Source organism: Cognatiluteimonas lumbrici (genome assembly GCF_006476065.1).
Lineage (GTDB): Bacteria > Pseudomonadota > Gammaproteobacteria > Xanthomonadales > Xanthomonadaceae > Cognatiluteimonas > Cognatiluteimonas lumbrici.
The window spans coordinates 220197-330721 of sequence record NZ_ML636798.1 but is presented as its reverse complement, the minus strand read 5'-3'; the positions used below and the strand labels follow the sequence as shown (position 1 = coordinate 330721).

Below are 110525 nucleotides of genomic sequence, written 5' to 3'. Positions count from 1 at the left end.
TCTCCGCCTCGTCGATGGCGATGCAGCGCGGCGAGTCCATCACCGCGTCGGTGGCCTTGACGTTGCGGCGCAGCGGCAGGCAGTGCGAGAACACGGCGTCGTTGGTCAGCGCCATCTTGGCCTCGTCCACGATGAAGTGGCGGTAACGGTCGCGGATCGCCTTCTCCGCGGCCCAGCTGCCGAAGAACGGCAGCGCGCCCCAGCTCTTGGCGTAGACCACGTCGGCGCCCGCGTAGGCGGCTTCGATGTCGTGGCTGACGTGCAGCGAGCCGCCGGCCTCGGCCACGTTGTCGCGCGCCCAGCCCATGTAGCGCTCGTCGAGCACGTAGTCGGGCGTGGGGCACAGCAGGGTCACGTCCATGCCCAGGCGGGTGGCGATGGTGAGCGCGGAGTTGGCGACCGCGGTGTTGAGCGGCTTGGGGTGGTAGGTCCAGGTCAGCACGTACTTCTTCCCGCGCAGGTCGTTGGTACCGAAGTGCTCGCGCAGGGCCATCGCGTGCGCCAGTTCCTGGCAGGGATGGGTGATGGTCTCCATGTTCACGACCGGCACGGTGGCGTGCCGGGCGAAGGCCTGCAGTACCCGGTCCTGGCGGTCCAGCGACCAGTCCGTGAACTTCGGGAATGCGCGCACGCCGATCAGGTCGCAGTAGCGGCCGAGCACCTTCGCCACCTCGGCGATGTGCTCCTCGGCGTCGCCGTCCATCACCGTGCCGAGGTCGAACTCGATCGGCCAGGCGTCCTTGCCCGGCTGCAGCACGATGGCGTGCCCGCCGAGCTGGAACGCACCGAGCTCGAAGCTGGCGCGGGTGCGCAGCGAGGCGTTGAAGAACACCAGCGCGATGGACTTTCCCTTCAACGCTTCGCCGACCGGCGCGCGCTTGAAGCGGGCGGCGGCGGCCAGCAGCGCGTCCAGCTCGGCGCGGGAGAGGTCCTGGGTATTGAGGAAATGCTTCATTGGCGGGACTCGGGACTCGGGACTCGGAAAAGCAAAAAGCCCGGCGCTGGGCCGGGCTTTTATCGGAGGTGCAGTTGCGCGTCCGGGTTACCCAGCGGGAATGTGGGCTTCCAGGCGGCGCGCGCGCGAGGTCATGCCAGCGGCCATGCGGGCGCTGGTCAGGACGGAGGCGTTGGCGCTGGGGTGGTTCATCGGCGCGCATCCTCGCACGCGCGGGGGCCGCGGGCAAGCACCGGTCATTCCCCGTCGGGCGGGGCCACGTAGGGCTCGAGGGTCACCTGGACCTTGAGCCGGTGGCCGGGGTCGTAGGGCAGCCGCGAGCGGTACTTCATGCCGCGGTAGATGTAGTCCACGTCGTAGGCGATCGGACGCCGGAACTCGCGCTCCACCCGGACCATGCGGCAGTCCTCCGCGGACGGCGCGGGGGCAGGCGCTTCCTCCTCCCCGCCCAGCGCGTCCTTCACCTTGTCCACCAGGCGCGCGATCCCGCGGCGCGGCGGCTCCTCCGCCTCCGCGCCTTCGCACTGCTGCTCCATGCGGCTGGCGGTGAGGGTCTGGTACACCGGGGTCACGCTCAGCACCTTGGCGTAGCCGGTGCGGACGTTGCGCTTGGGCACCACCGTTTCCTGCGCGGCGGCCGGCAGCGCCAGCGCGGCCAGCAGCACGCACGCCAGTAGCAGGCACGCGAAGGCCAGGCGGCCTTGCGGGCGCGCCTGCGCTGGGCAGGAGGCGGGACGGGACGGTTCCACGGGGCAACAGTGTATGCGCTGCGGCTCCGGAAACGGCTGAATCATCGCTGTCGGCGGCCGGGCCGTTTAGAATCGCGGGCCCATGAGCCTGCACCTCCACAACAGCCTGACGCGACGGCTGGAGCCGTTCGCGCCCCTGGACCCGGGCTGCCCGACGATGTACCTGTGCGGGCCCACGGTCTACAACTACGTGCACATCGGCAACGCGCGTGGGCCGGTGGTGTTCGACGTGCTGGCGCGCCTGCTGCGCCGGCGCCACGGCGACCTGCGCTTCGCCCGCAACATCACCGACGTGGACGACAAGATCAACGCCGCGGCCCGCGAGGCCGGGGTCCCGATCGCCAGGATCACCGACCGCTACGCGGCGGCCTACCGCGAGGAGATGGCTGCGCTGGGGGTCTCGGCCTACGACGTCGAGCCGGAGGCCACCGCGCACATCCCCGAGATCATCGCGATGATCGAGCGGCTGGTCGCGTCCGGCCACGCCTACGCCGCCGAGGGCCACGTGCTGTTCTCGGTGGCCAGCTTCGGCGACTACGGCAAGCTGTCGCGCCGCGACCCGGAGGAGATGCTGGCCGGCGCGCGGGTCGAGGTAGCTCCGTACAAGCGCGACCCCGGCGACTTCGTGCTGTGGAAGCCCTCGACCCCGGACCTGCCCGGCTGGGATTCGCCCTGGGGTCGCGGCCGCCCGGGCTGGCACATCGAGTGCTCGGCGATGGCCGCGGCGCACCTGGGCGAGACCATCGACATCCACGCCGGCGGCGTGGACCTGCAGTTCCCGCACCACGAGAACGAGATCGCGCAGAGCGAGTCGGCGCACGGCAAGCCGTTCGCGCGCTTCTGGCTGCACAACGGGATGCTCGAGTTCGGCGGGGCGAAGATGTCGAAGTCGGTCGGCAACATCGAGAAGGTGCACGACCTGCTGCAACGGCATCCGGCCGAGGCCCTGCGCCTGGCGCTGCTGTCGGCCCACTACCGGCAGCCGCTGGACTGGACCCCGCGCCTGATCGAGCAGTCGGTGAGCACGCTGGACCGGCTGTACGGCACCCTGCGCGACCTGGCGGACGTGGAAGCGACCCCGGTGATCCCCGCGGCGGTCGAGGCCGCGCTCGACGACGACCTCAACACGCCGGCGGCGCTGGCCGCGATCGCGCGCATCGCCGGCGAGGCGCGCAAGGCGACCGAACCCGCGGAGCGTGCGCGCCTGAAGGGCGAGCTGCTCGGTGCCGGCGCGGCGCTCGGCCTGCTGCAGCAGGATCCGGCGCAGTGGTTCGCGCGCGGCGCCTCCGGCGACGACGACGCCCGCATCCAGGCGCTGGTGGACGAACGCACCGCGGCCAAGCAGGCGCGCGACTTCGCGCGCGCCGACGCGATCCGCGCGCAGCTCGCAGGCGACGGCATCGTGCTCGAGGACACGCCGCAGGGCGTGCGCTGGACCCGCAAGGCACCGGCATGAACGACGCGCCCTTCCCGCTCGAAGCCACCGCCGCCGAGGCGCAGGCCGCGATCGCCGACGAGTTCGCGTTCTTCGGCGACTGGTCCGAGCGCTACCAGTACCTGATCGACCTCGGCCGCAAGCTGCCGCCGTTCCCCGAGGAGTGGAAGACAGAGGAACACCGGCTGCACGGCTGCCAGTCCAAGGTCTGGATCGTGCCGTCCGGCGACGCCGCGCGGCTCGACTTCGCCGCGGTCAGTGATTCCGCGATCGTGTCCGGCCTGGTGTACCTGGCGCTGCGCGTGTATTCCGGGCGCCCGGCCGCCGAGATCCTGGCCACCGAACCGGACTACATCGCCGCGATCGGGCTGTCGAAGCACCTCTCGCCGACCCGCAGCAACGGCCTCGCGGCGTTGCTCGGCTTCATCCGCGCGCGCGCCGAGGCGGCGCTCGCGGCCCCGTGAGATCGCTGCTCCCGGCGCCTGGTTCGCCGTTGCGGAACGGCCCGTTCCTGCAGTTGCTGGTCTACCGCCTGAGTTCGATCCTGTCCTACCAGGTGGTGGCGGTGACGGTCGGCTGGCACGTCTACGAGATCACCCGCAACCCGTTCTCGCTCGGCCTGATCGGCCTGGCCGAGGTCATCCCCTACTTCTGCACCGCGCCCTTCGCCGGCTACCTGGTGGACAACGTGCACCGGCGCAAGCTCGGGGCGCTGGCGTGCGCGCTGCTGGCGGTCACGCCGCTGCTGCTGGTCGCGATCACCCTCGGCTGGCTGCCGACGTCCGGGGTCGGCGCGATCTACGCCGCGATCCTGCTGACCGGCTCGGTGCGCTCGTTCCTGGGCCCGGTGTACAACGCGCTGTTCGCGCGGGTGCTGCCGCGGCAACAGTACGCGCACGGCGCCGGCTTCGGCAGCGTGGTGTTCCAGGCCGGCCTGGTGGTCGGGCCGGCACTGGGCGGCGCCCTCACCGGTTTCGCCGGCAAGCACGTCGCCTACGCCACCGCGGTCGGCTTCGCGCTGGTGGCGATGGTCGCGGTGCGCCTGCTGCGCGTCACCGAACCGCCGCCACCGCCGAAGCAGCCGGTGCTGCGCAGCATCGCCGAGGGCGCGCGCTTCGTCTGGGGACACCAGATCCTGCTCGCGGCGCTGGCGCTGGACATGTTCGCGGTGCTGCTCGGCGGCGCGGTGGCGCTGCTGCCGGCCTTCATCAAGGACATCCTGCACGCCGGGCCGGAGGCGCTCGGCATCCTGCGCGCGGCGCCGGCGCTGGGTTCGATCTGCGTGGCCACCTGGCTCGCGCGCAAGCCGCTGGAACGCAACGCCGGCCGTATCCTGTTGTACGCGGTGGCCGGCTTCGGGCTGTGCAACATCGGCTTCGGGCTGTCCACCAGCCTGTGGCTGTCGGCCGCGTTCCTGCTGTTCTCCGGCGCCTGCGACGGGGTCTCGGTGGTGGTGCGCTCGACCATCCTGCAACTGGCCACGCCGGACGCGATGCGCGGCCGTGTGTCGTCGATCAACGGCATTTTCATCGGCTCGTCCAACGAGCTCGGCGCGTTCTACGCCGGCTCGATGGCGCGGCTGCTCGGGCTGGTGCCGGCGGTGGTGCTCGGCGGCTGCGTGACCATGGGCGTGGCCGCGGTCACCGCCCTGCGCGCGCCGCGCCTGCGCCGGCTGGACCTGCGCGAGCTGCAGTAGCAGGCACATGACCTGGATCAGGCGCATCGGGCCGTGCAAGGGGTAAGCTCAGGTCATGACCCGCCGTCGCCGTCGCAACTGGTTCCAGCGTACCGCCCTGCTGGCGATGACGGCGCTGCTGTGGTCTCAGGTCGCGCTGGCCGGTCATGCTGGTTGCCTGGATGCCGCTGGCAACCCGACGATTCCGGGCGCCATGGGTGCCCATCACGACCACGACCACGGCCACGACTGCGATCCCGCCCCGGCGGGCGATGCGCTGTGTACCGCGCATTGCACCGAGGGGGACATTTCGGCGGACAGTGCGCGGATCCCGCCGGTTCCCCCCCTGTTGATCGGAACTTGGCTCCCCTGGTTCGCCGTAGCCGAGGTCGTTCATGGCGTGCCGGCGGTCACGTCCCTCTGGGTGGACTCGCCACCCAGGTCCGCTTGGCACCGCCCGACCGCGCATCCGGCTGCGCTCCTGCTGATTTGATGCCCGAACGCTGACTGAGCCGCACGCCTGTGCGGCGCAGTCATGTTGCGTTCGCGCCGTGCTTCGCCACGGCCCTGCTCTCGTTCGGCCTCCGGACAATGCCATGGCATCCTCGTTCAAGCTGCTTCCCTGCGTGCTGGCCGGCGCCCTGTTGACGCTGGCGCTACCCTCTGTCGCAACCGAACCCGTCCCGGGACACAGTCTCGAGTCGGTCCACGCCTGGGTTCTCGAACACAACCCCGAGTTGCGGGCACTGGACTTCGAGACCCAGGCCGCCGAAGCGCGGATCCTGCCTGCAGGCGCCCTGCCCGACCCGACGGCCTCCGTTGGATTCCGCGGCCTCGACCCCGAAACGCCCTGGCGCGCCGCCGGCGCCCATCGCGAGGTGGAATACGCGCTGCGCCAGCACGTCCCGCTGTGGGGCAAGCGCGACCTGGCACGGACCGTCGCGCGCCAGGGCGCGGCTGCGATCGGACTCGACCGCATCACCACGGCTCGCGACCTGCTGGCAGAGGCTGAAACGGCCTACGTGCGCTACTGGCATGCCGACCAGGCCGTGGCCGTGCTCGACCGCCGCATTGCCCTGCTCCGCCAGGTCGAAGAAATGGCCGGTGTGCGCTACGCCCTGGGGCGCGCGGCGCAGCAGGATGCCATCCGCGCCCAAGTCGAGCAGACCAGCCTCCGGCGCGAGCGGATCGAACGCCTCGCGGCCAAGCAGGAGGCGGCTGCCACGCTGAACGCCGTGCTCGGGCGCCGTTCCGATGCACCGCTGGCGACGCCCGACGAGGCACCGCCCCTCGTCGTTCACAGTGCCTCGCTCGCCGAGGCACTGGATGGCGCCGATGCGCACCCGGCGGTCCGCGCACAGCAGGCCCGCGCCGAAGCGGCGCGCACCAACGTGGTACTGGAGCGTCGCAACCGCTTTCCCGACATCACCGTCGGCGTGGGTGCGATGCAGCTCGGCAACGGTATCGAAAGTACCGAGCTGATGCTGGAGGTCGAGATCCCGTTCCAGCAGCGCGCCCGCCGCGAGCGCGAGCGCGAATCGCGCCTGCTCGAAGCCGCGGCGCTGGCGCGGATGGACGCCACGCTGCGGGCCGTGGAGGAACGCGGCGCCTCCGCCTGGTCCCAGTGGACCAGCGCACGCGAACGCCGGGGGCTGATCGAGAACACGCTGCTGCCGCAGGCCGACGCCACCTGGCAGTCCGCGCTTGCCAGCTACCAAGTCGGCGAAGTCGACTTCGGGACATTGCTGGAAGCACTCAACGAATGGCAGGGCGCCGACCTCGCACGGGTCGATGCACTGCGTGACGAACTGTTGGGCGCCGCCGCCGTGCGCGCCATCGAAGGAGAGATCCGATGACCCGTGCCCAGACCCTGTCGCTCGCCATCGGCACCGTCCTCGCCGCCCTCGCCGTCGGCTGGATGGCCGGCCGGGCGACGAACGACTCCACGAGCGCAAACAGGTCCGCCGAGGCGCCGGCCGCGGAACGCAAGGTGCTCTATTACCGCAATCCCATGGGCCTTCCGGACACCTCGCCAGTGCCCAAGAAGGATCCGATGGGCATGGACTATGTTCCGGTCTATGCCGACGACGCCCCGCCGGCGGCGCCTGGAACGGTGGTGCTGCCACCTGACAAGGTGCAAGCGCTGGGCGTGCGCACCGAAGCGGTAAAGCGCGAGGACCTGGCCACCACGGTGCGCACTAGCGGCACCGTCGAGGTCGACGAGACCCGTCAATACGCGATCGCGCCGCGCTTCGAAGGCTGGGTGGAGCGGCTGTACGCGAACCAGACCGGCATGCGGGTCCGCGCCGGGCAGCCGCTGCTGTCTGTCTACAGTCCACAGCTGGCCGCGGCGCAGCAGGAGTACCGGCTGGCCGACGAGACTGCCCGCAGGCTGGCCGAGTCCGACCCCGCGAGCGCGGCGTCGATGGTCCGCCTGCGCGATGCCGCCCGGACCCGTCTGCGCAACTGGGAGATCAGCGGTTCGCAATTGGGCAAGACGGCCCTGGTCCTCACCGCACCCGCGAACGCGGTCGTGATCGAAAAACCGGTCGTCCAGGGCGCGCGCTTCGAAGCCGGCGAAACCATCCTGCGACTGGCGGACCTGTCGACGGTGTGGGTGATCGCCAAGGTGCCGGCGGCGCAGGCCGCGGGCATCAAGCCCGGCCAGCCGGCCCGGTTTGAAACCGTGGCCCTGCCGGGCCAGGTAGCCGAGGGCGAAGTCACCTTCGTGCAGCCGGTCATCGATGCGGCAACGCGCACCGTGGACGTGCGTATCGCCTTGCCCAACCTCGATGGCGACCTGCGGCCGGGGCTTTACGGGACGGTGCTGCTCGAGGAGCCCGGAGCCGGACCGGTCCTGACCATTCCGCGCTCGGCCGTGCTCGACAGCGGCACGCGCCAGGTGGTGCTGGTCGAGACCGGCCCCGGCCGCTTCGCACCGCGCGACGTCACTCTGGGTCGGCGCGGCGGCGATCGCGTCGAAGTGCTTGAGGGCATCGCCGAAGGCGAACAGGTCGTGGTCTCGGCCAACTTCCTGATCGACGCGGAAAGCAACCTGCAGTCGGCGCTGGAAGGTCTTGGCGGTGGTGCCACCGGCCACGAGGGCCACTGACATGCTGGCACGCCTCATCGAATGGTCGGTCCGCAACGTCTTCCTGGTGCTGGTGATGACGCTGGCGATCGTAGCCGGCGGCATCTACGCGCTGATGAACACGCCGCTGGACGCACAGCCTGACCTGTCGGATGTGCAAGTGATCGTGTTCACCGAGTACCCGGGGCAGGCGCCCCAGGTGGTCGAGGACCAGGTGACGTATCCGCTGACCAGCGCCCTGCTCGCGGTACCGAAGTCGAAAGACGTCCGCGGGTTCTCGTTCTTCGGCGCCTCCTTCATCTACGTCATCTTCGAGGAAGGCACGGACCTGTACTGGGCGCGCTCGCGCGTGCTCGAAAACCTCAACGTCGCGTCGAAGAACCTGCCTCCTGGCGTGGCACCCGCACTGGGCCCCGACGCCACAGGCGTGGGCTGGGTCTACCAGTACGTGCTGAAAAGCGACCGCCACTCGCTGGACGAGCTGCGCGCCATGCAGGACTGGTACCTGCGCTACCAGCTCACTACCGCGCCCGGCGTGGCAGAGGTCGCCAGCGTCGGCGGCTTCGTGCGCCAGTACTCGATTACCGTCGATCCGGTCCGGCTGCGCGAGTTCGACATCCCGATTTCGCGGGTGTCGGAAGTGATTGCCACGAGCAACCGCGACGTCGGCGGCCGCGTGATCGAGATGGCCGAGACCGAGTATATGGTCCGGGGCCGCGGCTACCTGCGCGGCATCGAGGACATCGAGAGTCTTGTGCTGCGCGCCGAAGGGGGCGCACCGGTGTTGATCAGAGACGTCGCCCGGGTCGAACTGGTACCCGACGAGCGCCGTGGTATCGCCGACCTGGACGGCCAAGGCGATGTCGTGGCCGGGATCGTCATTGCGCGATTCGGCGAGAACGCCTTGGCCGTGATCGGCGGGGTGAAGGACAAGATCGCGGAACTTGCACGCGGTCTGCCCGAAGGCGTCAGCGTCCAGGCGGTCTACGATCGGTCCGATCTCATCGTGCGTGCGATCAAGACGCTGCGCACGACACTGCTTGAGGAGAGCCTGATCGTCGCGCTGGTGTGCCTGCTGTTCCTGTTCCATGCGCGCAGCGCACTGGTCGCGATCGTCATGTTGCCGGTCGGCGTGCTGATCGCGGTGATCGCGATGCGTGCGCTGGGCATGAACTCCAACATCATGAGCCTGGGCGGCATCGCGATCTCGATCGGCGTGATGGTCGACGCGGCGATCGTGATGATCGAGAACGCGCACAAGCACATCGAGCGCTCCGACGGCTCCCGCAGCCGAGCCCAGCTGATCATCGACGCCTGCCGGGAGGTCGGGCCGGCGCTGTTCTTCAGCCTGATGATCATCACTGTCTCGTTCCTTCCGGTATTCGCGCTGGAAGCGCAGGAAGGCCGCCTGTTCAAGCCACTGGCGTTCACCAAGACGTTCGCGATGGCGGGGGGCGCGCTGCTTTCGGTCACGCTGGTGCCGGTGCTCATGCTGCTGTTCGTGCGCGGCAAGATCGTGCCTGAGCACAAGAACCCGGTGAACCGGTCCCTGATCGCGGCCTATCGGCCCGTGATCGACGTCGTGCTGCGGTACCGGATGGCGACCATCGCGATCGCGCTGGTCGCCCTGTTCGCCAGCCTGTGGCCGGCGTCGCGGCTGGGCAGCGAGTTCATGCCCACGCTCAACGAGGGCACGCTGCTGTACATGCCCACGTCGCTCCCGGGTATGTCAGTGACCAAGGCGTCGGAGCTGCTGCAGCAGCAGGACCGGATCATCAAGGGCTTTCCGGAAGTGGAGTCGGTGTTCGGCAAGGCGGGCCGCGCCCTGACCGCCACTGATTCGGCGCCGCTGGAGATGTTCGAAACCGTCATCAACCTCAAACCCGAGGACCAATGGCGCGACGGCATGACCATCGACAAGCTCATCGCCGAGATGGACGAGGCGTTGAAGTTCCCGGGCGTCGCCAACTCCTGGACGATGCCGATCAAGGCGCGCACCGACATGCTGGCCACCGGCATCCGCACGCCCGTGGGCATCAAGCTCTTCGGCAACGACCTGGAACAGCTGGACGCCCTCGCCACCGAGATCGAAGCCGTGGTGCGCGAAGTGCCAGGGACGACCAGCGCATTCGCCGAACGCCTGACCGGCGCTTACTACCTGGACATCACCCCCGACCTGGCCCGCCTGGCCCAGTACGGCGTCACTCTGGGCGAGGTGCAGGACGTGGTGGCGGCCGCGCTGGGCGGCGAGATCGTCACCACCATCCTCCAGGGCCGAGAGCGCTTCAGCGCGATCGTGCGCTATCCACGCGAGCTGCGCGACGACCCGCACAGGATCGGAACCCAGGTCCTGGTGCCGGTGCCCGGCGGCGCCCAGGTGCCCCTCGGCGAGTTGGCGCGGATCGAGGTCAAGAAAGGGGCGCCGAGCATCCGCACCGAGAACGCGATGCTGGCGGCCTACATCTACGTCGATACGCGTCAGAGCGATCTGGGCCGCTACGTGAAGTCAGCGCAGGAAGCGGTCGCCGAACAGGTGCAGTTTCCACCGGGCTACTACGTGACCTGGAGCGGTCAATACGAGTACATGCAGCGTGCCGCCGAAAAGATGCGCGTTGTCGTTCCGGTGACGCTGGCGCTGATCTTCCTGCTGCTGTACCTCAACTTCCGCCGCGTCACCGAGTCGTTGATCGTGATGCTGTCGGTGCCGTTCGCGCTGGTCGGCGGTGTGTGGCTGATGTGGCTGCTCAACTACAACGTCAGCGTCGCCGTGATCGTCGGCTTCATCGCGCTGGCCGGCGTCGCCGCGGAAACCGGCGTGGTGATGCTGATCTATCTCGACCACGCGCTGGAGGCTCGCGCCGCGCAGCGCCGCGCCGAAGGCCGCTCGCTGGATGCCGGCGACCTGCGCGAGGCGATCATCGAAGGCGCGGTCGACCGCGTGCGCCCGAAGATGATGACCGTGGTCGCGATCATGGCCGGCCTGCTGCCGATCATGTGGAGCACAGGCACCGGTTCGGAGGTCATGCGCCGCATCGCCGCGCCGATGGTGGGTGGCATGGTTTCGTCGACGGTGCTGACGCTGATGGTGATTCCGGCACTGTACTCGCTGATCAAGCAGCGGCAGCTGGCCGTGCGTTCAGCCATTCCCGCAGAGAGCGAAGCGTCATAGCCGCCCACCCACAGGAGCACCCATGAACAACAAAACCAGTCCCACCCTCCAGTTCCTCGGTGCCGCGGGCACCGTCACCGGCTCGCGCTACCTGGTCGAGGCCAACGGCCATCGCTTGCTCGTCGACTGCGGCCTGTTCCAGGGCTACAAGCAGTTGCGCGACCGTAACTGGGCTCCGTTTCCGGTCGAACCGTCATCGATCGACGCGGTGGTCTTGACCCACGCCCACTTGGACCATTCGGGCTACCTGCCCGCCCTGGTCAAGCAGGGATTCAGCGGACGCATCCATTGCACTCGCGGCAGCGTCGCCCTGTGCGGCCTGCTGCTGCCTGACAGCGGACACCTGCTCGAGGAGCAGGCGGAATACGCCGCGCGCAAGGGCTACTCGAAGCACGCGGAGCCGCGGCCGCTCTATACGGAGGATGACGCCCGCCGCAGCCTGAAGCAGCTCAAGGGGCATGACTACGGTCTCGACATCGAGGTCGCGCCCGGCTTTACGGTCCGCTTCCATCCGGCAGGCCACATCCTGGGCGCCGCCCACGTCAGCATGGACGTCCAGAACCAGCGCCTGCACTTCAGCGGTGACCTGGGGCGGCAGCACGAGTCGCTGATGAATCCGCCGACGCCGCTTCCTGCCTGTGACGTGCTGGTCTGTGAATCGACCTACGGCAACCGGGCCCATGTCGCGATCGATCAGGAGGTCGAGCTCGCGCCGATCATTCGCCGGGTGGCCGCCCGTGGTGGCGTGATCGTCATCCCGGCGTTCGCCGTCGGTCGCGCCCAGGCACTCATGCTTCATATCGCCCGGCTGCGTGAGCGCAATGAGATCCCACGTGTACCGGTCTTTCTCAACAGTCCGATGGCGGTCAACGCCACCGGGCACTACCACGCCCATCACGACGAGCACCATGTCTCGGACGAAGACTGCCAACGGATGTTCGATGTGGCCACTTTCGTCAACACCGTGGAGGAGTCAAAGGCGCTCAACCGCCAGCGCGGGCCGATGATCATCATCTCGGCCAGCGGCATGATCACCGGCGGGCGCGTGTTGCACCACATCGAGGCGTTCGGCCCCGATGACCGCAACGCGATCCTGCTCGCGGGCTACCAGGCCGGAGGAACACGCGGTGCCGCGCTGGCGGCAGGCAAGCGCACGTTGCGCATGTTCGGCCGCGAGGTCCCCATCCGCGCTGAAGTGGTGCAGCTGGAAGGCTTCTCCGGCCACGCCGACGCCGGGGAGTTGCTGGACTGGATGCGCACCGCGCCGTCCGCGCCGCGCGTGGTGTACCTCACCCATGGCGAGCCCGATGCAGCCGACACACTGCGCGCGCGCGTGCAGCGTGAACTGGGCTGGCGTGCGCGCGTGCCGGAGCACCTGGAGCAAGTCGGATTGGAGGATGCGAGATGACCACGCAGGCCCCGGGCCACACCCGCCTGCGCGTCACCCGTGCCGGCATCGACACCTACCAGCAGCCGGTGGTCTATATGCACCGTGACTGCGAAGTCTGCCGCTCGGAAGGCTTTGCCGCGATGACGCGCGTGAGGCTGGACGTCGGCGCGCGCACGCTGGTGGCGACGCTGAACGTGGTCGTCGACGATCGGCTCGGCCTCGACGAGGTGGCGCTGTCGGAGGCCGCGTGGACGCTCCTCGATCCCATGCCCGATGCCCTCGCCCGGGTGCGGCATGCGGAACCCGCGTCGTCGGCAGGCGCGCTCCGCGCCAAGGTGTTCGGGGCACGGCTGGACGACGCGCAGTACCTCGCCCTGGTGCAGGACGTGATGGAAAGCAGGCTGTCGGACCTGGAGCTTGCGGCTTTCGTCACGGCCAGCGCGGGCGACCGCCTCGACAACGCCGAGACGACCTCGCTGACACGGGCCATGATCGCCGTTGGCCAGCGCCTGGATTGGGGCGATGGGCCGGTGCTGGACAAGCATTGCGTCGGCGGCCTGCCCGGCAATCGCACCACGCCGATCGTGGTGGCCATCGTGGCTGCGCTGGGCTACCGCATCCCGAAGACGTCCTCGCGCGCGATCACGTCGCCCGCGGGCACCGCCGACACCATGGAGGTCATGGCGCCCGTGGCGCTCGATCTGGCGGCGATGCGCCGGGTGGTGGAGCGCGAGGGCGGCTGCATCGTCTGGGGTGGCAACGTGCGCCTGAGTCCGGCCGACGACATCCTGATCCGGGTGCAGCGCCCGCTGGATTTCGACAGCGACGGTCAACTGGTGGCCAGCGTGCTGTCGAAGAAGATAGCCGCGGGCTCCACCCACGTCCTGATCGACATGCCGGTGGGTCCGACCGCCAAGGTGCGTGGTGAGGCCGCGGCCCACAGCCTCGGCACGCGGCTTGCCCACACCGCGGGCGCGCTTGGATTGCAGTTGGGCATCCATCGCTCCGACGGCAGCCAGCCGGTGGGGCGGGGAATCGGTCCGGCGCTCGAGGCGCACGATGTGCTCAAGGTGCTGCGCAACGCAGCCGATGCACCCGCCGACCTTCGCGAACGTGCACTTGCGCTGTCCGCGGCGCTGCTGGACATGGCACCGGGCAGCAACGCCGGCACCGGACTGGAGCGCGCGCGCGGCGTGCTGGATTCCGGGGCGGCGCTGGCCAAGTTCCTGGCGATCTGCGAGGCCCAGGGAGGCTTCCGCGAACCGCCACGGGCGGCGTTCACCGCCGACGTCCCGGCGCCTGCATCGGGCCGCATCGCGGCGATCGACAACCGCAGGCTGGCCAAACTGGCCAAGCTGGCCGGCGCCCCGACATCCCCCACCGCCGGCCTCGAGACCGGTCTGCGGATCGGCGATACGGTCGAGCGGGGACAGCCCATGATGACCCTGCATGCGGAGTCGCCGGGAGAACTGGCCTACGCCCTGGAGCACGCCGCGACGCTGCAACCCTTTGTGCTTGGAGAGGTTCCATGACCCGTGTGCTGATGCCCTTCCCGGCCGATGCAGTGTTGGCCGGCAACATCAACCAGCCCCTGCAGGCGCGCATTGCACCCGTGGCTTGGCGGCACTTCCCAGATGGCGAGTCGCTGGTCACCCTGGACGACGCACTGGCCGGAGCCGATGTGGCGCTCCTGGCCAGCCTGCGCAACGCCGATGCCACGGCCCTCCCGTTGCGCTTCGCCGCCCGGACCGCGCGCGAGTTCGGGGCTAGTTCGGTCGGCCTCATCGCACCCTACCTGGGGTATATGCGCCAGGACACCCGCTTCCATCGCGGCGAGGCGGTCAGTGCACCGCTGTTTGCGCAATTCCTCGAAGAGGCTTTCGACTGGCTGGTGACCGTGGACCCGCACCTGCACCGCGTCGAGCGCCTGCAGTCGCTCTACCGCATTCCGACGGTCCACGTATCGGCGACGCCGGCCGTGGCCCGCTGGATCGCTGAGACCGTCCCCGACGCTGTGCTGATCGGCCCTGACAGCGAGAGCGAGCAGTGGGTAGCGGACATCGCCGCCCTGTCCGGCATGCCCTACCAGGTGCTGGCCAAGGAGCGGCACGGCGACTACGACGTGCGCGTCAGCCTGCCCGACCCGGCAGCCGTGGCTGGTCGGACTCCGGTGCTGATCGACGACATCGTGTCGTCCGGCCACACGATCCTGGAGACCCTCGCACACCTGCGCCGGTTGTCGTTGCCGTCGCCGTTGCTGGTCGCCATCCATCCGGTGTTCGCAGGCGACGCCTATGCCCGCCTGCAGGAGGCGGGCCTGGCCCGCATCGTCAGCACTGACACCATTTCCCACCCCTCCAACGCCATCGCGCTGGGTGCGGACCTCGCCGCCGCGGCATCGACCCTGATGACCGCTTCGACCGATTCCCCGGAGGACCCATGAACCTGCATCTCAACTGCTGCACCGCCGACCAGCTGTCGGCCGCCGAGCGCCAGCGGATCCTTGAACTCGCCGACGCCCACCGGCAGGCCGATCCCGCGTTCGCCCACTGGGCGGCCGGCTACGGGGTGATCCGACATGACCCGCTTACCCAGCTCCGGGTCCGCCAGATGGTGCACGAGCTGGTCGCCCTGGGCCGCACGCCGGATGCCGGCACCGCATGGCAGCGGCTCGCCGCGGCCGACCGCGTCACCAGCGCCGGCATGTGGCTGGTGGCGCACATGACCTACAGCCAGCGCGTTCGTACCGACGGCGCGGCCCTGGAGGTCGATGATTTCAAGACCACGCCTGAAGGCCACACCGGCGGGTCCCTCAACATGGTGCCCGCCTACGCCGGCTACCTGCTGATGGATTCCCTGGATGGCGTCACCCGCGCGTGGATGATGGGCCAGGGGCACTGCGTGGCCGCCATCGACGCGCTGAACGTGCTGGTTGGCAACATGACCGACCGGCACGCCGAACGTTACGACCGCACCGGCGAAGGGCTGAGCCGGTTCGTAAGCGACTTCTATGCCTACACCCTCAATCCGGACGGAACGCCGGCGTCGCCCCTCGGCTCCCACGTCAATGCGCACACCGCCGGGGGCGTGATGGAAGGCGGCTATCTCGGCTTTGCCGAGCTGCAGTACGTGCATGCGCCGCTCAAGGATGAACGCCTGGTCGCCTTCCTCAGCGACGGTGCGTTCGAGGAACAGCGTGGCAGCGACTGGGCGCCACGCTGGTGGCGCGCCGAGGACAGCGGACTGGTCAGCCCGATCATCATCCTCAACGGGCGCCGCATCGAACAGCGCAGCCAGATCACCCAGCAGGGCGGCGAGCGGTGGCTGGACCGGCACCTGCGATTGAACGGCTTTGATCCGATCGCGCTGGACGGGCGCGATCCGGCCAGCATCGCGTGGGGCATCCACGTGATGGAGTCGCGCCTGCAAGCGGGCGCCGCTGTTCCCGCCGACGTGCGGCTGCCCTATGGCATCGCCGAAACCGTCAAGGGCTTCGGCTTCCCCGGCGCCGGGACCAACGCCTCGCACAACTTGCCGCTGCCGGGGAATCCGGCGAAGGATGCCGCGGCGCGCACGCTCTTCAATGAAGGCGCAGCGGCGCTGTTCGTGGCCGCGTCGGAGCTCGAGCAGGCCGTTGCCGCACTCAACAGCCACGATCTCCAGCAGCGGGTGCGCGAGCGCGACCATGCGCTGGCCGATCGCCAGGTGGAACCGCCCCGCGTCCCGGCGATCGCCGACCGCGGCGCCGGCGGTGAGAGCTCGCCAATGACCGCACTCGACGAGCAGTTCGTCGCCATCGCCGAGGCGAATCCGGGACTGCGGGTGCGCGTGGGCAATCCCGATGAGCTGCGCAGCAACAAGCTCGACCGGACCCTGGACGCGATGAAGCACCGGGTGCACGAGCCCGAGCCCGGCGTCGCCGAATCGCCAACCGGCGCGGTCATCACTGCGCTCAACGAAGAAGCCGTGGTCTGCGCGGCGCTCGGCAACAAGGGCGGGCTAAACCTGGTGGTCACCTACGAGGCGTTTGCACCGAAGATGCTCGGCGCCGTACGTCAGGAACTGATCTTCGCCCGCCACCAGGCCCAGGCCGGGCGCCCACCCGGCTGGCTGGGCGTGCCCCTGGTGCTGACCTCGCACACGTGGGAGAACGCGAAGAACGAACAGTCCCACCAGGATCCGACCATGGCCGAGGCACTCATGGGCGAAATGGCCGACATTTCGCGCGTGGTGTTCCCGCCGGACGCCAATGGCGCTGCCGCCGCCCTCGCCCGCGCCTACGCGCAACGGGGCACGGTCACCACACTGGTCGTTCCCAAGCGTCCGGTGCCTCATGAGCTGACCCCGCAGCAGGCCCAGGCACTGGCCGAGACCGGCGCAACATGCCTCGCCGGCGATCCGGAGACGGCGGCGATCCTGCTGGTGGCCACCGGCGCGTACCAGCTGCAGGAAGTGCGCCGCGCACAGGCGCGTCTGGCCGCACGCGGAATGTCGGCCGCGATCGTCTATCTCGCCGAACCCGGCCGATTTCGCGCCCCGCGCGATCCGGAGGAGGCAAGGTACGTGCACTCCGACAGTGCGGTCCAAGCGCTGTTTCCGGTGGGCCGGCCGCGCGTATTCGTTACCCACACCCGTCCGGAGCCCTTCCTCGGTGCGCTGCGCCGACTCGACACCGGCCCCACCACCACCGCGGCGCTGGGCTTCGTCAACCGGGGCGGCACACTGGACGTGCCGGGCCTGCTGTTCGCCAACCGCAGCACCTGGGCGCACGTGGTTGACGCGGCTGCGGGCGTCCTCGGCGAGTCCCGCGACAACCTGCTGTCCGAAGCGGAGCTGGCGGCCGTGGATGGTCGCGGCGATCCGACCGCCATCCTGCGCGCGGAAGCGGGGCCGGCATCGTGAGCAGGCCGGCCAGGACCTCGCGCTGATGGCGGGCACGGTGCGCCGCGGAGGCCAGATCGCCTGGGCCGGACTGACTCTCGGGGTCGCGGTGTTGCGCCTGCGCCGACGCAGACCCGAACGGCTTCCCGCGTACGTCAGCGCCACCCTGGTGGGGCTGGGTACCACCTTCGTCAAGCTGGGCCAGGGTTTGAGCCTGCGCTGGGACCTGCTGCCGGCGCCCTATCGCGAGGCATTGTCGCGGTTGCACAGCGACGTGCCGGCATTTCCTGCTGACCAGGCCAGACACATGGTCGAGCAGGCGTTCGGCGCCTCCGTCGAAGAGCTTTTCGCCAGCTTCGATGACCATCCGCTGGCCGCCGCGTCGGTGGCTCAGATCCATCCGGCACGCATGCATGACGGTCGCAACGTGGTCGTCAAGGTCACCCGGCCCGGCATCCACGCTCAAGTGCAGGCTGACCTGCGGCTGCTTCGACGCACGCTGCGCGTAGCCCAGTGGATCTGGCCGCCTCTGAAGCGACACCGCCCCCTCGAACTGGTGGACGAGCTGGGCGCATTCCTGCGCGATGAAATCGACATGCGTCACGAGGCGCAGAACATGCGCCGCATGGCGAAGGTGCTCGATGCCCTGCCCGGCATCACACAGCCACATGTCGTTGAGCCCTACGCCACCCGCGACGTGCTGGTCCAGGATCGTAGCCACGGCACCCGCCTGGAAGCCGCTTATGGAACGGCGGCGGCTCCCGCACTGGCAAGGGCGCTGCTCGGTGCCTACGTGCATCAGCTCTTCGGCGCCGGCGTCTTCCATGCCGACCCGCACCCGGGGAATCTGTTCTTCTTTGACGACGGTCGCCTGTGCCTGCATGACTTTGGCTCGATCGGCGTGCTCGACCCTGCATCCCGGCTCGCGCTCGGCGGCATGGTCGAGGCCATTGCGGCCGACGACGCCGAGGGCGTGCTGGATGCAGCGATCGCCATGGGCTTCTTCCCGCCGCAGGTCGACCGCCGCTCGCATGTGCGCGAGATCCACCTGATCCTGGCCGAGATGGCCAGCCGTCCGCTGGCGCAGTGGTCCATTGCCGAGGCAATCTGGCGCGTGGCACGCATTGGGCAGGGCGCTGGCTTCCGGCTTCCGGCCCACCTGCTGTCCCTGATCCGGACGCTGTTCCTGGTCGAGAACACGCTGCGGGCACTGGATCCGGATCTGGACCTGCTGGGGACGCTGTCGGCACAGGCGGCCGAGATCGCCGACATCGCCGACGCCAGCCGCCCCAGCGGCAACAGGCCGCTTGCCATGCGGCTGGCCCGCACTGCGCGCCAATTGCCACAGATCGCCACCGACCTGTTGCGGCAGGCGCAACTGAGCGACGGACGACCCGCCTTCTCCGTACACCACCATGGCCTGAGTTCCACGCAGGAGGCAATCGCGCGCACGGGCAACCGGCTGGCGTTGGCCCTGGTCACCTTGGGCCTGTACGTAAGCGGTGCGCTGTTGAGCCTGCATTCCGACGGCCCGCAAGTGTTCGGTCACATGCCTTTCCTGGCTATGGTGGCTTTCGCTGCTGCGGGATTGCTCTCACTGCGGCTGGTGATGGCCATCGCCAGATCGGGACACTTGTAACAGAACACTGATCTATCTCCCCGCTGGTGCCCGGCGCATCAGTGCATCCAGGAAGGCAGACCCATGACGCAACACAATCATCATCATCAAGATCATCAGGCGCACGGCGAGCAACCGCCGCATCCCCGCACGGGTGCTGAAGGTGACGTCCATGCCGGGCACGACAAGCACGCCGGCCACAGCGTGGCGAGCTTCCGCGACAAGTTCTGGCTCACGCTGCTGCTGACCATCCCCACTCTGATCTGGAGCGGGATGATCCAGCATTGGTTCGACTACACCGCACCACAGTTCCCGGGGTCGGCGTACATCCCGGCGGTGTTCGGCACGATCGTGTACTTCTACGGCGGCTCGCCGTTCGTCCGCGGCGGATACCACGAGCTGAGAAATCGCCTGCCGGGCATGATGACGCTGATCTCGCTTGCGATCACCGTCGCCTTCCTTTACAGCGCGTTGGTCACGCTCGGCGTTGTCGAGGGCTTGGACCTGTGGTGGGAGCTGGCGACGCTGGTGGCGATCATGTTGCTCGGCCACTGGATCGAGATGCGTTCGATCAACCAGGCACAGGGCGCTCTCAAGGAACTCGCGAAGCTGCTGCCTGATATGGCGGTGCGGTTGGATGAGGCCGGTACCGCGAAGGAAGTCCCTGTCGCGGAACTGAAGCGCGGCGACCTGCTGCTCATCAGGCCCGGCGCGAGCATTCCCGCCGACGGCGTCGTGAAGGAAGGGACCAGCGCCGTCAACGAAGCGATGATCACCGGCGAGTCCAAGCCGATGGACAAGTCGACGGGCGACCGGGTGATCGCCGGCACCGTCAACGGACAGGGCTCGTTGCGTGTCGAGGTGACGGGAACCGGCGACGAGACCGCGCTCGCGGGTATCATGCGGCTCGTCGAGCAGGCCCAGACGTCGCGCTCGCGCGCCCAGGCCCTGGCGGACCGGGCGGCGTTCTACCTCACGATCATCGCCATCGTCTCCGCCGCGGTTACCGCCATTGTCTGGCCACTCCTCGGTCGACCGTGGAGCTTCACGATCGAGCGCGTAGTGACCGTGCTCGTGATCGCCTGTCCCCATGCGCTAGGTTTGGCCATCCCGCTGGTGACCGCCATCTCGACCACGATTGGCGCACGGAACGGCCTGCTCGTGCGCGATCGACGCGGCCTGGAAGAGGCCCGTTTGCTGAACACGGTCGTGTTCGACAAGACAGGCACGCTCACGCTCGGTTCGCACCGCGTCGTGAAGACCACTGCCGCCGATGGACTCACCGACGACGAGGTGCTTCGCGTGGCCGCGTCGGTCCAGCGCGACGCTGAACATCCGATCGCGCAGGCGCTGATGACCAGCGCCAAGGAACATGGCATCGACGTTCCGATGTCGCAGGACTTCGAGTCCATGCCGGGACGCGGCGTGCGCGCAGTCGTCGAGGAGCGCTCGCTTCACGTTGGCGGGCCGGGTCTGTTGAGAATGCTCGCGGTCGAACCGCCGGAGACGCTTCGGCGGGCTGCCGAATCAGCGGCAGCCGATGGTCAATCTGCAACCTACCTGGTGGAAGGCGACCGGGTGCTCGCCGTATTTGCGATCGCGGATGCCATCCGTCCCGAATCGTTCGACGCGGTCAAGCGGCTGCACGACGAAGGACTGGAGGTTGTCCTGCTGACGGGTGATTCCACGGCGGTCGCAAACGCGGTCGCGAAGGAACTCAACATCGACACCGTCTTCGCCGAGGTATTGCCCGAGGACAAGGTGGCAAAGATCGAGGAGCTGCAGGCCCAGGGCAAGCGCGTCGCGATGGTGGGTGACGGTGTCAATGACGCTCCGGCGCTGCTCACGTCCGACGTCGGCATCGCCATCGGCACAGGGACGGACGTCGCGGTCGAGGCCGGCGACGTCGTACTCGTGCGCAGCGACCCGCGCGACGTGCCAGCGATCATCGAATTGAGCAAGGCCACCTATCGCAAGATGATCCAGAACCTGTGGTGGGCCGCCGGCTACAACATCGTCGCCATCCCTCTCGCCGCTGGCGTTCTCGCCGCATGGGGGATCCTGCTGCAACCTGCGCTTGGGGCAGTGCTCATGTCGCTGAGCACCGTCGTTGTGGCAATCAATGCGCAGTTGTTGCGCCGGGCGGTGCGGTCCCCATGAACATGATTCGGGGACACCTGTGACCACGCGCCGGCTTCTTGCACTCAACGTTGGCTCGTCCACCCTCAAGGGCGCGTCCTATCTGTTCAACACTGAGGGACACGGCGCGCAGTCTCGTCTGCTCGAGCGCTCCCGGGCCGAAATTCCAGTCGGCGTGGATGCGCAGGAGCGCCTTGCCACCCTGCTCGAAACCTTGTCGGAACCGGCGACCGGCCCCGAAGTGGTGGTGCATCGGATCGTCCATGGCGGTGACCTGCGCGGCGCCCGTGAACTCGACGAAAACGTGCTCGCAAAACTGGATGCATTGGTGCCGTTCGCACCCTTGCACCAACCTGTAGCCCTCGCCTTCGCGCGTGCTGCACGCCTGCGGTGGCCGCAAGCCCGCCAGGGCGTGGCCTTCGACACCGACTTCCATGCGTCACTCGCGCCCTGGAGCCGGCGCCTGCCTGTCCCTGAAGCATGGGATGCCCTCGGCATCCGCCGTTACGGCTTCCACGGGCTCGCATTCGCCTCCGCGCTGCGAATCGTGGCCAGCCACGATGCGGGAATCCAGAAGGACCGCGCCGTCTTCGCGCATCTGGGGGGCGGCTGCAGCGTCTGTGCCGTCGAGGACGGCCGCAGCCGCGACACCACCATGGCGCTCACTCCGCTGGGTGGAATCCCGAGCCCTACCCGCTCCGGAGATCTCGATCCCGGCGCGTTGCTGTATCTGCTCCGGCACGAGCGTCTGGATGCGCAGGCGCTTGAAGATGGCCTGTACCGCAGTGCAGGCCTTGCCGGAATCGCCGGGCATGGCGACATGCGCGTGTTGCTCGCCGATCCCAGCCCGCAGGCCAAGCTTGTCGTGGAACTGTTTACAGTCCGGATCGCGCAGTCCATCGCGGCCATGGCCACGGGAATCGGCGGTCTCGACCATGTCGTCTTTTCCGGCGGCATCGGCCATCGCGCACCCGGTCTGCGGGCGCGGATCATTGCGCGCCTGGGCTGGCTTGGCTTGGCGCTCGCCCCTGCCGACAACGATGCGGGAGCCACGCGGATAGACGGCGGGGGCGGGCCGGTCATCTGGAACGTCGCGATCGACGAGGAACTCGAGCTGGCCGAGTCAGCGCTGGCCTGGCTCTAGCACCCGGCAGCACCGCTACATCTTGTGCAGAACCTCGAACTCCTGGCGGTCCAGATCGCCGCTCTTGTCCGCATCCACCATCGAGGCATGGGCGGCCATGGGATGCCTGGCAAGTTCTGCAGTGGACAGCTGGCCATTACCGTCAGCATCCAGTTCGTCGAAAGCCTTGGTCAGTTCGTCTGACGTGTCTTGCGCCATCGTTCCGGGCCCGTGGCCCGCATGTGCGGAACCGGAACTCCCGTGCGATTGCCCGGCTGCGACTGCGCTGCCGCTGACCAGTGCAGCAGCGAATATCAGGACGGAAAGTTGCTTCATGTATGGGCTCCGGTTGAAATGATTTCAGCACCTGGGCGGCAGGATGCACCCTTGACCATGGTCCGGAGTCAAGGGTGCACTGTTCACTATTGTGCCGCCATGGCCGCGCAGCTCTCGGCGCACCGGCGGCAGATGTCCGCGCAGCGCTTCATCTCGGCAATGCCGATGGGGTGACCAGGGCGATCGATGGGAACAACAGCGCCAGCCACAGGCAACGGGCGCCGACGCCGGCGCGGCGCGACTGGACACGGGAGACGGAATGCATGGGACCTCCGAACACGACGAAGGAACACGGGCGCGAATGCGCCGGCGTCGAAAGAACGTCGGTTCGGTGTCTAGATCAGAAGGCTGCAATAACGCAGCCGAGGAGGTGGGTCCGATCGCGCGATCGAAACCTCGACGGGCGCAGCGGCCTTGTCGGCAGGCAACTCAAGAACAGGTTCGAAGGCGAGAGCGGCCAGCGCCATGGGCGGCACCGACAGTTGCGCTGTGTCCGTTGCCAGCTGGTGGTCCGGATTGCAGTGCTTGTCGCACAGCGCCGGGTTCGTCTTCGCCTGCTCCATGCCCATCCCGGCGCAGTGCTCGGCCATCGCTTCCATCTGCACGGGCATTTGCTGGACCGGACATAGGTAGGCAGCCAACGCCACCTGCTGGAACAACAGGCAGAGGATGGCAAACAGGCTCGTTCGCAGACGGTGGCGGGCACGCCGGGTCATGGGGCAACGTTACTCGACATGGTTTGCCGATGAAAGGACCCGCGGCGGGTCGGAATGGTTCCCGCCGCCAGTCTCGAGAAAGTCCAAGGCCCGGCAGGGACGCTATTATGCGCCCATGCACTCCATGCCAGTCAGATCCACTGTCCCAGCCATCCTGGCTGCCTTGCTGGCTGCCATCGCCGCGTCTCTATGTTGCCTGGTGCCGTTGATCCTGGTGTTGCTGGGTGCTGGCGGCGCATGGCTTTCCACCTTGACGGCACTGGATCCATGGCGCCCCGTGTTCAGCGTTGTCGCATTGGGCGCCTTGGCGGCCGCTGCCTGGACTCTGTACGGTCCCACGGCGCGGTGTCGCGGCGATCGCCTGTGCCTTGCTCCCGCCGTGCTGGCTCGACGACGCAGGCTGTTCTGGTTGACCACAACCATCATCATCCTGCTGCTGCTATCCCCCTACCTGCTCGACTGGCTTCTATAGGAGGTCTCCATGCGCGCCGCTTCGCTGCTCCTTCCTCTACTGCTCGCTTTCGGAGCGGCCAATGCCGCTGAGCCAGAAACAGCCATACTCGACGTCGGCAACATGACTTGTCCGGCCTGTCGCATCACTATCGAGGCGGCCCTCCACAGGGATGAAGGCGTGCTGGCCACCACGATCGATACCGAGGGCGGAACCGTCAGCATCCGCTTCGATCCCGAAAAAACAAGCAAGACCCGCCTGGCCGAGACAGTTACCAACGCAGGGTTTCCTGCAAAGCCCCATGACAGTGGCAACTGATCTGCAACTGATCAGCACATTGACTTGTCCGCACTGCGGTCGTCGCATGACGGAGTCCATGCCCACCACGGCATGCCTTTTTTTCCATGAATGCACTGGTTGCAGGCAGCTACTGACGCCGAAGCCAGGCGACTGTTGCGTTTTCTGCTCCTACGGCGATTTCCCCTGCCCGCCAGTGCAACAGCAGAAGTCCTGTTGCGCCTAGGCTCTCCGCGCCAGCCCAAGCCGTCAGGCATCGAACGAAAAACCTGCACCGACAATGGTCGCCACGCCCAGCACGGCGAACAGGATGGCAGCGACCCGTTGGACGACTTTCATGGGGACTCGCTTGAGCAGACGATCACCGATCAACACGGCGGGGACATTGGCGATCATCATGCCCAGCGTCGTTCCAGCGACCACTGCTACTGGCAGCGTGTATTTGGCGGCCAACGCGACCGTCGCCAGCTGGGTCTTGTCACCCATCTCCGCCAGGAAAAAGGCAATCAGCGTGGTCATGAAGACGCCGTAGCGCCCGAGGGACGAGGTCTTCTCGGCATCGAGTGTGTCCGGCACGAGCGTCCAGGCAGCCATGGCAAGGAAGGACAAACCAAGGCCCCACCGCAAGGCTGCTGGATCGATCAGCGACATGAGCCATGCGCCGAGCGCGCCGGCCAAGGCGTGATTGATCAGCGTCGCTGCGAGAATGCCGGCGATGATGGGCAGTGGACGTTTGAATCGCGTCGCGAGGACGAACGCGAGCAGCTGGGTCTTGTCGCCGATTTCAGCGAGGGCAACTACACCAGTCGAGACGAGGAAGGCTTCCATGAGATCCATCCGGCCGGAACGACGCATGACCACGGCGCGTCCCCGGCCTTTCGGAAGCGCTGTGGTCAATGGTCTTGCCAGATGCGGGATCGTCGGCGCCATGGCCTTCGGGCCAAGTGTGTTGACGCGGACCTCTTCGGGGCGAAGAGCGGCTACTCCCCAGTGACGCGGCCATTATAGCTCGCATCACGGGTGCAGGTGCGGGCGCTCGCAGGCGGTGCGTTCCACCTGGAGCGTCGCATGCTCGATGCCGAACCGCTGTTCCAGCACGTCGGCCAGGACCGCGCGCACCTTGTCCGGATTCTTGGCGCCCTCGCGCAGGACTACATGCGCGGTGAGTACCACCTGGCGCGAGCCCATGGCCCAGGCGTGCAGGTCGTGGACCGCCGTGACGTCGGCATTGCCGAGTAATGCGGCACGAACCTGATCGAAATCCAGGCCTGCCGGCACCCCCTGCATCAGCACCTGGCCCGCTTCGCGCAGGAGCATCCAGGTCCGCGGCAGGACCCAGAGCCCGATCAGTACGGCGATCACGGGGTCCACCACCGCCCAGCCCGTGGCCATGATGAGCGCGGCGCCGGCGATGACACCCACGGAGCCCAGCATGTCGCTCCACACTTCCAGATATGCGCCCTTGATATTGAGGCTGGTACCGCTACCCGCCTTCAGCAGTCGCATGGAAACCAGGTTGATCGCCAGGCCTATTCCGGCAATGACCAGCATGCCGGTGGAAGCGACCGCCGGCGGATCTCGAAATCGTGCTGCCGCTTCCCAGAGGATGTATCCGGCCACCAGGAACAACAGCCCGCCGTTGATCGCAGCGCCGATCGCTTCCATACGGGCATAGCCGTAAGAGCGCTTGGCGTCGGCTGGCTTGCGACTCAAGCGAACGGCGACCAGCGAGATCGCCAGGGCCAGCACATCGGTGCCCATGTGCGCCGCGTCGGAGAGCAATGCCAGGCTGTTGGTCATCAGGCCGCCGACCACTTCGGCGACAAGGAAAACGCCGGTCAGCCCGAATGCCCACCACAGTGGGCGCTCGTGACGGATTTCTCCGGTGCCGTGGTCGTGTCCTGCGCCCATATCAGCCGGACTCCCCTTCGCCAATGGGCCAGGCGGATTCCACCGCACTGACGTAGACCCATCCAGCGCCTGGATGGCCGGCCGGCCCCACGCGGCGGAAGATCTCCACCGCGCGGGCGACGTCCGAGTCCTCGCAGAACAGTTCCACCTGTACCTCGGAGACGACCTGGTCTCCGAATACCACGGAGTATTCGCGCTCACGCGCATGCAGCGCGTGCAGCAAGCCCTTGACGTCGAACAGGCTCACTCGGTCGAAACCCGCGGCTTCCAGGGCGTGAAGCACGTCCGAAACCCGGTTGCGGTGGATGAACGCCTTGATCTGCTTCATGGGACATTCTCCGTTGGGTGTTGCGCCTTGCGCTCGGCGCGATCCTCGAGCCATTCGTACAACACCGGCAGCAGGATCAGCGTCAACAAGGTCGAGGTGATCAGGCCGCCTACCACGACCGTGGCCAGCGGGCGCTGGGTCTCGGCGCCGACCCCACTGGACAGCAGCATCGGCACAAGGCCCAGGATGGCCACGCTCGCGGTCATCAGCACAGGACGAAGGCGCATTGCAGTGCCCTGCACCACGGCTTCCCGCACCGTGCGTCCCTTACCCCGCAGTTCGTTCAGGAAACTGACGAGCACGATCCCGTTCAACATCGCCACGCCGAAGACCGCAATGAACCCGATGGCCGACGGAACGGACAGGTATTGGCCGGTGATGAACAACCCGATCAGGCCCCCGATCGTTGCGAAGGGCACGTTGGCCAGGATCAGGGCGGCGTACTTGATCGAGTTGAACGCGGTATAGAGCAGCACGAAAATGAAGAAGATCGTGACTGGCACGATGATGGCCAGGCGGGCCAATGCCCGCTGCTGGTTCTCGAAGGCCCCGCCCCATTCGATCCAGTACCCGGTTGGCATCTCGACATTCTGTTCGATCGCCGCCGATGCCTCCTTCACGAAGCCATCGATGTCGCGGCCGCGCACGTCCATCTGGATGACGGCATAGCGTTGCAGCTGCTCGCGGCGGACGAACGAATACCCTTCGGCAACGCTGATATCGGCTACCTCGGAGAGCGGAACCAGTGCACCCGATTCCGTACGCAGCGGGATCCTGCGCAAGCTTTCGACGGATTGGCTGGCGCTTTCGCCTAGACGCACGGTGATGTCGAACCGTTTCACCCCATCGAGCAGCACGCTGACCGGCTCTCCGCCCAGGCCATTGCGCACAATGGTCAATACGGCCTCGGCGTTGAGGCCATGGCGCGCCATCTCCGCACGGTCCACCCGGATGCGGATCTGGGGTTTGCCGAGATTGGCCTCCAGCGAGAGGTCGGCCACGCCCGGCACTTTCGCGAGCACGTCCTTCATCTCGCCGCTGAGCCGATCCAGCTCACTCAGATCCTCGCCGTAGAGCTTGAGCGCCAAGGTCGCCCGCACGCCCGAGATCAGTTCCTCCACCCGCATCTGGATCGGCTGGGTGTAGCCGGCCACGACATTGGGTACCTCTTTTTCGAGGGCCTCTTCCATGAGCTCCTCCAACTCCTTGAGCGAGCGCCCCTCGGTCCACTGGTCTTCCGGGTTGAGCGAGGTGTAGATCTCCATGTAGTTCACGTCCGCCGTTTCGCCCTGTTCGGCGCGGCCGATCATCGCCACGGTGGTCTCGACTTCCGGAAAGCGCTTGAAGGCTTCAGCGATCTTGCGGCTGGTCTCGATCGACTCGTCCAGGGACGTCGATGGAATGCCGGTGACGCGCCACATGATCGAGCCTTCCTGCAACTGCGGCATGAATTCCTTGCCCAGGAACGGGAACAGCGCAAAGCTCGCCAGCAGTGCGACCAGCGCCCCGGCCACCACCACTCGCTTGCGAGCCAGGGCCTTGTCCAGCAGCGGCCGATAGATGCGCTTGACCCGGGCAACCAACCATGTGTCCCGCTCTTCCTTTGGCTTCAGGATCATCGCTGCCAGGACAGGAATGAGCGTCAGGCTCAACAGCAGCGAGCCCGCCATCGCGAAGGCGATGTTGAAAGCCATCGGCTTGAACATCTTGCCTTCAAGCCCCTGCAGCGAGAACAGCGGCAGGAACACCACGATGATGATGACGATGGCGAAGGAAATCGGGGCCGCCACCTCGCGTGCCGCCGCCAGTACCGCGGCCGTGCGGTCCACGCGCTCTCCATGCTCGCGTCGTTCGGCCATGATCCTGAAAGCGTTCTCGACCATCACCACGGCGCCGTCGACCATCATGCCGATGCCGATCGCCAGGCCCGCCAGAGACATCAGGTTGGCCGACAGGCCGACCTGCTGCATGCCGATGAACGCGATCAACATCGCCAGTGGCAAGGTGACCACCACCACGATGGCCGAGCGCAGGTCGCCCAGGAACAGGAACAGGACGATCGCGACCAGGATGGAGCCCTCGACCAGGGCGCTGGTGGCCGTACCGACGGCCTTGTTGACGAGGTCCGTGCGCTCGTAGATCGGTTTGATGACCATGCCTTCCGGGAGCGCATCGCGCACCACGTCCAGCTTGGCCTTGACGGCCTCGACCACTTCCTTGGCATTTGCGCCGATGCGGGCCAGCGCCATCCCCAGCACCACTTCCTCGCCGTCGCGGGTGACCGCACCGAAGCGGGGCGCGGGTGCCTCGACGATCGTGGCGACATCGCGCAGGTACACCGGCGTACCGTCTACCGCTTTCAGGACGATGTCGCCGATATCCTCCGTGGATTGAAGCAAGCCGAGACCGCGGATCAGGAACTGTTCCTTGCCCACGTTCATGACGTTGCCGCCGACCTGCCCGTTGTTGGCCGGGATCGCCGCGAGCACGTCGTCGAAGCCCAGGCCACGCGCGTAAAGCCGCTGGGGATCGATCCGTACCTGGTACTGGCGCTCGCCGCCGCCCCATGAACTGACGTCATCGACGCCCTGGGCGGTACGCAGGATCAGCCGGATGACCCATTCCTGCGTGGTACGCAGGTCCATGTCGGTGACCTCGGCCTCGCTGACACCCGGCGCCCGCTCCACGGTGTACCAGTACACCTGCCCCAGGCCGGAGACATTGGGTCCCATGGCCGGTTTGCCATAGCCCTCCGGCAACCGATCACCGATTTGTTGCAAGCGCTCGTTCACCAGCTGCCTGGCGAAGTAGATGTCCATGTCGTCTTCGAAATAGGCCGACACATAGGACAAGCCGAAAAGGCTCACGGAGCGGATCTGCTGCACCTTCGGCAGGCCGGCCAGCGCCGACTCGATCGGCGTGGTCAACAGCAGCTCGACGTCCTCGGCCGCGAGCCCCGGTGACTCCGTATACACGTTGACCTGGACCGGCGTGACATCCGGGAACGCATCGATGGGCACGTTGCGGACCGCATTGACGCCAAGAAATGCGACGACGGCGAACACGATCAGGACCAGGAACTTGTAACGCAGGGAAAATTCGACCAGGCGGTTCAGCATGGCGTGGCTCCCCGGCTCGAATGGCGGAGGTCAGTGCCCATGGCCCTCTCCCATCTGCGACTTGAGGATCTGCGACTTCAGGCCGAATGCGCCCTCGACGACGATCGCATTCCCCGGCTCCAGCCCGTCCAGAACGATCGTCTGGTTGCCCACGGCATCCCCGGTCCGGACCGACACGGGTTCGAATGCGCCTGCTTCCGTACGGCGGAATACCACTGTCTCCCCGGAGAGCTGGACGATGGCTTTGGTGGGCACGGCCAACTGCTGGGCACCCTCCCCGCCGCCGGAATCGGCAACCGCCTGGAACAGGACCTCGACGAAATCGCCCGCATGCAGCCGATCGCCCTTGTTGGGTACTTCGATCCGCACCTCGGCATTGCGCGTCGACTCGGACGTGCGATGCGCGCTGCGCTGCACGGTTCCCGCCAGACGATCTTCGCCGGCGACCACGGTGACCGGGCTCCCGGACTCGATGCGCGAGACGACGCCGGGAGGCAACTTCGCGTCTACCCATACGATCGATTCATCGACCAGGCGAAACAGCGGGCGCCCGGGTTCGATGCGCTCGCCGACGACGAAGTTGTCTTCCGTGATGCGGCCTGCATGCGGCGCTTGGAGCGTGAACTCCCCGCTGGCATTGCCGGACGCGGTGCCAGGCAACCCGTAGGCACGTGCCATCGCGCGGGCGCGATCCAGCGCAACTTTTGCCTCGATGATCCTGCGCCCGGCCACCGCCTCGCGGCCGAGGGATGAAACACGGGCCCACTCCTGTTCTGCAATGCGCAGTTCGGCCTGCGCGTCGGCAACTTCCACGCTCGACAACCTGACGAGGGGCGCACCGGCGCGTACTTCGTCGCCGAGCTTTGCGTAGCGGCGGATGACGAGCGATTCAACGCGCGGTGTGATCAGCGTGGTGCCATAAGCGTTGTCCAGGACTTCGCCCGGAGCGCGCACCTGCTCTTCGGCCACCGACGGCTTGAGGGTTTCAACCTTGATGCCGGCTGCCTTGACCGCGGCCGCATCGAGCTCGATCAGCGTGCTGCTCTCTTCCGCGTGTTCGCCATCGGCAACGGATTCGACGCCTTCGGGCGCTTCGGCGCTCTCCTGTTCGGGCGCGTTGCCACAGGCGCCAAGCGCCAACAGCAAGCCCACGCAGACAGGCAGGAGGAGGGTTCGATTCGATTTCATCTGCACGTCTCTCATGGGGTGGCCTCCAGTCCGGACCAGCGGGTGAGCTGGCCGACGGCGGCGAGATAGTCGACATAGCTGCGCCACAGGCGTGCCTGGAGTTCGGCACCGGCGAGCTGGGTATCCAGGGTCTGCTTGATCTGCAGGAGGTAATCGGCGGTCGAGAGTTCGCCTTCCCGCCACAGGCGCTCAAGCAAAGCCTCACGACGGCTCACTTCAGTCCCGCGACTCGATTGCCAACTGGCCCAGGCGCTTTGCGTGGCCCGGTAGGACTCGATCGCCGCCTGCTGCCCGGCAGCGAGTTCCAGGCGGATGCGCTCGGCGTCCGCTGCCGCGGCTTCGACGTCCGCTTGCGCAGCGACCACCTCCGCGCGATAGCTGTTGCGAACGAACAGCGGAATGCGCACGGATATGCCGATGATCCGGTCCTGGACGTTGCCGTAGTCAATGCGCCCACCACTGACGCCGACTGTCGGATCGGGTCTTCGATTCCGGCTTGCGACCAGCACGTCGCCCTCGGCAGCCTCGACGGCCGCTTGAGCGACCTGCCACTCAGGAAGCCCTACAGGCAAAGGCGGGTCGGCAAGCATGGGCGGAGGTGGCGGCACGCCCAAGGCAAGCGCATCAAGCTGACCCGGGACACCGCCTACCGCGCGGAACCGGGCTTGCGCTTCGGCTTCCTCGGCGATCAGTTGCGCCTGTTCGCTGCGCGCCTCATCACGCGCCAGCGCTGCCAGGTCGCGTTCGAGGCCGGAAATGTCACCGGCATCGAACTGCTTTTCGGCAAGCTCGGCAAAGCGGGTCATGAGTGCAAGCCGCTGCTCGCCCGTTTGCAGCCGTTCCCGGGCGCTCAGCCACGCCGTCCAGCCGGTGAACCACAGCCGGATGAAATCGCGCTCCCGCACGCGGGCCTCGGCCACGGCGAGATCCAGCCTGGCATCGGCTGCTTCGAGACGCGCCTCCCGCTTGCCGCTTAGATCCAGCGTCAGGTCGACACCCACGGTGGCTCGGCGATCGGGACCTTCATCCTCCGCGGCGAACTCGAGCTCCGGGTTATAGAGCGGCTGCCCAGCCGCAGTACGCCGCGCCTGTGCGGCCGCGAGTTGGGCCTGCGCCGCACGGTAGCCGGGATAACGCTGCCACGCCGACTGCAGCGCTTCCTGGACAGGCGCGGGTGCACGCGCGCTTTGAACCTGGGCGAGGCCCAGCATGGGAAACAGGCATGCCGCCATGGCGATGCCGAGCCGGGCGACTTTGCGTCGCCGCAGCCTTGGTGAACAAGACATTTGGGGAAATCCTCTGAAACGACGTTTCCGGTCGACAATGCGACGGGGCGCACAACACGTCGCTCAGGCGATCGGTGGCCTCAGGTCACGCCGGCGATCTGCGAACAGCACTGGCGGTCCCTCGGCTATTGCCGAGGCAGGTGCGAGGACAGCCAGTGCATTGAATGGCTGGGACAGGATGGCGACCGAGTGGTGGCACTGGCAATGAGTGCAGGAACCCGAATGCGTGGACAGCGGCCCCTTTTCCGCCGGCGTGTCGTCGATCGATGCCGAGGCCACTGGGTGGCCCGCCTCCCCGAAATCGATCTGCCCGTAATCGTGATTGGCGCAGGCCGCGACCGTACCGATCTTGAGGGCGAACACGAGCAGGACGAAGGCCGCCAGCCGCGTGGAGGCACGCAGGCGAGCAAGGATCGAACTGGCGGGTGCCGACGGCATCGGGGCAGGATAGCCGAGAGTCACGGTGTTATGCAATTACGTAGGGTTTAGAGTGGATGTCCCCAATCCCCGATCCAATTCAGTATGGGCGATAGCTGCTGCCAACGCGAGATCGATGTCCAGGCCCTGGAAGCGCGCCAGCGCCGCACGCTGCTGATCGTCCTCGGCATCAATATCGGCACGTTCCTGTTGATGGTGGGCGCGGCAATTCACGCTCGCTCTTCGTCGTTGCTGTCGGGCGGACTGGACAACTTCGGCGATGCGTTGACCTACGCATTGAGTCTTGCCGTGGTGGGCGCCAACCACCGGGCGAAGGCCGGGGTGGCACTGGTCAAGGCGGCCCTGATCATGGCCGCTGCAATCGCGGTTGCAGTGCAAATTGGCTGGCGACTTGCGCATCCGGCGGTCCCGTTGTTCGAGACCATCGGCGTCGCGGCCATCCTGAATCTCGGCGCCAATGGGTTTTGCCTGTATCTGCTTTCGCCGTTCCGGGCTGGGGACGTCAACATGAGCTCTGCATGGGAGTGCTCGCGCAACGACGTGTGGGAGGGCTTTGCAGTGCTTGCCGCCGCGGGCGGTGTCTGGCTCTTCGGCTCAGGGTGGCCGGATCTCGTGATCGGAGCGTTCCTGCTCGTACTTTTCGCGCGGTCGGCGACGCGTGTTTTCCGCAATGCCTGCTCGGGCCTTGCGTCCGGCGGATAAGCGACGGCTCACGGCACGGGTTCCAGCAGCGCCTTCATCTCCGCAATCTCCGATCGCTGCGAAGCCACGATCTCCCGGCAAAGCGCCTGGATTTCCGGCGCCTGCGGATCCGCCTGTTCGCACATCAGGATGGCCCCGGCATGGTGCGGGATCATGGAGCGCAGGAACTGTTGGTCCGTCACTGCCAGCTGTTGTCGGATACCGAACCAGCACAGCGCCATGAACAATACGGCACCAATCGCAAACCATGTGTTCCGCCGCTTGTCGGGATACATGCTTCGCATCAGCGCCAATTCGATCAGCAGCATCGGCGCTGCCATCAGCCCGGCCATGTAGACCTGGTTGATGTTGTTGAAGACGTTCTCGAAGCGATTCACCATCGCGTACATCAGGATGTACATGGCGACGAACGAGAGCGCCACCATGCCCATGAGGCGACCATAGTGACCCATGTGAGCGTGCTTCACTTCCTGAATCTGCTTCATGACGTACCTCCTATGAGCCCTGCCGGCAAGTGATCAGGTGGCGACCCCACCGGGGGGCCACTGCATTCTCCGACTACATCTTCTGCAAAGCCGTGAATTCCTCGCGACTGAGGCTTCCGTCGTTGTCGGTGTCGACCATCGAGGCATGGGCTGCCATTGGATGCCTGGCCAGCTCTGCCTTTGAAAGGAGACCGCTCTTGTCCGCGTCAAGCGCGTCGAACGCCTTGGTCGAGGGGTCAGGCTGGGCGGGGGCCGCTGCCGACGTGCCGTGGCCCGCATGCGATGCATGGGAATTCGATTGCGGAACAGCCAGGGCATTCCCGGCGGCAAGAGCAGTGGCCAACAGCAGGATGGAAACTTGCTTCATGGGGATCTCATTGAAAGACATGCGGGATGTCACAATCGCATCTGGACCATGGTCCAGAGTCAAGCTTTCCTGCCATCAGATGGGGCCCCGCCGGCGAGCCGACGGGGCCTCTTCGGTCAAGCTGCCGCCATTGCCTCACAGCTTTCAGCGCATCGACGGCAGATCTCCGCGCAACGCTTCATCTCGGCGTCGCCCATCGCCTCGCAGTCCTTGGCGCATTGGCGGCACACTTCTGCGCAGGCACCGCAGATCACGGTGTGGATATCGGCGCCACGAAGCATTGCCGAGGCGCTCGTAGCGCAGATGTCGGCGCAGCTCGCGAGCAGCGCAATATGCTGTGGTGCTGCGTGCTCGCCGCCCTTGGTAAGGCAGTAGTTGATGGTCTCCAGGCAGATCGCGTGGCACTGCGTGCAGTTGTCGATGCACTCGTTCATGGCCTGGGGTCGGTGTTCGGCTGAATGGTGGGTCATGTTGTTTTCCTTCCATGTCGAAATGCGGGCGAGATGCGGCGCGCCCGTATCACCGTCCCCGGTGCAACTGGCCACTCAATGTCGAGCGAATGCGGTGGCCTCCCCCTGTTGGTCGATGATTTCCACGGTGTAGGGCTGGACGGTTCCGTCCGGGACTTCCATGCCCGGCGATCCCAGCGGCATTCCGGCCAACACCAAGCCCTTGGCATCGGGCTTTTCGGCGAGCAGGCGCTTGATGTCCGACGCCGGCACGTGACCTTCGACGAAGTAGCCGCCGACCTTGGCGGTGTGGCAGGAACCCTTCCCATACGGAATGCCCAATCGGGTCTTTACAGGGTCGAGGTTGTCGACATCGCGCACCTCTACCCGGAAGCCGGCTTCGCGCATGTGCTTCACCCAGCCGGTGCAGCAGCCGCACGTTGGGCTCTTGTGCACGGTGACCAGCGGCAGCGATAGGTCGGGCTGGATTGTTGCCGGAGTTGACGGAGGCTGAGCCGCTTGCGTCGAGGCGCCCGGCGATGCCGGTGCGACAGACGGACTGGGTGCCTGGCTGCAGGCGGCGAGTACCAGCGTCGCCAGGAACAATGCGTGGGAGCGGAGCGTGCGCATCTTGGTCAATCCTGATGGTCGTGATCGTCGTGGCCATCGTCGGCCGGCACTGCAGTGGACGCGGCCTGCGGAACCGAAGGCGTGTGCACGTGGCTCATGCCATCGGCGTGGACATGTGTGGTGCCACCCTCCGGGACCGGAACGCCGGCCGCTGGAAGGTGGCCGTCTTCGTGTTCGGCGTCTTCGCCCATGGCATGTTCATGAGGCGCCTCCTCGCCTTCGGCATCCGAGTGTCCGGCCGACTCGCCACCGCCGTGGGAATGTCCGCCGCTGCTGGCGACCAGCTCTTGGTATGCCTGCGGATCGAGGGTGGGCAACTGCCGGATGAACGCCACCATGTTCCAGATGTATTCGTCCTCCATGCTCTTGCCCCAGGCCGGCATGCCGGAAGCCTTGATCCCGTGCTTGATCACCCAGAATGCCTCCGCCTCATCAACCTCAGTTCGGGTGAGATCCGGGGGCGCGGGGTACAGGCCCTTGCTCAGCTCGGTTTCGCTCACGCCGGGCTTCAGGTGGCAGCCCGCGCACATGGCGTTGTAGTTGCCGGCGCCCTGCATCATGCGTTCGCGGCCCTCGAGATCCGGCACCTTGAGGTCGTCCGCCCTGGATCGGATGGACTGGTCCCGGATCGTCTCCATCAACGCATACACCGGCGCGATGTGCGGATCGTCCGCCCCCACGTTGTAGGCGCCCGACCAGACGAAACCCGCGACTGCAACTCCTCCGATCGCAAGGCCTCCCAACACAAACAACGATCTCCTGGTAACGATTGGCATCTCTGAACTCTCCCCTTAGAACCAGATTCGAAAGCCCGCGACCACGCGGGTGTCGTCGGACGGATGACCGTCCTGCTCGCGGTATCGCGCCGTCTGCCCGAAGGCGCGTTCGCGAACGATGCCGATATACGGGGCGAACTCGCGACGGATCTCGTAGCGGAGGCGCAGGCCAAACTCGGCGGTGCTGAGGCCCGAACCGATTCCCCGCATCTCGTCGCCCTTGCCGTGGAACTCGGCCTCCAACAACGGCTGCAGGATCAGCCGATTGGTAAGCAGCATCTCGTACTCGACTTCCATCCTGGCCGCAGTCTGTCCCGACTCGCCGACGTAGGCCGTCGCCTCGACTTCGAACTTGTAGGGCGCAAGCCCCATGACGCCGATTGCCAGGAAGTCCTGCGAGGCTCCCGGCTTGAAGTCATGGCGCACGCCGGCGACCACGTCCCACCAGGCGCTCACGCTGCGACCGTAAAGCACCTCAAGATCGGCCGACTCCAACTCGCCATTGACCTGCTCGCCCTCGCTCCGCAGCCATAAGCGGTTGAGATCGGTTCCGATCCAGCTCTGACCTTCCCAGGCCAGCCCCGTGCCTGCATCGGCATCCCAGGCTTCCAGGCGATTGAAGAGCACGTAATGGAAGATGCCGTTGTCGTGGACAGGATGATTTTCCTCAGGCGCGACGGCGGCCGCGCGATCGGCGTCGGTCACCTCGGGAATTGGCGTGAGCGGATCGACAGTGGCCGGAAGGTCCATCGTCGAGTGGTCCATGGCCGAATGGTCCATGGCCGGGTGGTCCATGGTTGAGTGATTCATCTCCTCTGGCGCTTCCTGTTTCACTTCTTCCGGCTTGTCGGACTGCGCTTCCTGGGGAACTGACGGCGGGGGCGGCATATGGTCGGCGTGTTGTGCCCAAGCAGGCAGCGGCGCCAACAATGTTGCCAACGCAGTGGCAAGGAGCTGCGGGCGGCGGATCGGCTTCGAATGCTTCATGGCGTTCATTCCTCCACCTTGACCTGCCGCATCATTCCGGCCTCCATGTGGTAGAGCAGATGACAGTGGTAAGCCCAAGTGCCGAGTGCATCCGCGCGGACCCGATAACCGCGCTTCGTCCCGGGGGGCATGTCGATGGTGTGCTTGCGGACGTGGAAGTTGCCCTGTTCGTCCTCCAGATCACTCCACATGCCGTGCAGGTGGATCGGATGGGTCATCATGGTGTCGTTGACCAGCACGATGCGCAGCCGCTCGCCGTAGTTGAAACGCAGGGGCGCCGCATCGGAGAACTTCATGCCATCGAAGCCCCAGGCGAACTTCTCCATGTGCCCGGTGAGATGCAGCTCGATCTCGCGTCCCGGCTCACGCCCGTCCGGATCGGGGAAGGCGCTCTTTAGCATCGCGTAGGTCAGGACGGTGCGGCCGTTGTCACGCAGTCCGATGCCGGGATCCGCGAGCATGGGCGCGGGGGTCATCGTCTGCATGTCGACGAGCGGGTTGCCTTCCTCGCTTGCCGGATGCGATTGCATCCCGGTTCCGCCATGCTCCATGCCCGCCATCGAACCGGTGGCCATCGCGGCCATGTCATGGCCCGCGTGGTTCATGGCGCCCTGCTCCATTCCCGCCATGCCCGACATCCCGGCCATGTCGTGCCCCATGCCGCCGTGCCCCATGTCGGCCATGGTGAGGATCGGGCGTGGATCGACTGCCGGCACCGGAGCGCGCAGTCCTTCGCGCACGGCCAGGGTGCCGCTGACGTAACCGGTGCGGCCCATGTCCTGCGCAAAGATCGTAAAGGCATCCTGCCCGCTGGGCTCGACGATGACATCGAAGGTTTCCGCCGTCGCGATGCGAAATTCGTCGACCGTCACCGGATGCACGTACTGGCCGTCGGCGGCCACCACAGTCATCTTCAATCCAGGGATGCGGACATCGAAGTGGGTCATCGATGATCCGTTGATGATGCGGAGCCGAATCTTCTCGCCGGACCGGAACAACCCGGTCCAGTTGCCCAGTGAGGTCGTCCCGTTCAACAGGTAGGTGTAAGTGTTGCCATTGACGTCCGAGAGATCGGTCGGCGTCATCCGCATACGGCCCCACATGCCGCGATTGGCCAGCGTCGCCGCCCACCCGTCGTCGCGTACGTCCTCGAAGAAGTCGCCGACCGTGCGCTTGGAGTAGTTGTCGTAGTCCGACATCTTCTTCAGTCGCGCGAAGAGCGCGGCGGGATCGAGGTCGGTCCAGTCGGTCAGCATGACCACGTAGTCCCGGTCGTAAGCAAACGGCTCGGGCTCGATGGGATCGATTACCAGCGGTCCGTAGAGGCCCGCCTGCTCCTGGAATGCCGAATGGCTGTGATACCAGTAGGTGCCACCCTGTTTGACGTGGAAGCGGTAGTGATAGGTCTCGCCGCGACCGATGCCGTCGAAGCTCAATCCCGGGACGCCGTCCATGTTGGCGGGCAGCAGGATGCCGTGCCAGTGGATCGAAGCTTCGTGCCCGTGAATCGAATCCGGCGGCAGCGCATTGGCCACGCGCAGGTTGACGGTGGTTCCTTCGCGCCAGCGCAGGAGCGGTGCGGGCAGGGAACCATTGACAGTGATGGCCGGCCGGGTGAGACCGGTGATATTGACGGGCGTTTCGCCGATGGACAGGTCGAACTCGGTGCCCGACAGCACGTTGAGCTGGCCGGGCGACTTCACGGCCCAGGTGGCCTTGGGCCACAGGCCGAAGCCGGCGACAACCCCGCCGGCGGCGAGGCCCTGTACGAAGCGACGCCGCGACATTTCGAACGCGCGACCGGCCTTGCGGTCAAGGGAATGCGATGACATGGGGAACTCCACGAAAAGCGTCAGGCTCGTGAGAGCCGAAGCACGACTCCGGCTGCCGTAGTACGCAGGCAGGCAGGAGCGATCAGGCGCACTGAGGCGCCGAAGGGACGCTTAGCGGATGGGAGGTCGGATCAGATGCGGCAAGGCCGGCGTGGCATGGCCCAACGACATGTGGGCTACTGCGAGGTCACGGCCCGCAACGAGCTCCGTCGACGGGAGCGCGGGCAGGGGGACCTGGGAGACGTGCGCACAAGCGCAGGCGCAGAGCCCGGACTTGCAACAATCGGGGGCTGGAGACTCTTCGTGCGGCGCGCCTGCATCCCCCTCAGCGGCGCCCTGCTCATCGTGGCAGGGAATCCCGGCGCTCGCGGGCATGCGGACTTGCTCCGCCGTGGATGCCTGCTCGACATGCATGCGGGTCGCAGCCATCGCACCGCCAATCCCGTTGAGCACGAGGGCGACACTGAGAAGCAGGCGAAAGAGGACCAGCGGAGACAGCATCGCGTCACTCTATCCCATGCCCCGACGTCAAGGGTATAGGGCGGATGAAGTCTGGGCTTGATCCAGGGTCGCTTCGCTGACGTGCGGGGGAATGGGCTTTGCACATGGCGTTCTGTTGCTGACCCGGAAGTGCGTAGGCTGGTGGTCGGGCCGTCCTCCCCCTGCGGCCGGAGCACTCCGCCATGTCCGACGGCAACGGTCCCCTTCCCGGCCCAGACCTGGCCCGCGGCGTGCCGCTGGCGTCGATCCCGGACGACGGCGTGCTGGCCGGCCGGGTCGGCGACGACGCGGTGTTGCTGGTGCGGCTGGACGATGGCGTGCACGCGGTCGGCGCGCACTGCACCCACTACGGCGCGCCGCTGGCCGAAGGCCGGATCGCCGACGGCAGCGTGCACTGCCCCTGGCACCACGCCTGCTTCGACCTGCGCACCGGCGCCGCCGACTGCGCACCGGCGTTCGCCCCGCTCGGCCGCTGGCGGACCGAAGTCGTGGACGGCAGCGTATTCGTGCGCGAACGGCTGCCGGGGCCACCGGCAGCGACCGTCCACCACGGCGCCGGCAAGCCGCGCCGGGTGGTGATCGTCGGCGGCGGCGCCGCCGGTCATGCCGCGGCACGCCGACTGCGCGACCGCGGTTTCGACGGCAGCGTGACCATGCTCAGCGCCGACGCGGACGTCCCGGTCGACCGCCCCAACCTGTCGAAGGACTTCCTCGCCGGCACCGCGCCACCCGAATGGCTGCCGTTGCAGGATGCCGCCGCCTACGTCGACCAGGGCATCGACCTGCGCCTGGACTGTGAAGTCGCGGCGCTGGATCCGCAGGCGCGGCGCGTGACCACCGCGACCGGCGAACGCTTCGACTACGACGTCCTGCTGCTGGCGACCGGCGCCGAACCGCGTCGGCTCGGGTTGCCGGGCTTCGACCTGGCGCACGTCTTCAGCCTGCGCACGCTCGCCGATGCGCAGCGGATCGTGGCCGCCGCGGCAGGCGCGCGCAGCGTCGCGTTCGTCGGCGCGGGCTTCATCGGGCTGGAGGCGGCCGCCGCGTTGCGCAGCCGTGGCCTGGCGGTGTCGATCGTGGCCCCGGAAGCGGTGCCGATGGCGCGGATCCTCGGCGAGCAGCTGGGCGAATTCCTGGCCGGTCTGCATCGCGACCATGGCGTTGCGTTCCATCTGGGCCGCAAGCCGGTGCGCCTGGACGGCCACGCGCTGGTGCTGGACGACGGCAGCCGGGTCGCGGCCGACCTGGTGATCGTCGGTGCCGGAGTGGTCCCGCGCACGCAGCTTGCCGAAGCCGCCGGGATGGCGGTGGACAACGGCATCCTGGTGGACGCGACCCTGCAAACCTCGATCCCCGGGCTTTACGCCGCTGGCGATGTCGCGCGCTATCCGCACGGGGGCGCCCACGCCCGGGTCGAGCACTGGGTGCACGCGCAACGCCAGGGCCAGTGCGTCGCCGACAACCTGCTGGGCGACGCGCGCGAGTTCACCGACGTGCCGTTCTTCTGGACCCACCAGTACGACCTGGAACTGCGGGTCACCGGCCACCTGGCCGGGTGGGACGAGTTGCGGATCGAAGGCTCGCCCGAGGCTCGCGACTTCACCGCGCGCTATTACCGCTGGGGCACGCTGGTCGCCGCGGCGACCGTGGGCCGCGACCGCGCGAACCTGGAGCTGGAGGCGGAACTGGCGGCCGCGTGATCGCGGCCGCCGGGTGGCTTCAGTCGCCGATCTGCTTCTGCAGGTGCTCCCAGCGCTCCTGCTCGTCGATGGTGCGCTCGGCGGTGAGGCGCGCCTCCAGCCGGTCGAGGCCGATTTCCTCGCCCGAATCGATGCTGTAGCCGTACTCGCCCTCGTCCACGCGCTTGAGCGTGCTGTCGATCTTGCCGATCAGCTTGCGGTAGCGGTCGCGGGTGCGCAGTTCCAGCGAGTTCTCGGTCTCGCGCGTGGCGCGCTCGGCCTCGTCGCCGACGTCGCGCACTTCGTCCTTGAGGTTCTCGATGGTCTGCTTGGATTCCTCGACCAGGTCCGCGCGCCACTGCAGCAGCCGCTGGCGGAAGTACTCCAGCATCAGCGGGTTCATGTACTCCTCGTCGGCGCTCGGCTTGTAGCCGTCGGGCACGATCGGGCGCCCGCTGTCGTCCGTCTTGTACGGGACCACCTTGACCTTGGTGCGCGGCGCGGGCGCGGCCGGCGCTGCGACCCGCGCGACCGCGACCTTGCCGATCGGGCGTGCGCGCGGTGCGGTGCGCGCCGGCGCCTCGACACGGGCCTGCTTGGCCGGACGCGAGGCGGCCTTGGCGACCGGGCGCTGCGCGGCCTTGGCCGGGGCGGCCTTCTTCGCGACCGCCGCCTTCCTGACCAGCGCCGCCTTCGCGGGCGCGGCCTTCTTCGCGACGGCCTTCTTGACCGGGGCCTGCTTGACCGGGGCCTGCTTCGCCACGGCCTTCTTCGCCGCAGCCTTCTTGACGGGCGCCTTCTTCACCGGCGCCTTCTTCGCAACGGCCTTCTTCGCCGGCGCGGCCTTCTTCGCCACGGCCTTCCTGGCGGCGGCCTTCTTGACCGGCGTCTTCCTGGCCGGCGCCTTCTTCGCGACCGCCTTCTTCGCCGCGACCTTCTTCACCGGCGCCTTCTTCGCCGCGCCCTTCCCGGCGACGGCCTTCTTCGCCGCCTTCTTCACGGGAGCCTTGGCGGGGGTCTTCCTGGAGGCAGCCTTGGCCGCCTTCTTCGGGGTTTTCTTCGAAGCCACGGTGTTTCGTTCCTCTTCTTCCCTTGAGACGGGAAAGCGCGCTGTTATACCCTGCGGGGACCATACCGGCAACCTTGCACGAGTGTGCGCGGCGTGCCGTCCAATTATCGTGATCGCACGCCTGCTCATTGCCCTCCTGCGCGGCTACAAGCGCTGGCTCAGCCCCCTGCTGGGCCCGCGCTGCCGTTTCGTGCCGACCTGCTCGGAGTACGCGATGACCGCGATCGCGCGTTTCGGCGCGCTCAAGGGCGGCTGGCTGGCGCTGCGGCGCATTGGCCGCTGCCATCCGCTCCACCCCGGGGGCCACGATCCCGTGCCCCCGCCCTGACCCGGGAACCCAGATGACCGACACCCTGATCGTCAATGCCCGCCTGGTGAACGAAGGCCGCGAGTTCGACGGCGACCTGCGCATCCGCGACGGCCGCATCGAAGCCATCGGCAGCGGCCTGGCGGCGCGCGACGGCGAGACCGTGGTGGACGCCTCCGGCCGCCGCCTGCTGCCGGGCATGATCGACGACCAGGTGCATTTCCGCGAACCGGGCCTGGAATACAAGGCCGACATGGCCACGGAATCGGCGGCCGCCGTGGCCGGCGGGCTGACCAGCGTGATGGACATGCCCAACACCAGCCCGCCGACGCTGGACGCCGCGGCGCTCGAGGACAAGTACCGGCGCGCGGCCGGGCGGATGTGGGCCAACCACGGCTTCTACCTCGGCGCGAGCAACGACAACATCGAAGCGATCCGTGCGCTCGATCCGTTGTCCGCGCCCGGCATCAAGGTGTTCATGGGCGCGTCCACCGGCAACATGCTGGTGGACGACCCGGACACCCTGGACGCGATCTTCCGCGACGCGCCGACGCCGATCATCACCCACTGCGAGGACACGCCGACGATCGAGGCCAACCTCGCGGCGTACAAGGCGAAGTACGGCGACGACATCCCGGTGGAGTGCCACCCGCTGATCCGCTCGCGGGAGGCGTGCATGAAGTCGAGCGTGCTTGCGACGACGCTGGCGAAGAAGCACGGCGCGCGCCTGCACGTGCTGCACATCTCCACCGCCGACGAGCTGGCGCTGTTCGAGCCCGGCCCGCTGCTGCGCGCGGACGGCACCCGCAAGCGCATCACCGCCGAGACCTGCATCCACTTCCTGCGCTTCGACAGCCGCGACTATCCGCGGCTGGGCAACCTGATCAAGTGCAACCCGGCGATCAAGGAGCCGTCCGACCGCGAGGCGCTCACCGCCGCGCTGGCCGACGGCCGCATCGACGTGCTCGCCACCGACCACGCGCCGCACACCTGGGAGGAGAAGCAGCGTCCGTACGCGCAGGCGCCGAGCGGGCTGCCGCTGGTGCAGCACGCGCTGCTGGCGGCGCTGGAACTGGTGCACGAGGGCAAACTGACGACCGCGCAGGTGGTGCAGAAGGTGTCGCACGCACCGGCGCAACTGTTCGACGTCGCCGAGCGCGGCTACCTGCGCGAGGGCCATTTCGCCGACCTGGTGCTGGTGGACGACGCGCCGCTGCAGGTGCGCCGCGAGGACGTGCTCTCCAAGTGCGGCTGGTCCCCCTTCGACGGCATGACCTTCCGTTCCCGCATCGCCGCCACCTGGGTCAACGGCACCCAGGTCTGGGACGGCACCCGCCTCCTCGGCCAAGCCGCCGGCCAACGCCTCAAATTCAACCGCTGACCGGACTGCCTTTTAGCCACAGATTCCACAGATCAAAAAAGGATTGTTCGCTGCGATCTGACCGGTCACCGCGAAACCGATTGCTTTTCAATCCTTTTCAATCTGTGAAATCTGTGGCTAAAGAATGCTCTCACCCGCTGACGCGGGCGACGGCGTCGTGGGGGTGGAGGGATTCGTAGTGGGCGACGGTGGCGTCGAAGCGGTCCACGCGCGGGTCGGCGGAGAGCGCGGCCGCGACGCGGCGGGCGGCGTCCTCGCAGAACATCAGGTTGGCGGCATTGAGCTCGGCGAAGGCCTGCTCGTCCTCGCGCTTGACCGCGGTCTGCACCGGCGTGCCGAGCGCCTCCTCGAGCAGGTCCACCAGCGCCGCCACCGGCAGCTCGTCGAAGGCCGGCTTCAGCTCCACGCGCACGTCGGCGCGGCTGCGCTGCGCGTGCGGCGTGGCCGCCATCCCGCGCTCGGAGGCCAGCCAGTCGCGCACGACCTCGGGCGACAGCGGGCGCGCAGCGGCGAAATCCTCCGCGAAGCGCTCGGCGTTGATCTGGCGCGACAGCGCGGCCGAGGCCGGGCAGGTGCTGGAGTACTCCACCGCCAGCGACAGCGCGAGCTTCAGGTGGCCGTCGCGCAGGGTCGCCTCGATCGCAACCGGGTACTGCTTCCAGCCGGCGTGCGCGCTGGCCAGCGCCGGACGGTTGAGCAGATGCGCGTAGCGCACCACCAGCCGCGCGGCGCTGCTCAGCCCGCGCTGCGAGTCCACGAAGCCCTGCAGCACCTTGCGCAGCCCGCCGGGCGTGATCGCCTCGGTGGCGAAGGCCTGCTGCAGGCCCAGGTACAGGCGCGACATGTGGATTCCGCGCGCCGCGGCGTCACCGAGGTCCACCGCCACGTCCACAGACGCGGCGACCTGCACGGTGGCGCCATCCTCGCCGGCGATCCGCACCGGCAGCGCGATGTTGTCCATGCCGACCCAGTCCAGCGGCCGCGCCAGCGCGACCGGCTCGCGGGCGACGTCGGGCAGGGTCAGGGGGGATTCGGGGGCAGTTGCCATCGGCGCATTGTACCGGGCGCCCGCACGGCCACCGTTGACGAGTTGGAACGCTAGGTCTTGCGCGCGGCGCGCCAGGCCCCGAACAGCGTGCGCATGCGCGCCGGCGGGCCGTGGGCACCGCGTGCGTGGCGCGCAAGGCGGGCGTGCAGGATCGCGTCGAACAGGCGCCCGGCCAGCGGCCGCCCGCGCGCATCAAGGCCGCCTGCATGCCATCCGGCCGCGAGGGCCGCGGCTTCCTGGCGGTGCACCGCATCGTCGGCGCCACCCAGCAGGCGCTGCGCGCGCAGCCCGTCGGCGAGGGTGTCCCAGGGCACCGCGACGCTGCCCGGCTCCAGCGCCGCGCCGACCGCGGCCAGCGCTTCGGCGAACGGCCGCAGCCGCGCCGGCGCCGGCTGCTCGCGGGTCGCCGCCAGCAGCGGCAAGGCCGCCGCGAGCATCGCCCAGGGCGCCTCGCGCGGCTGCAGCAGCTTGCCGAGCGGATGCCGGCGCATGCCGCGCTGCCAGGCCTCGAGTTCCTCCTGCCACCAGCCCAGCTTGGCCTCGCCCGGGCGCGGATCGCTGCCGCCCCAGGCCGCGTCCAGCAGTTCCTGGCGCAGGGCCAGCCAGGCCACGACGGCCTCGCGTTGCGGTGCCGGCACGAACACCTCGGCCAGCGCCCACTCGGGCCAGCGCGCGCGCCACTTGTCGAGGAAGCTGTCGGGGCCCTCGGCCACGCCCGCGCCCATGCTCACGCCCGCCAGGCGTCGAGCAGTTGCAGCGGCTCCGCGTGCACCGCGTCGGCCTGCCAGGTGAGCGGGTCGTCGTCGTCCAGGCGATAACCCCAGAGCGCGGCATGGGCGGGCATGCCGGCGGCGCGCGCGGCGATGATGTCGCGCTCGTCGTCGCCGACGTACGCGCACTCGCCCGGCGCCACCCCGACCTGCCTGGCCGCGTGCAGCAGCGGCGCCGGGTCCGGCTTGGCGACCGGCAGCGTGTCGCCGCCGACCAGCACCGCGCAGCGCGATTCCCAGCCCAGCAGCGGCATCAGCGCGCGCGCCAGCGCCTCGGGCTTGTTGGTCACGATGCCCCAGCGGCTGCCGGCGTCCTCGATCGCGTCGAGCAGTTCGGCGACGCCGGCGAACGGCGCGCCGTGCTGCGCGAGCTCGCGCCGGTAGATGTCGAGGAACGGCTGTACCAGGGCTTCGCGCGCGTCCTCGTCGAGATCCGGGAACGCGGCTGCGAGCATCGCGCGCGAGCCGCGCGACACGTGCGGGCGCAACTGCGACTCGGGCATCGACGGGCGCCCGTGGCGCGAGCGCAGCACCGCGATCGTGGCGACGAAGTCCGGCGCGCTGTCGAGCAGCGTGCCGTCCAGGTCGAACAGCACCAGCGGCGGCACCTGCCCGCCCTGCATGCCCGGCACCGCGGGCATCACGCGGCCCCCGGCCTGCGCGCGCAGGCCAGGTAATTGACGTCGGTGCGGCGCGAGAGGCGCGCCGCGTCGCGCCACGGCGCGTAGGCGAGGCCGCTGACGTCCTCGAGCTGCAGGCCCTGCCCGCGCAGCCAGCCTGCGAGCTCGGAGGGGCGGATGAAATCGCGGTAGCGGTGGGTGCCCCTGGGCAGCATGCGCGCGACGTACTCGGCGCCGACGATCGCCAATGCGAACGCCGCCGGCGTGCGGTTCAGCGTGGACAGGAACAGGCGCCCGCCCGGCTTGAGCAGGGTGGCGCACGCGGCGACCACCGACACCGGGTCCGGGACGTGCTCGAGCAACTCCATGCAGGTGATGGCGTCGAAGCTGCCCGGGCGTTCGGCGGCCAGCGATTCCACCGACTGCTGGCGGTAGTCCACCTGCACGCCCGATTCGAGCCCGTGCAGGCGCGCGACCTTGAGCAGGTCGGGGGCCAGGTCGATCGCGGTCACCCGCGCGCCCTCGGCCGCCAGCGCCTCGCTGAGCAGGCCGCCGCCGCAGCCGACGTCGAGCACGGTCGCGTCGCGCAACGCAACGCGGTCGGCGACGTAGCGCAGGCGCGCCGGGTTCAGCGCGTGCAGCGCCTTCTGCGGGCCCTGCGGGTCCCACCAGCGGCTGGCGAGGCTGTTGAACTTGTCGAGTTCGGCCTGCGAAACGTTGCTCATCGGGTCTGCTCGATGCCTGCGATGCGCTGGCGCCACTGCCGTGCCCTGGCCATGATGGCCGCTTCGTCCATGTCCACGAGCCGGCGCTCGCGCAGCTTCGCGCGGCCCGCGATCCAGGCATCGGTGACCTGGTGGCGGCCGGTGGCATAGACCAGCTGCGAGACGACGTGGTGCAGCGGCTGGGTCTCCAGCTGCGCCATGTCCACGACCACGAGGTCGGCCTGCTTGCCCGGCTCGATCGAGCCGATGCGGTCCTCGAAGCCGACCGCGCGCGCGCCGCCGAGGGTCGCCGCGCGCAGCGCGCTGGCCGCGTCGAACGCGGCCGCGTCGCGCGCCACCGCCTTGGCCAGCAGCGCGGCGGTGCGGGTCTCGCCGAACATGTCGAGGTCGTTGTTGCTGGCGCAGCCGTCGGTGCCGATCGCCAGCACCACGCCGACGCGCGCCAGCTCGGCGACCGGGCTGAAGCCGGAGGCCAGCTTGAGGTTGGACTCCGGGCAATGCACCACGGTGGCGCCGCGCTGCGCGCACAGGGCGATCTCGCCATTGGTGAGCTGGGTCATGTGCACCGCCACCAGGCGGTCGTTGACCAGGCCCAGCCGGTCCATGCGCGCGATCGGGCGCTGCCCGGCCGTGCGCTGCGCTTCCTCGACCTCGTGCGCGGTCTCGTGCAGGTGCAGGTGCACCGGCACGTCGAGCTGGTCGGCGAGCATGCGGATGCGCTCGAAGTTCGCGTCCGACACGGTGTACGGGGCGTGCGGCGCAAAGGCGGTCGCGACCAGCGGGTCGTCGCGCCACTGGTCGTGGACCTCGCCGGCCTTGTCGAAGTACTCGTCGTCGCCCTTGGCCCAGGCGGTCGGGAAGTCGATCACCGGCAGCCCGACGCGCGCGCGGAAGCCGTGGCGCTTGTAGGTCGCCGCCTGCACGTCGGGAAAGAAATAGTTCTCGTTGCAGCAGGTGGTGCCGCCGCGCAGCATCTCGGCGATCGCCAGTTCGATGCCGTCGGCGACGAAGTCGGGCGCGATCACCGCGGCCTCGATCGGCCAGATGTGGCCCTGCAGCCACTCCTGCAACGGCAGGTCGTCCGCGACCCCGCGCAGCAGGGTCATCGGGTTGTGGGTGTGCGCGTTGACCAGGCCCGGGATGAGCACGCCGTCCGGACGCGACACCACCTCGCCGGCGGCGAAGCGCGCGCGGGCCTCGGCGCGCGGCAGCAGCGCCACGATGCCGCCGTCGCGCACCGCCACCGCGTGGTCGGCGAGCACCACCCCGTGCGGCTCGACCGGGACCACCCAGCCGGCCTCGATCAGCAGGTCGCAACGCTCCGGAGCGCCCTCGCCCGCCATCGCCTACTTCACGCGCGAGACGTATTCGCCGGAGCGGGTGTCGACCTTGATCACCTCGTCCTGGCCGACGAACAGCGGCACGCGCACCACCGCGCCGGTCTCCAGCGTGGCCGGCTTGCCGCCGCCGCCCGAGGTGTCGCCGCGCACGCCGGGATCGGTCTCGGTGATCTTCAGCTCGACGAAGTTCGGCGGGGTGACCATGATCGGGGTGCCGTTGAACAGCGTCACCACGCACTCCTCCTCGCCCTTCAGCCACTTCTCGGCGCCGCCCATGCCGGCCTTGTCGGCCTGCACCTGCTCGAAGGTCTCGGGGTTCATGAAGTGCCAGTACTCGCCGTCGGAGTACAGATACTGCATGTCGGTGTCCACGACGTCGGCCGACTCCAGCGAGTCGGTCGCCTTCATGGTGATCTCCTGCACCCGGCCGGTGCGGATCTGGCGGTACTTGACGCGGGTGAAGGCCTGGCCCTTGCCCGGCTTGACGTATTCGGTGTCGGTGATGATCGCCGGCTCGTTGTTGACCAGGATCTTCTGTCCGTTCTTGACGTCGTTCATGCCGAGGGTGGCCATCGATGCTCCTGCTGTGCTGCCGCGCGGGGCGTGGCCCGCGGACGGTTAAAATGGGTCGGCCATGATACCTGCTGCCTCCCCCGCCCTGCAGCTTGCTCCCCGGGAGCCATCCCCCGCGGAGGCGGTGCGCCCGCCCGCGGACTGGAAGCGCGAATGGCGCGAGGCCGTGCGCGATCCGCGCGAGCTGCTGGCGATGCTCGACCTCGGCCACCTCGCCGGGGGCCTGTCGGCCGCTGCCGCGGCGGCGTTCCCGCTGCGGGTCCCGCGCGCCTTCGTCGCGCGCATGCGCCCGGGCGACCCGGCCGACCCGCTGCTGCGCCAGGTGCTGCCGGTGCTGGACGAGGACCGGGTGGTTCCGGGCTTCGGCCTCGATGCCGTCGGCGACGGCGCGGCGACGACCAGCCCGGGGGTGATCCGCAAGTACCGCGGCCGCGCGCTGCTGGTGGCGACCGGCTCGTGCGCGATCAACTGCCGCTACTGCTTCCGCCGCCACTTCCCCTACGCCGAACAGGCGGCTGCCGCCAACCACTGGCGCGACGCGGTGGCCGCGATCGCCGCCGACGCGACGATCGAGGAAGTCATCCTGTCCGGCGGCGACCCGCTGTCGCTGGCCACCCCCAAGCTCGCCGAGCTGACCGCGGCGCTCGCCGGCATCCCGCACCTGCGCCGGCTGCGCATCCACACCCGGCTGCCGATCGTGCTGCCCGCGCGGGTGGACCGCGACCTGCTCGCCTGGCTGCGCGGGCAGCCGTGGCCGGTGACGGTGGTGGTGCACGCCAACCACGCCAACGAATTCGACCCGGCGGTGGACGCGGCGCTGACGGCCTTGCGCGACGCCGGCGCCACCCTGCTCAACCAGGCAGTGCTGCTGCGCGGGGTCAACGATTCGGTGGAGGCGCTGGCCGCCTTGTGCGAGCGCGGCTTCGCCGCAGGGGTGCTGCCCTACTACCTGCACCAGCTCGACCGCGTCGCCGGCGCGGCGCATTTCGAGGTGCCGGACGAACGCGCGCGCGCGCTGCATGCAGGGCTGGCCGCGCGTCTGTCCGGCTACCTGGTGCCGCGGCTGGTGCGCGAGGTCGCCGGGGACCCCGGGAAGCGCCCGCTGTGACCGTGGTCATGCCATGGCCCGGCCGCTGAAGGCGGCATTGGACGTTACAGTGGCCATCCTGTAGAAATCGCTGGACCATGGCGAACGGACCCGACCAAGCGCTGCGCCTGATCATCGTCGACGACAGCGTCGAGGCGGCCGAGGCGATCGTCAGCACCCTGCGCAACGCAGGCGTGGCCGTGCGCCCGTCGCGCCCGGAGTCGGTGGACGCGCTGGGCGCGCAGCTCGCGGCGCAGCCGATGGACCTGGCGCTGGTCGCGCAGGACGCGGCCAGCGTGCCGCTGCAGGACGTGATCGACTGCATCAAGGCCAGCGGCAAGGACCTGCCGGTGGTCGTGGTCGTGGACCAGGTGGACGACGCCGCGCTGACCCGCGCCCTCGCCAACGGCGTGCGCGGCATCGCCCTGCGCCACCAGCCGCAGCAGCTGCTGGGCGTGGTCCGCACCGAGTGGAGCGACCTCGAGGCCCGGCGCGCGCTGCGCAGGCTCGAGGCCCAGGTGCGCGAGACCGAACGCCGCTGCGACGCCCTGATCGAATCCTCGCGCGACCCCATCGCCTACATCCACGAGGGCATGCACATCCGCGCCAACGCGGCGTACATGGAGATGTTCGGCTTCGAGTCGTTCGACGACCTCGAGGGCATGTCGCTGCTGGACATGGTCGCGCCCAAGCACGTGGACGGCTTCCGCAACCTGCTCAAGGGCCTGAGCAAGGGCGAGGCGCCGCCGCCGCGCTACGAGCTCGAGGCCCGCGACGGCGAAGGCAACCCGTTCCCGGCGGTCATGGAATTCACCCCGGCCAGCTACGAGGGCGAGCCCTGCCTGCAGGTGATCTTCCGCCGCCAGGAGCTGGATCCCGAGCTGGCGAAGGAAGTCGAGGAACTGCGCCAGCGCGACCAGGTCACAGGCCTGCTCAACCGTCCGACCTTCCTGCACACGCTCGAGGACGCGGTGGCCGATGCCGCGCAGCGCCAAGGCCAGTACGGCCTGCTGCTGGTCGAACCGGACCACTACCAGCGCCTGCTGCAGGAGATCGGCCTGGATTCGGCCGACGCCCTGCTGCGCGGCCTGGCCGAGCGCCTGCAGGGCGTGCTCGGCGCGGACGCGACCGCGGCGCGCTTCGGCGAACACACCCTGGCCGCGCTCGCGCGCGGCGACCACGTCGCCACCGAGGCGCTGGCCGAGAAGATCCGCGAAGCCTTCGCCTCGCACGTGGTCGAGATCGGCGAGCGCTCGGCCGCGATCACCGTGAGCATCGGCGGCGTGCAGATCGGCGAGAAGATCGCCAGCGTCAGCCAGGTGCTGAACAAGGCCATCGAGGGCGTGCAGGCCTCGGCCAACGTCGGCGGCAACCGCTTCGGCATCTTCGACCCGGGCGCGGTGGACCGCGCCGAGCAGGAACGCATCGACGCCTGGGTCACGCACCTGCGCGACGCGCTCGACAACGACCGTTTCCTGCTCCACTACCAGCCGGTGATCAGCCTGCAGGGCGAGACCCGCGCGATGTACGAGGCCTACATCCGCCTCGACGTCGGCGCCGGCGAGATGGTGCCGCCGCTGAGCTTCCAGCAGATCGCCGAGGAACACGGCCTGCTGTGGGAGATCGACCGCTGGGTGGTCGGGCGCGCGATCAAGGTCATCGGCGAACAGCAGCAGGCCGGCAAGGACGTCACCCTGCTGGTCAAGATCACCCAGGCCTCGCTGGCCGACGACACCCTGGCCAAGTTCGTCGGCGAGCGGCTCGCGGCGACCGGCGTGGCCGGCGAGCGCCTGATCCTGCAGTTGCCGGAGGCGAAGGTGTTCACGCACCTGCGCGCGGCGCAGGAATTCGCGGCGGCGATCACCGCCTGCGGCTGCCTGGTGGGGCTGGAGCAGTTCGGCGTGGGCCTGGATTCGTTCCAGCTGCTGTCGCACTTCGACCCGGCCTACCTGAAGCTGGACCGCAGCTTCACGGAGGACCTGCCGAAGAACCAGGCGAGCCAGCAGCGGGTGGCGGAGATTGCGGAGAAGGCGCGCAGCCTGGGCATCCGCAGCATCGCGGAGTTCGTGCAGGATGCTTCCAGCATGGCGATCCTGTTCTCCGCCGGCATCGACTTCGTCGAGGGCAACTTCCTGGCGCCTGCGGGGCCGGAAATGAGCTACGACTTCGAGTAGTCGGGGTTGCGTAGCCGGGTCAGTGCGATTGGAGGGAGGGCCGGGGCGCGCACCCGCCTTTGGCGGGCACACACCCCGACCCACTGACCCTTTCGCGGGCGGCTCCGTGTCTGGGGGGAGTGGGGAACAAGCTCACGACCTCGCACACGCGACGCGTCCTGCCCCAACGCACTCTTTCCCGACATGGTGAAAAACACCATGCCGCATTCGCGCCTGGATCCAGCAGCGCCGCCGGCGCCCCGAGGTCGTGAGCTTGTTCCCCCCGAAGCCGGAGCCAGACCAAGCGCAGGCGCCGTGTCAATGGGGGTGGAGGGTGTGCACGGCCCTGCGCCGTGCGCGCCCTCCACCCCCTGACTCAAACGTACAACCCCGCGCTTGACCTACGCGACCACAGACTTCTGCAGTGCTTCTATGCGCTCTTCAAGCGGCGGATGCGACATGAAGAGGCGCCGCAGCCCGTGCCCGATCCCGCCCGAGATCCCGAACGCCTGCACCGCCTTCGGCAGCGTGTTGACGCCCTGGTTGCGCTGCAGCGCCTGCAGCGCCGAGATCATCTTGCCGCGACCGGCAAGCGAAGCGCCGCCCGCGTCCGCCCGGAACTCGCGGCGGCGCGAGAACCACATCACAATGATGCTCGCCAGCAGCCCGAACACCAGGTCCAGCACGATCACCACCGCGAAATAGCCGATGCCACCGCCGCCGTTGTCGCGGCCGCCGCTCAGGTAGCCGTCCACCACCCGGCCGACCACCCGCGCCAGCACGATCACGAAGGTGTTCAGCACGCCCTGCAGCAGCGCCATGGTCACCATGTCGCCGTTGGCCACGTGGCTGACCTCGTGCGCCAGCACCGCCTCGGCCTGGTCGCGGTCCATCGCCCGCAGCAGGCCGGTGGATACCGCCACCAGCGCATTGTTGCGGTTGGCACCGGTGGCGAAGGCGTTGATCTCCGGCGCGTCGTAGATGGCCACCTCCGGCATGCCGATGCCGGCGCGCTCGGCCTGCCGCCGGACCGTGGCCAGCAGCCACTGCTCGGCCTCGTTGCGCGGCGTGTCGATCACGTGCGCGCCGGTGCTGCGCTTGGCGATCCACTTCGACATCAGCAGCGACACGAACGCGCCGCCGAAGCCGAACAGTCCGGCCATCACCAGCAGCCCGGTGAAGTCCTGGGGATTGACGCCGAGGACGGCCATCACCACGCTGACCAGGACCAGCACCGCGAGGTTGGTGGCGACGAACAATGCGACCCGCTTGAACATGCAATGCTTCCAGCACGCCGCGCGACGGCGCGGCTCCACCCGGGAAGTGTGGCTGCCGCGCGCTGAATGCAAGTCCACATGACCAAGGCCCCGACACCCACCCACCCCGGCTACCGCGGCCGCTTCGCGCCCTCGCCGACCGGGCCCCTGCACCTGGGCTCGCTGCTGGCGGCGCTCGGCAGCTGGCTGCTCGCCCGCCACCACCGCGGCGAGTGGCTGGTACGGATGGAGGACCTGGACCCGCCGCGCGAGATCCCCGGCGCCGCGGACGCGCAACTGCGCGCGCTCGCCGCCTTCGGGCTCGAATCCGATGCCCCGGTGCTGTGGCAGTCCACCCGCGGCGATGCCTACCGGGCCGCGCTCGAACGCCTGCGCGGGCGCGGGCATGCCTTCGACTGCCACTGCAGCCGCGCCGACCTCGCCGACGCCGGGGGCATCCACCGGGCCTGCGTCCCCGGGGCGCGCCGCGAGGGCCCCGCGGTGCGCTTCCGGGTGCCGCCCGGCAGCCGCGTCGCCTTCGACGACGCCATCCAGGGCCGTTTCGGGCAGGACGTCGCCGCGGCGGTCGGCGACTTCGTGGTGCGCCGCGCCGACGGACCCTGGGCATACCAGCTCGCGGTGGTGGTGGACGACGCCGAGCAGGGGATCACCGACGTGGTGCGCGGCGCCGACCTGCTCGACTCGACCCCGCGACAGATCCTCCTGCAGCGCGCGCTCGGCCTGCCCGAACCGCGCTACGCCCACCTGCCGCTGGTGCTCGACGACGACGGGCGCAAGCTGTCGAAGTCGCTGGCCGGCACGCCAGTGGATCCCGCCGACCCGTTGCCGGCGCTGCGCGCGGCATGGCGCCTGCTGGGCCAGCCGCCGCGCGCGCTGGACGGCGCCGGCGCGGTGGACGCGGCGCTGCGGCTGGCACGCGCGCATTTCGACCCGGCGGCCATCCCGCGCATGAACGCCATGCCCACCCCCGGTGTCGATCCATGACTTGCGGCACTCGCGCCACGGGCACCGCCTGCTTGCAAGCGCTGCTGCACTGCGCCATGCTCGGGGCACAGCACGGGGGATAGCGCATGAGCGTCCGCGTCATCAAGAAGTATCCGAACCGCCGCCTGTACGACACGGAGATCTCGAGTTACATCACCATCGAGGATGTCCGCCAGCTCGTCGTCGACGGAGAGGCGTTCGAAGTGCGCGACGCGCGCAGCGGCGAGGACCTCACCCGCTGCGTGATGCTGCAGATCATCGCCGAACACGAGCAGGCCGGCGAACCCGTGCTCTCCACCGCCACCCTCGCCGGCATCATCCGGCTCTACGGCGACAGCCTGCAGGGATGCGTCGGCAGTTACCTCGAGCATTGCATGCAGCAGTTCCTCGCGCAGGAGCGGCAACTGCGCGAGGACGCTGGCGCGGGCGGCGCCCAGCAACCCTGGGCGATGATGAACCAGCTCACCGAGCGCAACCTGGAGCAGTGGAACGAGTTCCAGCAGGGCCTGCTCGGCGGCCTGGGCCGCGGCACCGCGCGCGTGCGCTGAGCACCGCGGCAGCGCCGGCGGCGCGCTACATCGCCGGAGCCGTCGTCCCGGAAGCCTCGCAGAAGCGGTCGCGGTACTCCAGCGCCTTGGGCATGAGCGCCTGCAAGCGTTCGATGCGCGTCCCCGGGTCGGGGTGGGTCGACGCGTATTCCGGCTGGCTGCTGCCGCCCGAGGCCGCTTCCATGCGCTGCCACAGCGGGATCGCCTCGTTCGGATCGAAGCATGCGGCCGCGGCCAGCATCAGCCCCATCTCGTCGGCCTGGGTTTCCTGCTTGCGCGCGTACGGCAGCGCGCGGCCGTAACCGTAGACCGCCATCACCGCCTGCATCTGCTGCGCGTCCATGCCGCTCACGGCGCCGGCCATCTGCCCGATCTGGGCCAGGCGCTGCTCGGTCATGCGTTGCGCGCCGTGGCGCAGGAGCGCATGCGAGATCTCGTGGCCCATCACCACCGCCATCGCGTCGGCGTTCTGCGCCACCGGCACCAGCCCCGTGTACACGGCCATCTTGCCGCCGGGCAGGCAGAACGCATTGGCCTGCTCGGACGGGATCACCGCCACGTCCCATTCGAAGTGCCGTTCGATGTGCGGCGAGGTCATGCCGTGCTCCGCCGCCAGCGCGTCCTCGACCTCGGGCACCTTGGCGATCAGGCGCTGCGCGATCTCCGACACCTGGCGCGAGATCTCGGCGTTGTCGTCCAGCGGCGGCTCCTGCGCCAGGATCTCCCGGAACGCCTGCAGGCCGAGGGCCTTCTCGTCCTGCGGGGTGATGCTCTCGTCGATCAGCACGGTCTCGCCGGTGTACGGATCGGTGCTGCGGTTGGAGAACCAGTACCAGGCCGCGTAGCCGGCGAACAGGATCAGCACCCACCAGCGCAGCCCGCCGCCGCGCCGGCGCCGGGGGCCCTGCTGTCCGTTGCCGAGGGGATCCTGTCGCATGCGCCGCTCCTTGTCCGATCCGGGGCTAGAGGTCGCGCACCACCCGGAAGCCGAGCCGTGCGTTGGTGGTGTCGGCGTCCGCCGGCGCGCGCCACGCCGAGCGCGTCTGCGCCGGGGCGCTGGCCCAGGCGCCGCCGCGCATCACCCGCGTGCGGCAGCCCGGGTTGACCCAGGCGCCGCCGTCCGCGGGCGCGCGGCGGTAGCCATCGTGCCAGCAGTCCGCCACCCACTCGCTGACGTTGCCTGCGACATCGTGAAGACCGTATGCATTGGCCTCGAAGCTGGCCACCGGCGCGGGGCCCCAGTGGCCGTCGCCGTAGTCCATGAAGGCATTGTTCCAGCGGCGGCCGCCGGGGCCGCGGTCGTGCTCGCCGGTGAAGTTCCCGGCGCGCGGCGGCGGCGCGCCGTCGCCCCAGGGGAAACGCGCCTGGCTGCCCGCGCGCAGCGCGTACTCGAACTCCGCCTCGCTCGGCAGCCGGTAGCGGCGGCCGCTGCGCTTGCTCAGCCATTCGGCGTAGGCGTCGGCGTCGCGCGCGCTGACGTGCAGCACCGGCATGTCGCCGCTCGCGACCCTGCCGTCGTAGCCGTGGCGCCAGTCCACCCCGTTGCGGCGCACGAAGTTGCCGTTGCGCGGCTCGTAGACCATCGAGTGCCCGCGGCGCTCGGCGGTCGTGCGATGCCCGGTGGCGGTGATGAAGCGCCGGAACTGGTCGACCGTGACCTCGGTACGCGACATCGCGAAGCCGCGCGCGAAGCGGATGTAGTGCGCCGGACGCTCGCTATCGCTGGCGCCGTCCTCGTCGTCGGCCGCGCCCATGCGGAAGGCGCCGTGCGGCACCACCACCATTTCCGGACCACGGCCGCCTGCGCCGATCGCGTCGGTGAAGGCCTGGCCGGGATGGAACCAGCCGTAGTGCGTGACCAGGTCGATGCGCGTGCGCAGTTCGGCCGCCGCCGGGCTTCCGGGCTCGGCGATGCGCAGCAGCTCGTCCAGGCGCGCACGCGCGGTATCCAGCGCCGCGTCGCGGTCGCGGCCCTGCAGCGCCCTCAGCCCCTGGTCGCGCAAGTCCGCGACGCGCGCCCGGCGCACCGCGGCGATGCGCTCGCGCGCGTCGACGATGGTGGCGTCGCCGGGGCGCACGCCGTCGGCGAGCTCCAGCCACGCGGCGGCGTTGTCGAAATCGCTGCGCGCGGCCGCTTCCTCGGCGCGCCGGATCAGCCCGCTCTCGACCGCGGCCAGCCCCTGCAGCGCGCGCGGCTGCCCCGGCTGGATGCGCAGCGCCTCGTGCAGCCTGGCCAGCGCACCGCCGCCGGATTCGCCGAGGTTGCCGGCGCGGATGTCGGCTTCGGCGCCGGCATTGAGGTCCCACAGCCGGTCGGCGCGGTCCACCCGCGCCAGGTAGGCGCGCACCGCCTCGTTGCCGGGCGCGGCGACCCGCGCGACGGCGGCGACCACGTGCGCGTGGCGCAGCGCGTCGGCGGAATCGCCCGCGTCGCGCAGCGCAGCGTCGCCTTCCGCGAGGAGCGCGACCACCGCGGCGGCCAGCCCGCGGGTCGCCTCGGGATCGCCGGGGGCCGCCTCGAGGATCTCGAGGTAGAGCGGGATCGCCGCGTCCGCGCCTTCGTGCAGGCGGCCTTCGGCCAGCGCCGCGGCGGCACGCTCGCGCGCGTCCGCCAGCGCATCCGGCGCGATCTCCACCTCGGGCACTTCCCAGGTGAGCGTGCGTGCCAGGCGGTCGTCGCCGGACACCTCGACCCGCCCGCCGTCGCCGGCGTCGGCCTGGCGGTCGCCGTCGGCGTCGCGCCGGCACGCGGCCACCGCGAGCACGACCAGCATGGCGAAGAGGGCGATCCGGGCAAGGCGCACAGCCGGAAAGCTAACAGGTTGGCGCGGGTGGCGGTACGTTACGCTTGGCGGGTGAATCTCTGGATCGAAGACCCCAAGGAACTGTCCGCGCGCCTGGCCGATGCGCCGCCACGGGTGGGTATGGACACCGAATTCGTGCGCGAGCGCACCTGGTGGCCGCGGCTGGCGCTGGTCCAGCTCGCGGTCGGCGACGACATCCTGCTCGCCGACCCGCTGGCACCCGGGATCGGCGAAGCGCTGGCGCCGCTGCTCGCCGACCCGGCAGTCCTCAAGGTGATGCACAGCGCCAGCGAGGACCTGGTCGCGCTCAAGCGCGGCTGCGGCGTGGTCCCGGCGCCGCTGTTCGACACCCAGGTGGCGGCGGCGCTGGCCGGGGTCGGCGCGGGCATCGGCTACCAGCGGCTGGTGCTGGACACCACCGGAAGCACGCTGCCGAAGGGCGAGACCCGCTCGGACTGGCTGCGCCGGCCGTTGTCGTCCTCCCAGCTCGAGTACGCGGCCGACGACGTGCTCCACCTCGACGCGCTGCACGCCGACCTGGAGCGGCGCCTGCGCGAGCTCGACCGGCTCGAGTGGCTGGCCGAGGACTGCGCGCGCATGGTCGCCGGCGCGCGCGACGACGCGCTCGACCGCTGGCCGCACCTGGGCATGCGCGCGGCGCAGTTCATGGATGCCGAAGGGCAGCGGCGACTGCTGCGGCTGCTGCGCTGGCGCGACGCCTACGCCCGCGACCACGACCGCCCGCGCGGTTGGATCCTGGACAACGAACTGGCGGCGAGCCTGGCCCGGAACCCGCCCGCGGACCGTGCCGGGCTGCAGCGCCAGCTCGAAGCCACGCCCAAGGCGCCGCGCAACCTGGGCGACGCGATCTGGGCGGCCCTGCAGGCGCCGCTGCCGGACGAGGCCGAGGCGCCGGAAGTGCGCAGCGGCGAGCGCGACAAGGCGCTCCTGCGCAGCCTGCAGGACGCGGTGTCCACGCTCGCGGCCGAGCACGGGCTGCCCGAGGGCGTGCTGGCCTCGAAGCGCTGGCTGCAGGCCCTGCTCGACCGGCGCGCGCGCGGCGACGCACGCTGGCCCGGTGCGCTCGCGGGCTGGCGCCGGCGGCTGCTGGAGCCGCGGTTGGCGCCATTGCTGCCGGAGTGAAAACCGCTGGCGGCGCGCAAGTCGGCCCCGTATAATGCGCGGCTTCACGTGGGGCGGTAGCTCAGCTGGGAGAGCGTCGCGTTCGCAATGCGAAGGTCGAGGGTTCGATCCCCTTCCGCTCCACCACCAACGTGAAAGGCCCGGTCACCGACCGGGCCTTTTGCTTTCCGGGGGAGGTCGCGGCGCCAGCGCCGGTCCTACATGGTGTGGGTCGGCTTGTCGGCGTTGAAGCCGGCCAGCAGCGCCTCGATGCGCCCGCGCAGGGCCTCGTTCTCTCCGCCCTCGGCGAACTGCACGCCGATGCCCGCCGCGCGCCCGCCCTGGGCGGCCAACGGCGTCACCCACGCGACCTTGCCCGGCACCGGGATGCGCTCGCTGGACTCGGGCAGGGTCAGCACCAGGAACACCTCGTCGCCGAGCGCGAAGCGGCGGTTGGTGGGCACGAACACGCCGCCCTGGCGCAGGAACGGCATCCACGACTGGTGCAGGTGCGCCTTGTCCTTCAGGGCCAGCGACAGGAAGCCCTTGCCGCCACCGGCTGCCGCTGCATTGACCATCACTTCGCCCCCTTGCCGTCGAGCAACTTCCAGTCCAACAACAGTTCCGCCACCGCGAGCTCGGCGCGCACCGTGGTGCGCAGCAGCGCGACGGTGCGGTTCGCGGCGTCGAACCAGGCGGCCAGCCTGCGGGTTCGGCCGGGATCGGTCAAGCGCCCGCCGTCGAGCTTCGCCGCTTCCCGCTGCGCCAGGTCGGCGGCGAAGCGCAGCCGCAGCGGCGCGTTGGCGTCGGCGACCCAGGCCTGCGCGGTGGCCGCCGGCGCGGCCTGCCCGCGGGCGATCCGCGCGAGGTCGTCGGCGACCTCCCGGCGCAGCGCCAGCACGCCCTCGCGCAGCCAGGCATCGGCCAGGCCGGGATGGCCGCGGGCGGCGTCCAGCGCCTCCCCGGCCTCGCCCTCCGCGTGCCCGCGCGCGCGCAGCCAGGCCAGCGACTCCGCGGCCGGCGGCAGGCGGAACTCGAGCTGCTGGCAGCGGCTGCGGATGGTCGCCGGCAGGCGCGCCGGGTCGGCCGCCACCAGCCACAGGTAGCGCCCCGGCTGCGGCTCCTCCAGGGTCTTCAGCAGCGCGTTGAAGGCGGCGTGGTTGATGGCATCGGCGGGCTCGACGATCGCCACTTGGGCGTCGCCCATCTGCGGCGTCAGCGACAGCTTGCGCGACAGTTCGCGGACCTGTTCGATCACGATTTCGGTGCGCGGCTTGCCGGTGCGCTCGTTGGTGGCGTAGCCGACGAACCAGGCGTCGGGATGGCCGGGCTTGCCGTCGGGATGGGCAAGGCTGCCGTCGGGACGCAGCTCCACCGGATCGGACTGCGAGCGCGCGCGGAACAGCGTGCAGCTGCGGCACCTGCCGCAGGCGTCGCCGCCCGGCGCGCGCGCCAGGCAGAGCACGCGCTGCGCCAGGCGCTCGGCGACCGCGCGCTTGCCCAGCCGCGCCGGGCCGCAGAACAGCAGCGCATGGCCCATGCGTCCGGCGTCGAGCGCCGCCGCGGCCTGGTCGTACGCGCGTTGCTGCCAGGGCGCGAAGCCGGCGTCGCTCATTGCGACGCCTGCCATGCGCGCAACAGCGCGACCGCCTCGGCGGCGACGGTCGCCGCGGGCTGTGCGGCGTCGAGCACGCGGAAGCGCCCGGGCTCGGCCGCGGCCCGGGCCAGGAACACGGCGCGGGCGCGCTCGAAGAAGCCGTCGCGCTCGCGCTCGATGCGGTCGGCGTCGCCGTTGCGTCCGTGCGCGCGGGCCCGGCCCTCGGACACGGCAAGGTCGAGCAGCAGCGTCAATCCCGGACGGAAGCCGACCACGCGGCGCTCCAGTTCCGCGATCAGCCCCTCGTCGAGGCCACGGCCGCCGCCCTGGTAGGCGTAGCTGGAATCGGTGAAGCGGTCGCTCAGCACCCAGGCGCCGCGGCGCAGCGCCGGCAGCACCGTCTCGCGCACGTGCTGGGCGCGCGAGGCGAACATCAGCAGCAGCTCGGCCTCGGCGGTGGGCGGTTCGTGCTCGGGATCGAGCAGCAGGTCGCGGATCCGTTCGGCCAGCGGGGTGCCGCCGGGCTCGCGCGTGCACACCACCTCGTGGCCCTGGGCGCGCAGCGCATCGCGCAGCGCCTCCAGCACCGTGGTCTTGCCGGCGCCCTCGCCGCCTTCCAGCGTCACCAGCCGCGGCTCGGTGCGCAGCAGGCCGTCGTCGGCGTGCTTCATCGCGCGTCCCGCCGCGCACGGTAGTTGCGCAGGTACGCGCGCACCGCCGCCTGGTGCTCGGCCAGGGTGCGGCTGAACACGTGCCGGCCGCTGCCGTCGCCGACCGCCACGAAGTACAGCGCGTCGCCGTCGTCCGGGTGGGTGGCCGCGTGCAGCGCGTCGGCGCCGGGCATCGCGATCGGCGTCGGCGGCAGCCCGGTGCGGGTGTAGGTGTTGTAGGGAGTGTCGGTGCGCAGGTCGGCGCGGCGGATGTTGCCCTGGTAGGCCTCGCCCATGCCGTAGATCACGGTCGGGTCGGTCTGCAGCTTCATGCCCTTCTGCAGGCGGCGCACGAACACGCCGGCGATCCGCGGCCGTTCCTCCGGCACGCCGGTCTCCTTCTCGACGATCGAGGCCAGCACCAGCGCCTCCTCGGCGGAGGCCAGCGGCAGGCCGGGGGCGCGGCTGGCCCACGCGCGCTCCAGCGCGGCGTCCATCGCGTCGTAGGCGCGGCGCAACAGGTCGAGGTCGCTGTCGCCGCGGGTGTAGTGGTAGGTCTCGGGCAGGAACCGGCCTTCCGGATGCACGCCGGCGTGGCCGAGCGCGGCCATCAGCGCGGCGTCGTCCATGTCGGCGGTTTCCTGCAGCAACGGTTCCGCCCGGGCCAGGGCCGCGCGCAACTCGCGCACGTTCCAGCCCTCGACGATGGTGAAGCGGTGGCTGACGACCTTGCCGTCGCGCAGGTCCGCGAGCAGCCGCCGCGGGGTGATGCCCGGCGCGAGCGCGTATTCGCCGACCTGGATGCGGCCGGCGGCGCCCATCTGCCGCGCCAGCAGGCGCCACTCCAGGTCGTGGCCGCCACGCGCGCCGGCCTCGCGCAGCTTGCGCAGCACCGTGTTGAACGAGTCGCCGCGCTCGATGGTGATGCTCGCGCCCTGCTCGAGGCCGGCGACCGGGGTGTCGGCGAAGCCGTGGTAGCGGTCGAACGCCCAGAACGCGAGCGCGCCGGCCAGCAGCGCGGTGATGACGAACAGGGCGCCGATGCCGCGGCGGGTCTTGCGTCGGGAACTCACGTGTCCGGATCGTCCATTGCAAAGGCGGGGTGCAGCCGCGCCAGGGTCCGCCGCGCATCGGCCACCGCGGGATGCGGCGGCCAGTCGCGCGCCCCGGCGCGGGCCACGGGCAGGATACCCCGCACCGCGTTGCACAGGAAAACCGCGTCGGCCGATTCCACCTCGGCGACCGACAGGCGCGCCTCGCGTGCCCGGAGCGGCTCGATCAACGCGCCGCGGCAGGTGCCGGCCACGCCGCAGTCGTCCACCGGCGGCGTCAGCCAGGCGCCGTCGCGCAGCACGAACAGGTTGGCCGCAATGCCGGCCACCACCCTTCCCTCGCCGTCGCGCAGCAGCCCCTCGTCGGCGCCGGCGCGGTCGCATTCCGCGCGCGCCAGCACCTGTTCCAGCCGGTTGCAGTGCTTGAGGCCGGCCAGCAGCGGCTGCCGCGCGAGCCGGATGGTGCACCAGTGCAGCACCAGCGGTCCCGGCGGCGGCGCGGGCAACGGATGGCGCGAAACGATCCATTCCGGCGCTGCATCGGGGTCGGGCGCATAACCGCGGCCGCCGGCGCCCCGCGCCAGCAGCAGCTTGAGCACGCCGTCGCCACCGTCGGCGAACAGCGAGGTGGCAGCTTCGCGCACCTGCCCTTCCCCCGGCAATGCGATCCCCAGGCGCTTCGCGCCGAGCGACAGCCGCGCCCAGTGCACGTCCCACCAGGGCACAGAGCCGCGGTGCACGCGCAGGGTCTCGAACAGGCCGTCGCCGTAGGCCATGGCGCGGTTGCCGGGGGCGACGGCGTCGACTTCGCGCTCGCCGCGGAAGATGCGCACGCTCATCCCGGCACCCCCAGCGCGCGCAGCATGCCGCGTGCCTTGGCGCGGGTCTCCTCGAGTTCGCGCTCCGGGTCGGAGTCGGCGACGATGCCGGCCCCGGTGCGGAAGCGCAGCAGGCTGCCGCCGGGCGCACCGGGCTCGAGTTCGGCGCTGCGGATCAGGATGTTGAGGTCGAGGTCCCCGTCGCGGTTGAGCCAGCCGAAGGCGCCGGTATAGGCGCCGCGGCCCTGCCCCTCGAGCTCGGCGATCACCTGCATGCATCGCACCTTGGGGCAGCCGGTGATGGTGCCGCCCGGGAACACCGCGCGCACCACCTCGCCGGGCGTCGCGCCGGCGCGCAGGCGCCCGCGCACGTTGCTGACGATGTGGTGGACGTGGGCGTAGCTCTCGACCGTCATCAGCTCGTCCACCTCGACGCTGCCCGGCGTGCACACGCGGCCGAGGTCGTTGCGCTCGAGGTCGATCAGCATCACATGCTCGGCGCGTTCCTTGGGGTGGCCGACCAGCTCGCGCATGCGCGCGGCATCGTCGTCGCCGGGGAAGCGCGCGCGGGTGCCGGCGATCGGGCGCGTCTCCACCACTTCCCCGCGCACCGAGACCAGGCGTTCGGGAGAGGCGCTGGCGATCGCCCAGCCTTCGCCCGCGAACACCCCGGCGAACGGCGCCGGGTTGTGCTCGCGCAGGCGCGCGAACAGCGCGGCAGGTTCGACCGCGCCGTCGAAGCGTGCCTTCCAGGCGCGCGAGATGTTGGCCTGGAACACATCGCCCGCGGCCAGGTAGTCCAGCACCCGGCGCACGCCGTCGGTGAAGCGCGCCGGATCGTCCTCGCGGACCGTGGCGGGCGGCGTCCACGCGGCCGGCGGCGGCAGGTCGCGCGCGGCGCGCAGGTCGGCCTCGATCGCATCGAGCATGGCCTCGTGGCCGGCCTCGGCCACGGCGACGCAGTCGCCACCGGCGCGGTCGCGCAGGATCGCCGCCGGGCAACGCACGGCGCGCGCCACCGGCAGCCCGCCGGGCGCCGGCGGCAACGACAGCACCGGTTCGACCTGGGCCGCGAGCTCGTAGGCGAGGAACAGCGCCCAACCGCCACGGAACGGCCAGCGCGGTTCCTCGCGGGGGATCCGCAGGGTCTGCCAGTCGGTGTCGAGGGCGGCGAGGAAGTCGTTGGTGGTTGGTCGCGGCGCTAGCGCCGCTCCTACAAGGGAGGTGCGGCGGAGGGTGCCGTGGCGGTCGAGTTCGAGCGATTCGCCGGTGGACGCCAGCAACAGGTCCCAGCGGCCTTGCGCGGTGCCCGCGGCGGAGGACTCGAGCAGCAGCGGGTAGCGGCCGGGCGCGAGCCGCTGCAGCGCGGGCAGGTCGCTGCCCGGGTCGAGGCTGCGGGTGACGAGCACGCGCCCGCCCGCGTCAGGCGCGGCGGAAGACCAGGGTGCCGTTGGTGCCGCCGAAGCCGAACGAGTTCGACAGCGCGACCTCGACCTGCCGTTCGCGCGCGGTGTGCGGCACGTAGTCCAGGTCGCAGCCTTCCGACGGATCGTCCAGGTTGATGGTCGGCGGGATCACGCCGGTGTGCAGCGCCATCGCCGAGAACACCGCCTCGACGCCGCCGGCCGCGCCGAGCAGGTGCCCGGTCATGGACTTGGTGGAGCTCACCATCACCTTGCGCGCGTGCTCGCCGAGCGCGGCCTTGACCGCCAGCGTCTCGGCGAGGTCGCCGGCCGGGGTCGAGGTGCCGTGGGCGTTGATGTAGCCGACTTCCCCGGCGTCGATGCCGGCGTCGCGGATCGCGTTGCGCATGCAGCGCGCCGCGCCCTCGCCGCTCTCGCTCGGCGCCGTCATGTGGAAGGCGTCGCCGCTCATGCCGAAGCCGATCAGTTCGCAGTAGATGCGCGCGCCGCGCGCCTTCGCCTTCTCGTAGTCCTCGAGCACCAGGATGCCGGCGCCGTCGCCCATGACGAAGCCGTCGCGCTCGCGGTCCCAAGGACGCGATGCCTTCTCCGGCTCGTCGTTGCGGGTGGACAGCGCCTTCATCGCGCAGAACCCGCCCAGCGAGGTCGGCGTGGTCGCGTACTCGGCGCCGCCGGCGATCATCGCGTCGGCGTCGCCGTGCTGGATCATGCGCATGGCCAGGCCGATGTTGTGGGTCGCGGTGGTGCAGGCGGTGACCGCCGCGATGTTCGGGCCCTTGGCGCCGGTCATGATCGAGACCTGGCCGGCGACCATGTTGATGATGGTGCTGGGCACGTAGAACGGCGATACCTTGCGCGCGCCGCCCTCGGCGTACTTCAGGGTCGTTTCCTCGATGCCCTTGAGCCCGCCGATGCCGGCGCCGATGGCCACGCCGATGCGCTCGGCGGCCTCGCCCTCGATCGCGATGCCGGAGTCGGCGATCGCCATCATCGAGGCGGCCACGCCGTACAGCACGAACGGGTCCATCTTCTTGATGTCCTTGGGCGCGACCCACCGGGTGGCGTCGAAACCCTTGACCTCGCCCGCAATGCGGGTCGGGAAGCCCGAGGCGTCGAAGTGGGTGATCGGGCCGATGCCGGAGCGGCCGCGGACGATCCCGTCCCAGCTCGACTGCAGGTCGTTGCCGAGCGGCGAAAGGATGCCAAGCCCGGTGACGGCGACGCGACGTTTCGACATGTGTCCAGCTCCCTCGTTGCAAATGCGCGGGGCCGCAAGAAGCGGCCCCGGCAGTGTGTCACGGACGCGCGGGATTACTCCTTGACGTGCGCCTTGACGTAGTCGATCGCCTGCTGCACGGAGGTGATCTTCTCGGCTTCCTCGTCCGGGATCTCGCACTCGAACTCTTCCTCGAGCGCCATCACCAGCTCGACGGTGTCGAGCGAATCCGCGCCCAGGTCGTCGACGAACGAGGCGCTGTTGGTGACCTCCTCTTCCTTGACGCCCAGCTGTTCGACAACGATCTTCTTGACGCGCTCTTCGATGGTGCTCATGGGTATCCGCTCCTCCCGGGAGTCTGTTCAGGTGGGTAGTGTAAAGGCAAAAGGCCCCTACGGCATGTACATGCCGCCGTTCACGTGCAGGGTCTCGCCGGTGATGTAACTGGCTGCCGGGCCGGCCAGGAAGGCCACGGCACGGGCGATGTCGGCGGGCTCGCCGAGGCGTCCCAGCGCGATCTGCGACACCAGGCCCTCGCGGGCCGCCTCGGGCAGCGCGCGGGTCATGTCGGTGTCGATGAATCCGGGCGCGACCACGTTGACGGTCACGCCGCGGCTGCCGACCTCCTTGGCCAGCGACTTGCTGAACGCGATGATCCCGGCCTTGGCGGCGGCGTAGTTGGCCTGCCCGGCATTGCCGGTGACGCCGACCACGGACGCGATGTTGACGATGCGGCCCTTGCGCGCCTTCATCATCCCGCGCATCACCGCCTTGCTGGTGCGGTAGACGCTGGTGAGGTTGGTGTCGAGGATCGCCTGCCAGTCCTCGTCCTTCATGCGCATCAGCAGGTTGTCGCGGGTGATGCCGGCGTTGTTGACCAGGATCGACACCGGGCCGAACTCCTTGGCGATCGCGTCCACCAGCGCGTCCACGGACGCGGCATCGGTGACGTCGAGCTTGCGGCCGTGGCCGCCGGCCGCCTGCAGGCGCTCGCCGATCGCGGCGGCGCCGCCGTCGGACGTCGCGGTGCCGATCACGGTCGCGCCCAGCGCCGCAAGCTCGTCCGCGATCGCCGCCCCGATCCCCCGGCTCGCACCGGTGACCAGCGCCACCTCACCCTGCAACACCTTGTCCATCACGTGCTCCTTCAAACTTTCTTTTTGCCACAGATTTCACAGATGAAAAAAGGATTGGGTTCGCGGCGATCTGCCAACGTGCAGCGAACCCATTACTGATTGATCCGCTTTGATCCTTTCCAATCAGTGGAATCTGTGGCTAAAAATTATTTCCAGTCCGCCAGCGCGGCGTCGAAGTCGTCGGGGGTGCCGAGGGGGCGGGCGTCGAGGGATTTGTCGATGCGCTTGCACAGGCCGCTGAGGACCTTGCCGGGGCCGCATTCGGCGATGCGGGTGGCGCCGCGCGCGGCGAGGGCCTGCACGCAGCCGGTCCACTGCACCGGCAGGTAGAGCTGGCGCACCAGCGCATCGCGGATCGCCTGCACGCCTTCGTGCACTTCCGCGTCGACGTTCTGCACCACCGGCAGCTTCGGGTCCTGCCAGCGCAGGCCGGCCATCGCCTCGGACAGGCGGTTGGCGGCCTCGCGCATCAGCGGCGTGTGCGACGGCACGCTCACCGCCAGCTTCACCGCCTTGCGCACGCCGCGCTCGGCGAGCAGCGCGATCGCACGGTCCACCGCGGCTGCGTGGCCGCCGATGACCACCTGGCCGGGGGAATTGAAGTTCGCCGGCACGACCACCTCGTCACCGGTGGCCTCGCGGCACACCGCGGCGACCACTTCGTCCTCGGCGCCGAGCACGGCGGCCATGGCGCCGGTGCCCGCGGGCGCGGCGTCCTGCATCAGCTGCCCGCGCAGGCGCACCAGGCGCGCGGCATCGGCCAGCGACAGCGCGCCGGCGGCGACCAGCGCGCTGTACTCGCCGAGGCTGTGTCCGGCCAGCGCCATCGGCTGCGCGCCGCCGGCATGCAGCCACGCGCGCCACACGGCAACGCCGGCGGCGAGCAGCGCAGGCTGGGTGAACTCGGTCTGGTCCAGGCGCGCATCGCCGTCCTGCGACAGCGCCCACAGGTCCACGCCCGCGCCGTCCGAGGCTTCGGCGAACGTGGTGCGGACCAGCGGATGCGCGTCGGCGAGCGCGCCGAGCATGCCGCTGGACTGCGACCCCTGGCCGGGAAACACGAAGGCGAGCGAAGCGGTCATCGGATCAGGCGGAACGAGCGGGGGCTGCAAAAGGGACGCGCATGATAATCACCAGCCTCCGGGATCGTCTGTACTGCAGCGTATGTGGGAGCGGCCCTTGGCCGCGATCGCGCGCAAGGCGCGCTCCCACACGCATGATCAGTAACGCAGCAGCACGCTGCCCCAGGTGAAGCCGCCGCCGAAGGCCTCGAGCAGCACCATCTGGCCGCGCTCGATCTTGCCCGAGCGCACCGCTTCGTCCAGCGCCAGCGGCACCGAGCCCGAAGAGGTGTTGCCGTGGCGGTCCACGGTGACGATCACGCGATCCATCGGCATGTCCAGGCGCTTGGCCGTGGCCTCGATGATGCGCAGGTTGGCCTGGTGCGGGATCAGCCAGTCGATCTCGTGGCGGTCCAGGCCGTTGGCGGCCAGCGTTTCCTCGACCACCGCATCGAGCGCCTTGACCGCGTGCTTGAAGACCTCGTTGCCGGTCATCAGCACCTTGACGCCGGCGTTGTGCTCCTCCGGCTTGAACCCGACCGACACGCCGACCGGGTTCCACAGCAGTTCCTTCTTGGCGCCGTCAGCGTGCAGGTGGGTGCCGAGGATGCCGGTCTCCTCGTCCGCCTTGAGCACCACCGCGCCGGCACCGTCGCCGAACAGCACGCAGGTGCTGCGGTCGTTCCAGTCGAGCATGCGGGTGAGCGTCTCGGCGCCGACCACGAGCGCGGTCTTCGCGGCGCCGGCGCGGATGAACTTGTCGGCCACCGACAGCGCGTAGATGAAGCCCGAGCAGGCGGCGTTGACGTCGAACGCAGGGCAGCCGGCGACGCCCAGACGGGCCTGCAGCAGGCAGGCAGTCGACGGGAAGACCAGGTCGGGCGTGGTGGTCCCGAGCACGATCAGGTCGAGCTCGGAGGCATCCACGCCGGCGGCCTCCATGGCGCGCACGGCGGCCTGGTACGCCAGGTCGCCGGTGGTCTCGCCCTCGGCCGCGACATGCCGCTCGCGGATCCCGGTGCGGCTGGCGATCCACTCGTCGCTGGTATCGACGATCTTCGCCAGGTCGTCGTTGGTCAGCACCTTCTCCGGCAGGTAGCTGCCGGTGCCCGCGATGCGCGCGAAGGCCATCAGGGATCAGTCTTCTTCGACGATCTTGGTCTTCGGCGCGACCACCTGGCGGCCGCGGTAGTAGCCGTCGGCGGTCACGTGGTGGCGCAGGTGGGTCTCGCCCGAGGTCGGGTCGGTGGCCAGCTGCTTGGCGCTCAGCGCGTCGTGGGCGCGGCGCATGCCACGGCGGGACGGGGAAACTCGGGACTTCTGCACAGCCATGGGAATCGCTCCAGCTTGAATGCGTGATGCAACTAATTATCGGTCAGTCGCGCTTCTTCAGCGCTTCCAGCGCCGCGAACGGGCTGGCCTTCGCCGCGTCTTCCCGCGGCGGGGACCAGTCCCGCTCCACCGCCTCGCTTCCGGGCGAGATCGGTACCACCGGAACCGCGAGGATCAACTCGTCCTCGACCAGCTCCTGCGGCCGCAGCGCGCCATCGGGCGGCAGCGGCAGCGGCTCGTATCCTTCCGGCAAGCCGGCTTCCGCGGCTTCCAGGTCGGTGCCCGCGGGCAGCAGCGCCAGCCGCTGCGCCAGCTGCACCGGCTGCAGGAACCGCTGCAGGGTGCGCTGGCAGGTCAACGGCAGCGCCGCCTGCAGCCGCACCTCCACGTACGGGACCTGCAGCGCGTCGCGGTCGAACTCGATCGCGTAATGGACCTCGCCCTCGTCGTCGCTGAGCACCTCGACGAGGCGCTCCAGCGCGGACAACGGCAAGGTTCCCTCGAAGCCCCGTCGCGCGGCCACCATGCGCCAGGCGTCCAGCACTTCCGGCAGCGTTCCAGCGGACATAAGCCGCAAAATGTTAAGGGTCGGCCGGGGTCCTGTCAAACCCGCAAGTCCTTGCGCCACGGGGATTTGCCCGGGGTCCCGGGGCGCGGCAGACTGGCGGTCCGCCCGGGCCGGATCGGACATTGACCCTCGCCATCGCGCTGCTGACCCTCGCCGCCGTCGCCGCGGTGCTGTTCGTGTCCCTGCGCCGCGGCAACCGCCGCCAGCGGGCGCTTGCCCAGGTGCTGGATTCGGCCGACGCGCTCGAGGCCCGGCTGCGCGAGGCGCGGGCCGAGATCGAGGCCGTGGCCGGCAGCGAGGACAACCCGGTGCGCGATGCCATGCAGGAAATGCTGCGCCAGCGCCTGTGGCTGCAGCAGCACGGCCAGCAGGCCTCGGTCGAGCAGCTGGACCAGGTCCGCGACTCGATCGACGCCGGCCGGCGCCGGATCGACCAGCAGCTGGCGCGGATCGAGCGCGCCCGCGCGCCGAGCCTGCACTGAAGCCATGCCACGGCTGGTCCTCGCCTCCACCTCGCCCTACCGGCGCGAACTGCTGGCGCGGCTGCGGCTGCCGTTCGCGGCGGCGCGCCCGGACGTGGATGAATCGCCGCTGTCCGGGGAGGCGCCGGCAGCGCTCGCCGTCCGCCTCGCGGAGGCCAAGGCCGCCGCCGTCGCCCGCGGCCACGGCGATGCCTGGGTGATCGGCTCCGACCAGGTCGCCGAACTCGGGGGCGCCCCGCTGGGCAAGCCCGGCAGCCGGGAGCGCGCCTGCGCCCAGCTGGCGGCCATGGCCGGCCGCGCGGTGCGCTTCCATACCGCGGTCTGCCTGGCCCACGGCGACGGCCGGCGCCTGCAGGCGCTGGACACGACCACGGTGCGCTTCCGGGCCCTGTCGGAGGCGGAGATCGCGCGCTACGTCGAGGCCGAGCAGCCGCTGGACTGCGCCGGCAGCTTCAAGTCGGAGGGCCTCGGCATCACCTTGTTCGAGGCGATCGAGTCGCGCGATCCGACCGCGCTGGTCGGCCTGCCGCTGATCGCCACCGCGGGCCTGCTGCGCCAGGCCGGCTTCCAGTTGCCGTGAAGCCCTCGCGCCTGCGCCTCGCACCGCTGCGCTGCCCGGGCTGCGGCCCCTCGCTGCTGGCGGTGCTGGGCGACGACGAGATGCTGGTGCGCTGCCTGCGCTGCCGCGGCACGCCGGTGCACCTGTCGCTGGTCGCCGCGGTCGCCGCGCACGTGCCCGGGCTGGCGGCGCGCCGGGCCTATGAACTCTCCACTACCGGCGCCGCCCTCGCCTGGCTGCGGCGTCGCTGCGGCAGCGTCGCCACCAGCGAGTACCTGGACGGCGTCGAACCGGGCAGCCTGCGCGACGGCGTGCGCTGCGAGGACGTGCAGCGGCTGAGCTTCGCCGACGGCAGCTTCGACCTGTGCACCTCGACCGAGGTGTTCGAGCACGTGCCCGACGACCGCGCCGGGTTCCGCGAACTGCACCGCGTGCTGGCGCCGGGCGGTTGGCTCGCGTTGACCGTGCCGATGCACGATGCCGACGCGACCGTCGAGCGCGCCCGCGGCAGCGGCGCCTCGCTCGAGCACCTGTTGCCGCCCGCGTACCACGGCGATCGCCTCAACGGGCCGGGTAGCGTGCTGGTGTATCGCGACTACGGCCGCGACCTCCCCGCGCGGGTGCGCGATGCCGGCTTCGACGACGCCTTCCTGTGGACCCCGCCACGCAGCTTCGGCGGCCACCGGCGGACGGTGATGCTCGCTACTCGACGATGATCCGCTGCCGCGGCCAGGGCTCGCGGCTGCCGTCCTTGCCGTGCAGCACCAGCCCGAGCCAGTGCACGCCGGGCCCGATGTCCTTGGGCAGGTCCACCCGGGCATCGAAGCCGACCCGCGGATGCGCTTCGTCGGTGGAGATCTTCCAGTACTCGGCAACGTAGGTGCGCGGGCTGCCGTAGTCGGCCTCCGCGACCACCTCCCCGTCCACCGTCACCTCCACGCGCGCGATGCCGACGCCGTCCTTGAACGCCCAGCCGGCCACGTCGAAGCTGCGTCCCACCCGGCTGCCGGGCGCCGGTCCGTCGAACCATGCCATCGCGGGCGCGGTGCACGGCCCGGTCGCGGGCTCGCGCGCGAGCGCGAACAGCAGGAAGCGCTGGCGGCCGTGGTCCACGTGCACCGTGCGCGGCGGCGGCAGCGGACCCATGCGCCGGCACAGCTCGTGGTAGCGCGCCAACAAATGCTTGTACTCGACCTCGGTGGCGCCGACCACCAGCAGCACCGGATGCGGACCAAGGTCTTCGCGCCCGTCCACCCGCAGCTTCCACAGGGCGAGCTGGGGCGCGCGCCCGTGCTTGCGGTTGAGCGGATGCGGCAGCACCGCGATGTCCGGGTCGCCGAGCGCGAAGCCCAGCTCGGCCCCGACCTTGAAGTTGTCGGCGACGACCCGGGTGTCCGCGGGCATGCCTGCGCGCATCCCGCGCACCGCCTCGGCCAGCGGCTCCCACCCGGCGAAGTTGGCCGGGTAGGCCTTGGTGTCGGAGGACTCCGCGCGCAACGCGGGCACCGAGACGGCGGCGTAGTACCCGAGCATCGCCAGCAGACCGAGCGCCGCCAGCGCGGTGGTGGCGCGGCGCAGCCAGGCGGGCCAGCCGCGCAGCACCCCCGGCAACAACGGCAACAGCGCCATGTAGCCCGGCAACGGCCAGTGGAAGCTGACCCGCTCGGTGTCGGCGAAGAAGCCGAGCACGAAGAAGCCGCCGACCAGCAGCACCCCGAGCCAGGCGAAATAGCGCGCCACCAGCGCGCCGCCGCGCAGGTGGCGCCAGGCCGCGATCGCCAGCGCCGCGAACAGCAGCGGGGTCACCAGCAGCGCCTGCACCAGCAGGAACCACAGGCCGTCGGCATGGAACGCCCACGGGTGCCGGTCCACGAGCTGGAAGCGCAGCCCGGCCTCGGCGTTGTCGATGTTCCAGCCCACCAGCGGCGCCCACGCCGCGAACCCGAACGCGATCGCCACGATCACGCGCGGGTCGCGCAGCGCGCGCCGTCCCTCGGGCAGCAGCAGGAGCGCTACGGCACCGACCGCGAGCACGGCGATGAAGCGGTAATGGGTCAGTGCACCGAGCCCGAGGCCCAGGGCCAGTTCCACCGCCGCGCCCGCGCTCACGCCACGCAGCAGGCGCGTGCCCGCGTCCATGCACAGCAGCGTGGCCAGCGCCATCGCCACGTCCGGCACCGCCAGCAGGCCGAGGGTGCCTGCCAGCGGCAGCAGCATCGCGAAGCTGCCCGCCTGCCAGCCCGCCGCGGCGCCGAACTCGCGCGCGCTGATCCGCGCCACCAGCCAGGGCACGGCCGCGGCCAGCAGCAGGAACGGCAGGCGCACCGAGAACGCGTTGTTGCCGCCGACTTCCACCCCCAGGCGGATCAGCCACGCGGTCAGTGCCGGCAGGTCGGAATACGCCCACGCCGGGTGCATCCCCTCCTGCCAATAGAAGGCCTCGTCCACGAACAGCGGCAGCCGCGCCGCCAGCAGCAGCTTCACCGCCAGCAACGTGACCCACAGCACAAGGAACCAGCGTCGTGCCGGCGTCGTTACCTGCATCCGTCCCTGCCTCGGTACACTCGCGTGATTCGTCCAGGAGGTGCGCATGCCCGCCACGCCCCCGCTCCGCGCCATGCTACCCGAGCACCTGCGCAACGCGTTGTCGAGGGCGCTCGACCAGGTCAACGCGCTGGTCCTGGGCAAGCCGCGCGAGGTGCGGCTGGCGTTCGTCGCGCTGCTCTCGGACGGGCACCTGCTGATCGAGGACCTGCCCGGGCTGGGCAAGACCACCCTCGCGCATGCGCTGGCCGCGACCCTCGGGCTCGGTTTCCAGCGCGTGCAGTTCACCTCCGACCTGCTGCCCTCGGACATCGTCGGCGTGTCGGTGTTCGATGCGCAGGCGCGACGCTTCGAGTTCCATCCCGGCCCGGTCTTCGCGCACGTGCTGCTGGCCGACGAGATCAACCGCGCGCCGCCGCGCACGCAGAGCGCGCTGCTCGAGGCGATGGCCGAGCACCAGGTGACGGTGGACGGCACCACCCACCCGCTGCCCGATCCGTTCTTCGTGATCGCCACGCAGAACCCGGTGGACCTGTCGGGCACCTATCCCCTGCCCGACTCGCAGCTCGACCGCTTCCTGCTGCGGCTGGCGCTGGGCTATCCGGACGAGGCCGCCGAACGCACCCTGCTCGCCGGCGACGACCGCCGCGACCTGATCGCGCGCGCGCTGCCGGTCCTCGGCGCCGAGGACGTGCTCGCGCTGCGCGCCGCGGTGGCGCAGGTGCACGCCAGCGATGCGTTGCTCGGCTACGTGCAGGCATTGCTCACGCGCAGCCGCCAGCATCCGGGAGTACGCGTGGGCCTGTCGCCGCGCGCCGGCATCGCGCTGCTGCGCGCGGCCCGCGCCTACGCATTGCTGCTCGGCCGCGACCACGTGCTGCCCGAGGACGTGCAGGCGCTGTTCCTGGCGGTGGCCTCGCACCGGCTGGTGCCGGACGCCGACGCCGGCGCGCACGAGGCGCTGGCCAAGGCGATCCTGCACGCGGTGCCGGTGGACTGAGCATGCCCGCGCCGCGGCTGCCGTCGCTGCGCTCGCTGTCGGCGCGGCTGCTGTCGCTGGCGCGCCCGCGCGGCCCCGAGCCGCTCCCGGTCGCGCTGGACCGGCGCCGCATCTACCTGCTGCCGACCGGGTTCGGCTGGTTCTTCGCCGCCCTGTTGCTGGCGATGGGCGTGGGCGCGCTCAACTACAACAACAACCCTGCCTTGTTGCTGGCGTTGCTGCTGGCCGGCGCCGCCAATGCCAGCCTGATGGCGGCGCACCTGCAGCTGAGCGGCCTGCAGGTGTTCGCGGTGGAAGCCGAGCCGGTGCCGGCCGGGGCGCCGTTGCAGGTGCACGTGCACGTGCGCGCGCCGCGTGGGCGCCAGCGCCGCGGGCTGCGGCTCGCGCGCGGCGAGCATGCCGGCGTGCTGTCGCTCGACGACGGCGTCGGCCAGGCGGTGCTGTCGCTGCCCACCCACCAGCGCGGTTGGCTGGCGCCGGGACGGTTGCGCATTTCCACCACCCGTCCGCTCGGCCTCGCGCGCGCCTGGGCCTGGGTCTGGCCGGCGGCGCCGCTGCTGGTCTACCCCACGCCGGAAGTGCAGGCACCGCCACTGCCGGAAGGCGCCGGCGCCGCCAGCAGCGCGCGCCTCGACCCGGCCGGCGACGACGTCCACCACCTGCGCGCCTACCGCCGCGGCGACCCGCGCCGGGCGATCGCGTGGAAGCCGTCCGCGCGCCGCGACACGCTGCTGGTGCGCGAGTACGAACAGCCGCGCGGCGCCGACGTGGTACTCGACTGGAACGGCCTGCACGCGCTGCCCTACGAAACGCGCATCCGCAGGCTGGCGCGCTGGGTGGACGACGCCGAACGCGAAGGCCGCCGCTACCGCCTGCAACTGCCGGGGCAGCCTCCGATCGGGCCGGGGTCCGGCGTGCAGCACCGCCACGCCTGCCTGCGCGCGCTGGCGCTGATGCCGTTCCGCGACGGAGCGCCCGAATGAAGCGCGCACGCAAGCGCGACCCGCAGGCAGGCGCCGGCCCGTTGCTGGATGCGCAGAGCCGGGCGTGGGCACTGCTGGCCGCGGGCGCGTGCCTGCTGCCGCTGCTGCTGCAATTGCCGCCGATGCTGGCGCTGGCGATCGGCGCCGCCGCGCTCGCGGTCGGCGCCCTGTCCTGGCGGCGCCCGGTCCCGGGCTGGGCGCGGCTGTTGCTGGCGCTGGTGCTGGTGGCCCTGGCGCTGTCGCAGTCGCGCGGCTTCGGACGCGACACCGCCTGTGCGTTGCTCGCCGCGATGCTGGCGATCAAGCCGGCCGAAACCCAGCGCCTGCGCGACGGCCGCAGCCTGGTCGGGTTCGCGCTGTTCGCGCCGTTCGCCACCTTCCTGCTCGACCAGGGGCCGCTGCCGCTGCTGCTCGCCCTGCTGGGCGCCACGCTCGCGCTGGCGGCACTGCTGCGCATGGCCGAACTCGAGTCGGGCGACACCCGCCACGCCCCACGGCCGATGCGCCGGCTCGCGCGCGTCTGGCGGCTGGTGGCGATCGGGCTGCCGCTGGCGCTGGCCGCGTTCTGGCTGTTCCCGCGCCTGGCGTCGCCGCTGTGGGGCGTGCCCGAGCGGGCGATGGCACGGCCCGGCCTGTCCGACACGATGTCGCCCGGCGACTGGCTGGAAGTGCTCAACGACGACACCACCGCGCTGCGCGTGCAGTTCCATGGCGCGACCCCGGCGCGCGAGCAGATGTACTGGCGCGGCCCGGTGCTGTGGCATTACGACGGCCGCACCTGGACGCGCCCGGACTGGCTGCGCGGCCTGCCCCCGGCGCCGGTGGAGCCGGGGCCGGCACGCTGGCGCTACCGGCTGGAACTGGAACCGACCGACCGCCGCCAGATGGTCGCGCTGGAACTGCCGCGGGCGGCGCCGCAGGGCACCTCGCTGTCGCTGGACTACGGTCTGTACGCACAGCGTCGCCTGGGATCGCTCACCCACTGGGAGATGGTGTCCGCGCCGCCGCGCCGCTTCGCGCCGGAACTGCGCGAGACCATGCGCCGGATGGCGCTGCAGCTGCCGCAGGGCTTCAACCCGCGCACCGTGGCGATGGCGCGGCAGTGGCGCAGCGAGGCCGGCGATGGCCCGGGGGCCGATGCAGCGATCGCGGAGCGCGCGATGCGCATGATCAACGACGGCTTCGGCTACACCCTCGCGGTGGAGCTGGCCGGGCGCAACGCGGTGGACGAATTCCTGTTCGACACGCGCGCCGGCTACTGCGAGCACTTCAGCTCGGCGTTCGTGGTGCTGATGCGCGCGGCCGGGATCCCGGCGCGCGTGGTCACCGGTTACGTCGGCGGCTACCGCAATCCCATCGGCGGCTACTGGCTGGTGCGCAACTCCGACGCGCACGCCTGGGCCGAGGTCTGGCTCGAGGATCGTGGCTGGGTGCGCATGGACCCGACCGCCGCGGTCGCGCCCGAACGCATCTACGACACCCTCGCCGACCGCGCCCCAGGCGCCGGCGGCGTGCTTGGCGACATCGCCACCCCGGTGATGGACGTCAGCGACTGGCTGCGCCGCGGCTGGAACGATTTCGTGCTCGGCTTCGACGCCACCCGCCAGCGGCAGTTGCTGCAGCCGCTCGGCCTCCCCGAACTGCCGGCGGCGCGGCTGGCCGGCCTGTTCGTCTGTGCCGCCGTGCTCTCGCTGCTGTGGATGGGCTGGCTGGTCGCCCGCGCCAGCCGCGAGCAGGACCCGTTGCTGCGCGCCTGGCGGCGGCTGGAAAAGCGCTACGCGCGCCTGGCCCCGGTGCTGGCCCGGGCACCGCACGAGCCGGCGTCACGATGGGCTGAACGGGTGGCCGCGATCCGCCCCGGCGAGGCCGAAACCCTGCTCCGGCTCATGTCCCGTTTCAACAGCGCGCGCTACGCTCGTGGGCAGGCAGGGGTCGGCGCGCTGCGCGCACTGGCACGCGAACTGCGCCGGCATCGCCCCCGCTGAGGCCACGAATCGCCAAGGAGACCCGCCATGCCCAAGATCCGACTTGCCCTGCTCGCCTGCGCCGCGCTGCTGCTGTCGGCCTGCGCCACCTACCCGGTGCCGCTGCAGGGCCAGTACACCGGCATCACCCCGCACGAGGCCGCGGCGCGCGACGCCACCGGCGCGCTGGTGCGCTGGGGCGGCCGCGTCGTCAGCGTCGAGCCGCAGCAGAACCGCACCTGCTTCGAGATGATCTCCACCCGCCTCGACAGCCAGGGCCGTCCGTACTGGGCCAGCGACGAGGTCGGCGGCCGCTTCATCGCCTGCCGCCAGGGCTTCTACGACCCGGCGCTGTTCCAGGCCGATCGCGAGGTGACCTTCACCGGGCGCATCGCCGGCTACGAGACCCGCAAGATCGGCGGCTACGACTACCGCTTCCCGCGGCTCGATGCCGAGGTCGTGTACCTGTGGCCGGTGCAGGAGCGGGTGAACGTGGTGCACCGCCCGTACCCGTACTGGGGCGCGCCCTGGGGCTGGTGGTACTAGCCCCGGCTACGGGGTGCCGAAGCGGCCCAGCGGGGCGCCGGCGAGCAGGTGCAGGTGGAGCTGGAATACCGTCTGCCCGGCGTCCTCGTTGCAGTTGATGACGACGCGGTAACCGTCCTCGGCGAATCCCTCGCGCTTCGCGTAGGCTGCGGCCGCCACCACCAGCCGGCCGACGACCTCGGCCTGCGAGGCCTGCAGGTCGTTCATGCTGGCGATGTCCACCCTGGGCACGAACAGCACGTGCACCGGCGCCTGCGGCGCGATGTCGCGGAATGCGATCAGGTGCTCGTCCTCGTACACCACGTCGGCCGGGATCTCGCGCCGCATGATCTTGTGGAAGATGGTGTCGCTCATGGCATCTCGCTCCTGCTTCCGAAGGCATGCGACAGCGTGCCACGGTCCACGTATTCGAGCTCGCCTCCCAGCGGCACGCCGTGCGCAAGCCGGCTCGGGCGCACCCGGTGCTGGCGCGCGAGCTGCGCGAGGTAGTGCGCGGTCGCCTCGCCCTCGACCGTCGGGTTGGTGGCGATGATCAGCTCCTGCACCTCGCCCTCGGCCAGGCGCGCGGCCAGCGTGTCCAGGCCGAGTTCGCGCGGGCCGATGCCGTCGAGCGGGCTGAGCCGGCCCTGCAGCACGAAGTACAGGCCGCGGTAGCCGGTGGCCTGCTCGATCGCGAGGCGATCGGCCGGCGACTCCACCGCGCACAGCACGTGCACGTCGCGCGCGCTGCTGGCGCAGGTGGCGCAGACCTCGCTCTCGCTGAAGTCGCGGCAGCGCGCGCAGTGGCCGATGCGTTCGACCGCGGCGGCGAGCGCGTCGGCCAGGCGGCGGCCGCCGTCGCGCTCGCGTTCGAGCACGTGGTAGGCCATGCGCTGCGCGGACTTCGGCCCGACCCCGGGCAGCACGCGCAGGGCCTCGATCAATTGTTCGAGCAATGCCGACGACACGTCAGAACGGCAGCTTCATCCCGGGCGGCAGCGGCAGGCCGGCGGTGGCCGCACCCATCTTTTCCTGCGAGGCCGCGTTGACCTTGTTGACGGCGTCGTTGAAGGCCGCCGCGACCAGGTCCTCGGCCATCTCCGGGTCGGAGAGCACGCTCGGGTCGATGCGCACGCGGCGGCATTCCATGCGCCCGCTCAGGGTGACGTTCACCATGCCGCCGCCGGCGTTGCCGGTGACCTCGAGGTTGGCGAGTTCTTCCTGGGCGCGCTGCATCTGTTCCTGCATCTTCTGCGCCTGCTGCATGAGTTGGGCGATGTTTCCGCGCATCTGCTGCACCTGCTGTCGTGTGGGGGTCAGTCGTCGTGGGGACGGATCGAATCGGGGACCACGGTGGCGCCGTGGCGCTGCATCAGCCGGCGCACGCCGGGGTCGGCCAGGAAACCGGCCTCGGCCGCCTCCTGGCGCGCGTCGCGCTCGCGCTCGCTGCGCTGGTGGAGGGTCTCGCCGCCGGCGGGGGCGACGTCCTCGAACTTCACCTGCACCCTGCCACCGAGCGCCGGGGCCAATGCCGCTTCCAGCGCGCGCACCGACTTCTTGAGCAGCGCGTCCTCGGGTGGCAGCGCCAGCCGCAGCACGCCGTCGGCATGGCCGACGAACACGGCGTGTGCCGCCAGTTGCCGCGCCGGACCGGCAAGATCGGAGTCTCGGACAAGTGCGATCCAGCCGTCGTGATCGAGGGTCGCCGTCGCGGGCGACGGGGGCGTTGCGGCCGGCGGCGTTGGTTCGATGCGCGCGGGCGCGGCAGGCGCAACAGGCGCGCTCTCGGCACGCGGCGCCGCGGCGCGCGTGCGGCCCCCGCCCGCGGGCGCCTCGGCGAGCGCCGCGCGTGCCGCCGCGACCCCGCCCTTGCCGCCGCGCGCGGCCGGTTGCGCCGGACCCGGCGACGTTTCGTCGGCGCCCGCATCCGCCGGGCGGAACGCGAGCATGCGCAGCACCACCATTTCGAAACCGGCACGCGCGCCTGGCGCCAGCGGCAGGTCGCGGCGCCCGTTGAGCGCCATCTGGTACCAGAGCTGCACCAGCTCCGGGCGCAGGGCCTGCGCCAGGCGATCGAGCGCGATGCCGCCCTCCTCGACCGCCGCCTCCGGCACCAGCTGCCGCACCTGGATCCGGTGCAGCGCTTCGGCGAGCGCGTCGAGCACGCCGCCCCAGTCCGGGGAGAATCCGGCCAGGGTGGCGACCTCGTCGAGCAGGGCCTTGCCGTCGCCGTCGGCGAGCGCGTCGAGCAGCGCGCCGATGCGGGTGCGGTCCACGGTGCCGAGCATCGCCGCCACCCCGGCATCGTCGAGACAGCCCTTGCCCTCGCCGGCGCCGGTGTAGGCCAGCGCCTGGTCGAGCAGCGAGAGGCCGTCGCGCAGGCTGCCGTCGGCGGCGCGCGCGATCTGGCGCACCGCGCCCGGCTCGCTGGCGATGCCCTCGGCCTCGAGGATGCGCGTGACCTGGCCGGCGATCTGGTCCTCGTCCAGGCGCTTGAGGTTGAACTGCAGGCAACGCGACAGCACCGTCACCAGCAGCTTCTCCGGGTCGGTGGTCGCGAACAGGAACTTGACGTGCGCCGGCGGCTCCTCGAGCGTCTTCAGCAGCGCGTTGAACGCCGGCTTCGAGAGCATGTGCACCTCGTCGATCAGGTACACCTTGTAGCGCCCGCGCGAGGGCATGTACTGGGCGTTCTCGATCAGGTCGCGGACGTTGTCCACGCCGGTGTTGGAGGCGGCGTCGATCTCCAGCAGGTCGATGTAGCGGCCGGCGTCGATGGCCTGGCAGGTCTCGCACTCGCCGCAGGGCTCGGCCGAGGTCCCGCGCTCGCAGTTCAGGGACTTGGCGAAGATCCGGGCGATGGTGGTCTTGCCGACGCCGCGGGTGCCGGTGAACAGGAAGGCATGGTGGACCCGGCCCGTTTCCAGGGCGTTGGTGAGCGCCCGGACCACGTGTTCCTGGCCGACCAGTTCCGAAAAGCGCCGGGGGCGCCACTTGCGGGCTAGGACGAGATAGGACATGGCCCATTGTGGCATGAGCAGGTAGAATTGCCCGCCCAGCGGAGAGGTGTCCGAGTGGTTGAAGGAGCACGCCTGGAAAGTGTGTAGGCGGCTAAACACCGCCTCGGGGGTTCGAATCCCCCTCTCTCCGCCAAATCCCCAGGCTGCACGTGTTCGCGCAGCCCGCTCCAATGGTGGCCCCGTCGGCCCCTCGCGACGCTAGGTCGAAAACCCCGCCAGGGCCGGAAGGCAGCAACGGTATCGATCGACGCGGGTGCCGAGGTCAGCCGGCGGGGTCGCCGCCTTTCGGAAGCCCGCCTTTCGGGGGCGCGAGTTCCAGCACCTCGCCAGGGCGCGCGACGCGGTGCCCGCGCGCCGCCATCGCCGCGGCGTCTTCGTCGCCGCCGTAGTGGTACAGCACGCAGCGCGACAGCAGCTCGCGCGGGTATTCGCGCTCCAGGTCGTCGATGCCGCTGTGCGAGGGATTCCCGCGCAAGGCGCAGTCGTGCGCCACCAGCTCCCCATCGCCCGCGAAACGCGCCAGCACCTCCGGGATCGGCCGGGTGTCGCCGGTCCACGCCAGGCTCCCGGGCAGGCGCAGGCCGAACGCGGTGCGCGGCCAGTGGTGCCGCGCCTCGAACACCTCCAGGCGCACGCCGTCGTGCCAGAAGTGGTCGCCCACCGGCACCAGCCGGAACGCGTCCCAGAAGTTCGCCCCGCCCTCGGCCACCACGTTCGGGTAGCCGGCGATGCGCTGCTGCATCAGCGGCACCAGGTCGGCGGGCAGGTACACGCGGGTGTCGCGGTTGCCGGCGAAGTAGCTGTCGCCGAACAGGCGTTCGAAGCCGCCGACGTGGTCCAGGTGGGCATGGGTGATGAACAGCGCGCGCGGCATCGCGCCGTATTGCGCGACGTGCGCGCTCAGGCCCTCGCTGCCGCAGTCGATGGCCAGCCACGGCGCGCCGTCGCGTTCGATCGTGGCCATCGCCGAGCCCAGCGCGGTGGCGTGCGAATTGCCGACGCCGTGGAAGCGCAGCGACCAGCGCGATTCGCCGGCGTCCATCAGATGCCGCGCTCCCAGTCGGCCCGGTAGGCGGCGTACAGGCGATCGAAGTCGCGCAGCACCGCTTCGCGCTCGCGGCTGCCGCGGCGCTTGAGCAGCGAGCGGCGCAGGCGCGCGAGGTTGGCCTCGCGCCAGCCGGTCGCGGGGATCCGCATCACGCTCTTGTCGAAATCGATCATGCTGCCCCGGCCATGGGCGTCGAACAGCAGATTGTGGGCATTGAGGTCGGCGTGGTCGAGGCCGGCGCGGTGGAAGCGCGAGACCAGCTTGCCGGCCTTCTCCCACGGCGCCTGCGAGCCCTGCTCGGCGGCGAGCTCGGCGAGCGGGCGCGTCTCCTCCAGGCGCTCGAGCAGGATCGCGGCGCGGCAGGTCAGGCCGTGGCGCCAGTACGCGGCGGCGATCGGGCGCGGCACCGGCAGGCCGAGCGTGTGCAGCGCGCGCGTGAGCCGGAACTCGGCGAAGCCGCGGGTGTTGTCGGCACCGCGCCACAGGTAGCGGTCGCGGCTCAGCTTCGCCGGCAGGCCGCCGCGCAGGTAGAACCGGAGCACCGCGCGGCCGAACGGTGCGTCCACGAACCAGGCGCCGCCGCGGCCTCCCGCGGCGACCGGCCGTGCGCGCTCGCCCCAGTACGCGGGGTCGAACCATTCCGGCTCGGCTTGCTGCACCCGCTGCGCGTCGAACAGAATCGCGCCATACCCGGCGCGTCCGTCGCGCTGCCATTCGAATGGCGTCAGGCTTTCGCTGGCGTCGAAGGCGACCATCCGGCGAAGTCTAGCAAGGCCATGACGACCGATTCCGCCCTTCCGGCAGCGCCCCTGCGCGCCGCGCAACCCCCGCCGGCCCCGGCTTCGCTGTGCCTGCTTCGGCTTTCGGCGCTCGGCGACGTGACCCACGTGCTGCCGCTGCTGCACACCTTGCGCAATGCCTGGCCGGAGACGCCGGTGACCTGGGTGATCGGCCGCGGCGAGCACCGCCTGCTCGAAGGCCTGCCCGGCGTGGAGTTCATCGAGTACGACAAGCGCTCCGGCCTCGCCGGCATGCGCGCGCTGCGCCGGCAACTGCGCGGCCGCCGCTTCGAGGCGCTGCTGCAGCTGCAGGTGGCGGCGCGCGCCAACCTGCTGTCGGCGTTCATCCCCGCGCGCCGGCGCATCGGTTACGACCGCTCGCGCTCCAAGGACCTGCACGGGTTGTTCGTCAACGAACGCATCCCCGACCGTCCCGGCATCCACGTGCTCGACGCGATCGGCAGCTTCTGCGAACCGCTCGGGCTGGTGCAGGGCGTGGTCGAGTGGAACCTGCCGGTGCCGGCGGAAGCGCACGCCTGGGCACGCGCGCAATGGCCCGACGACGGCACCCCGGTGCTGATGGTCTCGCCGTGCTCGAGCCACGCGCGCCGCAACTGGCGCGCCGAGCGCTACGCCGCGGTCGCCGACCACGCGATCGCGCGCGGCTGGCGGGTGGTGCTGTGCGGCGGCCGCAGCACGCTGGAGCGCGAGACCACCGACGCGATCCTCGCGGCCATGCGCGGGCCGGCGCTCGACCTGGTGGGCAAGGACACGCTCAAGCAGCTGCCGGCGCTGCTGGCGCGCGCCGACCTGCTGATGACCCCGGACTCGGGGCCGATGCACATCGCCAACGCCATGGGCACCGCGGTGCTCGGCCTGCACGCGGCCACCAACCCCGACCGCAGCGGACCCTATTCCGACCGTCGCTTCTGCGCGAACCGCTACGACGACGCCGCGCGCAGGTACCTCGGCAAGCCGGCCAGCGAACTGCGTTGGGGCACGCGCATCGAGGCCGATGGCGTGATGGACCTGGTGACGGTGGAGGACGGCATCGCCGCCTTCGAGCGCTACGCCGGGCCCGCGCCGTAGTCCTGGTAGGACTTCTCCTCGACGTAGGCCGAGCCCAACGCGAGGTTGATGTCCTTCTTGATGCGCGCGCGCTCGTCGTTCTGCACGTACACGCTGCGCGCCAGGCGGATGAACTCGTCGTCGAAGGCCTGCGCCTTCTCCTTGATGCGGATGTCGTCCTCGATCACCCACAGGCGCTCGTTGACCGCCTTGAGCCGCGCGCGCAGCTCGGCGATGTCCTTCTGCGCCGCCGGATGCGCCATCCACGTGCGCTCGAGCGCGGACAGCTCCTTGCGCACGTTGGCGACCTTGCCGGGGTCGGTCATGCGCTCGGACTTGATCTGCAGGATCGCGATCTTGTCGAGCAGTTCGCCGTAGGAGACGGGTACGAGCAGTTCGTTGTCCATGGCGCGATTCTACCCTCAGCCGCGGCGCACGAGGATCGCGGTGATGTTGTCCGAGCCGCCGTTGTCGAGCGCCGCCGAGACCAGTTCGTCCACCGTCTCCTGCGCGCTGCAGTCCTGGCGCGCGAGGATCCCGGCGATCTGCGCGTCCGGCACCTCTTCCGTCAGCCCGTCGCTGCACAGCAGCAGTTGCATGCCGTGGCCGAACTCGCCGGACATGGTCTCCACGTTCAGGTCCTGCGGCTGGGTCACCCCCAACGCCTGGGTGACGACGTTGCGCTGCGGGTGGGTGCGCGCCTGCTCGACGCTGATCTCGCCTCGCTCGATCAGCTCGTGCACGTAGCTGTGGTCCTGCGACAGCTGCACCAGCTTGCCGTCGCGCCACAGGTAGACGCGGCTGTCGCCGACCCACGCCACCTCGAACCGCCCGCCGTCCACCCGCGCCGCGACCACCGTGGTCCCCATCGGCAGGGCGTCGCTGCGCTGGCGCGAGGCGGCGATGATCTCCTCGTCGGCCACCCGGATCGCCTGCGCCAGCGAGGCGCCGCGCCCGACCTCGCGCACGATCGCCTCGCGCGCCAGCGCGCTGGCGACCTCGCCGTACTCGTGCCCGCCCATGCCGTCGGCGACCAGCCACAGCCCCAGTTCGCCGTCGCCGTGGTAGGTGTCCTCGTTCAGCTCCCGCCGCAGGCCCGGGTGGGTCAGGTGTCCGAACTCGATCATGGTCGCTTGTCCAGATGCCGCCTTGCTTGTCCGAGGCGGCCCTGCCCCGTATCATTTCCGGCCCACCGGAGAGGTGGCAGAGTGGTTGAATGTACCTGACTCGAAATCAGGCGTACGTGCAAGCGTACCGTGGGTTCGAATCCCACCCTCTCCGCCAGATGGAAGAACGGACCCCTCGTGGGTCCGTTCGTTTTTCGGGGGCCATTCAGGCCACCGCGAGCGCCGGCTCGGCGGCGGCCTCGTCCACCGGCCGGTCCCAGACCGCCGCCCCGCCTGCCTTCTTGCGCAGCACCGCGAGCCGCGCCTCGTGCGCCTCGCGCTCGGCGGCGGTGACCAGCACCCGCGGGCGCGGCCCCGCGGCCACCGGAACGGCCATCGCCGCGGCGTTGGCGCCGCCGCCGGCGGCGACCGCGTCGAAGCCGATCTCGCCCTGCCCGGCGGTCAGTGCCAGGTAGGCCTCGGCCAGCAGCTGCGCGTCGAGCAGCGCGCCATGCAGCTGCCGGTGCGAGTTGTCCACGCCGAGCCGCTTGCACAACGCGTCCAGCGAATTCCGCTGGCCGGGGTAACGCTGCCGCGCCAGTTCCAGTGAATCCTCGACCGCGCACAGCTCGCGCAGCGGGCGATGGCCGCGGCCCAGGCGCGCGAACTCGGCATCGAGGAAGCCCAGGTCGAAGGCGGCGTTGTGGATCACCAGCTCGGCGCCGTCGACGAAGGCCAGGAAGTCCTCGGCGACGTCGGCGAACTTTGGTTTGCCGGCGAGGAACTCGCGGGTCAGTCCGGTGACCTCCTGCGCGCCCGGCTCGAAGTCGCATTCCGGGTCGAGGTAGCGCTGCCAGGTGCGTCCCGTGGGACGCCGCTCGACCAGCTCGACGCAGCCGATCTCGACGATGCGGTTGCCCTTCTCCCAGGACAGGCCGGTTGTTTCGGTGTCGAGCACGATCTGTCGCATCGGGTGCAGTCTACCGCCTGAAGCGCTCGGCCTGCTCGCGCGCGAGGCGATCGACGCGCTCGTTGCCGGGATTGCCGCTGTGGCCCTTGACCCAGCGCCAATCGATGCGATGCCGCGCGCAGGCCGCGTGCAGCCGCTCCCACAGGTCCTGGTTCTTGACCGGGTCGCCACCGGCGGTGCGCCAGTTGCGGCGCAGCCAGTTCGGCAACCACAGCGTGATGCCCTGGCGCACGTACTGCGAGTCGGTGTGCAGCACCACCGTGCAGCCTTCGGTGAGCGCCTCCAGCGCCATGATCGCGGCGGTCAGCTCCATGCGGTTGTTGGTGGTGAGCGGTTCGCCGCCGGCGATCTCCTTCTCGCGCCCGCGGAAGCACAGCAGCGCGGCCCAGCCGCCCGGGCCGGGATTGCCCAGGCAGGCGCCGTCGGTATGGATCTCGACCTGCTTGGCCGACTCCGCCACGGTCATGCCGCCGGGACTCCGCCGCCGATGCGCAGCGGCCCGCGCTGGCGCACCGGGGTGAGCGGCGACACGCGCTTCTCCGCGCGCAGCATCCAGCCGGCACGCAGGCCCGGGCCGTGGTGGCCGCCGCTCACGCTGACCGGATGCCAGCGCGGGCCCAGGCCGCGCGAGACCGGGTCCGGTACCAGCCCGGCCGCGCGCAGGCGGCGCCGCCAGGGCAGCGGCTCGGACGCCCCCAGGCCGTTCCCGGCCCAGCGCCAGCGATAGGGCGAGAGTGCATTCAGCCCGAACAGCCACAGCAGCCCTCCGGGCACCAGCACGCGCGCGCATTCCTCCAGCAACGCCGGGGCGTCGCTGCCGCGGGCGACGTGCTGCAGCACGATCGTGGCCACCGACTCGTTCGCCAGCGGCAGGGGCAGCGCGCAGCGCGCGTCGCCGCGCCAACCGTCGCCGTCCGGTTGCAGGCGCAGGCCATGCCCGGCGGGGCGCGCGCCGTGGGCGCACGGCGCCAGCCACAGCCACGGCTGCCCCGGGCGCCCGGCCAGCGCCTCGCGCACGCTGTCGGCCTCGCTGTCGAGCAGCGCCCGGCCCGGGCCGCTGCCGAACCAGCTGGCGGCGCCGGCGGGTTGACCGTTGATGGAAGCGGGTTGCATGGTCGCCATTCTATGCAACCCATCGCCGCCCCTGTTCCGGTCCCCACGTTGTCCGACAACTACGTCTGGCTGCTGCCCGGCCGCGGCGGCGACGCGGTCGTGGTCGACCCCGGCGAAGCGGCGCCCGTGCGCAAGGCCCTGGCGCGGCACGCACTGCGGCCCGCCGCGGTGCTACTGACCCACCACCACGCCGACCACATCGGCGGCACCGCGGAGTTGCTGGGGGACTTTCCCGGGCTGCCGGTGTTCGCGCCGGACGATCCGCGCATCGCGTTGCCGTGCACGCGGGTACGCGACGGCGAGGTGGCGGCGGTCGCCGGCGGCTGGCGCTTCGAGGTCATCGGCGTCCCCGGGCATACCGTGAGCCACGTCGCATTCCTGGGCCACGGGGTCTTGTGCTCGGGCGACACGCTGTTCAGTCTCGGCTGCGGCCGCCTGTTCGAGGGCACGCCGGCACAGATGCTGGCCTCGCTCGACCGGCTGGCGGCGCTGCCCGTGGACACCCTGGTGTGCTGCGGGCACGAGTACACGCTGGCCAATGGCGCGTTCGCGCGCCGGGTCGAACCGGACAACCGCGCGCTCGATGCGCGCCTGCAGGAGGCCACCGCCATGCGCGACCGCGGACTGCCCACCCTCCCCGCCACCCTCGGCGGCGAACTCGCCGCCAACCCGTTCCTGCGCGTGGATGCGCCCGCGGTGCGCGCGGCGGCCGCCGACTGGCTCGGCCACGACCCGGGCGACCGGGTCGGCACCTTCGCCGCGTTGCGGCGCTGGAAGGACGGATTCCGCGCGTGAGGCCGCCGGGCCTGCTGGCCGCGCTGCTGTTGGCGGCGGCCCCGGTGTGGGCGGCCGATCCGCCGGCGCTGGACGAGATCGCGGTGGTGGAACCGGCGACGCTGGTCCCGGCCACGCGCAGCGGCCGCGAGATCTACGCCCGCTTCCGCGAGGGCCTGGCCGACCCGGTGTGCGAGCCGGAGTCCAGCAGCCCGCGCTGGCGCCGCCACTTCAGCGCCGCCACCCGCCGCCTGGGCGGCGGCGACGAACAGGCGATGGCGCTGTTCGGCTACGTGGTCGATGCCTTGCGCGAGGCCAGCCTGCCGACCGAGTACGCGTTGATCCCGTTCGTGGAGAGCGGCTACAAGCCGGACGCGCGCAGCAAGCTCGGGCCCGCGGGCATGTGGCAGTTCATCCGCCTGACCGCGCGCGCCCACCAGGTGCCGATGCACGCCGGCTACGATGGCCGGCTCTCGCCGGTGGATTCGACGCGGGCCGCGGTGCGCTACCTGAAGACCCTGCACGGGATGTTCGCCGGCGACTGGCGGCTGGCGGTGATGGCCTACAACGCCGGCGAGTATCGCGTGTTCGGCGCGCTGCGGCGCAGCGGCCAGGTCGCGCGCGACGCCGACCCGGAGAAGCTGGAGAGCCTGTCCGGCATCACCCGCGCCTACGTGCGCAAGCTGCATGCGCTGTCGTGCCTGCTCGACCGCGCCGACGACGATCCCGCCTGGCTGGCCTCGCTCGACCGCCAGGTGCCGCTGCTCGAGGCGGTCGAACTGCCGGCCGGTACCCGCGACATCGCGGCGTGGGCGAGCGGCAACGGCCGCGACCCGGCGCGCGTGCGGCGCCTGAACCCGGCCTTCGCGGGCGGCCGCGTGCCGCACGGCGAACCGCGCCGGGTGCTGGCGCAGGCGCTGCGCCCGGCGCCGCCGCTCGCCGCCACCGCCGGCGCTGGCCCGGATGCCGCCGCACAGGGCACACTATCGCCCTGATCCGTACACGGAAGGCACCACGATGGGATTCCTGCAGGGCAAGCGCGCACTGGTCACCGGCATCGCCAGCCAGCGTTCGATCGCCAACGGCATCGCCGAGGCGATGCACCGGGAGGGCGCGGAACTCGCCCTGACCTACCAGAACGAGAAGCTCAAGTCGCGCGTCGAGGACGCCGCGGCCGAGTACGGCGCGAAGATCGTGCTGCCGCTGGACGTCGCCGACGACGCCCAGATCGACGCCTGCTTCGCCGAGCTGGGCAAGCACTGGGACGGCTTCGACATCCTGGTGCACTGCATCGCCTACGCACCGCGCGAGGCGATCGGCGGGGACTTCCTCGACGGCATCAGCCGCGAGAACTTCGCCATCGCGCAGGACATCTCGGCCTATTCGCTGGCGGCGCTGGCCAAGGCCGCGCGGCCGCAGATGAAGGGCCGCAACGGCGCAATCCTCACCCTGAGCTACCTGGGCGCGGTGCGCGCGCTGCAGAACTACAACGTGATGGGCGTGGCCAAGGCGAGCCTGGAGTCCACGGTGCGCTACCTGGCGCTCAACCTCGGGCCCGAGGGGACCCGCGTCAACGCGATCTCGGCCGGCCCGATCAAGACCCTGGCGGCCTCCGGCGTGGGCAACTTCCGCAAGATGCTCAGCACGTTCGAGGCAACAGCGCCGCTGCGCCGCAACGTCACCATCGAGGATGTCGGCAACGCCGCCGCGTTCCTGTGCTCGGACCTGGCCGCCGGCATCACCGGCGAGGTCACCTACGTGGACGCCGGCTTCAGCATCGTGGGCATGCCCGGGATCGAGTGACGCTCCCGGCCGCCGTGGCCAGGGCGCCCTCCGTCAGAGGCGCTCTTCGGCCACGGTGATGCGCACCGCGCGGCGCAACGCCTCGACCAGCGCGTCCACGTCCTCGCTGCCCATCACCTGTCCCAGCTGTGCGCGCAGCGCCGCGCGCTGCTCGGCGCTGGCTTCCGCGGGATCGCCCGGGATCACCTTGCGCACCGCGTAGACCAGCAGGCTGCCGTCGCCGAGCGCGACGTGGCCGACGCTCTTGCCGCCCTCTTCGGGGGCGGGCGCGGCGAACATCGCCTGCGCGGCTTCCGCGGTCGGCACCGGCATGCCGCGCGGCAGTTCCAGCTCCGCCGCCTGCAGGCCGGCGGCCTCGGCCACTTCCCGCAGCGACTTGCCGCCCTCGATGGCGGCCACCATGCCGGCCGCCTGCTCGCCAGCGGCCCTGGCCGCGCGGTCGCGGCGCACCGCGGCGATCACCTGCTGCGCGACCTCGGACAGCGGGCGCTGGCGTTCCGGCTCGTGGCCGACCACGCGCAGCAACACGCTGTGGCCGGGAGCGATCTCGATCGGGTCGCTGACCGTGCCGTCCTCGACCAGCGCTTCGGAGAACGCCGCGCGCTGCACGGCCGGGCTCGAGAAGATGCCCTCGCCCGCGCCGCGCGCCACCGGGCCGATGCGTTGCACCTGCAGCCCGGCCGCCTGCGCCGCCGGCGCCAGCGAGGTCGGGTTCTTGTACACCTGGTCCACCAGGCGGCTGGCGAGGTCGTTGAAGGCGCGTTCGCGAGAAGCCTGCTGCTGCTCCCGCGCCAACTCGTCGCGCACCTGCTCGAAGGGAATGATGCTGCCTTCCTTCACTTCGCGCAGCTGGATCACGTGCCAGCCGTACTCGGTGCGCACCGGCGCGGAGACCTCGCCGGGCTGCATCGCGAACAGCGCCTCTGCGAACGGCTCGGCAACCGTGTCCTCGGTCACCCAGCCCAGTTCGCCGCCACCGGCCGCGGTGACGTTGTCGTCGGAATGCTCGCGCGCGAGCGCGGCGAAATCGGCACCTTCCGCCGCCGCTTCGGCGGCGAGCTTTTCGGCTTCGGCCTTGGCGGCGGCCTGCGCCTCGGCGTCGGCATCCGCCGGGACCTGCACCAGGATGTGCGAAGCCAGGCGCTCCTCCGGCTCGCCGAAGCGCACCTTCTCAGCCTCGTAGCGCTGGCGCAGCGCGGCCTCGTCCACCGGCGGCTCGGGCAGCTCGTCCGAGCGGATCTCGACGTACTCGACGGTCACGCGCTCGGGGCTGCGGTAGGCATCGGGGTGGCCGTCGTACCAGGCCTGGATCTCTTCGGCGCCGACCGCGCCGGTGTCGGGCTCGGGCGCGGGGATGACCGCGAAGGCCACGTCGCGCTGCTCGCCCAGCAGGCGCAGCAGGTGCTCGACCTCGCCCTCGGTGGCGAATGCCGAGGCCATCACGCCCTGCGGGATCATCGCCCGCTGCAGGTCCTCGCGCAGCAGCTGCTCGAACTGCTGCGGCGTGCGCTGCGGCACCTGCGAGGCCAGCGCGAGCTGGTACTGCTGCGGGTCGAAGCGGCCGCCGACCTGGAACGCGGGGATGTCCGCGATCGCCTTGCGCAGCTGCGCGTCGCTCACCGCGATGCCGGCCTCGTCGGCCATCATCCGCACCACCAGCGCGTCGATCATGCCGTCGAGCACCGCGCGCTTGTTGGCCGGGTCCTCGAACGCGCGCGAGTCGAACGCGTCGCCTTCCTGCGCGCGGCGCGCCTGGCGCTCGGACTCGAAGCGGCTCCGGAACTCGTCGATCGAGATCTCCTCGCGCTGCCACAGCATGGACGCGGGCCACCAGTGCGGCGCGCCGGCCCACCAGGACGGCGGCGCCTCGACCGCGGCCACCCAGCTCGCGGTGCTCTGCGTCATGTACTGCTCCATGCCGAAGAACGCGAACGGGATGGTCAGGATCCCGAGCACCACGCCGGCGATCCAGCCAGAGGTCTTTTCGCGAAGTTTCGAGAGCATGGGCGGTCTTGCGTTGTGGCGAAGCCGGGCAGTTTAAACGGAAAAGGCCCGCATCGCTGCGGGCCTCCGTGTTGCTTCCTTGCATCGCATGGATTGGCGGAGTGGACGGGACTCGAACCCGCGACCTCCGGCGTGACAGGCCAGCATTCTAACCAACTGAACTACCACTCCGCTGAGCCGGAGGATGATACAGAGCCTCCTCCGGATTCGCAATGGTCCTGGTGGGTGCTGAGGGTTTCGAACCCCCGACCCTCTCCTTGTAAGGGAGACGCTCTACCGCTGAGCTAAGCACCCGGCGCGGCATGATAACGAAAAGCCCGGCTGGGCCGGGCTCTTCGGTCGTGCTTCCGGGCGGGCGGTCAGCCGTTGACCGCGTCCTTGAGCGCCTTGCCCGCCTTGAACGCCGGGTTGACCGAGGCCGCGATCGCGATCTCCTCGCCGGTGCGCGGGTTGCGCCCGGTGCGGGCGCCGCGCTTGCGCGCCTCGAACGTGCCGAAGCCGACCAGGGTCACGCTGTCACCGCCCTTCAGGGCCTTGGTGATGGTGGCGACGAACGCGTCCACTGCGCGCCCCGCGTCGGCGCGGGACAGGTCGGCGCCCTCGGCGACGTGGTCGATCAATTCCGATTTATTCATTCGGTAACTCCCTGTGCGGCAGGCGCCGCTGGACATGTGGTGTGAGCCGGGGTTCCCCGCTGGGCGTGCCGTGCCCGCTCCCCGGACGAAATCCCGCGGCAGGCGCAGCAAGGCCCGCGCGGACCGGATCGTTATACCAGCGGCACCAGCGGCGGCGCAACGCGCGCCGCCGCGTTCGGTGGCATGCCCCTCAGTGGCGCGCCCCGCTGCGGGACGCGGCGCCCTCCGCATCGGCTCGCGCGGGCTCGGCCAGCGCCTCGTCCACCACCTTGGGGGTCAGCGGCCGCTCCAGGGCGATGTCGAGCACCTCGTCGATCCAGCGCACCGGCACGATCTTCATCTGCTCGGTCACCGACTTGGGGATGTCCGCCAGGTCCTTGCGGTTCTCCTCGGGGATGATGACGGTGCGGATGCCGCCGCGCATCGCCGCCAACAGCTTTTCCTTGAGCCCGCCGATCGGGAGCACGCGCCCGCGCAGGGTGATCTCGCCGGTCATCGCCACCTCGGCCTTGACCGGCACCTTGGTCAGCGTGGACACCAGCGCGGTGGCCATGGCGATGCCGGCACTGGGGCCGTCCTTCGGGGTCGCGCCCTCGGGCACGTGCAGGTGGACGTCCAGCTTCTGCAGGAAGTCCAGGTCGATGCCGAGCGGCTCGGTGCGCGCGCGCACCACGCTCAGGGCCGCCGACGCGGACTCCTTCATCACGTCGCCGAGCTGGCCGGTGAGGATCAGCTGCCCCTTGCCCGGCACCAGGGTGGACTCGACCTGCAGCAGCTCGCCGCCGACCTCGGTCCAGGCCAGGCCGGTGACCAGGCCGATCTCGTTCTGCTCCTCGGCGCGGCCGAAGTCGTAGCGCTGCACGCCCAGGTACTTGTCGAGGTTCTTGCCGTTGACGACGATCGCCCGCGGCTTGCGCTTGCCGGTCGGCGGTCCCTTCAGGGCGATCTCCTTGACCACCTTGCGGCAGATCTTGGCGATCTCGCGCTCCAGGTTGCGCACGCCGGACTCGCGCGTGTAGTAGCGGACGATGCCCTGCACCGCCTCTTCGGTGATCTTCAGCTCGCCGTCGCGCAGGCCGTTGGCCTTCATCTGCTTGGGCACCAGGTAGCGCATTGCGATGTTGATCTTCTCGTCCTCGGTGTAGCCGGGGATGCGGATGACCTCCATGCGGTCCAGCAGCGGGCCGGGGATGTTCAGCGAGTTCGAGGTCGCGATGAACATCACCTCGCTCAGGTCCAGGTCGACCTCGAGGTAGTGGTCGTTGAAGGCGTTGTTCTGCTCCGGGTCGAGCACCTCCAGCAGCGCCGAGGACGGGTCGCCGCGGAAGTCCATGGACATCTTGTCGATCTCGTCGAGCATGAACAGCGGGTTCCTGGTGCCGGCCTTGTTGAGGTTCTGCACGATCCGGCCCGGCATCGAGCCGACGTAGGTACGGCGATGGCCGCGGATCTCGGCCTCGTCGCGCACGCCGCCGAGCGACATGCGCACGAACTTGCGGTTGGTGGCCTTGGCGATCGACTGGCCGAGCGAGGTCTTGCCCACGCCCGGCGGGCCGACCAGGCACAGGATCGCGCCCTTCATGTTCTTCACCCGGGTCTGCACCGCGAGGTACTCGAGGATGCGTTCCTTGACCTTCTCCAGCCCGTAGTGATCGGCGTCGAGCACGTCCTGCGCGGCCTTGAGGTCCTTGCGGATCTTGCTGCGCTTCTTCCACGGCACGCCAAGCAGCCAGTCCAGGTAGTTGCGCACCACCGCGGCCTCGGCCGACATCGGCGACATCTGCTTGAGCTTGTTGAACTCGGCCTTGGCCTTGGCCTCGACCGCCTTGGGCATCCCGGCGGCGGCGATCCGGCGCGCGATCTCCTCGAGGTCGTTCGGCGCGTCGTCCATCTCGCCGAGCTCCTTCTGGATCGCCTTCATCTGCTCGTTGAGGTAGTACTCGCGCTGGCTCTTCTCCATCTGCGACTTCACGCGGCCGCGGATGCGCTTCTCCATCTGCTGCACGTCGATCTCGCCGTCGACCAGCCCGACCAGCAGTTCCAGGCGCTCGAACACATCCACCGTCTCCAGCAGCCGCTGCTTGTCGGCCAGGCGCACGCCCAGGTGCGCGGCGATGGTGTCGGCCAGGCGCCCGGGCTCCTCGATCCCGGACAGGGTCTGGAGCAGCTCCGGCGGAAGCTTGCGGTTGGACTTCACGTACTGCTCGAACAGCGACATCAGCGAGCGCGCCACCGCCTCGATCTCGCGCGGCTCGCGCTCGCCGGTCGGCTCCACCACCTGTGCACGGCAGGTGAGCGTGCCGTCTCGCTCGGCGACCTTGTCCACGGTGGCCCGGTCCACGCCCTCGACCAGCACCTTGATGGTGCCGTCCGGGAGCTTGAGCAACTGCAGCACGGTGGCCAGGGTGCCGACGCCGTACAGGTCGGCCGCGCCGGGGTCGTCCACCTCGGCGGACTTCTGCGCCACCAGCGCGATGCGGCGGTCGCCCTCCATCGCCAGCTCCAGCGCGCGGATGGACTTCTCGCGGCCGACGAACAGCGGGATGACCATGTGCGGAAACACCACCACGTCTCGCAGCGGCAGCACCGGCAGGGTCGCGATTTCGGGTCGTTCAGGCATGTCGGCTCCGGTTGCGGGTGGCGCCTCGGGCGCCCTGTCCACGGTTATGGGGCCGTGGCGCGGGGGATGCAAGCGGAGATCCGTGAACAAAGAAAGCCGCCCGTGGAACGGACGGCTTTTCAATGACTTGCGCGATGAACCTCGCGTAAAGCCGACTGCGCTATTCGCCGGCGGCGGCCTTGGCCGGGGGCGCCTGGTAGATCAGGTAGGGCTCGGACTTGTGCTCGATCACCGACTCGTCCACGACCACCTTGCTCACGTTCTCCAGCGACGGCAGGTCGTACATGGTGTCCAGCAGCACCGACTCGACGATGGTGCGCAGGCCGCGGGCACCGGTCTTGCGCTTGAGCGCCTTGCGCGCGATCGCGGCCAGCGCGTCCGGGCGGAACTCCAGCTCCACGCCCTCCATGTCGAACAGCTTGCGGAACTGCTTGGTGATCGCGTTCCTGGGCTCGCTGAGGATCTTAACCAGCGCGGCCTCGTCCAGTTCCTCCAAGGTCGCGACCACCGGCAGGCGGCCGACGAACTCGGGGATCAGGCCGAACTTGATCAGGTCCTCGGGCTCGACCTCGGCCAGCACCTTGCCGATCTCGACCTTGCGTTCGCTGCTCTTGAGCTTGGCGCCGAAGCCGATGCCGCCGGCCTCGGTGCTGCGCTGCTGGATGATCTTGTCCAGGCCGGCGAAGGCGCCGCCGACGATGAACAGGATGTTGCGGGTGTCCACCTGCAGGAATTCCTGCTGCGGGTGCTTGCGGCCGCCCTGCGGCGGGACCGAGGCGACGGTGCCCTCGATCAGCTTCAGCAGCGCCTGCTGCACGCCCTCGCCCGACACGTCGCGGGTGATGGACGGGTTCTCGGACTTGCGCGAGATCTTGTCGATCTCGTCGATGTAGACGATGCCCTGCTGCGCCTTCTCGACGTCGTAGTCGCACTTCTGCAGCAGCTTCTGGATGATGTTCTCGACGTCCTCGCCGACGTAGCCGGCCTCGGTGAGGGTCGTCGCGTCGGCCATGGTGAACGGCACGTTCAGCAGGCGCGCGAGGGTCTCGGCCAGCAGCGTCTTGCCCGAGCCGGTAGGCCCGACCAGCAGGATGTTGGACTTGGCCAGCTCGACGTCGTCGTTCTTCTGCCGGCTCTCGATCCGCTTGTAGTGGTTGTACACCGCCACCGCGAGCGTCTTCTTGGCCCGCGCCTGGCCGATCACGTACTGGTCCAGGACCTCGAGGATCTCCTTCGGCTTGGGCAGCGAGCTGCGCGCCGACTGGGCCTTTTCCTCGAGCTCCTCGCGGATGATGTCGTTGCACAGCTCCACGCATTCATCGCAGATGAACACGCTGGGGCCCGCGATCAGCTTGCGCACCTCGTGCTGGCTCTTCCCGCAGAAGGAGCAGTAGAGGATCTTGCTGCTGTCGCCGGATCGGCCTTGACGGTCTTCGGTCATTCCCCAGTTACCTGCTGCAGCCGCGGTTGCGGCCCGAGAATAGCACAGCGTTCCCGGCCGCAAGCCGGGTCCGCGAAGTGGATCGGAACATGTTCCGTTTCAGTGACTTGCCGCACATTCCCGGCCGGATCACGCCGGCTGGATGGACTCGTCCGGGCGGCGCTCCAGCACCTGGTCGACGAGGCCGTATTCCTGCGCGGCCTGGGCGCTCTTGAAGTTGTCGCGCTCGGTGTCGCGGGCGATCGTGTCGAGCGCCTGCCCGGTGTGCTTGGACAGGATCTCGTTCAGCCGCTGGCGCATGGACAGAATCTCGCGCGCGTGGATGTCGATGTCCGTGGCCTGGCCCTGGAAGCCGCCAAGCGGCTGGTGGATCATTACCCGCGAATTGGGCAGCGCGTAGCGCTTGCCCTTGGCGCCGGCCGCCAGCAGCAGCGCGCCCATGCTCGCCGCCTGGCCCACGCAGATCGTGTTCACGTCGGGCTTGATGAACTGCATGGTGTCGTAGATCGCCATGCCCGCGGTGACGATGCCGCCCGGCGAGTTGATGTACAGGCTGATGTCCTTCTCGGGGTTCTCGGCCTCGAGGAACAGCATCTGCGCGACGATCACGTTGGCGACGTGGTCGTCGATGCCACCGACCAGGAAGATCACCCGTTCCTTGAGCAGGCGCGAGTAGATGTCGTACGCGCGCTCGCCGCGGCTGGTCTGCTCGACCACCATCGGCACGAGGTTGAGGGCCTTGGTCCGGTTGTCTGTCATCCGATCGCTTCCTGGAAGGTCATGGGTTCGACGGTATGCTGCGCGCGCTCGGCGATCCAGTCGATGACCTGTTCCTCCATCGCGCGGTTCTGCAGCCCGGCCATGAGCTGGGGGTCGTTGCGGTACAACTCAATGACCTGCTGCGGCTCCTCGTAGGTGGAGGCGATCAGGCGCAGGAGTTCGTTCAGGCGCGCCGGGTCCAGGCGCAGCTCGTTGCGGCGCGCGATCTCGCCGACCAGCAGCGCGACCAGCACGCGCTTGCGCGCCGGCTCCATGAACTGCTGATAGGCATCCTCGCCCTGCGGGCCGGGACGGCCCTGCTGGGCGGCCTGCTGCCGGGCGCTGGCGGCCAGGCTGCTGGCCTCCTGCTCGACCAGGCGCGGCGGCAGCTCGACGTGCGCATAGGCCTCGGCCAACTGCTCGCCGACGGCGCGGCGCAGCCGGTTCATCAGCGCACCCTTGAGCTCGCGCTCCAGGTTGGCGCGGATCTCGCTGCGGAACTGCGACAGCTCGCCGCTCTTGACCCCGAAGCTGCGGATGAACGCGGTGTCCACCTCCGGCAGCACTTCCTCGGAGACCTGCACCGCCTTCATGTGCACCTGCACCGTCTTGCCGGCCAGCTTCGGCACCCGCCAGTTCTCGGGGAAGGTCACTTCGACGACCTTCTCCTCGCCGGCGGTCATCCCGACCAGCGCCTGCTCCAGCTCCGGCAGCATCGAGCCGGCGCCGATCACGGCGACCCCGTGCTCCACGCCCTCGGGCGGCAGCCGCTCGTCGCCCAGCTGCGACCAGTTCTCCACGTCCACCGCATCGCCTTCCTTCGCCGGGCGCGTGACCGCGGTCCAGCTGCGGCGCTGCTGGCGCAGGTTCGCGACCATGCGGTCGATGTCTTCCTCGGTGACCTCGGCGGTGTTGCGCACCACCTGCAGCTTCTCGACCTCGATCTCGCCGAACTCCGGGACCAGCTCGAAATCCGCGACGTAGGCGATCTCGCCGCCCTGCTCGCCGCCTTCGACCGGCTCGATCCGGGGGTTGCCGGCGACCTTGAGCTCGTTCTCGCGGACCACGGAGTCGAAGCCCTCGCGCAGCAGGCCGTCGAGCACCTCGGCGCGGACCTGCGCGCCGAAGCGCTGCCTGACCACGCTGGTCGGGACCTTGCCGGGGCGGAAGCCCTTGATGCGGGCGGTACGCGCGATCTCGCGCAGCCTGCCGCCGACCTGCTCCTCGACGTCGCTCGCCGGGACGCGCAGCGTCATGCGGCGCCCGAGGTTGCCCGTGTTCTCGACCGAAACCTGCGTTGCTGGAACTGCCATACCCACTCCGTGCGGCCGCGGCCCGGCCGCGGGGATCTGCCTGATTGTTGGAATGCCTGCCCGGGCCGGGGCCTTTGGACGCGGCGGAACGCGATAGTTTCGCCGATCCGGGCCGGGGCCGCCACAGGGGCGTCGCTGGTGCGAAAGGGGGGACTCGAACCCCCACGCCGAAAGGCGCTGGAACCTAAATCCAGTGCGTCTACCAGTTCCGCCACTTTCGCAGGCGGTCGATTGTAAGGAAAAGAAAACGCCCGGCACTGGGCCGGGCGTCCGGGTCTTGGTGGGCCGTCAAGGATTCGAACCTTGGACCTATTGATTAAGAGTCAACTGCTCTACCAACTGAGCTAACGGCCCGGAAAGGCGGAAAGTGTAACAAAAACCGGGGTACTGCAACTACCGCGACTGCATGGAATGGGGTGGCTGAGGGGACTCGAACCCCCGACATCTGGAATCACAATCCAGGACTCTAACCAACTGAGCTACAGCCACCACTGAACGACAAGCCGGATTGGCGCGCCCGGCAGGACTCGAACCTGCAACCACCGGCTTAGAAGGCCGGTGCTCTATCCGGTTGAGCTACGGGCGCCCTGGCCGGAATGGTCGGGGTAGAGGGATTCGAACCCCCGACATCCTGCTCCCAAAGCAGGCGCGCTACCAGGCTGCGCTATACCCCGCCGGACGGGACACTTCCGAGGCGCGCCAACGCGACGAAAGGCCGGCTATTGTCGGGAGCGGGCGCGGGCCTGTCAACGCGCGCCCGAAGCGCGCCCTGCCCTTGTGTATGCTTCCTCCCAGACCCTTTGCAGCGGCCACGAGGATTTCCATGCGCAGCGGCAACCCCGCACTTTCCGAATCGACCTTCCTGGACCTGGGCACCGGCACCGTGGTGCGCCGCGACGCCGGGGCCATGACCCTGAACGGCACCGTCAACAAGACCGCGTTCCTGCTGGTGCTCACGCTGGCAGCGGCGATGTACACCTGGAGCCGGTTCTTCACCGGCGGCATCGAGGGCCTGATGCCCTTCGTCTGGGGCGGCCTGATCGGCGGCCTCGTGGTGGCGCTGGTGACGGTGTTCAAGAAGGAGTGGTCGCCGGTCACCGCGCCGCTGTACGCGGTGCTCGAGGGACTGGCCATCGGCGCGATCTCGGCGGTCTTCGAGCAGCGCTTCCCGGGGATCGTGATGCAGGCCGTGGGCCTCACCTTCGGCACCCTCGCGGCGCTGCTGCTGGCCTACCGCAGCGGCCTGGTGCGCGCGACCGAGAACTTCAAGCTCGGCGTGGTTGCGGCCACCGGCGGGATCATGCTGCTGTACCTGGTGAACATCGGCATGCGCCTGTTCGGGTTCGAGGGCATGGGCTTCATCCACGACAGCGGCTGGCTGGGGATCGGGTTCTCGGCGGTGGTGGTCGTGGTCGCGGCGCTGAACCTGGTGCTGGACTTCGACTTCATCGAGCAGGGCGTCGAGCACGGCGCGCCCAAGTACATGGAGTGGTACGGCGCGTTCGGCCTGCTGGTCACCCTGGTCTGGCTCTACCTCGAGATCCTGCGCCTGCTGGCCAAGCTCCAGTCCCGCGACTGACCGTCAGCGCCGGGACGGCCAAGCCATGAAGGCAACGGCGACGAGGGCCAGCAGCCAGCAGTAGTGGACCTGGGTCGCCAGTGCCAGCGGCGAGACCGCGGCCAGCGACGAGGCCAGCAGCAACTGGGCGCCGTAGGGCAGCAGGCCCTGCGGCACGCAGGCGAAGATGTCGAGGAGGCTGGCCGCGCGCCGCGGGCTGATGCCGTGGCGCACCGCGATGTCCCGCGCCACCCCGCCACCGACCAGGATCGCCACGGTGTTGTTGGCGGTGAACACGTCGCTGGTCGCCGACAGCACGGCGATGCTGAACTCGCCGGTGCGGCGGCCGCGGTGGCCGCGCGCGAAGCGGGCGATGGTCGCGGCCAGCCAGTCGAGGCCGCCGCCGGCCTTCATCAGCGCGCCCAGGCCGCCGATCAGCAGCGACAGCAGCAGGATCTCGACCATTCCCTCGAAGCCGATCCAGGTGTCTCCGGCGAACTGCACCAGGTCGTAGCCGTCGGCAAGCAGCAGCCCGAAGCCGCCGGCCAGGGCCAGCCCGATCGCCAGCACCACCAGCACGTCCAGCCCCGCCAGCGCGAGCCCCAGCACGAGCACGTAGGGCAGCGCCAGCCACGGCGACGCCGAGGCCTCGGCCGCGGGGATCGGCGCCGGCTCGCCCAGGAAGGCCAGCAGCACGATGGTCGCCAGCGCCGCCGGCAGCGCGATCCTGAAGTTCTCGCGGAACTTGTCGCGCATGGCCGCGCCCTGGCTGCGGGTGGCGGCGATGGTGGTGTCCGAGATCACCGAGAGGTTGTCGCCGAACATCGCGCCGCCGACCACCGCGCCCAGCACCAGGCCGCGGTCCAGGCCGCTGGCGTCGGCGGTGCCGATGGCGATGGGGACCACGGCCGCGATCGTGCCCATCGAGGTGCCGATCGAGAGCGAGATCAGCGAGGCCAGCACGAACAGTCCCGGCAGCAGCAGCGCCGGCGGCAGCGCCCCGATCCCCAGCGCCACCACCGCGTCCACCGCGCCGATCGCCTTGGACACGTAGGCGAAGGCGCCCGCGAGCAGGAAGATCAGGCACATCAGCACGATGTTCGGGTCGCCCATCCCGCGCAGCAGGATGTCGCCGGCCGGCAGGCCCTTGCGATGCACCAGCCAGGCGCCCAGCGCGAGCGCCGGCAGGATCGCCACCGGCGCGCGCAGCTGGTAGAAGCCCATCGCCTCGCCGGCGAGGGTGAAGTACAGGCCGGCGCCGAAGAACAGCGCCAGGAACAGCAGCAACGGCGTCAGCGCGAGCGCATCCGGCCGCACGGCGGCGGCGGGCGTCGCGACGACCGTCGCCGGCTCGTTCAAGCGGCCGCGCGCTTCGCGATCGCCTTCGCGAAGGCCATGGTGTTGCCGGTGCCGCCCAGGTCCGGGGTCAGCGAGTCGCCGGCCTCCAGGGTCGCCTCGATCGCCTCGCGCAGGCGCGCGGCCTTGTCGTGCATGCCCAGGTGGTCGAGCATCTGGCCGACGCCGAGCAGCAGCGCGCAGGGGTTGGCGACGCCCTTGCCGGCGATGTCGGGGGCCGAGCCGTGGACCGCCTCGAAGATCGCCGCGTCGGTGCCGATGTTGGCGCCCGGGGCCAGGCCGAGGCCGCCGACCAGGCCGGCGCACAGGTCCGAGATGATGTCGCCGAACAGGTTGGTGGTCACGATCACGTCGAACTGCTCGGGGCGCATCACCAGCTGCATCGCGCAGTTGTCCACGATCAGCTCGTTGGCCTCGATGTCCGGATACTGCGCCGCCACCTCGCGCGCCACCCGCAGGAACAGGCCCGAGGTGGACTTCAGGATGTTGGCCTTGTGCACGATGGTGACCTTCTTGCGGCCGGTGCGGCGGGCCAGGTCGAAGGCGTAGCGGACGATGCGCTCGGAGCCGCGGCGCGTGGTCTTGGTGATCGAGGTCGCGGTGTCGCCGTCGGCGGAAAGCTCCTGGCCCTCGGCGCTGTAGGCGCCCTCGGTGTTCTCGCGCACGGTGATGAGGTCGACGCCGCTCGGGAAGCGCGACTTGGTGTTCGGGTGCGACTTCGCCGGGCGCACGTTGGCGTACAGGTCGAAGCGCTTGCGCAGCTCGACGTTGATCGAGGAGAAGCCGCCGCCCACCGGCGTGGTCAGCGGGCTCTTGAGCGCGACCTTGTTGCGGCGAATGGACTCCAGGGTGGCGGCCGGCAGCAGCTCGCCGTGCTTCTCGAGCGCGACCATGCCGGCGTCGGCGAACTCGTACTGCAGCCCGGCATCGAGGGCGTCGAGCACGTGCAGCGCGGCATCCATGATCTCCGGGCCGATGCCATCGCCACGGATCACGGTAATCGTCTGGGTCATTGGTGGGGGACTCGCGGAGGGGGAAGCCAGCCGGCAATTATGCCAGACCCCGGGGTATGGACCGGCTCAGCCGTCGTCGCGCAGCAGCGGTTCGAGCCCTCCGGCGCGGTGCAGCGCCATCATGTCGTCGTAGCCGCCGACGTGGGTGTCGCCGATGAAGATCTGCGGCACGCTGGTGCGCCGGGCGCGCTCGACCATGCGCGCGCGCTCCTCCGGGTCCAGGTCGATGCGCACTTCCCGCCATTCCAGTCCACGGCTCCTGAGGAAATTCTTGGCCGCGACGCAGTAGCCGCAGCTGGCCGAGGTGTACATGGTGATCTCTGGCATGGACGGGGGTCTCCGGAAACTCGCGCGGGGAAGCATTGTCCAACATGGGTGCGCGCGGGCCGGTTTTCCAGCCTCGGGGCGGATTAACGACCCGTTCACCCGCCGGCCTCGCCGCGCCGCCGTTTCCCCTATGCTCAGGACCCAGATGCGCCCTGCCCTCGCCGCCGCCGCCCTGACCGCCGCGCTCGCCGCCGTGCTGCACGTCCCCGCGCCGGCGCAGGAGGCGCGCCTGCCCGACATCGGGTCCTCCGCCGCCACCGTGATCTCGCCCTCCGAGCAGGCCGAGTACGGGGCGATGATGCTGAGCCAGCTGCGCTACTACGGCTACACCCTGGAGGACCCGCTGCTGCTGTCCTGGCTGCGCGCCATGGGCCAGCGCCTGGCCGCCTCCAGCGACGACCCGAAGCAGCCGTTCACCTTCTTCCTGCTGCGCGACCGCCAGATCAACGCCTTCGCCACCCTGGGCGGCTACATCGGGGTCAACGCCGGCCTGGTACTGGCGGCCGACCACGAGGACGGGGTCGCAGCGGTGCTCTCGCACGAGATCGCGCACGTCACCCAGGCCCACGTGCTGCGCGCGGTCGAGCAGGCGCAGCGCGACCGGGTCCCGATCATGCTGGCCATGCTCGGCGCGATCGCGCTGGCGCAGGGCGCCGGCGGCAACTCCGCGGACGACGCGACCATGGCGGCGCTGGCCTCGGCCCAGGGCCTGATGGTGCAGCGGATGATCGACTACACCCGCAGCAACGAGGCCGAGGCCGACCGCATCGGCATCCGCACGCTGTCGCGCGCGGGCTACGACGTGGATGCCATGGCCGGGTTCTTCCAGACCCTGCAGGCGAGCGTGCGCAGCAACATCAGCGGCAGCCGCGAGGGCACCCCCGACTACCTGCAGACCCACCCGGTCACCACCTCGCGCATCAGCGAGGCGCGCGAGCGCGCGCGACAGATCGCGTCGGCGCCGCAGGGCTTCGTGCCCACCACGTCGCAGCGCGACAACCTGCTGCTGCCCTCCTCGCTGCGGATCGGCGCAGCGCTGCCGGCGCACGGGGCGACCGGGCTGTTCCCGTGGGCGCGCGAGCGCCTGCGGGTGCTCAGCGCCGATACGCCGGCCGCGGCGGTGCGCGAATACGAACGGCTGGCGCGGTCCGGGGAGCTGGACGACGCCCAGCGCTACGGGCAGGCGGTGGCGCACTACCTGGACGGCAAGCCGGCGACCGCCGCGACCGCGCTGGCGGCGCTGCTGGAACGGCACCCCGGCGATACCTGGCTGGAACTGGCGCTGGCGCAGTCGCTGGCGCGCGCCGGGCGCACCGAGGAGGCCGACGCGCGCTTCGAGGCGCTGGTGGCGCGGATGCCGCACAGCCGCCCGGTGGCGCTGACCTACGCGGAGATGCTCAACGAACGCAACACGCGCGCGGCCGGCAACCGCGCGCAGGCCCTGCTGCGCCCGCTGCTCGCCGGCGCCGGCGACGACCCGGTGTTCCAGCAGACCTACGCCCGCGCCAGCGAGATCGCCGGCGACCCGGTGCGCGCGGGCGAGGCCTATGCCGAGGCCGCCTTCCTCAACGGCCGCCCGGAACAGGCCCTGCTCCAGCTCAACACGCTCAAGCGCCGCGACGACCTGGACTACTACGCCCGGGCCCGGATCGACGCCCGCATCGCCGCCATCACCCCGGTGGTGCTGGAGCTGCACCGCCAGGGCATCCGCGACGAGGACATCAACCGGCGGTAACGTGTGTCACCGGCCGGTCACAAATCTGTCGTTCAATAAGGGGACATGCAAAAGCGCATCCTCATCGTCGACGACGAGCCGGCCATCCGCGACATGGTCGCCTATGCCCTGCGCAAGGGCGATTTCCAGGCGGTGCACGCGGGCGACGGGCGCGAGGCCCAGGCGGCGATCGCCGAACGCGTCCCCGACCTGATCCTGCTCGACTGGATGCTGCCCGGCAGCAGCGGGCTGGAACTGGCCCGACGCTGGCGCAAGGACGCGCTGACCCGCGAGGTGCCGATCATCATGCTCACCGCCCGCGGCGAGGAGGACGACCGCGTCGGAGGCCTGGAGGCCGGGGTCGACGACTACGTGGTCAAGCCGTTCTCGGCGCGCGAACTGCTGGCCCGGATCCGGGCCGTGATGCGGCGCTCGCGGGAGGACGACGCCGACGGCAGCGTCAGCGCCGGCGGCCTGCGCATCGACGGCGCGGCCCACCGCGTGTTCGCGGATCTGCACGGCAGCGAACACCCGGTCACACTTGGTCCGACCGAGTACCGGCTGCTGCACTTCTTCATGACCCATCCCGACCGCGTCTACAGCCGCAGCCAGCTGCTCGACCACGTCTGGGGCGGGACCGTCTACGTCGAGGAACGCACCGTGGACGTGCACATCCGCCGCCTGCGCAAGGCGCTGGAGCCGTTCGCGCTCGAGGGGCTGGTGCAGACCGTCCGCGGCGCGGGTTATCGTTTCTCGACGACATGACTCCCGAGACCCGCCCGGCGTGGTACCGGACGCTGGGCTGGACCGCCGGCTGGCTGGCGCTGGCGCTGCTGGCCGGACTGTTGCTGGGGCACCCCTGGCCGGCGCTGGCGCTGGCCGCGATCGCCGCGCTCGGCTGGCAGGCGTGGCGGTTGCGCGCGTTCCTGGCGCTGATGGCCTCGCGCCAGCGCCCGCGCGCGCGCGCCGACCGCGGCGCCTGGGGCGAGGTCGAGCGCCAGCTCCAGCGCGAGCACGAGGACGCGCGCAACCGCGCGCGCAAGCTGCTCGAGCTGCTGCGAGCCTACCGCGCGCTCGGCGACGCGCTGCCCGACGCGCTGGTGGTGGTCGAGCGCGACAGCCAGCGCATCCTCTGGTTCAACGCCGCGGCCACCCGACTGCTGAAACTGCAGCACCCGGCCGATACCGGCGCGCCGCTGGGCGAGCGCCTGCAGCCGCTGCCGGTCGCGCACTGGCTGGCCGCGGGCCGCAACGCCGAGCCGATCAACGAGATCGGTTCGCCGCACGACCCCGGCCTGCGCCTGGGCCTGCGCCTGGTGCCCTATTCCGAGGACATCTGGGTGGTGATCGCGCGCGACGTCACCCGCCTGACGCGGCTGGAGCAGGTGCGCCGCGACTTCGTGGCCAACGTCTCGCACGAGCTGCGCACGCCGCTGACGGTGGTGCACGGGTACCTTGAGATGCTGGACCCGACCGAACAACCGGCCTGGGCGCCGATGCTCGAGGAGATGCAGCGCCAGTCGCAGCGCATGAACCAGCTGGTCGAGGACCTGCTGACGCTGTCGCGGCTGGAGGCGCAGGAAGCCGTCGAGGACGAGGTGGTGGCGATGGCACCGATGCTGGCGACGCTGCGGCGCGAGGCCGAGGCGCTCAGCCAGGGCCGGCACGAGGTCGCCGTCGCGGACGAGGCCGGCGCCGACCTGCTCGGCTCGACGCGCGAACTGCACAGTGCCTTCTCCAACCTGGTCAGCAACGCGGTGCGCTATACGCCCGAGGGCGGCCGCATCGCCATCACGTTAGAACGCGGCGACGACGGCGGCGCGGTGCTCGCGGTCACCGACACCGGCTTCGGCATCCCGCGCGACCACCTGCCGCGCCTGACCGAGCGCTTCTACCGGGTCTCGGCCAGCCGCTCGCGCGAGAAGGGCGGCACCGGCCTCGGCCTGGCGATCGTCAAGCACGTGCTCGGCCTGCACCAGGCACGGCTGGAGATCGACAGCGAGGTCGGGCGCGGCAGCACCTTCTCCTGCCATTTCGGCGCCGACCGGGTGCGCCCGCGGCGCGCGGCGGGGAGGCCGGCATGAGCCGCCGCGACGAGCGCGGCGACCCGCTGCGCGATCCGGCGCTGTACAGCAGCCGCGAGCTCGGCCAGCTCGCCTTCCAGTTCCGGGTGCTGGCGCTGGCGCAAGATCCGTCGGTGCCGCTGCTGGAGCGGCTGCGCTTCCTGTGCATCTCCTGCACCAACCTCGACGAGTTCTTCGAGATCCGCGCGGCGACCGTGCGCCAGGCGCAGGACTTCGACCTCCCGCTGGGCCCGGAAGCCATGCCGCCGGCCGTGGTGCTCGAGCGCATCCACGAGCGCGCGGCGGAGCTGGTCGAGGCGCAGTACCGCTGCTGGAACGAGGTGCTGTGCCCGGCGCTCGACGAAGCGGGCGTGCGCGTGCTCGCGGCGAACCGCTGGAACGCGCGCCAGGCGCAGTGGCTGCGGAACTATTTCCGCGACGAGATCATGCCGGTGCTGTCGCCGCTGGCGCTGGACCCGGCGCACCCGTTCCCCAAGATCCTCAACAAGACCCTGAATATCGTGGTGGAGGTGCACGGCAAGGACGCGTTCGGCCGCGCCGGCCACCTCGCGGTGGTGCGCGCGCCGCGCTCGCTGCCGCGGATCGTGCGGCTGCCGCCCAGGGTGTCCGGCGGCGAGCACGACTTCGTGCTGCTGTCGAGCATCCTTTCGGCCTTCGTCGGCGACCTGTTCCCCGGGCTGGAGGTCCGCGGCGCCTACCAGTTCCGCGTGACCCGCAACTCCGAGCTGATCGTGGACGAGGAGGAGGTCGAGAACCTCGCGCTGGCGCTGCGCGACGAGCTCGCCGGGCGCGGCTACCTGCGCGCGATGCGGCTGGAGATCGCCGCCGACTGCCCGACGCCGGTGGTGGACGCGCTGCTCGGGAACTTCGAGCTCGACGCCAACGCGGTGTACCGGATCGACGGCCCGGTCAACCTCAACCGCGTGATCCAGGTGTACGACCTGGTGCAGCGGCCGGAGCTGAAATACCCGCCGTTCCAGCCACGCCCGCTGCCCGGCAGCGACGCCATGTTCGAGCGCATGCGCGAGGGCGACATCCTGCTGCACCACCCGTACGACGCGTTCACGCCGGTGCTGGAACTGGTGCGCCAGGCCGCGGCCGACCCGAACGTGCTCGCGATCAAGCAGACCCTCTACCGCACCGGCGAGGATTCCGCGATCGTCGAGGCGCTGGTGGACGCGGCACGGCGCGGCAAGGACGTGACCGCGGTGGTCGAACTACGCGCGCGCTTCGACGAGGAGGCCAACCTCGGCTTCGCCGACCGGCTGCAGGAGGCCGGCGTGCAGGTGGTCTACGGCGTGGTCGGCTACAAGACCCACGCCAAGATGCTGCTGGTGGTGCGCCGCGAGGGCCGCGCGCTGCGCCGCTACGTGCACCTGGGCACCGGCAACTACCACGCCGGCACCGCGCGCCAGTACACCGACCTCGGCCTGCTCACCGCGGATCCGGACATCGGCGCCGACGTGCACCAGATCTTCCAACAGCTGTCGGGCTTGTCGTCGGGGGTGAAGCTGAAGCGCCTGCTGGAGTCGCCGTTCACACTGCACGCCGGGCTGCTGAAGCGGATCGAGCGCGAGGCGCGCAACGCGCGCGACGGCCGCGAGGCGCGGATCGTGGCGCGCATGAACGCGCTCAACGAGCCGCGCGTGGTGCGCGCGCTGTACGCGGCCTCGCAGGCGGGCGTCGGCATCGACCTCGTCGTGCGCGGCGCCTGCACGCTGCGCCCGGGCGTGCCCGGGGTGTCCGACAACATCCGGGTGCGCTCGATCCTCGGCCGCTTCCTCGAGCACTCCCGCGCCTACTGGTTCTGCAACGACGGCGCGCCGGAACTGTTCTGCGCCAGCGCCGACTGGCTCGAGCGCAACCTGCTGCGCCGGGTCGAGGTGGCGTTCCCGATCCTCGACCCGGCGCTCGCCGCCCGGGTCAAGGCCGAGGCGCTGGACAACTACCTGGCCGACAACGTGGACGCCTGGCTGTTGCAGCCCGACGGCAGCTACGTGCGCGCCACGCCGGCGCCGGGCGAAGCGCCGCACTCGGCCCAGGAGACCTTGCTGCAAGCCGTCGCCGGGGGCCGCGAATGAACGAGAGCGCGCACCTGCACCTGCGCTCGCAGGCGCTGCCGCTGCAGGACGGCGACCTGCTGGCGGCGATCGACCTGGGCTCCAACAGCTTCCACATGGTGGTCGCGCGCTACGTGCTCGGCCAGCTGCGCGTCGTCGACCGCCTGCGCGAGATGGTGCGCCTGGCCGAGGGCCTGGACGCGAAGCGCGGGCTGCATCCCGAGGTGCGCCAGCGCGCGCTCGAGTGCCTGTTCCGCTTCGGCCAGCGGCTGCGCGACATCCCGCCGCAGCGGGTGCGCGCGGTGGCCACCAACACCGTGCGCCTGCTGGCCGCGCCGCAGGCCTTCCTGGTGCCCGCGGAAACCGCGCTCGGGCACGCGATCGAGGTCATCCCGGGGCGCGAGGAAGCACGCCTGATCTACCTCGGCGTCGCCCACGCGCAGCGGCCGAAGCCCGGCAACCTGCGGCTGGTGATCGACATCGGCGGCGGCTCCACCGAGTGCATCATCGGCAGCGGCTTCGACGCGATCGAGCGCGAGAGCCTGCAGCTCGGCGCGGTCGCGACCACCGCGCGCTTCTTCGGCGACGGCCGGCTGGACCGCAAGCGCTGGGACGAGGCGCTGATCGAGGTCGCCGCCCAGTTCCAGCAGTTCGCCGGCGTCTACCGGCACCTCGGCTGGCAGGAGACCATCGGCGCCTCGGGCACGATCAAGGCGATCGGCACGGTCTGCGCGACCATGAAGCTGAGCAAGGGCGCTGTGCTGGCCGAGGCGCTGCCGCAGGTGCGCGACCGCCTGCTGCAGGCCAGGCGGATCGAGGACATCGACCTGCCCGGCCTGTCGCGCGAGCGCAAGCCGATCATCGCCGGCGGGCTGCTGGTGCTGGAGGCCGCCTTCCGGGTGCTCGGCATCGAACGCATGGCACCGAGCAAGGCCGCGCTGCGCGAGGGCGTGCTGCACGACATGCTCGGCCGCGGCGGCGCCGACGACCCGCGCGACGCGTCGGTCGCGGCGCTGATGCAGCGCTACGGCATCGATCCATCGCAGGCGGCGCGGGTCTCGGCCACCGCGGTGCAGCTGTTCGAACGGGTGTGCGGCAACTGGCAGCTGGAGGTCGAGGACCGGCTGATGCTGTCGCGCGCGGCGCGACTGCACGAGCTCGGCCTCGCGATCGCCCACAGCCAGTACCAGGTGCATGGCGCCTACGTGCTGCAGCACTCGGACATCGCCGGCTTCTCGGTGCCCGAGCAGCGGATGCTGGCCGCGCTGGTGCGCACCCATCGGCGCAAGGTGCCAAAGGACGCGTTCGAGCTGATCCCGGACCGGCTGCTGCCGGCGACCCGGCGGATGGCGGGGCTGCTGCGGCTGGCGGTGCTGCTGCACCGCTCGCACGAACCCGACCAGTTGCTGCCGGAACTGCAGCTCCATGCCGAGGGCGACCGCCTGGTGCTGGTGCTGCCGGAGCACTGGCTGCAGACCCGGCCGCTGCTGCGCAGCGACCTGGAGGACGAGCCCGCGGCGTTCCGCGGGCTCGGGATCACGCTGTCGATCGAAGCCGCCTGAGCAGCGGCTCCGTCCGCTCCGCCGGACTCAGTCCTCCAGCAGCGGCTTGCGCGGCAGCTTTGCGTCGCGCATCGCGGCGTGGTAGGCGAAGCTGGCGACGATCGCGGCGGCCTGCTTGAGGTCGTCCGGGGACGCGTGGTCGTAGGTGTCCAGGTTGGTGTGGTGGACATTGCTGAAGTAGTCCAGCCGGTCCTGCACGAACTGGAAGCCCGGGAGCCCGGCGCGGTCGAACGAGATGTGGTCGGTGCTGCCGGTGTTGCGCGCGGTCACCACGGTGGCGCCGACGTCGTTGAACGGCTTCAGCCAGGCCTCGAAGATCGGCATCGCGGCCAGGTTCTCCTGGGCGTAGATGCCGCGGATCTTGCCGGAGCCGTTGTCGAGGTTGAAGTAGGCGCTGAAGCGGTCGTAGGCGGGCTTGCGCTGCAGCTGGCCGCGCTCGGTGCGGAAGAACGCCGGCAGCTTCGCCTGCTCCGGGTCGGTCGGTTCCGGGTACGAGGCGAAGGTCCGGGCGACGTAGTCGGCCGAGCCGATCAGGCCCTGCTCCTCGCCGCTCCACAGCGCGATGCGGATGGTGCGGCGCGGCTTGGCCCCGACCGCCTTGAGGATCCGCATCGCCTCCATCATCACCGCCACGCCGGCGCCGTTGTCGGCCGCTCCGGTCGCGGTGTGCCAGGAGTCCATGTGCGCGCCGATCATCACCACCTCGTTGGCGAGCGCACCGCGGCCGGGGATCTCGGCGATGGTGTTGTAGCCCTCGCGGTCGGCGTCGGTGGTGAAGCGGGCGTCCGAATGCAGGCGCAGGCGCACGGTCTCGCCGTCGTCGAGCGCGCGCATCACCTGGTTGTAGTGCTCGGCGATCATCGCGAACTCCGGCACCCCGACCGGCTCGCCGGCCTTGCGCGAACCGCCGCCGCCGGTGCGGATGATGCCGTTGTCGCGGCTGCTCAGCTCGACCGTGGCCAGCACCCCTTCCTCG

Annotated in this window: 106 protein-coding genes, 10 tRNA genes, 1 other RNA gene, 1 pseudogene and 1 riboswitch (2 of these 119 cut by a window edge); of the genes and pseudogenes, 47 read left to right on the top strand and 71 right to left on the bottom strand. The window is 70.2% G+C overall.

The window, feature by feature from the left end:
* On the bottom strand, positions 1–955 hold the 5' portion of the coding sequence (locus E4F25_RS01695; protein WP_140908542.1) for an N-acetylornithine carbamoyltransferase. 56 nt of this gene lie to the left of the window's left edge; only the first 955 of its 1011 coding nucleotides appear in the window; it begins with the start codon at positions 953–955; the stop codon falls past the left edge of the window.
* 236 nt (positions 956–1191) lie between these two features.
* Positions 1192–1704, bottom strand: a complete 513-nt coding sequence (locus E4F25_RS01690) for a hypothetical protein (RefSeq protein ID WP_246069700.1) — start codon at positions 1702–1704, stop codon at positions 1192–1194.
* Between the two features lie 82 nt (positions 1705–1786).
* Here E4F25_RS01690 and cysS point away from each other — a divergent pair, with 82 nt between their 5' ends.
* The 14 genes from cysS (at position 1787) to E4F25_RS01620 (ending at position 22246) form a co-directional block, all read left to right on the top strand.
* Complete coding sequence (cysS, locus tag E4F25_RS01685) at positions 1787–3160, top strand: cysteine--tRNA ligase (protein WP_140908541.1); 1374 nt, start codon at positions 1787–1789, stop codon at positions 3158–3160.
* Positions 3157–3603 (top strand): SufE family protein, encoded by a 447-nt coding sequence (locus E4F25_RS01680; RefSeq protein WP_140908540.1) that lies wholly within the window; start codon positions 3157–3159, stop codon positions 3601–3603. The genes cysS and E4F25_RS01680 overlap by 4 nt, the downstream gene beginning before the upstream one ends.
* Positions 3600–4835 carry an MFS transporter gene (locus E4F25_RS01675; RefSeq protein WP_140908539.1) on the top strand — a complete coding sequence of 412 codons (1236 nt, stop codon included), beginning with the start codon at positions 3600–3602 and terminating at the stop codon, positions 4833–4835. Before E4F25_RS01680 ends, E4F25_RS01675 begins: the two co-directional genes overlap by 4 nt.
* Positions 4836–4890: 55 nt before the next feature.
* Positions 4891–5307, top strand: coding sequence for a hypothetical protein (locus tag E4F25_RS01670; RefSeq protein WP_140908538.1), 417 nt, complete (start codon positions 4891–4893; stop codon positions 5305–5307).
* Between the two features lie 103 nt (positions 5308–5410).
* Positions 5411–6670 (top strand): TolC family protein, encoded by a 1260-nt coding sequence (locus tag E4F25_RS01665; RefSeq protein WP_246069699.1) that lies wholly within the window; start codon positions 5411–5413, stop codon positions 6668–6670.
* Positions 6667–7926, top strand: coding sequence for an efflux RND transporter periplasmic adaptor subunit (locus E4F25_RS01660; RefSeq protein WP_246069698.1), 1260 nt, complete (start codon positions 6667–6669; stop codon positions 7924–7926). The genes E4F25_RS01665 and E4F25_RS01660 overlap by 4 nt, the downstream gene beginning before the upstream one ends.
* Before the next feature lies 1 nt (position 7927).
* Positions 7928–11074: an efflux RND transporter permease subunit gene (locus tag E4F25_RS01655; RefSeq protein ID WP_140908537.1), complete on the top strand. Its 3147-nt coding sequence runs from the start codon at positions 7928–7930 to the stop codon at positions 11072–11074.
* Positions 11075–11096: 22 nt separating this feature from the next.
* A complete protein-coding gene (locus E4F25_RS01650; protein ID WP_140908536.1) occupies positions 11097–12482 on the top strand; it encodes an MBL fold metallo-hydrolase RNA specificity domain-containing protein in 1386 nt (461 codons plus the stop codon).
* Positions 12479–13996: a thymidine phosphorylase family protein gene (locus tag E4F25_RS01645; protein WP_140908535.1), complete on the top strand. Its 1518-nt coding sequence runs from the start codon at positions 12479–12481 to the stop codon at positions 13994–13996. The genes E4F25_RS01650 and E4F25_RS01645 overlap by 4 nt, the downstream gene beginning before the upstream one ends.
* A complete protein-coding gene (locus E4F25_RS01640; RefSeq protein ID WP_140908534.1) occupies positions 13993–14907 on the top strand; it encodes a ribose-phosphate diphosphokinase in 915 nt (304 codons plus the stop codon). The genes E4F25_RS01645 and E4F25_RS01640 overlap by 4 nt, the downstream gene beginning before the upstream one ends.
* On the top strand, positions 14904–17366 hold the full coding sequence (locus tag E4F25_RS01635) for a phosphoketolase family protein (RefSeq protein WP_229823122.1): 2463 nt from the start codon (positions 14904–14906) through the stop codon (positions 17364–17366). Before E4F25_RS01640 ends, E4F25_RS01635 begins: the two co-directional genes overlap by 4 nt.
* Positions 17311–18984, top strand: a complete 1674-nt coding sequence (locus tag E4F25_RS01630; protein WP_246069697.1) for an ABC1 kinase family protein — start codon at positions 17311–17313, stop codon at positions 18982–18984. The genes E4F25_RS01635 and E4F25_RS01630 overlap by 56 nt, the downstream gene beginning before the upstream one ends.
* A 63-nt stretch (positions 18985–19047) precedes the next feature.
* A complete protein-coding gene (locus tag E4F25_RS01625) occupies positions 19048–21123 on the top strand; it encodes a heavy metal translocating P-type ATPase (RefSeq protein ID WP_246069695.1) in 2076 nt (691 codons plus the stop codon).
* A gap of 19 nt (positions 21124–21142) precedes the next feature.
* Positions 21143–22246: an acetate kinase gene (locus E4F25_RS01620; protein WP_181168172.1), complete on the top strand. Its 1104-nt coding sequence runs from the start codon at positions 21143–21145 to the stop codon at positions 22244–22246.
* A gap of 15 nt (positions 22247–22261) precedes the next feature.
* On the opposite strand, the gene E4F25_RS01615 is transcribed toward E4F25_RS01620, so the two are convergent.
* Positions 22262–22561: an EF-hand domain-containing protein gene (locus E4F25_RS01615; RefSeq protein ID WP_140908532.1), complete on the bottom strand. Its 300-nt coding sequence runs from the start codon at positions 22559–22561 to the stop codon at positions 22262–22264.
* 335 nt (positions 22562–22896) lie between these two features.
* Positions 22897–23277, bottom strand: a complete 381-nt coding sequence (locus E4F25_RS01610) for a hypothetical protein (protein WP_140908531.1) — start codon at positions 23275–23277, stop codon at positions 22897–22899.
* A 115-nt stretch (positions 23278–23392) separates the two neighbouring features.
* Here E4F25_RS01610 and E4F25_RS01605 point away from each other — a divergent pair, with 115 nt between their 5' ends.
* Genes E4F25_RS01605 through E4F25_RS11570 form a run of 3 tightly spaced genes read left to right on the top strand, consistent with a single transcriptional unit; the run spans position 23393 to position 24251 of the window.
* A complete protein-coding gene (locus E4F25_RS01605; RefSeq protein ID WP_140908530.1) occupies positions 23393–23749 on the top strand; it encodes a mercuric transporter MerT family protein in 357 nt (118 codons plus the stop codon).
* A gap of 9 nt (positions 23750–23758) precedes the next feature.
* A complete protein-coding gene (locus E4F25_RS01600; protein WP_140908529.1) occupies positions 23759–24046 on the top strand; it encodes a heavy-metal-associated domain-containing protein in 288 nt (95 codons plus the stop codon).
* A complete protein-coding gene (locus tag E4F25_RS11570) occupies positions 24030–24251 on the top strand; it encodes a GDCCVxC domain-containing (seleno)protein (RefSeq protein WP_246069691.1) in 222 nt (73 codons plus the stop codon). The genes E4F25_RS01600 and E4F25_RS11570 overlap by 17 nt, the downstream gene beginning before the upstream one ends.
* A 23-nt stretch (positions 24252–24274) precedes the next feature.
* On the opposite strand, the gene E4F25_RS01590 is transcribed toward E4F25_RS11570, so the two are convergent.
* From E4F25_RS01590 to E4F25_RS01560, 7 genes are all read right to left on the bottom strand, one after another.
* Positions 24275–24853 carry a TMEM165/GDT1 family protein gene (locus tag E4F25_RS01590; RefSeq protein ID WP_140910254.1) on the bottom strand — a complete coding sequence of 193 codons (579 nt, stop codon included), beginning with the start codon at positions 24851–24853 and terminating at the stop codon, positions 24275–24277.
* A gap of 1 nt (position 24854) precedes the next feature.
* A riboswitch (yybP-ykoY riboswitch) is annotated at positions 24855–25033 on the bottom strand.
* 6 nt (positions 25034–25039) lie between these two features.
* Positions 25040–25936: a cation diffusion facilitator family transporter gene (locus E4F25_RS01585; protein WP_140908528.1), complete on the bottom strand. Its 897-nt coding sequence runs from the start codon at positions 25934–25936 to the stop codon at positions 25040–25042.
* Position 25937: 1 nt separating this feature from the next.
* Positions 25938–26264 (bottom strand): P-II family nitrogen regulator, encoded by a 327-nt coding sequence (locus E4F25_RS01580; protein WP_140908527.1) that lies wholly within the window; start codon positions 26262–26264, stop codon positions 25938–25940.
* Complete coding sequence (locus E4F25_RS01575) at positions 26261–29383, bottom strand: efflux RND transporter permease subunit (RefSeq protein WP_140908526.1); 3123 nt, start codon at positions 29381–29383, stop codon at positions 26261–26263. The genes E4F25_RS01580 and E4F25_RS01575 overlap by 4 nt, the downstream gene beginning before the upstream one ends.
* Before the next feature lie 30 nt (positions 29384–29413).
* Positions 29414–30586, bottom strand: a complete 1173-nt coding sequence (locus tag E4F25_RS01570; protein WP_140908525.1) for an efflux RND transporter periplasmic adaptor subunit — start codon at positions 30584–30586, stop codon at positions 29414–29416.
* Entirely contained in the window at positions 30583–31857 is a 1275-nt protein-coding gene (locus E4F25_RS01565) for a TolC family protein (RefSeq protein ID WP_140908524.1), read from the bottom strand. Before E4F25_RS01565 ends, E4F25_RS01570 begins: the two co-directional genes overlap by 4 nt.
* A 63-nt stretch (positions 31858–31920) precedes the next feature.
* Positions 31921–32295 (bottom strand): hypothetical protein, encoded by a 375-nt coding sequence (locus E4F25_RS01560; protein ID WP_140908523.1) that lies wholly within the window; start codon positions 32293–32295, stop codon positions 31921–31923.
* Between the two features lie 84 nt (positions 32296–32379).
* Between E4F25_RS01560 and E4F25_RS01555 the strand changes: the two genes are divergently transcribed.
* Positions 32380–32997: a cation diffusion facilitator family transporter gene (locus E4F25_RS01555; protein WP_140908522.1), complete on the top strand. Its 618-nt coding sequence runs from the start codon at positions 32380–32382 to the stop codon at positions 32995–32997.
* 8 nt (positions 32998–33005) lie between these two features.
* Here the strand turns inward: E4F25_RS01555 and E4F25_RS01550 are convergent, their stop codons facing one another.
* From E4F25_RS01550 to E4F25_RS11680, 8 genes are all read right to left on the bottom strand, one after another.
* The gene (locus E4F25_RS01550) at positions 33006–33482 is read right to left on the bottom strand and encodes a DUF305 domain-containing protein (RefSeq protein ID WP_220433168.1); all 477 of its coding nucleotides are present in this window, start codon (positions 33480–33482) and stop codon (positions 33006–33008) included.
* A 73-nt stretch (positions 33483–33555) separates the two neighbouring features.
* Positions 33556–33849 carry an EF-hand domain-containing protein gene (locus E4F25_RS01545; RefSeq protein WP_181168171.1) on the bottom strand — a complete coding sequence of 98 codons (294 nt, stop codon included), beginning with the start codon at positions 33847–33849 and terminating at the stop codon, positions 33556–33558.
* A gap of 116 nt (positions 33850–33965) precedes the next feature.
* Positions 33966–34319: a four-helix bundle copper-binding protein gene (locus E4F25_RS01540; protein WP_140908520.1), complete on the bottom strand. Its 354-nt coding sequence runs from the start codon at positions 34317–34319 to the stop codon at positions 33966–33968.
* 75 nt (positions 34320–34394) lie between these two features.
* Positions 34395–34928: a DUF411 domain-containing protein gene (locus E4F25_RS01535; protein ID WP_140908519.1), complete on the bottom strand. Its 534-nt coding sequence runs from the start codon at positions 34926–34928 to the stop codon at positions 34395–34397.
* 5 nt (positions 34929–34933) lie between these two features.
* A complete protein-coding gene (locus tag E4F25_RS01530) occupies positions 34934–35704 on the bottom strand; it encodes a c-type cytochrome (protein WP_181168170.1) in 771 nt (256 codons plus the stop codon).
* A gap of 15 nt (positions 35705–35719) precedes the next feature.
* Positions 35720–36691, bottom strand: a complete 972-nt coding sequence (locus E4F25_RS01525; RefSeq protein WP_246069689.1) for a copper resistance protein B — start codon at positions 36689–36691, stop codon at positions 35720–35722.
* 5 nt (positions 36692–36696) lie between these two features.
* A complete protein-coding gene (locus E4F25_RS01520; protein ID WP_246069687.1) occupies positions 36697–38523 on the bottom strand; it encodes a copper resistance system multicopper oxidase in 1827 nt (608 codons plus the stop codon).
* A gap of 111 nt (positions 38524–38634) precedes the next feature.
* Complete coding sequence (locus E4F25_RS11680) at positions 38635–39024, bottom strand: CopL family metal-binding regulatory protein (RefSeq protein WP_140908517.1); 390 nt, start codon at positions 39022–39024, stop codon at positions 38635–38637.
* Between the two features lie 182 nt (positions 39025–39206).
* On the opposite strand from E4F25_RS11680, the gene E4F25_RS01510 reads away from it, so the two are divergent.
* Entirely contained in the window at positions 39207–40724 is a 1518-nt protein-coding gene (locus E4F25_RS01510; RefSeq protein WP_140908516.1) for an FAD-dependent oxidoreductase, read from the top strand.
* A 19-nt stretch (positions 40725–40743) separates the two neighbouring features.
* Here E4F25_RS01510 and dksA read toward each other — a convergent pair whose 3' ends face one another.
* Positions 40744–41772, bottom strand: coding sequence for an RNA polymerase-binding protein DksA (dksA, locus tag E4F25_RS01505; RefSeq protein WP_246069685.1), 1029 nt, complete (start codon positions 41770–41772; stop codon positions 40744–40746).
* 109 nt (positions 41773–41881) lie between these two features.
* On the opposite strand from dksA, the gene yidD reads away from it, so the two are divergent.
* Both yidD and E4F25_RS01495 read left to right on the top strand, forming a co-directional pair.
* Positions 41882–42100: a membrane protein insertion efficiency factor YidD gene (gene yidD / locus E4F25_RS01500; protein ID WP_140908514.1), complete on the top strand. Its 219-nt coding sequence runs from the start codon at positions 41882–41884 to the stop codon at positions 42098–42100.
* A 13-nt stretch (positions 42101–42113) separates the two neighbouring features.
* Positions 42114–43460: a dihydroorotase gene (locus E4F25_RS01495; protein ID WP_140908513.1), complete on the top strand. Its 1347-nt coding sequence runs from the start codon at positions 42114–42116 to the stop codon at positions 43458–43460.
* 130 nt (positions 43461–43590) lie between these two features.
* On the opposite strand, the gene folE2 is transcribed toward E4F25_RS01495, so the two are convergent.
* Genes folE2 through efp form a run of 6 tightly spaced genes read right to left on the bottom strand, consistent with a single transcriptional unit; the run spans position 43591 to position 48536 of the window.
* The gene (gene folE2 / locus E4F25_RS01490) at positions 43591–44508 is read right to left on the bottom strand and encodes a GTP cyclohydrolase FolE2 (protein ID WP_140908512.1); all 918 of its coding nucleotides are present in this window, start codon (positions 44506–44508) and stop codon (positions 43591–43593) included.
* A gap of 50 nt (positions 44509–44558) precedes the next feature.
* A complete protein-coding gene (locus E4F25_RS01485) occupies positions 44559–45233 on the bottom strand; it encodes an isoprenoid biosynthesis enzyme family protein (protein ID WP_140908511.1) in 675 nt (224 codons plus the stop codon).
* A 2-nt stretch (positions 45234–45235) separates the two neighbouring features.
* A complete protein-coding gene (gph, locus tag E4F25_RS01480; protein WP_407062818.1) occupies positions 45236–45901 on the bottom strand; it encodes a phosphoglycolate phosphatase in 666 nt (221 codons plus the stop codon).
* A 17-nt stretch (positions 45902–45918) separates the two neighbouring features.
* Complete coding sequence (gene ubiG / locus E4F25_RS01475; RefSeq protein WP_140908509.1) at positions 45919–46623, bottom strand: bifunctional 2-polyprenyl-6-hydroxyphenol methylase/3-demethylubiquinol 3-O-methyltransferase UbiG; 705 nt, start codon at positions 46621–46623, stop codon at positions 45919–45921.
* Positions 46620–47966 carry a TRZ/ATZ family hydrolase gene (locus E4F25_RS01470; protein ID WP_140908508.1) on the bottom strand — a complete coding sequence of 449 codons (1347 nt, stop codon included), beginning with the start codon at positions 47964–47966 and terminating at the stop codon, positions 46620–46622. The genes ubiG and E4F25_RS01470 overlap by 4 nt, the downstream gene beginning before the upstream one ends.
* A gap of 3 nt (positions 47967–47969) precedes the next feature.
* Positions 47970–48536: an elongation factor P gene (gene efp, locus E4F25_RS01465; protein ID WP_140908507.1), complete on the bottom strand. Its 567-nt coding sequence runs from the start codon at positions 48534–48536 to the stop codon at positions 47970–47972.
* Between the two features lie 61 nt (positions 48537–48597).
* Between efp and epmB the strand changes: the two genes are divergently transcribed.
* Together epmB and E4F25_RS01455 are read left to right on the top strand one after the other, a co-directional pair.
* On the top strand, positions 48598–49644 hold the full coding sequence (gene epmB / locus E4F25_RS01460) for an EF-P beta-lysylation protein EpmB (protein WP_140908506.1): 1047 nt from the start codon (positions 48598–48600) through the stop codon (positions 49642–49644).
* 77 nt (positions 49645–49721) lie between these two features.
* Positions 49722–51797, top strand: coding sequence for an EAL domain-containing protein (locus E4F25_RS01455; protein WP_140908505.1), 2076 nt, complete (start codon positions 49722–49724; stop codon positions 51795–51797).
* A 380-nt stretch (positions 51798–52177) separates the two neighbouring features.
* Here E4F25_RS01455 and htpX read toward each other — a convergent pair whose 3' ends face one another.
* Positions 52178–53053: a protease HtpX gene (gene htpX / locus E4F25_RS01450; protein ID WP_140908504.1), complete on the bottom strand. Its 876-nt coding sequence runs from the start codon at positions 53051–53053 to the stop codon at positions 52178–52180.
* 78 nt (positions 53054–53131) lie between these two features.
* Between htpX and gluQRS the strand changes: the two genes are divergently transcribed.
* Positions 53132–54037: a tRNA glutamyl-Q(34) synthetase GluQRS gene (gene gluQRS, locus E4F25_RS01445; RefSeq protein WP_140908503.1), complete on the top strand. Its 906-nt coding sequence runs from the start codon at positions 53132–53134 to the stop codon at positions 54035–54037.
* A gap of 79 nt (positions 54038–54116) precedes the next feature.
* Positions 54117–54585: pseudogene (gene phaR, locus E4F25_RS01440) on the top strand (polyhydroxyalkanoate synthesis repressor PhaR).
* 25 nt (positions 54586–54610) lie between these two features.
* On the opposite strand, the gene E4F25_RS01435 reads toward phaR, so the two are convergent.
* Both E4F25_RS01435 and E4F25_RS11565 read right to left on the bottom strand, forming a co-directional pair.
* Positions 54611–55522 (bottom strand): M48 family metallopeptidase, encoded by a 912-nt coding sequence (locus tag E4F25_RS01435; protein ID WP_140908501.1) that lies wholly within the window; start codon positions 55520–55522, stop codon positions 54611–54613.
* A 25-nt stretch (positions 55523–55547) separates the two neighbouring features.
* Positions 55548–57359 (bottom strand): formylglycine-generating enzyme family protein, encoded by a 1812-nt coding sequence (locus E4F25_RS11565; RefSeq protein ID WP_140908500.1) that lies wholly within the window; start codon positions 57357–57359, stop codon positions 55548–55550.
* An 81-nt stretch (positions 57360–57440) separates the two neighbouring features.
* Here E4F25_RS11565 and rnd point away from each other — a divergent pair, with 81 nt between their 5' ends.
* Both rnd and E4F25_RS01420 read left to right on the top strand, forming a co-directional pair.
* Positions 57441–58532, top strand: coding sequence for a ribonuclease D (rnd, locus tag E4F25_RS11560; protein WP_140908499.1), 1092 nt, complete (start codon positions 57441–57443; stop codon positions 58530–58532).
* Positions 58533–58582: 50 nt separating this feature from the next.
* Positions 58583–58658, top strand: a tRNA-Ala gene (locus tag E4F25_RS01420).
* 71 nt (positions 58659–58729) lie between these two features.
* On the opposite strand, the gene E4F25_RS01415 is transcribed toward E4F25_RS01420, so the two are convergent.
* From E4F25_RS01415 to E4F25_RS01355, 13 genes are all read right to left on the bottom strand, one after another.
* Positions 58730–59089: a PilZ domain-containing protein gene (locus E4F25_RS01415; protein ID WP_140908498.1), complete on the bottom strand. Its 360-nt coding sequence runs from the start codon at positions 59087–59089 to the stop codon at positions 58730–58732.
* Positions 59089–60126, bottom strand: a complete 1038-nt coding sequence (locus E4F25_RS01410; RefSeq protein ID WP_140908497.1) for a DNA polymerase III subunit delta' — start codon at positions 60124–60126, stop codon at positions 59089–59091. The genes E4F25_RS01415 and E4F25_RS01410 overlap by 1 nt, the downstream gene beginning before the upstream one ends.
* Entirely contained in the window at positions 60123–60779 is a 657-nt protein-coding gene (gene tmk, locus E4F25_RS01405) for a dTMP kinase (protein WP_140908496.1), read from the bottom strand. Before tmk ends, E4F25_RS01410 begins: the two co-directional genes overlap by 4 nt.
* The gene (gene mltG / locus E4F25_RS01400) at positions 60776–61831 is read right to left on the bottom strand and encodes an endolytic transglycosylase MltG (protein ID WP_181168169.1); all 1056 of its coding nucleotides are present in this window, start codon (positions 61829–61831) and stop codon (positions 60776–60778) included. The genes tmk and mltG overlap by 4 nt, the downstream gene beginning before the upstream one ends.
* Positions 61828–62649, bottom strand: coding sequence for an aminodeoxychorismate lyase (gene pabC / locus E4F25_RS01395; RefSeq protein ID WP_140908495.1), 822 nt, complete (start codon positions 62647–62649; stop codon positions 61828–61830). Before pabC ends, mltG begins: the two co-directional genes overlap by 4 nt.
* Entirely contained in the window at positions 62646–64037 is a 1392-nt protein-coding gene (locus E4F25_RS01390) for an aminodeoxychorismate synthase component I (protein ID WP_140908494.1), read from the bottom strand. The genes pabC and E4F25_RS01390 overlap by 4 nt, the downstream gene beginning before the upstream one ends.
* A 13-nt stretch (positions 64038–64050) precedes the next feature.
* Positions 64051–65289, bottom strand: a complete 1239-nt coding sequence (gene fabF / locus E4F25_RS01385) for a beta-ketoacyl-ACP synthase II (RefSeq protein WP_140908493.1) — start codon at positions 65287–65289, stop codon at positions 64051–64053.
* A gap of 74 nt (positions 65290–65363) precedes the next feature.
* Positions 65364–65603, bottom strand: coding sequence for an acyl carrier protein (acpP, locus tag E4F25_RS01380; protein WP_140908492.1), 240 nt, complete (start codon positions 65601–65603; stop codon positions 65364–65366).
* Positions 65604–65660: 57 nt separating this feature from the next.
* Positions 65661–66404: a 3-oxoacyl-ACP reductase FabG gene (gene fabG / locus E4F25_RS01375; RefSeq protein WP_140908491.1), complete on the bottom strand. Its 744-nt coding sequence runs from the start codon at positions 66402–66404 to the stop codon at positions 65661–65663.
* 146 nt (positions 66405–66550) lie between these two features.
* The gene (gene fabD / locus E4F25_RS01370; protein ID WP_140908490.1) at positions 66551–67486 is read right to left on the bottom strand and encodes an ACP S-malonyltransferase; all 936 of its coding nucleotides are present in this window, start codon (positions 67484–67486) and stop codon (positions 66551–66553) included.
* Between the two features lie 138 nt (positions 67487–67624).
* On the bottom strand, positions 67625–68596 hold the full coding sequence (locus E4F25_RS01365) for a beta-ketoacyl-ACP synthase III (RefSeq protein WP_140908489.1): 972 nt from the start codon (positions 68594–68596) through the stop codon (positions 67625–67627).
* Positions 68597–68602: 6 nt separating this feature from the next.
* A complete protein-coding gene (gene rpmF, locus E4F25_RS01360; RefSeq protein WP_140908488.1) occupies positions 68603–68797 on the bottom strand; it encodes a 50S ribosomal protein L32 in 195 nt (64 codons plus the stop codon).
* A 43-nt stretch (positions 68798–68840) separates the two neighbouring features.
* On the bottom strand, positions 68841–69365 hold the full coding sequence (locus E4F25_RS01355) for a YceD family protein (RefSeq protein WP_140908487.1): 525 nt from the start codon (positions 69363–69365) through the stop codon (positions 68841–68843).
* Positions 69366–69487: 122 nt separating this feature from the next.
* Between E4F25_RS01355 and E4F25_RS01350 the strand changes: the two genes are divergently transcribed.
* Genes E4F25_RS01350 through E4F25_RS01340 form a run of 3 tightly spaced genes read left to right on the top strand, consistent with a single transcriptional unit; the run spans position 69488 to position 71122 of the window.
* On the top strand, positions 69488–69847 hold the full coding sequence (locus tag E4F25_RS01350) for a hypothetical protein (protein WP_140908486.1): 360 nt from the start codon (positions 69488–69490) through the stop codon (positions 69845–69847).
* Positions 69848–69851: 4 nt separating this feature from the next.
* Complete coding sequence (locus E4F25_RS01345) at positions 69852–70427, top strand: Maf family protein (RefSeq protein ID WP_140908485.1); 576 nt, start codon at positions 69852–69854, stop codon at positions 70425–70427.
* Positions 70424–71122, top strand: coding sequence for a class I SAM-dependent methyltransferase (locus E4F25_RS01340; protein ID WP_140908484.1), 699 nt, complete (start codon positions 70424–70426; stop codon positions 71120–71122). Before E4F25_RS01345 ends, E4F25_RS01340 begins: the two co-directional genes overlap by 4 nt.
* Here the strand turns inward: E4F25_RS01340 and E4F25_RS01335 are convergent.
* Positions 71109–72950: a glycosyltransferase family 39 protein gene (locus E4F25_RS01335; RefSeq protein WP_140908483.1), complete on the bottom strand. Its 1842-nt coding sequence runs from the start codon at positions 72948–72950 to the stop codon at positions 71109–71111. The two genes, E4F25_RS01340 and E4F25_RS01335, sit on opposite strands and share 14 nt — an antisense overlap.
* Positions 72951–72996: 46 nt before the next feature.
* On the opposite strand from E4F25_RS01335, the gene E4F25_RS01330 reads away from it, so the two are divergent.
* The 4 genes from E4F25_RS01330 to E4F25_RS01315 are packed head-to-tail and all read left to right on the top strand — an operon-like array spanning position 72997 to position 77443.
* Positions 72997–73950, top strand: a complete 954-nt coding sequence (locus tag E4F25_RS01330) for an AAA family ATPase (protein ID WP_140908482.1) — start codon at positions 72997–72999, stop codon at positions 73948–73950.
* A 2-nt stretch (positions 73951–73952) separates the two neighbouring features.
* Positions 73953–74933 carry a DUF58 domain-containing protein gene (locus E4F25_RS01325; RefSeq protein ID WP_140908481.1) on the top strand — a complete coding sequence of 327 codons (981 nt, stop codon included), beginning with the start codon at positions 73953–73955 and terminating at the stop codon, positions 74931–74933.
* Complete coding sequence (locus E4F25_RS01320; RefSeq protein ID WP_140908480.1) at positions 74930–76918, top strand: transglutaminase TgpA family protein; 1989 nt, start codon at positions 74930–74932, stop codon at positions 76916–76918. The genes E4F25_RS01325 and E4F25_RS01320 overlap by 4 nt, the downstream gene beginning before the upstream one ends.
* A gap of 27 nt (positions 76919–76945) precedes the next feature.
* On the top strand, positions 76946–77443 hold the full coding sequence (locus tag E4F25_RS01315; protein WP_140908479.1) for a Slp family lipoprotein: 498 nt from the start codon (positions 76946–76948) through the stop codon (positions 77441–77443).
* Between the two features lie 6 nt (positions 77444–77449).
* Here the strand turns inward: E4F25_RS01315 and E4F25_RS01310 are convergent, their stop codons facing one another.
* The 4 genes from E4F25_RS01310 to dnaX are packed head-to-tail and all read right to left on the bottom strand — an operon-like array spanning position 77450 to position 80442.
* On the bottom strand, positions 77450–77797 hold the full coding sequence (locus tag E4F25_RS01310) for a histidine triad nucleotide-binding protein (protein WP_140908478.1): 348 nt from the start codon (positions 77795–77797) through the stop codon (positions 77450–77452).
* On the bottom strand, positions 77794–78390 hold the full coding sequence (recR, locus tag E4F25_RS01305; RefSeq protein ID WP_140908477.1) for a recombination mediator RecR: 597 nt from the start codon (positions 78388–78390) through the stop codon (positions 77794–77796). The genes E4F25_RS01310 and recR overlap by 4 nt, the downstream gene beginning before the upstream one ends.
* A gap of 1 nt (position 78391) precedes the next feature.
* The gene (locus E4F25_RS01300) at positions 78392–78712 is read right to left on the bottom strand and encodes a YbaB/EbfC family nucleoid-associated protein (protein ID WP_140908476.1); all 321 of its coding nucleotides are present in this window, start codon (positions 78710–78712) and stop codon (positions 78392–78394) included.
* Positions 78713–78738: 26 nt separating this feature from the next.
* Complete coding sequence (gene dnaX / locus E4F25_RS01295; protein WP_140908475.1) at positions 78739–80442, bottom strand: DNA polymerase III subunit gamma/tau; 1704 nt, start codon at positions 80440–80442, stop codon at positions 78739–78741.
* A gap of 40 nt (positions 80443–80482) precedes the next feature.
* Between dnaX and E4F25_RS01290 the strand changes: the two genes are divergently transcribed.
* A tRNA-Ser gene (locus E4F25_RS01290) sits at positions 80483–80575 on the top strand.
* Positions 80576–80621: 46 nt separating this feature from the next.
* Positions 80622–80718, top strand: an RNA gene (gene ffs / locus E4F25_RS01285) — signal recognition particle sRNA small type.
* Here the strand turns inward: ffs and E4F25_RS01280 are convergent.
* Positions 80705–81484: an MBL fold metallo-hydrolase gene (locus tag E4F25_RS01280; RefSeq protein WP_140908474.1), complete on the bottom strand. Its 780-nt coding sequence runs from the start codon at positions 81482–81484 to the stop codon at positions 80705–80707. The genes ffs and E4F25_RS01280 overlap by 14 nt on opposite strands.
* A complete protein-coding gene (locus tag E4F25_RS01275; protein WP_140908473.1) occupies positions 81484–82245 on the bottom strand; it encodes a 3-deoxy-D-manno-octulosonic acid kinase in 762 nt (253 codons plus the stop codon). The genes E4F25_RS01280 and E4F25_RS01275 overlap by 1 nt, the downstream gene beginning before the upstream one ends.
* Before the next feature lie 21 nt (positions 82246–82266).
* On the opposite strand from E4F25_RS01275, the gene E4F25_RS01270 reads away from it, so the two are divergent.
* Complete coding sequence (locus E4F25_RS01270; protein WP_140908472.1) at positions 82267–83358, top strand: glycosyltransferase family 9 protein; 1092 nt, start codon at positions 82267–82269, stop codon at positions 83356–83358.
* On the opposite strand, the gene E4F25_RS01265 is transcribed toward E4F25_RS01270, so the two are convergent.
* Positions 83337–83744 (bottom strand): DUF6165 family protein, encoded by a 408-nt coding sequence (locus E4F25_RS01265; RefSeq protein WP_140908471.1) that lies wholly within the window; start codon positions 83742–83744, stop codon positions 83337–83339. The genes E4F25_RS01270 and E4F25_RS01265 overlap by 22 nt on opposite strands.
* Positions 83745–83759: 15 nt before the next feature.
* Positions 83760–84464, bottom strand: coding sequence for a PP2C family protein-serine/threonine phosphatase (locus E4F25_RS01260; protein ID WP_140908470.1), 705 nt, complete (start codon positions 84462–84464; stop codon positions 83760–83762).
* Positions 84465–84531: 67 nt separating this feature from the next.
* Between E4F25_RS01260 and E4F25_RS01255 the strand changes: the two genes are divergently transcribed.
* Positions 84532–84621: transfer RNA gene (locus E4F25_RS01255), tRNA-Ser, on the top strand.
* Positions 84622–84669: 48 nt separating this feature from the next.
* Here E4F25_RS01255 and dnaQ read toward each other — a convergent pair.
* From dnaQ to E4F25_RS01240, 3 genes are read right to left on the bottom strand one after another with little or no spacing between them, the layout of a single operon-like run.
* On the bottom strand, positions 84670–85413 hold the full coding sequence (gene dnaQ, locus E4F25_RS01250; RefSeq protein ID WP_140908469.1) for a DNA polymerase III subunit epsilon: 744 nt from the start codon (positions 85411–85413) through the stop codon (positions 84670–84672).
* A 10-nt stretch (positions 85414–85423) separates the two neighbouring features.
* Positions 85424–85879 (bottom strand): ribonuclease HI, encoded by a 456-nt coding sequence (gene rnhA / locus E4F25_RS01245; protein ID WP_140908468.1) that lies wholly within the window; start codon positions 85877–85879, stop codon positions 85424–85426.
* Entirely contained in the window at positions 85876–86526 is a 651-nt protein-coding gene (locus E4F25_RS01240; RefSeq protein ID WP_246069683.1) for a class I SAM-dependent methyltransferase, read from the bottom strand. Before E4F25_RS01240 ends, rnhA begins: the two co-directional genes overlap by 4 nt.
* Positions 86527–86538: 12 nt before the next feature.
* On the opposite strand from E4F25_RS01240, the gene gloB reads away from it, so the two are divergent.
* The 3 genes from gloB to E4F25_RS01225 are packed head-to-tail and all read left to right on the top strand — an operon-like array spanning position 86539 to position 89103.
* Complete coding sequence (gene gloB / locus E4F25_RS01235; RefSeq protein WP_140908467.1) at positions 86539–87321, top strand: hydroxyacylglutathione hydrolase; 783 nt, start codon at positions 86539–86541, stop codon at positions 87319–87321.
* Positions 87318–88295: a lytic transglycosylase domain-containing protein gene (locus tag E4F25_RS01230; RefSeq protein ID WP_246069681.1), complete on the top strand. Its 978-nt coding sequence runs from the start codon at positions 87318–87320 to the stop codon at positions 88293–88295. Before gloB ends, E4F25_RS01230 begins: the two co-directional genes overlap by 4 nt.
* Before the next feature lie 22 nt (positions 88296–88317).
* Complete coding sequence (locus E4F25_RS01225) at positions 88318–89103, top strand: enoyl-ACP reductase FabI (RefSeq protein WP_140908466.1); 786 nt, start codon at positions 88318–88320, stop codon at positions 89101–89103.
* A gap of 33 nt (positions 89104–89136) precedes the next feature.
* Here E4F25_RS01225 and E4F25_RS01220 read toward each other — a convergent pair whose 3' ends face one another.
* From E4F25_RS01220 to E4F25_RS01160, 13 genes are all read right to left on the bottom strand, one after another.
* The gene (locus E4F25_RS01220) at positions 89137–91107 is read right to left on the bottom strand and encodes a peptidyl-prolyl cis-trans isomerase (protein WP_140908465.1); all 1971 of its coding nucleotides are present in this window, start codon (positions 91105–91107) and stop codon (positions 89137–89139) included.
* Between the two features lie 94 nt (positions 91108–91201).
* A tRNA-Asp gene (locus tag E4F25_RS01215) sits at positions 91202–91278 on the bottom strand.
* Between the two features lie 48 nt (positions 91279–91326).
* Positions 91327–91401 (bottom strand) — tRNA-Val (locus E4F25_RS01210).
* 65 nt (positions 91402–91466) lie between these two features.
* Positions 91467–91742, bottom strand: a complete 276-nt coding sequence (locus E4F25_RS01205) for an HU family DNA-binding protein (RefSeq protein WP_140908464.1) — start codon at positions 91740–91742, stop codon at positions 91467–91469.
* A 190-nt stretch (positions 91743–91932) separates the two neighbouring features.
* Entirely contained in the window at positions 91933–94362 is a 2430-nt protein-coding gene (gene lon, locus E4F25_RS01200; protein ID WP_140908463.1) for an endopeptidase La, read from the bottom strand.
* 160 nt (positions 94363–94522) lie between these two features.
* Entirely contained in the window at positions 94523–95803 is a 1281-nt protein-coding gene (clpX, locus tag E4F25_RS01195) for an ATP-dependent Clp protease ATP-binding subunit ClpX (RefSeq protein ID WP_140908462.1), read from the bottom strand.
* A gap of 129 nt (positions 95804–95932) precedes the next feature.
* Positions 95933–96562, bottom strand: coding sequence for an ATP-dependent Clp endopeptidase proteolytic subunit ClpP (gene clpP, locus E4F25_RS01190; protein WP_140908461.1), 630 nt, complete (start codon positions 96560–96562; stop codon positions 95933–95935).
* The gene (gene tig, locus E4F25_RS01185; protein ID WP_140908460.1) at positions 96559–97875 is read right to left on the bottom strand and encodes a trigger factor; all 1317 of its coding nucleotides are present in this window, start codon (positions 97873–97875) and stop codon (positions 96559–96561) included. Before tig ends, clpP begins: the two co-directional genes overlap by 4 nt.
* 136 nt (positions 97876–98011) lie before the next feature.
* Positions 98012–98096 (bottom strand) — tRNA-Leu (locus E4F25_RS01180).
* A 57-nt stretch (positions 98097–98153) separates the two neighbouring features.
* Positions 98154–98229, bottom strand: a tRNA-Lys gene (locus E4F25_RS01175).
* Between the two features lie 58 nt (positions 98230–98287).
* Positions 98288–98364 (bottom strand) — tRNA-His (locus tag E4F25_RS01170).
* A gap of 20 nt (positions 98365–98384) precedes the next feature.
* A tRNA-Arg gene (locus E4F25_RS01165) sits at positions 98385–98461 on the bottom strand.
* 11 nt (positions 98462–98472) lie between these two features.
* A tRNA-Pro gene (locus E4F25_RS01160) sits at positions 98473–98549 on the bottom strand.
* Positions 98550–98698: 149 nt separating this feature from the next.
* Here E4F25_RS01160 and E4F25_RS01155 point away from each other — a divergent pair.
* Complete coding sequence (locus E4F25_RS01155; RefSeq protein ID WP_181168168.1) at positions 98699–99454, top strand: Bax inhibitor-1/YccA family protein; 756 nt, start codon at positions 98699–98701, stop codon at positions 99452–99454.
* Positions 99455–99457: 3 nt separating this feature from the next.
* Here the strand turns inward: E4F25_RS01155 and E4F25_RS01150 are convergent, their stop codons facing one another.
* The 3 genes from E4F25_RS01150 to grxC all read right to left on the bottom strand — a co-directional run bounded on the left by E4F25_RS01150 (position 99458) and on the right by grxC (position 102165).
* On the bottom strand, positions 99458–100792 hold the full coding sequence (locus tag E4F25_RS01150; protein ID WP_220433166.1) for a Na+/H+ antiporter NhaC family protein: 1335 nt from the start codon (positions 100790–100792) through the stop codon (positions 99458–99460).
* Positions 100789–101802 carry an isocitrate dehydrogenase gene (locus E4F25_RS01145; protein ID WP_140908458.1) on the bottom strand — a complete coding sequence of 338 codons (1014 nt, stop codon included), beginning with the start codon at positions 101800–101802 and terminating at the stop codon, positions 100789–100791. The genes E4F25_RS01150 and E4F25_RS01145 overlap by 4 nt, the downstream gene beginning before the upstream one ends.
* Positions 101803–101868: 66 nt before the next feature.
* On the bottom strand, positions 101869–102165 hold the full coding sequence (gene grxC / locus E4F25_RS01140) for a glutaredoxin 3 (protein WP_140908457.1): 297 nt from the start codon (positions 102163–102165) through the stop codon (positions 101869–101871).
* 109 nt (positions 102166–102274) lie between these two features.
* Here grxC and E4F25_RS01135 point away from each other — a divergent pair, with 109 nt between their 5' ends.
* The 5 genes from E4F25_RS01135 to ppx are packed head-to-tail and all read left to right on the top strand — an operon-like array spanning position 102275 to position 109549.
* Complete coding sequence (locus tag E4F25_RS01135) at positions 102275–103864, top strand: M48 family metalloprotease (RefSeq protein WP_140908456.1); 1590 nt, start codon at positions 102275–102277, stop codon at positions 103862–103864.
* A gap of 45 nt (positions 103865–103909) precedes the next feature.
* Complete coding sequence (phoB, locus tag E4F25_RS01130) at positions 103910–104608, top strand: phosphate regulon transcriptional regulator PhoB (RefSeq protein WP_140908455.1); 699 nt, start codon at positions 103910–103912, stop codon at positions 104606–104608.
* Complete coding sequence (gene phoR, locus E4F25_RS01125; RefSeq protein WP_140908454.1) at positions 104605–105927, top strand: phosphate regulon sensor histidine kinase PhoR; 1323 nt, start codon at positions 104605–104607, stop codon at positions 105925–105927. The genes phoB and phoR overlap by 4 nt, the downstream gene beginning before the upstream one ends.
* Positions 105924–108008, top strand: coding sequence for a polyphosphate kinase 1 (gene ppk1, locus E4F25_RS01120; RefSeq protein ID WP_140908453.1), 2085 nt, complete (start codon positions 105924–105926; stop codon positions 108006–108008). Before phoR ends, ppk1 begins: the two co-directional genes overlap by 4 nt.
* Positions 108005–109549 carry an exopolyphosphatase gene (ppx, locus tag E4F25_RS01115; RefSeq protein ID WP_140908452.1) on the top strand — a complete coding sequence of 515 codons (1545 nt, stop codon included), beginning with the start codon at positions 108005–108007 and terminating at the stop codon, positions 109547–109549. The genes ppk1 and ppx overlap by 4 nt, the downstream gene beginning before the upstream one ends.
* A 27-nt stretch (positions 109550–109576) precedes the next feature.
* Here the strand turns inward: ppx and E4F25_RS01110 are convergent, their stop codons facing one another.
* Positions 109577–110525, bottom strand: partial view of a M20/M25/M40 family metallo-hydrolase gene (locus E4F25_RS01110; RefSeq protein WP_246069680.1) — the 3' portion only. The gene runs 623 nt beyond the window's last position; the window shows 949 of its 1572 coding nt (coding positions 624–1572); the start codon falls outside the window, past its right edge; it ends in the stop codon at positions 109577–109579.

Bases quoted from the DNA above. Each gene is read 5' to 3' on its own strand.
- pabC (WP_140908495.1), bottom strand. From the start codon at position 62,649: ATGAGCGTGCGCATCTTCCGCGGCGAGCGCGAAGTCGACGCCGTCGCC.
- E4F25_RS01575 (WP_140908526.1), bottom strand. From the start codon at position 29,383: ATGCTGAACCGCCTGGTCGAATTTTCCCTGCGTTACAAGTTCCTGGTC.
- E4F25_RS01320 (WP_140908480.1), top strand. From the start codon at position 74,930: ATGAAGCGCGCACGCAAGCGCGACCCGCAGGCAGGCGCCGGCCCGTTG.
- gluQRS (WP_140908503.1), top strand. From the start codon at position 53,132: ATGACCAAGGCCCCGACACCCACCCACCCCGGCTACCGCGGCCGCTTC.
- E4F25_RS01155 (WP_181168168.1), top strand. From the start codon at position 98,699: ATGCGCAGCGGCAACCCCGCACTTTCCGAATCGACCTTCCTGGACCTG.
- E4F25_RS01220 (WP_140908465.1), bottom strand. From the start codon at position 91,107: ATGCTCTCGAAACTTCGCGAAAAGACCTCTGGCTGGATCGCCGGCGTG.
- E4F25_RS01260 (WP_140908470.1), bottom strand. From the start codon at position 84,464: ATGATCGAGTTCGGACACCTGACCCACCCGGGCCTGCGGCGGGAGCTG.
- E4F25_RS01435 (WP_140908501.1), bottom strand. From the start codon at position 55,522: ATGCGACAGGATCCCCTCGGCAACGGACAGCAGGGCCCCCGGCGCCGG.
- E4F25_RS01355 (WP_140908487.1), bottom strand. From the start codon at position 69,365: ATGTCCGCTGGAACGCTGCCGGAAGTGCTGGACGCCTGGCGCATGGTG.
- cysS (WP_140908541.1), top strand. From the start codon at position 1,787: ATGAGCCTGCACCTCCACAACAGCCTGACGCGACGGCTGGAGCCGTTC.
- E4F25_RS01625 (WP_246069695.1), top strand. From the start codon at position 19,048: ATGACGCAACACAATCATCATCATCAAGATCATCAGGCGCACGGCGAG.
- E4F25_RS01300 (WP_140908476.1), bottom strand. From the start codon at position 78,712: ATGCGCGGAAACATCGCCCAACTCATGCAGCAGGCGCAGAAGATGCAG.
- epmB (WP_140908506.1), top strand. From the start codon at position 48,598: ATGATACCTGCTGCCTCCCCCGCCCTGCAGCTTGCTCCCCGGGAGCCA.
- dnaX (WP_140908475.1), bottom strand. From the start codon at position 80,442: ATGTCCTATCTCGTCCTAGCCCGCAAGTGGCGCCCCCGGCGCTTTTCG.
- gloB (WP_140908467.1), top strand. From the start codon at position 86,539: ATGCAACCCATCGCCGCCCCTGTTCCGGTCCCCACGTTGTCCGACAAC.
- htpX (WP_140908504.1), bottom strand. From the start codon at position 53,053: ATGTTCAAGCGGGTCGCATTGTTCGTCGCCACCAACCTCGCGGTGCTG.
- E4F25_RS01345 (WP_140908485.1), top strand. From the start codon at position 69,852: ATGCCACGGCTGGTCCTCGCCTCCACCTCGCCCTACCGGCGCGAACTG.
- ubiG (WP_140908509.1), bottom strand. From the start codon at position 46,623: ATGAGCAACGTTTCGCAGGCCGAACTCGACAAGTTCAACAGCCTCGCC.
- E4F25_RS01610 (WP_140908531.1), bottom strand. From the start codon at position 23,277: ATGACCCGGCGTGCCCGCCACCGTCTGCGAACGAGCCTGTTTGCCATC.
- E4F25_RS01650 (WP_140908536.1), top strand. From the start codon at position 11,097: ATGAACAACAAAACCAGTCCCACCCTCCAGTTCCTCGGTGCCGCGGGC.
- E4F25_RS01590 (WP_140910254.1), bottom strand. From the start codon at position 24,853: ATGGAAGCCTTCCTCGTCTCGACTGGTGTAGTTGCCCTCGCTGAAATC.
- tig (WP_140908460.1), bottom strand. From the start codon at position 97,875: ATGGCAGTTCCAGCAACGCAGGTTTCGGTCGAGAACACGGGCAACCTC.
- phoR (WP_140908454.1), top strand. From the start codon at position 104,605: ATGACTCCCGAGACCCGCCCGGCGTGGTACCGGACGCTGGGCTGGACC.
- E4F25_RS01670 (WP_140908538.1), top strand. From the start codon at position 4,891: ATGACCCGCCGTCGCCGTCGCAACTGGTTCCAGCGTACCGCCCTGCTG.
- E4F25_RS01325 (WP_140908481.1), top strand. From the start codon at position 73,953: ATGCCCGCGCCGCGGCTGCCGTCGCTGCGCTCGCTGTCGGCGCGGCTG.
- E4F25_RS01665 (WP_246069699.1), top strand. From the start codon at position 5,411: ATGGCATCCTCGTTCAAGCTGCTTCCCTGCGTGCTGGCCGGCGCCCTG.
- dnaQ (WP_140908469.1), bottom strand. From the start codon at position 85,413: ATGCGACAGATCGTGCTCGACACCGAAACAACCGGCCTGTCCTGGGAG.
- E4F25_RS01410 (WP_140908497.1), bottom strand. From the start codon at position 60,126: ATGAGCGACGCCGGCTTCGCGCCCTGGCAGCAACGCGCGTACGACCAG.
- fabG (WP_140908491.1), bottom strand. From the start codon at position 66,404: ATGGACAAGGTGTTGCAGGGTGAGGTGGCGCTGGTCACCGGTGCGAGC.
- E4F25_RS01205 (WP_140908464.1), bottom strand. From the start codon at position 91,742: ATGAATAAATCGGAATTGATCGACCACGTCGCCGAGGGCGCCGACCTG.
- folE2 (WP_140908512.1), bottom strand. From the start codon at position 44,508: ATGGCAACTGCCCCCGAATCCCCCCTGACCCTGCCCGACGTCGCCCGC.
- clpP (WP_140908461.1), bottom strand. From the start codon at position 96,562: ATGACAGACAACCGGACCAAGGCCCTCAACCTCGTGCCGATGGTGGTC.
- E4F25_RS01145 (WP_140908458.1), bottom strand. From the start codon at position 101,802: ATGACCCAGACGATTACCGTGATCCGTGGCGATGGCATCGGCCCGGAG.
- E4F25_RS01545 (WP_181168171.1), bottom strand. From the start codon at position 33,849: ATGAAGCAAGTTTCCATCCTGCTGTTGGCCACTGCTCTTGCCGCCGGG.
- E4F25_RS01275 (WP_140908473.1), bottom strand. From the start codon at position 82,245: ATGGTCGCCTTCGACGCCAGCGAAAGCCTGACGCCATTCGAATGGCAG.
- lon (WP_140908463.1), bottom strand. From the start codon at position 94,362: ATGCCTGAACGACCCGAAATCGCGACCCTGCCGGTGCTGCCGCTGCGA.
- E4F25_RS01510 (WP_140908516.1), top strand. From the start codon at position 39,207: ATGTCCGACGGCAACGGTCCCCTTCCCGGCCCAGACCTGGCCCGCGGC.
- acpP (WP_140908492.1), bottom strand. From the start codon at position 65,603: ATGAGCACCATCGAAGAGCGCGTCAAGAAGATCGTTGTCGAACAGCTG.
- E4F25_RS01605 (WP_140908530.1), top strand. From the start codon at position 23,393: ATGCACTCCATGCCAGTCAGATCCACTGTCCCAGCCATCCTGGCTGCC.
- E4F25_RS01585 (WP_140908528.1), bottom strand. From the start codon at position 25,936: ATGGGCGCAGGACACGACCACGGCACCGGAGAAATCCGTCACGAGCGC.
- E4F25_RS01560 (WP_140908523.1), bottom strand. From the start codon at position 32,295: ATGCCGTCGGCACCCGCCAGTTCGATCCTTGCTCGCCTGCGTGCCTCC.
- E4F25_RS11565 (WP_140908500.1), bottom strand. From the start codon at position 57,359: ATGCTGGTCGTGCTCGCGGTGGCCGCGTGCCGGCGCGACGCCGACGGC.
- E4F25_RS01330 (WP_140908482.1), top strand. From the start codon at position 72,997: ATGCCCGCCACGCCCCCGCTCCGCGCCATGCTACCCGAGCACCTGCGC.
- E4F25_RS01645 (WP_140908535.1), top strand. From the start codon at position 12,479: ATGACCACGCAGGCCCCGGGCCACACCCGCCTGCGCGTCACCCGTGCC.
- E4F25_RS01680 (WP_140908540.1), top strand. From the start codon at position 3,157: ATGAACGACGCGCCCTTCCCGCTCGAAGCCACCGCCGCCGAGGCGCAG.
- E4F25_RS01485 (WP_140908511.1), bottom strand. From the start codon at position 45,233: ATGGGCGCGGGCGTGGCCGAGGGCCCCGACAGCTTCCTCGACAAGTGG.
- E4F25_RS01535 (WP_140908519.1), bottom strand. From the start codon at position 34,928: ATGCGCACGCTCCGCTCCCACGCATTGTTCCTGGCGACGCTGGTACTC.
- grxC (WP_140908457.1), bottom strand. From the start codon at position 102,165: ATGCTTCCCCGCGCGAGTTTCCGGAGACCCCCGTCCATGCCAGAGATC.
- clpX (WP_140908462.1), bottom strand. From the start codon at position 95,803: ATGACCGAAGACCGTCAAGGCCGATCCGGCGACAGCAGCAAGATCCTC.
- rpmF (WP_140908488.1), bottom strand. From the start codon at position 68,797: ATGGCTGTGCAGAAGTCCCGAGTTTCCCCGTCCCGCCGTGGCATGCGC.
- E4F25_RS01525 (WP_246069689.1), bottom strand. From the start codon at position 36,691: ATGAAGCATTCGAAGCCGATCCGCCGCCCGCAGCTCCTTGCCACTGCG.
- E4F25_RS01365 (WP_140908489.1), bottom strand. From the start codon at position 68,596: ATGGCCTTCGCGCGCATCGCGGGCACCGGCAGCTACCTGCCGGAGAAG.
- ppx (WP_140908452.1), top strand. From the start codon at position 108,005: ATGAACGAGAGCGCGCACCTGCACCTGCGCTCGCAGGCGCTGCCGCTG.
- E4F25_RS01265 (WP_140908471.1), bottom strand. From the start codon at position 83,744: ATGGACAACGAACTGCTCGTACCCGTCTCCTACGGCGAACTGCTCGAC.
- E4F25_RS01615 (WP_140908532.1), bottom strand. From the start codon at position 22,561: ATGAAGCAACTTTCCGTCCTGATATTCGCTGCTGCACTGGTCAGCGGC.
- E4F25_RS01555 (WP_140908522.1), top strand. From the start codon at position 32,380: ATGGGCGATAGCTGCTGCCAACGCGAGATCGATGTCCAGGCCCTGGAA.
- efp (WP_140908507.1), bottom strand. From the start codon at position 48,536: ATGGCCACCCTCGGCATGAACGACGTCAAGAACGGACAGAAGATCCTG.
- E4F25_RS01655 (WP_140908537.1), top strand. From the start codon at position 7,928: ATGCTGGCACGCCTCATCGAATGGTCGGTCCGCAACGTCTTCCTGGTG.
- E4F25_RS01270 (WP_140908472.1), top strand. From the start codon at position 82,267: ATGACGACCGATTCCGCCCTTCCGGCAGCGCCCCTGCGCGCCGCGCAA.
- E4F25_RS01565 (WP_140908524.1), bottom strand. From the start codon at position 31,857: ATGTCTTGTTCACCAAGGCTGCGGCGACGCAAAGTCGCCCGGCTCGGC.
- phoB (WP_140908455.1), top strand. From the start codon at position 103,910: ATGCAAAAGCGCATCCTCATCGTCGACGACGAGCCGGCCATCCGCGAC.
- E4F25_RS01550 (WP_220433168.1), bottom strand. From the start codon at position 33,482: ATGAAGCAGATTCAGGAAGTGAAGCACGCTCACATGGGTCACTATGGT.
- E4F25_RS11680 (WP_140908517.1), bottom strand. From the start codon at position 39,024: ATGCTGTCTCCGCTGGTCCTCTTTCGCCTGCTTCTCAGTGTCGCCCTC.
- rnhA (WP_140908468.1), bottom strand. From the start codon at position 85,879: ATGACCGTGGCGGAGTCGGCCAAGCAGGTCGAGATCCATACCGACGGC.
- E4F25_RS01495 (WP_140908513.1), top strand. From the start codon at position 42,114: ATGACCGACACCCTGATCGTCAATGCCCGCCTGGTGAACGAAGGCCGC.
- E4F25_RS01630 (WP_246069697.1), top strand. From the start codon at position 17,311: ATGGTCGCGGCGATCCGACCGCCATCCTGCGCGCGGAAGCGGGGCCGG.
- E4F25_RS01520 (WP_246069687.1), bottom strand. From the start codon at position 38,523: ATGTCATCGCATTCCCTTGACCGCAAGGCCGGTCGCGCGTTCGAAATG.
- E4F25_RS01310 (WP_140908478.1), bottom strand. From the start codon at position 77,797: ATGAGCGACACCATCTTCCACAAGATCATGCGGCGCGAGATCCCGGCC.
- E4F25_RS01580 (WP_140908527.1), bottom strand. From the start codon at position 26,264: ATGAAGCAGATCAAGGCGTTCATCCACCGCAACCGGGTTTCGGACGTG.
- E4F25_RS01660 (WP_246069698.1), top strand. From the start codon at position 6,667: ATGACCCGTGCCCAGACCCTGTCGCTCGCCATCGGCACCGTCCTCGCC.
- fabD (WP_140908490.1), bottom strand. From the start codon at position 67,486: ATGACCGCTTCGCTCGCCTTCGTGTTTCCCGGCCAGGGGTCGCAGTCC.
- E4F25_RS01600 (WP_140908529.1), top strand. From the start codon at position 23,759: ATGCGCGCCGCTTCGCTGCTCCTTCCTCTACTGCTCGCTTTCGGAGCG.
- E4F25_RS01315 (WP_140908479.1), top strand. From the start codon at position 76,946: ATGCCCAAGATCCGACTTGCCCTGCTCGCCTGCGCCGCGCTGCTGCTG.
- E4F25_RS01570 (WP_140908525.1), bottom strand. From the start codon at position 30,586: ATGAGAGACGTGCAGATGAAATCGAATCGAACCCTCCTCCTGCCTGTC.
- E4F25_RS01280 (WP_140908474.1), bottom strand. From the start codon at position 81,484: ATGGACGCCGGCGAATCGCGCTGGTCGCTGCGCTTCCACGGCGTCGGC.
- E4F25_RS01640 (WP_140908534.1), top strand. From the start codon at position 13,993: ATGACCCGTGTGCTGATGCCCTTCCCGGCCGATGCAGTGTTGGCCGGC.
- E4F25_RS01135 (WP_140908456.1), top strand. From the start codon at position 102,275: ATGCGCCCTGCCCTCGCCGCCGCCGCCCTGACCGCCGCGCTCGCCGCC.
- tmk (WP_140908496.1), bottom strand. From the start codon at position 60,779: ATGAAGCACGCCGACGACGGCCTGCTGCGCACCGAGCCGCGGCTGGTG.
- gph (WP_407062818.1), bottom strand. From the start codon at position 45,901: ATGCAGGGCGGGCAGGTGCCGCCGCTGGTGCTGTTCGACCTGGACGGC.
- E4F25_RS01240 (WP_246069683.1), bottom strand. From the start codon at position 86,526: ATGCAACCCGCTTCCATCAACGGTCAACCCGCCGGCGCCGCCAGCTGG.
- E4F25_RS01635 (WP_229823122.1), top strand. From the start codon at position 14,904: ATGAACCTGCATCTCAACTGCTGCACCGCCGACCAGCTGTCGGCCGCC.
- E4F25_RS01470 (WP_140908508.1), bottom strand. From the start codon at position 47,966: ATGGCGGGCGAGGGCGCTCCGGAGCGTTGCGACCTGCTGATCGAGGCC.
- E4F25_RS01225 (WP_140908466.1), top strand. From the start codon at position 88,318: ATGGGATTCCTGCAGGGCAAGCGCGCACTGGTCACCGGCATCGCCAGC.
- ppk1 (WP_140908453.1), top strand. From the start codon at position 105,924: ATGAGCCGCCGCGACGAGCGCGGCGACCCGCTGCGCGATCCGGCGCTG.
- E4F25_RS01540 (WP_140908520.1), bottom strand. From the start codon at position 34,319: ATGACCCACCATTCAGCCGAACACCGACCCCAGGCCATGAACGAGTGC.
- E4F25_RS01530 (WP_181168170.1), bottom strand. From the start codon at position 35,704: ATGCCAATCGTTACCAGGAGATCGTTGTTTGTGTTGGGAGGCCTTGCG.
- E4F25_RS11570 (WP_246069691.1), top strand. From the start codon at position 24,030: ATGACAGTGGCAACTGATCTGCAACTGATCAGCACATTGACTTGTCCG.
- fabF (WP_140908493.1), bottom strand. From the start codon at position 65,289: ATGTCGAAACGTCGCGTCGCCGTCACCGGGCTTGGCATCCTTTCGCCG.
- E4F25_RS01335 (WP_140908483.1), bottom strand. From the start codon at position 72,950: ATGCAGGTAACGACGCCGGCACGACGCTGGTTCCTTGTGCTGTGGGTC.
- E4F25_RS01455 (WP_140908505.1), top strand. From the start codon at position 49,722: ATGGCGAACGGACCCGACCAAGCGCTGCGCCTGATCATCGTCGACGAC.
- E4F25_RS01415 (WP_140908498.1), bottom strand. From the start codon at position 59,089: ATGGTCAATGCAGCGGCAGCCGGTGGCGGCAAGGGCTTCCTGTCGCTG.